We start from the raw sequence: 82973 nt of genomic DNA, 5'->3' as shown, positions 1-82973 counted from the left end.
AAGAAATCTCTAAAGTCCTTACTTTAATCGTGAGACCTCTATGCGCTTCTATGAAAATAGAACGATTTTGGTAAGCTGAAAGATCTGATTTTATCTTAGCCGAGAGGGGTGCTGCATTTTTTTGCGAGCAGACATCCCCACACATAAAAATGTCCGTAAGGAGTGAAGATCAGCATCGAAATTAGCTGAAGAGGGGAAGTGACAATATCCAAGCCTACCGAGAAAGGGTAGAGGATTGGATAGGAGCTCCATACAAAAGCTCTGTCGTCTTTCTTATCCCAATCTCTCGGATAGGATATCAGAAGGATCCCGTTCGGAAGATTTTCTAAATTTCCTTTTAATCTAAAAATTCTGTTCTCTGTTTTTCTGATTTTTCCTGGAAATTCTACAGGTAGTTCGGATTGGATCGCGATGATTCTTTCTTCTTTCGGAATTGAAAATTTACGAATTTCTAATGTTTCACAATTTTTCGGACTATTGATGTCCTGAGATGGTTCCAACGGCTTTCCTAAATGATTGGAAAGGACCTGATACGAGTGTCCGTTTCCAATGAGAGTCAAGGCTTGTCCTGTTTTCGTCCCGATCTTTAGAGTCCTATGGGTAAAATAAGAACCCTTGCAAAGCTCGGCGAAATGTATCTCCTTTCCTAAGAAATGCTTTTTGAAGTCCACAGTGTCATATCCTCGGGTTTTAGGAGAGAATACGAGTTTTTCGAATCTTCTAGGATTGGGAAATAGCTTCGAATAATTGTCCAAACCGTTTGAAGATATTAGTATTATCTCGAATTCAGGCAGCCAGATGGAATTTTTCAGTTCCGGAACCTCTTCGAAAGATATTTCTTCCGTTAGTTTTGATTCCTTTCTCTCTTTGCAATCGGAAAGCTGAGAAAGATTCGGATACCCGAGATGATTCGGCCTTAAAGAGTCTACATTTGCGCAGCGGCTTTCCTCATCTATATATCTGTATTTCGTATCCTTATCCGAATACAAGCCGGCAGAATAAGAGATCATGAACTCTTTATCCGACTTTCGGATTGAATTCAATTCAACGATTGTCTTTCTGAGAGGAGGAAGTTGCTCTCTTTGCTTCCTTAGGCTATCGTCATGTTTTATGAGAACTGAATACGTGAAACAGTTCCAGTGGAAAAGAACTGATACCAAAACAAAAATGATTTTATGCACGACTCTTCATCCGGAAATTCTTAAGAGGAGCTTGAGACTTTCAGATCGGTTGAGTTTAGGAAAGAAAAAATTTCCGAGCGTGAAAAATTTGAGGGGCCCCCGCCCATGTTCGGGTGGGGGGAGTGGCCCGTGGGTTTCCTTCCGTCCCTATATCATAAAAACGGCGTTTGCGCAACAACGAAATCCGATCGCTCCAATCACGTAGGAACTTCTTTTCTCGAATGTGGGAACTATCTAAACTTACGCAAATAGCTTCTCATTCAATAATTCGTGAACCACTCCGGCTCCCGCCATACCACCGGAGGCAGCTGCAAGTAAAACGGAATGAGCAGGGCTGCTATTATCCCCGCAGGCAAACACTCCTTCTATAGTTGTTTTTCCTCTCTCCGCCACTTTATAAAAACCGAATTGATCTTTTTCGCAACCTAACTCCTCTCCGATTTGAGATTTCAATTTGAAAGGAAAAGATGGAAGTGCGTATATAGCCTCTCTTTCCAATTCTTCTCCGTTTTCGAAAGTTACCGATTTTAATTTCTCTCCCTCGTGCGCGAAGCTAAGAATTTTCTCTTCGATAAGTCGGATGTTTTTGCGTTTTAATAGATCCTTCTGTTCTTCTTTGATTTCGGCTTTACCGTTCGTCAGAACGACCAAGTCAGTAGCAAGATCGTAGATTAATGGAAGCATATGAAATAACATTTCTCCGTTTCCGAGAAGTGCGATCTTGGAACCTCTCACTTCGAAACCATGACAATAAGGGCAATGAAAAATGGATTTCCCCCAAAGCTCTTGAAAGCCCTGGATTGGTAGGGATTTATCCACTACGCCGTAAGCCAGAATGATCTTTTTAATGATAAAAGATTCTCCGGAAGATACTTTTGCTAAAAATCCAGATCCCGATCTTACTACCGAAAGAACGGATCCTTCAAAAAAGCGGATTGTATTATATTTTTCTAAATCTTTTCGCGCTAAATTTCTCCATTCCGCAGGATGGATACCGTCGCGAGTGGGAAAGTTATTCAAATGAGAAGATGCAGCATTTCTTGGGCGACTATCATCGCATAAGAGAGCGTTTCTACTCATTCTACCCAATGCTAAGGCGGCGCTTAGGCCTGCAGGACCTCCGCCTATAATCAACACCTCGTGTTCCGAATTCATATAAATCTCCTTACGAAATTTTCTTTATGTTCTGATTATTTAGATGTAAGGCATGCACGTTTTGTAAATACTTTTCATGTAGAAGTTAGATTTTTTGATTTTGTTCCTATTTTTGTTGTATTATTGATACTTATTAGGTATCAATGAAATATGGATCTGTCCAAGCTTAAGTCCTTTATAGTAGTCGCTGAAGAATTAAATTTTAGAAAAAGCGCCGAAATTTTGGGGATGTCTCAACCTCCTCTGACGCGTTTAATTTCTTCATTCGAAGAGGAATTATCCACCAAACTTTTCGAGAGGACCACGAGACAAGTAAAGCTGACCGGAGCGGGAATATTCCTTCTAAAGGAAGGAAGAGATATCATCTCAAAGGTGGAAAGTATAGAAAAGGAAGTCCGCTCTATCGGAAAATTAAAGTCGGGAGTCCTGAATATAGGATTTTCTACGACAACCTTTATGGCTAGTTTACCTCAGATTATCGAAGAGTTTCGGGATCGATTTCCAAGGATAAAATTTCAACTTCACCAAGAATCTAGGAACAGAATCCGGAAAGGTTTGAAGTCCGCTCATTTCGATATTTGTTTTTTGGAAGGCGAGATACCTGAACCCGGCTTTGAGAAATATGCTGTGCATGACGAGGTTCTAGGAGTTTTACTTCCGAAAAAACATCCTCTAACAAAGAAAAAGGAAATCGAACTTTCTGAATTAAAGAACGAAACGATTATCCTGCATCCTAAAAAAGATTCCGGAAATTTTTATGATACTATCATCCAACTCTTTAAACAAAGCGGAATAAAACCGAAAGTCTATGTGAAAAACGAACGAGAAAGCTGTCCGATCCTCGTCGCAACCGGCAAAGGTGTTTCTCTTACCATTTTGGGAGCGCAAAACTTTGCGCCTGCAGATACGCAATTCGTTCCGATCAAAAAATTGTATCTTCCAGTTTCCGTTTTTTGGGTTCCTGAAAATAGGAACCCGTCTTTGAAGACCTTTCTAAGTTTCGTTACTGAAAGTAATGTCTTAAAAGATAGAAAAGCTGAATGTTTGATGGACGTTATGAAACTATAGTTTTTCTATTCCGTCCAGGCGACTTGGATTTCTCTTTCTCCCACAAAGGGAAGTCTACCGTGAGAGACGGAATAGTTATCAATATACAAGACATCTTTCTTTTCCCAAGAGAAGATCTGTATATTCTTCCAGAAAATTTCTAGGATAGCGTTGATCTCTTTTTGACTGATCTCTGTGCCGTCTCCGTAAGTTGCATGCACGTCCAATTCTTCCGATCTATGGAATAGTTTCTTTATTGAAGTAAGAAGATTTAAAGTTAAGAAGACTGCAAGTCCTCTCCACGTTTTCTGTCTGTTGTATACATGCTTGTATTCTAGTCTTGGGGAATCTATATGAAAGGTTTGGATATGATTGTGCCAAGCCTCCACTCCGGAAGAAGGATGTTTCCTCGTTCCTACTTGAATATTCGTTAATCTTAATTTATTCTTCGGAAGCCATACATGTTTAAAGTTCTGTTTCTTAAATTCATTTTCGGCTTCTTCTTTGTTGGTCGTGTTGAACATCTCACTCCAACGTTTTGTTTTCCATAGACTGAATCTGGATGAATTTGGTCCGTCGTAATGACGAATGTAGCGAACTCCCTTTTCTTCTACCTTTCTTCTGATATTCTCAGGGATTTGTTTCAAAACCGCTCTTAGATCTGTGATCGGCGTCTCTCCATTCTTGCTCGGAGCAGTCTTTGCATAAAAGAAAAGCTTCTTTGGTGGCTTGTCTAAGAAACTCATCTCAGCATGCTGCATGATCGGATACGCAGAAGGAAGCTCGCTTGCAGTATGAACGTATTTAGTTACTTTATCTCTGGGAGAAGTTCCTAAATACGCTTCCGAAAGATCCGTATCCAAGGCAAGGGCAACTTTTTCGAAATTTTTGGAGTCATCTATTCCAAACCCCCGGAATAGAATTGCTCCATAGATTAGAAGATCTCTCTGGATCTCCTTTTTATTTTTCCTGATCCAAGAAGTTAGGAAAGTTTCACTCGAAAACTCGGGGGCAGCCGGAGAATAAACAATGGGCAGCTCTAAACCTTCTAAATGATTTTTTAATATAGGTTGTCTGGCATGATTACGTTTTCTTGCTTTAGGCTTGTCTAGTTGACCAAGTCTTTTGGAGGAGAGCTTTGTTTTTCGGGAAGATGGTTTGGATTTTGTTACTGGCATTTCTTTCTCCTTTTGACCAAGCATGAAAAGTAATATAGAGTGGGCCAAACTTCTATCTTATATTATGGAGAAATTTCTACTATACTGGATAGATTCTTATTCCTTTGTCTAATATATTGCTCATCTTCCTAATCCTACTTATTAGTTCCGGGATTTGAAGAAGTTCTCCTCCTCGAATGAAAGTGATCCAGTTGGCCTGTAGGTAGAGCATGCGCATTTGTTGAAAGACTCACTTCTCATTCCTTACTTCCGCACGATAACGAGATCTAATATATTAGAAAAACATTATATAGTCGATCGATTCGAATCTTTCTGAATCCTTTCTCTGATTCGTTTTGCTTCCAAACAAAGGGGCCAGGCCTGAAAATGGATCGACCTCAGTTAGTTTTCGGAGAAATTGCTGCGCAGTTTATATGAAATTGTCCAAACTTTTAATCGCAAATCGGGGAGAAGTCTCTCTTCGGATCGCTCGTGCTGCTGCCGAGTTAGGAATTCAAACCTTATCTATTTATTCGGAAGATGATCTTAATTCAAGACATAGATTGGCGACGGATCTTTCCAAACCTTTAAAGGGAGTAGGAGTTCCTGCCTATTTGGATCAGGAACAGATCTTAAGAATAGCAAAGGAGAATCGCTGCGATTCCGTTCATCCTGGCTATGGCTTTTTAAGCGAGAACCATGAGTTCGCGGAGAAATGCGAAAGATCGGAAATAGTTTTTATAGGCCCGAATTCTTCTGCATTGAAATTGCTCGGGGATAAGATAGAGGCTCTTCGGCTTGCTGAAAAATTACATATTCCTGTGTTACCGGGGGTTCGGAGCGTCGTAAGTTTAGAAGACACGAAACGATTTTTTTCGGAACAGGGATCGATCATGATCAAAGCCTTGTCTGGCGGAGGTGGAAGAGGGATCCGAGTCGTTCTGAAGAAGGAGGAATTGGCCGATTTGTTCAAAGCTTGTTCCGATGAGGCGCAATCTGCATTCGGAAATTCTAATTTATATTTAGAGAAATTTCTTCCTAAAGCAAGGCATATCGAGGCTCAGATTTTAGGAGATGGATCCGGAGAGATTGTTCATCTTTGGGAAAGAGATTGTTCCCTGCAAAGACGAAATCAAAAGCTGATTGAAATTGCACCGGCTCCTTTTCTTTCTTCTTCGGCAAGAGAGAAGATCCTTTCTTATTCCAAAAAGATCGCTCAGTATTTGAAATATAAGAGTTTGGGAACTTTCGAATTTCTTTTAGATCCGGAAAATCAAGAAAACATTTATTTCATGGAAGCGAATCCGCGTCTGCAAGTGGAGCACACTGTCACGGAAGAGATTACCGGATTGGATTTGGTTCAATTGCAAATGCAAATCGCTTCAGGAAACCTTCTGAAAGACTTGGATTTGGCCCAAGACTCCATTCCTTCTCCTAAAGGATATGCGATCCAGATCCGGATCAATTCGGAGATACTGGATGAGAAGGGGAATACTCGTCCTTCTTCCGGAAAGATCCGTTTGTTTGAGCCGAGTAGCGGGCCTGGAATACGAGTGGATAGTGTCGCTTATTCAGGTTACGAGATTAATCCGAATTATGATTCACTACTCGCTAAGTTGATTGTTCGCTCTAAGAATGAGAACTTTACGAATTTATTATCTTCTTCTTTGCGTGCCTTGAGTGAGTTTCGGATTGTAGGGGTTCCTACAAATTTGGATCTTCTTCAAAACATACTTCAATCCAAAGAAGTCCAAGAGTATTCCGTTCATACTCAATTCATCCAAGAAAAGATCTCCGATTTATTGAAATCTAAGGTTGCGGATCCTAGGCAATTTCCTTTCGAATCGGAGCAAAATATCTCCAGCAAAGCGAAGCGAGAAGAGGAAGAAGTTTTGCCGGACGGTATGTTTCGGTTTTCTTCTCCAATGGCAGGGCGGCTTGTCGAGGTGAGTCCTTCGGAAGGAGACTTTATTCGTAAGGGGCAGAAATTAGCGGTTCTTTCTTCGATGAAGATGGAGCACGTATTGAATTCTGAGATCAGTGGATATGTGGAAAGCATACTTGCTTCTGCAGAAGACACAGTCTCTGAATCTCAGACCTTACTTCTTATCCGTAAGTCGGATACAGAAGAAGAGCATCATACTGAAGATATTTCTGTAGACTTGGATCGTATCCGTCCGGATTTGCAGGAAGTTAAAGATAGACTCTCTGTGAATGAGGATACGGCGAGAGCACAAGCGGTTTCTAAACGCCACAAAAGAGGACAAAGAACTACAAGAGAGAATATTGCAGATCTTTGCGATCCTGGAAGTTTTATAGAATATGGTGCCTTGGCTTTGGCTGCGCAGCGCCGCCGAAGATCTTTAGATGAATTAATTAAATTAAGTCCAGCCGACGGTCTCGTAGCCGGTCTTGGAACGGCAAATGGAACTTTCTTCGAGGCAAATAAATCAAGAATTTCTGTATTAGCTTATGATTATACGGTTTTTATGGGAACGCAAGGAGCAATGAATCATAAGAAAACGGATCGCTTCTTGCAAATGGTAAAGGAGCAGAGACTTCCTCTTGTTTTCTTTACGGAAGGAGGAGGTGGACGTCCTGGAGAAGTAGATGTGCCTGCCGTTGCAGGTTTAGATTTGCATACATTCCGCCAATATGCAGGCTTGAAAGGCATCTTACCCAGGATCGCAGTGAATGCAGGAAGATGCTTTGCTGGAAACGCAGCCTTATTCGGTGCGAGTGATATTAGAATAGCAACAGAAGATTCTAATATAGGAATGGGTGGCCCCGTCATGGTGAAAGGGGGAGGACTCGGAAATTTCTCAGCAGAGGAGATCGGGCCTGCGAGCATACAAACAAGGAATGGAGTGATCGATGTATTAGTTTCGAATGAAGTTGAAGGAGTAAGGATTGCCAAGAAGGCCCTTTCTTATTTTCAGGGAGATCTCAGGCAATTCGAATCTTCCGATCAAAGAGCACTTAGAAATTGCATTCCTGAGAATCGTTTGCGTTCGTATGATATTCGAAAATTGATAGATATCCTGGCCGATCAAGATTCGGTGTTAGAGCTCCAGAGAGATTTTGCAAAAGGTATCGTTACTTCCTTTATCAGGATAGAAGGAAGAGCATTGGGGCTCGTTGCGAATGATCCCACTCATCTTGGTGGCGCGATCGATGCTGAGGCAGCGGATAAGTCGTCCAAATTCCTGGATTTCTGCAATACATTCAAAATACCTGTATTATTTCTTTGTGATACTCCTGGATTTATGGTCGGTCCGGATGTGGAGAAAAAGGGATTAGTTCGAAAAGCCGCCGAGCTTTTTGCAGCCGGTGCTTCATTAAAGGTTCCTGTATTTACGATCATTCTTCGAAAAGGATATGGCCTCGGTGCGATGGCAATGGCCGCTGGTAGTTTTCACGCTCCTGTCTTTACAATTTCATGGCCTACGGGTGAATTTGGTGCAATGGGAATTGAAGGAGAGATTCGGACTGGTTTCCAAAAGGAATTAGCCGAAGTGAAAGATTGGAAGGAAAGACAGATCCTATTCGAGCGCTTGGTTGCAGAGGCGTATGAAAGAGGGAAGGCGATCAATATGGCTTCGTATCTGGAGATAGATGCAGTCATTGATCCTTTGGATTCACGTAAATGGATTGTCCGAGGATTGGATTCCTGTGCTTAGAGAAGTTCTACTTTGGAAATAAATGTTTTTCTTTCTCCTGGAAAAATCTTGATAAGATCCGGATCTATGATTAGATTTTGCCTCTCTTAGGAGGATAGCATGTTTAGAAATCCCAAGGCTAGGATCTTGGCATTGGCAACGGTCCTTGTGTTAATCGTTTCCTTTTCCCATACGAACGCACAAGACTTGAATATATACGGAACATACAAGGTAACCGGAACCAATCCGGATGGAAGCAGATACAAAGGATCTGTGGCTGTGACCTTGAATGATGACGGTACTTATAATTTTGAATGGAGTGTCGGTAACACGTTCTCCGGTACAGGATCCTTGAATGGAAATACTCTCACCGTGGATTGGGGAGATACATATCCAGTGATCTATACTGTTAAAAACGGAGGAACAAGATTGGAGGGCACCTGGGGGAACGGAAGCGGAACCGAGATCCTATCTAAATAATCATTCGGCGATCACGAAGTCTCTGCCTCTTTGAGAAGAATACGGAAACTGTTCCTTCTTGATCACAGACTTCGCGATCTCCGGCACTCTTAGGTTGATATACGAGATCAAACCGGACGCTGTAATTTTTCCGTTCGTGTTTGCTCTTCCACCTAATCCTTCTAATAAGGCAGTAGTAAATACTCCGTGCTCCAATGCAGAAGATTCATAGGCATCTTCTTTTTCTAATGTAGATGCAATGACGCAAAGCCCAGCCGACTTGGCAAGATTTCCCAACTCCTTGAATTGAGTGGTCCATTCTCCACCGGAATCGCAGGTGTCGAAGATGAGAAGCTTTCTCGTAGCATTCACCTTTGCAATGGAGGAAACAAAATCTTCCTGGCTAAAACCGTTCTCCGAATAATTCGGATTCTCCGGATCGAAGTTAGAAGTGAGAAAATAGAATTTGCCATCCTTATTCGCGCCATGTCCTGCAATAAAGACCAGCAATAGATCCTCGGGTGCAGATTCCTTGGCAACTTCTTCAAAAATAGAAAGAATTCCCTTCTTATTTGCTTTAGCATCGTAAGCAGTATAGATCTTAGTAGAAGAGAATATATTTTTCTTTTTGAATGCTTCTGCATTGGAGAGTGCCAATGCATCCTTGACTGCATATCTAAGATCCATACTCTTTCCTTTGTAGTCATCTACTGCAAGAAGAACTAAATGAAGCTTAGGTAATTTAGATTCTGATAATGTTTTATGAAAGGAGACCATTTTGGAGTATCCGACTATGCCGGCCTTACTTGCACTGGAAACCCTGAAGTAATTTTCTCCGGAAGAAAGATCCGGCGAGAATGTCTTATGGATGCAATTATCTCCCGGGATCAAGCGGATTGCCCTAGAAGTTTCTAAGGAAACTAAAGAATCATTATGATATAAATATAGATCTCCGACCCCTCCGCCTTCGTCACAAGCTTTTACGGAAATAGAAACTGTTTCTCGATCGGGAGAAGGTTCTAAGCGGATATCTACTTTAGGAGGAGGAGAAGTGTTGATCAGATCCGAAACGCTTGGCCTTGTTTCCAATCTGCCATGAAAGATCTTTTGAATAAGACCCGGAGAAAAGAAAAGGCTATAGAAGGAATCCAGACCGGAATGTACGTCTGTATTCTCCGTATTAAAATAAAAATAACTTTCTAAAAATTCAGAGTCATAATCGAATCCACCGCTCGGATCGAATACGATCTTTCCCTTGTCCGTTAAGACTATATTTGCGAGCTCCTTTCCATTTGTATCGAATATCTTTTGCGTTCCATCATCGCTTCCTGTGAGAACTTGCTTTTCGTTATTGATAAAGATTGCCTGATTCACAGTGTCCGAATGTCCACTTAAAACAGCCTTCAGGCCCGCCTTGGTATCCCAGATCTTTGCCGTAAGATCTTCCGAAGAGCTTAGGATAAACTTTCCGTTTTTTGAATATGTTATGGATCTAACCGATGAGGTATGTTGTCCTATCTCGTTTTTCTTTCCATTTTCGATTGTTATCTCTCTGATTTTCCCGTCGTCTCCTCCGGTAGCCACTTTCAATCCATCCTTGGAGATCTTAGCGCATAAGATTGGACTTTCTCTCGTATCCAGTATCTTGATCTGGGTTCCCTCCAGACTCCAAAGTACAGCGGTCCCATCTTCGCTTGCAGTCAGAAATGATTTTCCATCCGGAGAGAATTGAATCGAAGTGATCGAGAGGGAATGAGCCTGAAAATTTGCTCTCATCTTTCCACTCAGATCCCAGATCCTCACTCTACCATTCTCATCTCCTCCTAACAATCTAAGACCGTCTGGAGAAAAATCCAAAGAAGTAATTGATCCAAGAGAGTTCGGAATTTCTAGATTCGTTTCCAGATCGGGAGAGAGTATCTTGATCTTACTCTCATCGGATTGGTAGGCAATCTTGCCTGATGGATTAGAATACGCAATGGAGGAAATAATAGAAGTGTTGGAGGTTAACGCTTTGAATTTTCGATTCGTAAGATTCCAAACTAGAACAGTCTTATTCTCTAATCCGGTGGCAATGCTTCCGTTTCCAAGATCAGTAAATGCAGTGATCGCTGAGGATTCTTTCCAGGCAGGATGAAATGGATTATCTAAGGCAAGTAGCCCTGCGCTTAAAATGAAACATGCTGCCAAGAAAAAGATCCTCATCGTTCGATCCTCGCGTTAGTTGTTATCGTCGTCAGAATTGATCTGATTCTGTTTTGTGCTGGAAAAGGATCCGACCGTATTTGCTTTAGTCTGTGATTTTACGGTTCCGGTAGGTTCGTTTACATTCATTCGAACTGTCACTGGTAATCCGTTCGGACCCACTGGAACAAAGATCAACTTGTTCTGAGGGTTATCATACGCCTTATATTGGATGTATTTGGAAGAGATTGCTTCGTTTACGATCTTGATCGCATCCGCTTCTGCCTTTGCCTTGATGCTTACGATTTCGGCGTCTCTCTGAGCATTCATTCTCGCGATCTCGTTGTCTTTTTTCTGAATAGCGATCTCGAATTTCATGGTCTCGAGTTCTTGTTCTTTTGTAAGTTTCTTCTGGATAGCGTCCATGATCTGTTGGCTAAAAGAAATATCGTCTATGTTCACATTGTTGATCTCAATATGACGGGAACTTAATTTGTCCTCCATCATTGCCTTGATCTCCTTAACGATCTGCTGATTATTCTTAGAGATCTGGATCATAGGATAATTGGTGAATGCATTTCTCACGCTGGTCCTAAAATCCTGTCTTACCACGTGGTTATAATATTGTGGACCAACCTCCGTGTGAAGACTTACCAATTGGCCTTGGATGGGACGAAGAGTGATCGAGGCAACCACGTCTATTCTAAGATCGTCTCGAGTGATCACGTCGATAGTTTCCTTATACGGTTCCCATTGCAGATTGTAAACGATCACATCTTTTGTGGGTGGGATCTGATAATTCCCAGCGAGCAGGATATCTTTTTCTACCTTATTATCGAAAGGCGCAAATACTATCCCGGCTCGCCCAGGTTCTATTGTGGTGAGGCAGCCGGTTGCGGAAAGGGCAATCATGGTAACTAGGCCCGAAAGAATGAATTTCTTGAACATCTTCGTACTCCTTTTGTCTTCTGAAAAGAAAGACCGAGGATGTTCCTAAAAATTTCCATTTCTCTAATATTCTCTTTGGAAACTTATTTTTCCAAGGTAACGATACTCAATTCGGAGGTATTCCAATCTCCGTCAGACACCGTTGTCTGTATGATTTTTATACCGCGACTAACGGACTCAAATGGACGATCTATGATTCCGAAAGGAGAGTCTCCGTAAGGTTTGGTTTGGAACAAATTCAGTTGAGATTTGGACGCAATCAACTTTACGGAATCCGTTCCGTATGGCTCTCCCGCGGCCAAGATATAGCCCGACTTTTCATCCGGGATAAGAAGTCTGACGTTAGCTTTCAGGAAATTGTTCGACTGAAATGAGTTTGGGAACAAAAGCAAGGTTTCTCCGTCACTTTGCAAAAGAATCAAATACGCATAGCAATCTTCCGATGCGTTTATAGAGAAGGAGACCGGCTCGTTCGATCTATAAATCTTTTGGGAAGAATTCAAACTTACTTTGATCGTTTGGCTTTTCGGTTTTAGAACGCTTAGGTTTTTTAGAAGAAGATTCTGGGTCAGAAATCCGGAGAGCTCCGTGAATGTCTTCTCCGACTTCTCTCTTTTAAAAGAACGAAGGAACTCAGATTTGGAAGTTTCCACATCTACGAGCTCCACGCTCCAACGATCCTTTTGGTTCTTTAGGTAGATTAGTTTCTGAGCTGAGAGTATCTTTCCTAACTTAGGAGCGTTTGCCGGATCTGTGATCCCGGTTTGGTTCAAGGAGATCTCATTCAATACATCTGCAGTCCTTTGCCTGTCGATCACTGAAACTCTTTCCGAACGGAGGAGAATGTCCTTTAATTCGTCCTGAGGGTTTTCCGAAGAAGTATCGGAACTAAGCAAGGCTATATTATATTTATCTAAAAAATTAGAAGAAGGGCTAGTCTCCGATCTGGGAACTGGAGTGATCGGAATGGAGACTGTTTCCGACGGACTTGCACATTGGACAAGGACAGAAACTGAAATAAGTAAGATAGCCTTAGGTAAAAAAGAACCGGAAAAAAGGAGACGGACCTTTGGGAATTCCGAGCCTCGATCGCTTTCTTCGGAAATCCTATACATGATTGCCTCCGGAGATAATTCTCTATAAGATTCTACTTTGTATTTGGACCTTTTCGCAGCTTGTTTTTCCCCGTTTTCAGGAAATTTTTTGATCAGTTAGAGAAGAGACTTCGGCCAACTTAAATGGAGAAATCTTCCACGTATACCTTTGCCTTGCGAATCCTCAAGTATACTGTTTCGCCAGGGAGAAGGTTTAGATCCTTGTACGTATTTTGGTCCAAGAGAGATTCTATCAAAGAGCCTGAATCCAAACGTTTGAGTTCTATTCGTACATTTCTTCCTGTAGAGTGGATGTATTGGATTTCGGCTGGGATCCCAGCCTCTTCGGAGCGGGAGATTTCCACGTCATACGGTCTTACATAGGCAACCGCTTCCTTATCTACCACGTCCGAATGTTCAGGAGTCTCTACATGGAGGTCTCCGATAGTCGCCTTGCCCTCATGGATCCTTCCATGGAAAAGATTTACATCTCCCAAGAAATGAAATACGAAAGGAGTCTTAGGCTTATTATAAACCTCGTCCGGAGTTCCGATCTGTTCTATCTTTCCGGAGCGAAGGATCACGATAGAATCACTGACCTCCAAGGCTTCTTCTTGGTCGTGAGTTACGAATACACTTGTGACATGGATTTCATCATGCAGCCTACGAAGCCAGGTGCGAAGTTCCTTTCGGACCTTTGCATCCAATGCGCCAAAAGGCTCATCGAGCAGAAGGAATTTAGGCTCGATTGCCAGAGCTCTCGCGAGAGCGACCCTTTGTCTTTGGCCACCTGAAAGTTCGAAAGGAAATCTATCGTGAAAATTTTCCAACTGAACCAGTTTCAAAAGTTGGAATACCTTGGCTCTAATCTCTTCCTTAGAAGGTCTTGTAGATCTAGGGCGCACCTTCAGACCGAATGCAATATTTTCGAAGATCGTCATGTGGCGGAAGAGAGCATAATGTTGGAATACGAATCCGACTCCTCTGTCTTTGGAGTTCTTAGACTTGGATTTTTCTCCATTGAATAACACTTCGCCTTCGTCAGGTACATCCAGTCCTGCGATGATCCTAAGAAGAGTGGTCTTGCCGCTTCCGGAAGGACCCAAGAGAGCGACTAGATTTCCTTCGGGAATCGTCAGGTCCACATGAGAGAGTGCCTGAAATTCTCCGAATCTTTTGCTAACATTGCGTATCTCTATGGACATATATGTATCTCCTAAATTTGGAAATCCGGAACATTCTTCTGTGGTTCCGATCCGCCGGAAGTTGAAGAGTTGATCTCTTCGTCCGGATCCTTCTCCTCTTTTTTAGAATGAAGGTTTCTCTCTAAGATGGATTTTAAGATCAAAGTGAGTAAGGAAAGAAATACAAGGATAGAAGCAGCGGAGAAGGCGCCGATAGAGTTGTATTCATTGTACAACATTTCGATCTGAAGAGGAAGTGTATTTGTTTTTCCTCTGATATGGCCTGAAAGAACGGACACCGCTCCGAATTCTCCCATGGCTCTTGCATTACATAAAATTAATCCGTAAAGAAGTCCCCATTTTATATTAGGGATGATGATCTTCAAAAAAGTTTGTCTGAGAGAGGCTCCCAAAAGGATCCCAGCTTCCTCTTCTTCCTTGCCTTGGCTTTGCATAAGAGGAATCAGCTCTCTTGCTACGAATGGCAATGTGATGAAGATAGTAGCGATCACTAGGCCTGGCGTATTGAATACGATTTTAATATTCCATTCTTCTAATGTGTCTCCGAGCCAGCCTTGTTTTCCGAATACAAGTAGAAAGATAAGACCTGAGATCACAGGAGAAACTGCAAATGGAGAATCGATGATCGTCAAGAGCACATTCTTTCCGGGAAATTCGAATCTAGTCAGAAGGAATGCTGCGATGAGTCCGAAGATCGTATTCAAAGGCACGGCGATTGCTGCCACCTTCAATGTCATGATCATCGCAGAGATCGTGTCAGAATCCTGCAATCCCTGCAAATACGCTTGCCAACCTCCCGAGAACGCTTCCATGAAAACGGTTGCGATAGGAAGAAAGAGTATGATTCCTGCGAGAAGTAATACGGAGCCGATCAAAAGTATACGGATCCAGATAGGTTCGGAATGTCTCATCCTAGCCTCCTAGAAGCCTTGTTCTGAAAGTAATTGATTCCGAACATGATTGCAAAGGATAGAACTAACATCAGTAATGCGATCCCTGTCGCCTTTGCATACTCATACTGTTCTAGTTTAGTAACAATGAGTAAGGGAAGGATCTCCGTCTTTCCAGGTAAATTTCCTGAAATGAATACAACGGAACCGTATTCTCCAATTCCTCTGGCAAATGCCATACTCGTGCCTGTTAAAAGAGAAGGAACAAGCTCCGGCAGAATTACTTTTGTGAATGTTTGAAAACGACTCGCACCTAAGCAGAATGCACTCTCTTCTAATTCCTTCGGAAGTTCTTCTAAGATAGGTTGTACTGTGCGGACAACGAATGGAAATCCGATAAATACGAGTGCGATCACAATCCCTGCAGGAGTATAGGCGATCTTGATACCCAGAGGTTCAAAGAATTGTCCGATCCAACCTTTAGGAGAATAGATCGTAGTTAATGCTATCCCTGCTACTGCAGTAGGAAGAGTGAAAGGAAGATCCACTAAGGAATCCAATATCCTCTTGCCCGGAAAATCATAACGAACTAATACCCAAGCAAATAAGAATCCTACGAACAAATTGATAATGGCAGCGACTCCTCCTGCACCGAAACTCAGGAGCAGAGCCTTTTGGATCCTATCTTCTGAAAAGACGGAAAGTAATCCAGCCCATCCCAGATTTGCGGATTTGAATACGAGTGCGGATAAGGGAATAACTACGAAACAACTCAGATAAAATACGGTTAGGCCGAAAGAAAGACCAAAACTCGTTTTAGAATAAGGGCGAAAGATCAGTTTCAAAGTGAAAGAAGTCCCTGAAGTCGATTCTTGGGAGACAGTCTATTTCGTCAAACCAAGAGCCGACGAATGTCGGCTCCGATTTTACAAAAGAGATGAAGAGGTAAACGACTTACTTCTTAGCTTCGCCATAGATGGAATCAAATAGACCGCCATCTGCAAAATGTTTCTTATGAGCAGCCGCCCAAGAACCTTCAATGCTTCTTACATCGAATAGATTTACCTTAGGGAATTTGGAAGCATTTGCTTTCAATACAGCTGCGTCGTTTGGACGGAAGAAATGCTTAGCGATGATCTCTTGTCCTTCTTTAGTGTATAAGAAGTTCAAGTAAGCCTTTGCTAATTCAGTGGTTCCTTTTTTGTTCGTCACTTTCTCAACGACAGCAACTGGAGTTTCTGCGAGAATACTCGCGCTTGGATAGACTACTTCTAATTGAGAGTTTCCACCGTTTGCTTTTTTGGATTCGGAGATAGCGAGTTCTGCTTCATTCTCCCAAGCCAGAAGAACGTCTCCGATTCCTCTTTGAACGAATGTAGTTGTGGAACCTCTTGCTCCAGTGTCCAGAACGGAAGTGTTCTTATAAAGAGCCTTAACAAACTCGGTTGCTTTCTCTTCTGTTCCGTACTTCTTCTTAGCGAATCCCCAAGCGGCGAGATAGTTCCAGCGAGCTCCACCGGATGTCTTAGGGTTAGGAGTGATCACACCGATCCCAGGTTTTACAACATCGTCCCAGTCTTTGATTGCTTTAGGATTTCCTTTTCTCACCAAGAAAACGATGGTTGAGTAATAAGGAACAGAATGATGAGGGAAGGACTTCTCCCAGTCTTTTGAAACTGCACCTGAATTAGTAACGATGCTATCGATATCATAAGCTAGTGCAAGAGTTACCACGTCTGCTTCGAGTCCGTCGATTACGGCTCTCGCTTGCTTACCGGATCCTCCATGGGATTGCTGGATGGTAAGTGCCTTACCTGTCTTCTTCTTCCAAGAATCGACGAACTGCTTGTTTACTTCTTCGTAAAGCTCGCGGGTCGGATCAAAGGAAACGTTCAATAGAACATCGTCCGCATATACGGAGAAGGTAGCAACGCCGCTTACTAGTAAGATCGCTAAGGATCGGAAGAATTTAGATTTCATTTTCATAGGATTCACTTTTACGTCCCTTTTGCCAATAAGCCAGAGGTTTAATTCAATTTATTGGATATTTTTCTGCTATAGTTGGAAGACCTCCTGGGTTTGTCAAGAAGGGTTTTGTATCTTAGAAAGATTTTTTTCCTATGCTTTTCGCCCGATCTAGGTAGATTTTCCGGTAAGCGAGGAGTTCCTACCATTCATCGTATTGTTACCAATCTGAAAAATGGGTTTTTGGTCCTTCTCATTCCCACCGTTTTTCTGCTTCTCCCCGGTTGCGGGGATATTTGGGAGAAGGCCGATCATCCTCCCGTTGTCCAGGGAGTTTTGGAATTAAAATCCCATGATCTAGAGACCCAAGGTCCCGTATTATTATCCGGACTCTGGAAATTCCGTTGGTTATTTTGGAAGAGCTTTGGATCGGAAGACCAAGGCACATACGAAATGCTTCCTGTTCCTGCTTCTTGGAACGGAAAGAACGGAACTAGATTGGGAGAAGGATACGGAACCTACGAACTCACAATCAAATTAAACAGAGACTACGGAGAATTGGCTCTTCTAGTGCAAGAGCAGAGTTCTTCCTACTTCTTGTATGTGGATGGCAAGTTACTCGCGTCCTGCGGAGAAGTAGAATTCCCTAATGCAACCGATAGCACTATATTCGAAGTCAAGCCTGCTTGGTGCACTAGATTCGTAACATTCTATCCACAAGGCGACGAGGTCCGAGTGGATATGCAGATCGCTAACAAGGAGCATCGACTCGGAGGCTTTTGGGCTCCGATGAGATTTGGGACGGCAAAGAATTTATCCCAGGTCTGGCACGGAGAAAGATTCATGGATGTCTTTCTCGCAGGAGGGCTTTTTTGCATAGGACTACTGCATTTGATCTTTGCGGTAGTGAGAAGGGGAGAGGCCGCCTCTTTTTATTTCGGATTGTACTGTCTTATCATGGCCATAAGAGGCATCTTTGCCGGAACGAGAGTCATTTCAGAATATCTTGATTTTATAAAGTATTCTCATTTTATAAGGATCGAATATATTACTTTCTATCTTGCGATCCCAGTCTTCTTGAACTATATTCTTTCCGTATTCCCTAGAGAATTAAAAAGGATCCTAGTAGATCTGGTCTGGTGGATCGCTGCGGGTGCCTGTTTAGTTGTGCTTATCTTTCCTGTGCGGATTTTTACGTATACGGTTACGATCTATTATCTGGTTGCCTTTCTTGCCGGAACATTAGGGCTATTCTCTCTTACAAAAGCCGCATTGAGAAAAAGAAAAGGGGCTCTAATCATTCTTGCCGGGTTCGTGTTCGTGTATGCTGCATTGATCCACGATATCTTATATGCTACCTTCTTCTTAGATACCGGATATTTTACGAATATAGGTGCATTTATCTTTCTGATCGCTCAATCCGTGTTCTTATCCATTCGTAGTTCGGATAACCTGGACAGACTCTTGGATCTTTCTAGAAACCTAGAAAAGAGAGTAGAGGAAAGAACAAAGCAATTGAGAAATGCCCTTCGCTTGATCCAAAACGATCTGAATATCGCAAGAGAGATCCAAAAGGGGCTCTTGAATCTTGAGGATGGTTCGGATCGACTGATTGGAGGAGTTCGATTTAGAATATTACACAAACCTCTTGCAGAAGTAGGAGGAGATCTTTACGATATAGTAGAATTATCTGATGGAAGGATCCGTATCTTTCTTGCGGATGCGACAGGACACGGGATCCAAGCTGCACTCATTACCATCCTGATCCGAAGCGTGTATGAGGATCTGAGATGGAAGGAAGGAACTCCTGGTAGTATATTATCCGAAATGGGTTCCGAATTTCATGGAAAGTACGGGAATGTTGCCACTTACTTCTCAGCGGCAATCTTAGAGATCTCACCGAATCGAGAAAAGTTAACCCTCTCTTTAGCGGGAGCTCCTCCTATACTAGTCCAAACACAAGATGAGGAGCATGTGGTGGAATGCGAGAATCCTCTCGTGGGGCTATTGCAGAGTTTTCAATTTACGGATCGAGAGATTCCTCTTACGAAACACTATAGGATCTTGAGCTTTACGGATGGATTAACTGAGTCCGCGAGACTTCCCGGAGACTTCTTCGGAATGGAAAGAGTATTGGCTTCTCTCCGAATGGGAGGGACTCAGAATTTACAGGATCTTCTTTCGACCATTCATTCCGATTTGCAAAAGTTTTTAGGAAGTGCTGAACCCAAAGACGATTTACTCTTAATCGGTATAGAGGATCAGAGAAACTAAATAGAAAGGACGACGGAATTTTTCAGGGAATAACGAATGACTTTTTCTTTTAAATTTCCGGATATTGAGGATCTTTCTTAGTAAAGGGTGTTCGTTTTCTAGTTTTATTGTATTGATCTCTGAAAAAGATGGTTAGAGAGATGGTACACGGGACATTCTAACGAATGAGTTCCCGAAATCATTACCTAGTAGAGGACCCTATGGCATACAAGCTCGACGGGGCAAAATTCCCCACTTTGGAAGAGCTCATCACGGCTCTTTATCCACTCTATGCGGATAAAATGAGCGAAGCTGAATTTAGAAAGTATGTTCAGGATAATGTGAAGGAGGAATAGTCTTCCTTCTTCCTCCCTGTAGGTAATCGGGAAACTGCCTTAGTTTTGCTTGTCAATTCGGGCCGTTTTCCTTAACCTCGCGGCATGCCTTTTTTTCAGAAGAAGTGGAGACTCGCTCCAGCTTGGCGTAGACCTTTACTCTTACTCGCCTCCTTTCTTATTTTAATTATCAAATTCAGTTTTCTATTCAGCCAGGATACTCTTTCCGGTTGGAGCCTTCATGCTCAGACTCATTTAGCAGAAATCTATGATTCTCTTTTGGATGGGGGACAATCTCTGGGTTATGACACCCGTTGGTTTTCGGGCATGCCTGTCTTTTATTATGAGCCTCCTTTCTTCTATTTCATGGTGGCCATCCTTCATAAGACCGTATTTTTTTGGTCTTCTCTTTCTCTCTCCTTCAATATTGGGATTCTGGTTTCGATCCTTCTATTCACTTATGCATTCATCAAATTCAGTCTTCTTCTATTAAGCGAAACGAATCACAGAGCGAATACGGTCATGCTCGCTATGTCTGGACTGTTATTCTTCTTTCTATGCGCAGGAGAAGAGCCATTCGGCCTTTCTTTAGTAGGGCTCTTTAACGGATCCGTAACTGGATTCTTCGGGCTCGGCTGGAGTTTATTAGGATTTTATTATTTAGAAAAATATAGGACCACTGGAAAGCTCTCGTCCTTGGCGAAATACTTGGTGGTAAGCGCGTGCGTTTACTATTCGGATTTTCCTTCCTCTATGTTCTATTTGGTTTCCTTACTCATTTACTTCCTGTTCTTGGGAGAAGAGTTGGGAAAGAGAGCCTTCTCGCTCGTATTTTTCATTCCATTGATTTTCGCTGCTCCAGTTTGGTGGAACTTTCTGAAATATTCCTCCTATCGAGCGGAGACATTCCCTATGGAATCCACTCCTGGACTGATTTCAATCTTGGGATCCGGAGCATTAAAACCGATTTGGGAAGGAAGCGGACTTTTCGCTTTCTTATGGAATTTCATTGTGGGTCTACATTGGATCCAAGCCGTTTTTCCGGTTCTATTTCTATTAGGAATTCGTTTTATACTAAAACGTAAAATATTTCCTCCTGCTTCTAGATTCGTTTTCTTTGCGAGTCTCATCTTCTATTGGATTGGTGTAGATACTTCTCTTTCTAAGTTTTTTCCTGGCTTAGGATTTCCTTGGTATAGAGCTCTAGATCTTTCCCTTCTATTTTTAACCTTATCCGCTTTAGAAACTGCGGTGCATCTCTTAAAGAACAAGACGTCCACATTGGTAGGACAATATTCAGTAGTGGCACTTCTATTCTTTGCATTGATTCGTTTCTTTCTCTGGCATCCTGAATTGGAATGGAAAGAGAATACTACTTTTTTAAAGGACAGTTTCTCGAGCACAGGAATGAAAGAAGTCGAAGCGACTCTTTCTGAATTGCCAAAGGATTCAAAGATCTTTCCGGAGATCGACTCTCATAGAAAATGGGGGGACAGTCCTTTTACTCTCGGACTTATCATTCGTAGAGCAGGACACAGAAATATTCTGGGAATGGAAGCAGATGCTTCTCTTTCTTCTCTTGCCATCCAACCTTATTTGAGTCGTTATTTGCCTTGGACTTCCTGGAAGAGAAACCCAGGTTACGAGGAGGAACTTCCGGATGAAGAAGCGGGAAGAGGACTACATCGATTCCTTCAATCCAACGGGACTTCTTATATCTTAGGTTCTACGGAGAAACTTTATAGAATTTTAAAGTCGAATCCGAGTCGATTTGAACTCGTCAAGGGTTGGGTCAACGAAGAAGGATTGCAGACTAATGAAAGTCCTACTCACACTTACGAGAAAGAATTGGAAAATAAGGCGTTCTTATTCTTGTTCCGAGTCAAGAATCCAGGAAGTGATCTTGCGCTTTTGACGGAAAAAGCTTGGGGAGTCGCTGATTACCGGGAGTTGACCGGAGGAAAAGCACTTAGACCAAAACGATTCTTATACAATACCAATGAAGCCATTCTACATGAAGGTTTGGATAGCGGGATCGTATTTGCAAGGATAGGAAAGAAGGAGATCCAAAATGCCGGCGGGAATTTATCCCAATGGTTTCAGGGAATCCTAGTATTAAATGTTCCTCCTGCACAAGCATTTTGGAAAGAAGAATTAAAGGCGGAGTTCGGTGACTTACAATTCTTAGATCGAGATGAATTCTTAGGACGCTTCTTTCCTGTAAAAGAAAGATCAAAATTAGAAGTCGAGGTCCCCACGTTAGCCGAGATTCCGATCCTGCCCAGGGTTTTCTCCGATGAATCAATACTGAGTGAAACAGAAACCGCTACTCTTAGCCCAGAGATAAAGGAGACCGGAAAGAAATCGTATTGCAGGATCGTTCGTAGATCTTTCTTTCCGAAATGGGAAGATGAGAACGGAGGAGTTCTTTTTCAAACCCAGAGAAATGAGATTTTGGTCTGTTCTCAAAATCCGGATGTTCAATTGAAATTCTGGAAGGGAAATTCTCCCTTGCTCACTATCGTGATGTTCTTGTTGCCGGTGCTATTTCTATTCGCTTCCTTCATTAAAGGAAGGTGGTTTTTCCGTTGATCCGTTTGTACGGAAACAAGCCGTACTCTCGCTTACAATTCGTATCGAATCTATTATTGGTATTGTTCGGAGGGGCCTTGCTCTCCGGGCTTTACTATGGTTGGAGTTCCTACGCCTGGGGAAATATTCTAATTCATGGCTTGGAAGGTGGACTCGTAGGAGCGATCTGCGACTGGTTTGCCGTTTGGAAGACGTACAAAGCAGTAGAATCCCAAAGTGAAAGCATCGCAGAAGAGATAGGAAATTGGGTCTCTTCCGATCTGATGAGCGAACACAAATTGAAATCCTACTTGGATGAGATCCTAGATGAGCCTGAAAATATTCGTGTCATACGAGAACTCTTGGACAAACATATCCATGGAGAAAAGGAAATCAGGGAATTCTTAGATCTTATTTGGAATAAGGTAGAAGAAGATATCGTAATTTACGTAACCAACTTCAAATTCTCCGGAGCCGACAAACAAATATTACATGAATTGAATAGAAGAAAAGAGATCCTAATGACTGTCCGCTTTCTTGTAGGAGAAGCATTGGTCAAAGCGACAGACAAGGAAGATTTCGGAGAAAGGATCGATAAGATCACTAAAGGACTTTCCTTTCTCGCAAAGCCTTTGATCTGGCTTATCGATCCTAAAAAACGGATCCGAGAATTCGGAGAAGGATTGAAAGACGGAAAAGATTTCCAAACGGAAGAAGAGGAAGTGCTATTCGAAGTCTTCTCCTTATTCTCCGAATGCGCGGAGCTTTATGTAGGCTCCTGGAATGAATTGCCGAATCATAAGAGGGAAGAGGCGGTCAGGGCGCTTGCTGATTTCGGAAAAGAACAGTTGAATCGTCTCATTAGCGAGCTTGTTCTAACTCATAAAGAAGAATTATCTAAGCTAGAGAATTTAAGAGAATACGGTCCTATTAGAGGATTATTAGAATTTCTCAGATCTAAAACAAGCGAGTCTGTATCACAATATGTCGGCGAACAAATAGCCAAGGGATTAAAGCTATTAGAACCGAAACAATTTCGTGAAAATTTGGAAACAAAGACCAGAAGGGTCTTAGAAAGGATCCGAATTAATGGAAGTTTGCTCGGTTTTTTAGTAGGATCTTGCATCGGAATTCTCGTCTTATTATTCCAAAACTAGGAAAGATTTTATCTCTTGCCTAATTTTATATCCAATTATAAAGATTGATTTCCATGAAGCTTCGAGTAACTGCTCTTCTTCTTGCTTACCTTGCGTTCAGCAATTGTTATTCGAGCACTGTTTTCTATTTTCATAATTTACGAATGAATCAAATTCCTCCCGGAGTGCAGCAAGCCTTGTACAAACAGGATGAGAAGGCCTGCGGGGATTCGGTTCGGAATATACTTCTTCGCATTCCCCAAAAGAATCCGAGCGCTACTCATATACGCGACCTAGAGATCCTTAAGAAAGAAGACGGATTATTCAGCAGTTGTTATAGATTGCATTACGGTTTGGAGATCTCGCATTGAAATTCCTCCAACCATTTTTGATATTAACGTTTCTCCTTTTTCTTTCGAATTGCTTCGGAGAGTCCTTGGTGTACAGGGTAGAAAGAGTTCGCCCAGCTAAGGACAGGCCGGTCTTCACCAACCAAAAGGTAGAAGGAGAAGATTGCGTAGCTTTGATCTTTCCGCTTTTCTTTGGAAGATTTATGCCCGATCTACAAAGAGCTTACGATAATGCGATAGAAAAGGCTCCTGCAGGAACTCTATCTTTGTCTAATGGAGAAGTCTATAATCGAGGATTCTTTCTTCCTCCTTTGTTCTTTATTCGTTGCGTGGTTGTGTCCGGCCTTCCTAGCACAGAGTAGAAAAAATCAGTTTGGCAAAAAACTGGTCTTATATACTTTAAACATGAACTAATTGACAATACCTATGTCTAATTAGTAATCGCCCAAGAAAAGGGCGAGAAGGAGATACAATGGAAGCGGTCGTTCATAAGGCAAATACAAGAGGAAAAGTGGATTTCGGTTGGCTCAAGTCCAATCATACTTTTTCTTTCGGAAACTATATGAACCCGGAAAGGATACGATTCGCATCATTACGAGTTTTGAATGATGATATCGTGGCTCCGGGCAGGGGGTTCGATCCGCATCCACACCAAGATATGGAGATCATCTCGATCCCATTGACGGGATCCTTAGAGCATAAGGACAGCATCGGTACTTCCGGTGTGATTCGCTCTGGTGAAGTGCAAGTCATGTCTGCAGGAACAGGGATCGTTCATTCGGAATACAATCATTCCAAAACGGATCCGGTGAATTTTCTTCAGATATGGGTGCTTCCTGATCGAAGAGGGGCTGAGCCTCGGTACGATCAAAAGCAATTTTCGGTCGAAGATAGAAAGAATAAATTCCAAGTAGTGGTTGCTCCTAAGGAATCCGAAGAAGGTCTTTGGATCAACCAAAATGCTTGGTTTTCCTTGGGAAATCTGGATGTAGGAGTAGAAGCTTCTTATCAGCCCAAGAATAATGAGAGAGGTGGAGTTTATGCTTTTCTAATATCAGGAAAAGTGAATATAAACGGAACAGAACTCTCAGTGAGAGATGGCGCAGGATTTCCTGGAGCCGATCTCTTGAAGGTAAAAGCCTTAGAAGGCTCGGAACTTCTCTTGATGGATGTTCCAGAGATCGTTTAAGTTAAGTTGCTCTATGGGGAATTTTCGTTCAGAAGATTCCCCTTTTTTATTTGTAGGAACACAGTTCCCACGAAGAAATAGGCAAATTTTTTCGATTGTGTGAATGACGATTTTCTGGTATAGGGAATTCGCTTCTCCCACGGGCCACTCCCCCCGATCCCGAAGATGGGTGGGGGCTGTTCGGATTTGAATCTCCCTTTCGATTTGGTCTGCACGCGCTTATTTTCATGGTCCACTCGTTTGACTTCACTTCGTTCGTCACTCTTACGGGAATCTTGCTCCCTATGGGTCGCTCGATTGGGTGGGGGCTGTTCAAATTCCCTACTTCAGTTCTCCTGGTTCCACGAAGAAGGTTCGAATAGAGCCATCTCTCAGAAGACGGATCCCTAATTTTTTTCCGATCGATGATTCATCCAAAATCTTATGAAGATCGTCGATGGTATGAATATCCTTCTCAGCCAGGCCAATGATTAGATCGTTATTCTTGATTCCTGCTCGGTCCGCAGGAGAGCCCGACTCGATAGACATTACGAGTATTCCCGAATCCAATTGAAGCCTGTTCATGGATTTAGTGTGAGAAGGGATCTTCTGATTTTGACCTGCGATCCCAAGATACCCTCGTTTGACAGAGCCATGAGTGATCAGACGAGTAATAACATATTCAGCGGTATTAGAGGCGACTGCAAAACAGATCCCTTGTGCGGGAAGAATGATCGCAGTGTTGATCCCGACAATTCTACCTTGGGAGTCGACTAAAGGGCCGCCGGAATTTCCAGGGTTGAGTGCGGCATCCGTTTGGATTACGTTGTCTATCAATCTTCCATTACGAGAACGTAAACTTCTTCCGAGAGCGCTTACCACTCCTGCGGTGACAGTAGATTCGAAGCCGTAAGGATTTCCGATTGCTACTACGAGTTGTCCTACTTTTAATTTTTTGGAGTCCGCAAAAGAAGAATGAGGAAATGAATTTCCATGTACTTTCAAGACTGCTACGTCAGTATGCGGATCATTTCCGACAAGCTCTGCTTCCTTACTGGAACCGTCCGAAAGATTTGCTTGGATCTTCTTTGCTCCGTCCACCACATGACTATTCGTAGCAATATATCCGTCCGGTGTAAGAAAGAAACCGGAGCCACTTCCACCTTCTCCTTTTGCATTCGAAACTTGTAAATGGACCACACTTGGTCCTACGTTCTCGACGGCTCGAATCACTGATTTTGAATAAGCGTCTAAGATCTCTTCTTCTGAGTAAGATTCGTTTGAGCCAGAAGCCTCCTTAGAGTCTTTGTTCTTACTTTCGTGAATAGAAGATATGAAATCGTTGGTTGAATTCGTGAATAATACCATAATACTTCTTGGACTCCCTGCTCCAATATAAGAGTCCCAAAAAGAATAAAATTACTAGATGAAATGAATGGTCCGAATCTTGTTTTTCTAAACCGAACCGCGTTCTATTGGAATAGAAATCCGAATTCGAACGAAAAGGGCAGTCACTCAGAAAACTTAGAAATCCTATAGAAGGAGAGAAAGCGGAAGTAGTTTAGAAAAAATGAATACTTATCCGCTTCTTATATTGGAATTATTTTTTATATTCTTCCGCTTTGGGAGAGACAGGCTTATAGTAAACTGTGGTGGTCCCTTGAGAAAACATCTCCGGCACAGTTCTCCTCCAGTTTACAAAATGAGGGGTGTCTAAATGCGCCTTTCGAATGCTTTCGCTTTCATAGGCCTCTATTAATAGAAACCTTCCATCATCTCCGTCGTTCTGCAACAGATCGAAGCGAAGTATTCCATTTTCTTTCAAAGATGCTCTGGATAATTCGGAACTGATCTCCAAGAATTCTTGGATCTTTTCGGGAAGTATTTTGTAGGAAGAAACGGTGATCACCATGCGCCCCAGTTTCAAGATCCGAATTTCTTTCGCCAGAAAAAAAAGATGGATCGAATCCTATAGAGATGAAAGTTTTTCCCTTATGAAAATAAAAACTCCCATTACGGAGATGCTTGGTATCGATCTGCCCATTATCGGGGCTCCCATGTTTCTCGTTTCTTATCCGGATCTAGTTGTAGCAGTTTCCGAAGCAGGTGGTTTGGGAACATTTCCATCCCAAAACTATCGCAGTTTGGAAGAATTAAGAAGGGGATTGGAAGAGATACGTTCTCGCACCAAGAAACCTATCGGTGTTAACTTAATTTTACATAAATCTCATAATCCGAACTGGGCCAAACATTTTGAGATCCTCTTGGAGTTCAAAGTGGAATTGATCATCACAAGCTTAGGAAGCCCTCGTTCTATTATAGGAGAAGCTAAGTCTGTGGGAACTAAGGTATTCTGCGATGTTACCACACTAAAGCATGCGAATATCGTAGCTAAGTCCGGCGCTGATGCGTTGATCGCCGTATCTCAAGGAGCCGGGGGACACGCAGGTGCAATCTCTCCATTCAGTTTATTTCCATACTTGAAAAAGGAAGTGGGACTTCCTGTGGTTGCTGCTGGCGCCATCAGTGGAGGAGCCCAAATGGCAGCGGCCATGTCCTTAGGAGCGGATGCAGTTTATGTGGGAACTAGATTGATCGCAACGAAAGAAGCTTCCGCTTCTTCGGATTACAAGAATATGATCGTAGATTCAGCTCCGGAAGAGATTGTTTATACCGAAAAGATTTCTGGGATCCCTGCCAACTGGTTGAAACGCTCTGTCGAAAAAGCTGGAGATAATTTCCATGCAGAAGGAACCGGAGATATAGACCAAGAATTCAAACGTTGGAGAGATATTTGGTCGGCCGGTCATGGTGTGGCTCAGATCGATTCGGTTGTGCCGGCGGGAGATGTAGTCAGAAGTATGGCTCAGGAATATTCTGAAATCTTAAAGAACTTACCTAAACTCAATTAAGGTTTTAGAATATAATAAACCCCGAGGCCTTTTGAAAGCTCGGGGTTTTCTATGTAATCTCTCTGGATTATTTTTTATCGGAAAAGCTGACCGGAATGAGATGGAACACTCCGAATACGAAAACTTGTAGAGCATCCGAGGTTTTAAATCCACCTCTATCTTTCGCACGGAAGGAATAGATTGCTGTTTCGATCACATGCATTCCCAAAATGACCCATCCAAGAAGGACGACGATCCCGTCTAACTCGGGCAATACGTGTACGATTTGAGTTACTAACCCGATCCAAAGCAGCCAAAAAGCTCCGGTGGCAATTTTGGATCCTGTCATAAATGCGCTCATTTTCTTTCTCTCCTAGGGGCTGATTTCCGGTATAACAACTGATACAGAAATCCAGTCAACAAGAAGTTCCCCTTTCCGAATTGGAAACGTTGTTCGCTATGAGCTTAAAATCAGAATCTAAAATTGCCGAAGCGTCTTAACCTCCGGCTTCTACCTCGATCTTCTCGTCTTGTTCTGCTTCGTTTAGAACAGGACTCTCTATTTGATCCAATAAAGACTTCAGAAGATCATAATATGGAAGTACCTTGGGGCCGATGGATTTTCCCAATTTATTCTCGTAAGAAGTTCGGAGAGTAGCTTCCTCATCTCCTCCTAGCGGATAAGAAGAAGCGGCTTTTCCTTCCCAAAGAATTTCCTTGGTATCACATTTCTGCATAGAAGCGGAGATAGTAAGTCTCATTCCATTGGAAGAAGGACCTAAAACCGCAGGAAGAAGCCAAACTAGAAAACCTGGAGTGCTTCCATTCAAGGATTCTTCCAACTTCAATTTGAGAACTCCCTGAGACTTTCCGATTTGGACTCCGCAATTTACATTCTTATTCAAAGGATCCGGATACACTATAAATTCCTTATGATGTGCGAGTTCTTGCTCCGCTATGGATTTTGCAAGAGTCGCTTCTGTAGGATTTATCTTCGAGTCAGGAGAAATTGAGATCGTAAGCCGTTTGAAATTGCTTAGTGATTTTTCGTAATTCGGAGATTGTTTCACCTGCTTCACGGCGCAGTTCATTAAGAATAGAACCGAAATTGCAAGTAACAAGATTCGAAGTTTGGAATTCATTTCTTCTTTCCTGTTTTTTTCTTGGCCGGAGTCTTCTTCTTAGCAGCTTTTTTAGGTAAAGGCCGCTCTTCTACTTTTGCAAGAGTAGAAGGAAGAGAAGTCTCTGAACTTTCTTCATCCGGTCCGAATCCAAGAGGAACCGCTTCCGATTTCTCGGACTTTCTTCCTCTATAAGCTAAAACTAATATAGCTGGCAAAAGTGTAAGTGCAATCAATAGACAGGCCGCGATTCCGATGGTCGCTACGTTTCCAATAGAATGAAGTCCTCTTTGATCTGCGAGAAGGAGAGCACTCCAACCTACTAAAGTAGTCAGGGTAGAAGCGATTACCGCCGGTCCGACCATTGCCATGGCTTTCACTATATCGTGATCTTCCCTAAATCTATAATAGATATAGATCCCGTTTTGGATTCCATAACCGATGATAACTGGAAACACTAACACATTCATAAAGTTTAATTTTAAATTTATGAGTGCCATGAAGCCGACTGTCACCACGATCCCCAATAAAAGAGGGATCAAGGAGAGAAGCGCAGGCAAGAAGGCTCTATAGAATAAGATTAGGACTACAATCACTAACGCTAAGGTTACGAAGAAGGCGATGAAACCTTCTCTCTTTACGATCAACACTAGGTTTGCGAAAAGTACTAAACTTCCTGCAGTATCCGTTTGAAAAGTATAAGAGCGGATCTGTGCGATATCCTTATAAGGCCTATGTTCCAGTATCGTGTCTACTGTTCCAGGAAGCACCTTAACCGAGAGAAGTTTTTCCTTAGAGTAAGTGTTCAAGGCACGAAGAAGCACCTTTGTCTCTTCTGGAGAGTAATTCTCTTTTACTGGATCCAAATATCCTTTTCCAGTGATACCAGTAGAATACAGGATCGAATTCAGAGTCCTTCTGGAAACCTTAGGTACTTCTATCCTTCCGATCGCAGCAAAGAATTCTAATAATTTTCCACCGTGCCAAAGAGCTACCTTAGGATAGAGAAATAGAAGATGTCCTTTTTCTTTCGAGTTGGGAACTTCTTTGAATTGGCTCGCGAAATAGTCTGGAACTTCTTTATAATCGTATGGCTTAACCGAGAGAAATAGCTTCGCTTTTGGAAGATATTTTCTTTGCTCCGGTTTTAAGAAAGAAGGCTTCACAGGCTTCATATCCTTGGAAAGCTGATCCAGTATTTTGCGATTCTCCAATTGCTGGGTATAAGGAGGAACGAAATTCCAAAGAGAAACTACCTGATCCACAGAGCCGGCGATCTTATCCGGAACCGGACTCAAATAATCGAAGACTGCTTCGGATTCTTCCAAGGTCTTTACTACGATCGCTTGAGGATCGGAGGAAATATCGAATCTATCACCGATCTCGTCGTATAGATTTACGGACTCCAGGTTTTCTACGAGAAGGTTTCTACCGTTCACATCGAATTGCACCTTAGGAGCAAAGATCCCGAGTAAGATCACGAGAACCAATACGGTAATAGAAAGTACTCCAGGCCTGGAGTAAAATCTTCTCAAAAGTCCGGAAGGGGTCTGTTGATCTTCACTCAATACGAATAGTTTCGCAAGAGAAGGGAACCATTTCAGAAGAAGTGCAATTTGCAATGCAGTGACTCCATACATTGCGATCGCGATCATGATGATCCCGTAAGTAGCGATGATCCCGAACTCGCTGAATCCTCTGAATTCCGAGAAAGATAGAACCACAAATGCAGAAGTGGTAGTCAATGCCGAGCTAAAAGAAGCGATTCCAGTATGATAGATCGTATCCTTGATCGCTCGAACGATGTCCTGCTTCTTGGTGAATTCTTCTCTGAATCTGTATAAGAACTGGATGCCGTAATCGATCCCAAGACCCATCAGAATCGAACCGATGATACTTGTGATGCTATTCAATTCTCCTATGACGAGTCCGGTCAATCCGAAGGTCATGAGTAGTCCACTTATTAAGGAGAATAATAAGATTACGATAAAAAGAGGATTACGGAAGAATAATAGAAGAAGCAGTGCAATCCCTAAGAAAGATGCTATACCGATCGGCTTCAATGCTCGGACCAGAGTTTCGTAATCGTCCTGGTTTAATTTATAAGCGCCTGTATAACCTGCGTAGATCCCTTCTTCTTCTAACTTTAGGTCTTTGACGATTCCTTGTACCCAAACATCCAATTTTTCCAAGAACTGAATGTCCACGAAAGAACCAGTAGGCTTAATTAGAACGATAAGCATTCCCTTGTCTGGAGAAATATTATATTCATCGAATATATCTCTCTTAGCCAGCTTCTGGTATTTGGAAATGATATCGGAAAAATCCGGATTGTATTCTTCATTCGTGAGTTTGATAAAGAAAGGATTCGCTTTTTCGATCTCATCATCGATCTTATGCTTTATCCTTTTTCGGATCTCAATCAAGTCCTCGGTTTTTAGAAAAAGAGGAAGTCTATCTTGTAAGAAGGAAACATTATAGCGAAAGGAAACATATCGTACCATTTCCTTGTTTTCCAGAAGAGTTGCCGCTAAACGATCTGAGGTTCTTTTTAATGCAATCTCCTTTGCCTTGTAATAAGCAAGGTTCTTGCGTTTTGCCTCATCAGCGAGTTCCAACTCTTTCTTCTGGGTTTCCGGATCTCCGTTTCTTTTGGCTGCAAAGGCTTTCGCGAGATGCTCGCTCATTCCCTTGTCATCTTTAAACTTGAGGGCCACAGTATAGAAGCCGCTTCCCCCAACCATCTCGATGACCTTTTTGGTCTGTATTACGGAAGGATTATCGGAAGGAAGGAGTTGTAAGTTATCGCTATTGATGGAAAGTCTTTGCGCGTAGAAAATGGATAGCGCTAGAACAATGACTAAGAGGAGAGAGGAAGCGGCCGGTCTGGTTAAGACGAATTCGACCGTTTTAGATAGAAACTTTCTCATCAGTTTTTAGCTGCTTTGCGCACTAAGTCGATCGTGCCCTTGATCCCGTTCTTCTTGATAGAAGGGTCTATGTTCTTTATTCGATTGATCTCTGTGGCAAGTTTGCCTTCCGTTTCAAAGTCGCTGATGTACCATGCACCTTCCACTTCGGAAAGAATCCAAGCGAACTTGATCTGATCGGAACCTTTGTATAAAATAGAAGAACCGATCCTAGCGTTAGTTGCGTTCACAGTCGGTTTCTCGTAAGTAATATCGATCTTGTCGAAATATTTAAGAGCGATCGGAAACGCTTTGTTAACGATATATTCCCCGATTGCTTCCTCAAAATCTTTTCTGTCAGCTGCAGAAACCTTGTGACCCACTAACAATTTTTCGGAGAATTTTCCGACATGGATCAAGGCGAGAGCCTTATCGTTCTTTTTATATCGGATGAAGCCGATGAGTTTTTTAACGGAGGCTAACGTTTGGTCTTCTACCGAAACCTCGGGAGAAGGAGACGGATTTTCTGAGGGAGCCTGAGTCTCTTCGGCAAACAGAATGCCTGAAGAAAGAAGAAGTAAGCAAAGTAGGGAAGTTCTAAAAAGTCTCACAGTATTACCTAAGGAGGTGGGTCCGAAGAAAAAATTTTACAATCGCGTGAAACCGATCGCGCTTCGGCCCGGATAATATTACAGTAATCGAAGACGAACACCTAAGTCAACGGAAAATAGCCTAGGTCTTTTGGCACTAAGCGTTTGGTTTCTTCCAATCCAAGACTCCCTTGGACTCGAAATATTCCAGATCTTTAGCTTCGTCCAAGTCTGACAATACTGGGAGAAGTCCCACTTGTTTACGGGCCCATTGCATCTTTTCCAGACTTCTGGAAAACACTGTTTCCGTACTCCATTCTATTCCTTGAAAGAGTTCCGGAGTATCCGACTGCAGACCAACTAGATAGTAGCCGCCGTCTTTTGCCGGTCCTAGGATAACGTCTTTATTTTCTAATATACGAAATGCTTCCTTAATATGAAGCGCGTCTAACTCAGGACAATCACTTCCGATTAACACGGATAAGGTGGCTCCGTTTTGAAAGGAATATTGAAAAGCATTTCTCATCTTCTCTCCCAAATCCTTTCCTTGTTGCAGACGAATATGCAGAGGAGAATGACCCCAACTCCCTAGATCGGAAGGATTGGGAAGATAAGAGTCGAACCAGAGGACCTTGGTCACGTCTACTTCCTTGCAGGCATCTCTCGTTTTTTCCACAAGAGCCTGATAAACCTCCAAAGCAGCTTCTTCGCCAATTTCTTTTGCGAGTCTGGTCTTTACTTTTCCTGGAATCGGGTTCTTTAGAAATACGTGTAAGATTGGGCCTTTCATCTGAGAAACCTCGGGGTCCTTTATATTTTTCTATCCGGTCAGTTTTTCGCCTCCCTCTTTCTGAAAAAACATCTATTTAGCTTTGGTCCTTGGGGGATAGAGCCGTTCAGGTTCGAGCAAGTTAAAACAAAGAGAGTAAAAGAGAATGTTTGGTATAAAAATGATCTTGAAATTAGAACAAGCTCTCAAAAAGATCAAAAATCGAAAAATTACCTCATTTGAAATGTCATTCCATTCAAGAGGAGATATCATAATGATCTTAAATATAAAAAGAGGGCTCTTGCTCCTGATCCTAGGTATTTTACTAAGCGGGATAGTCGCTTCCGCTTGTAAGCCTGGTGGAGGGAATGGCCTTATACCTCTTTTCGATCTTCCCCATGTGGAGAAAAGTAAGACCGGTTATTTCATCATTGTTCCACAAGGAATTGCGCAATGAAGAAGAATATTCAAAAAGCCTTACGTAAGACTGCTTTCATTCTGACCATTTTCTTTGCGATCAGCGTCGGATTCAAATTCGACGGGATCTCTAAGGAGGATGCGGCCGGCTTTCCCTTGTCTTTAAGATTCAAATTACTCCAGCCTTTGCAAGCAAGTGCAAACGATTGGGGATTTGTAAGACAGTCCGCCACCTGGGCGAGAGGAAATTCTCTCTTTATGGACGATATCATTGCAAGCATTGAATCGAATACTTTGCTCGTTGCAGCTGCCAGTGGAAATACGGTAACAGCTACTAATATGAAGGTAGGGGATGGGGGCGGAGTATTCGATGTTCGACTGACTCTGAATAATTCCGGGAGCGAATTCTCTCCGACGTCTACTGTCTATACTGGCACAAAGACATTCTCCAATTATTTTGAGTTGAAGGTGACTGGAACATCTACCATGGCTTTGCAGTTCTATTGGGATAATAACCCGAGAGACCCTTCTACTCAGGGAGCATTATTAATCTATAATTTAGCTCTGGTTGCTCCCGATATTTGGACAGCTACTGCGAACATAGAAAGTTATGTGTACATGCCTGATTTGGTAAATGATACTACTGGAACCTACACAGCATATCCTCTACAAGGTTTGATCCAAACTTACTCTTGGAGTTCCGGAAATTTAGGTACTGATTCAGAGCTCGCTCTTCATGCGCAAAAGGGAAGGGTGATTTTAGAGGAAATGGACAACCAAACCGTTTTTTGTTTCAAAACAGTAGTCCGTATAGATGGAACGGCAAATCTTTTTCCAACGTTAAATCCGAACAAGGCCCTTTGCCCGTCTACGAATGGCAACGAATATTATAAATTAGCCTATAGCCAAAAGCTAACGGGAGATTTGAACGTAACCGCAAAAGAAGGTTGGGATGAAACTGCGATTGCTGCTTCTGGAACGGATACAATTTGCAGTGGTTTAATACCAACTATCAGTTACGGTCTATTTAATTTTAACGGATTTGTGAAAGATCAGGTGGCAAGTGCAGATATTCCTTCCGACTATGTACAGGCAAATCGAGTAGATGGGCTTTACGGAAGAGTTGGTGGCCAAGGTAAAACTGGAACCGGAGACACGAACGGAGTCAAGTGGGATGATACTACCCAAGCAACGATCGATGCCCTAAGTGTTTCCTTCCAATCTTCTCCTGGAGTAGTAGGGACACCGATTCCGATCAATTAAGAGAGTTTAGTCTTATACTCCTCTTTTGAAAACCCCCGATCTCGGGGGTTTTTTATTGCCTTCTTCCTACTAAAATGCAGATTCAAATTCTCACTTTTGATCTTGACATGCAGGTAATTACCTGCATAATAAAAGCTGCATGCATGACGTGTTTCGGGCTCTCGCCGACCCGATCCGAAGGGATTTATTGGATAGGTTGTATAAGAAGGATGGGCAGAGCCTTGGACAGCTTTGCAAATCCTTATCCATACGTAGGCAATCTGTTTCCCAGCACCTGGAGATCTTGGAGGAAGCGAACCTGATCCTTACTCTTAAAAGGGGAAGAGAAAAGATGCATTATCTAAATCCGGCGCCGATCCAGGAGATCTCGGAACGCTGGTTGAAAAAATACGAGAAAAGAAGACTGCAAGCATTGCAGGAGCTCAAGGAATCGTTGGAGGATCCAAAAAAATGAAAACGAACACTGATGTAAAATTCGTATACAGCACCTATATCTCCGCCGAGCCGGAAAAAGTGTGGGAAGCTCTCACGAGTGCTGAGTTTTCTAAGAAGTATTGGTTTGGAAGAGAGGTAGAAGGAGATTGGAAGGAAGGAGGCAAGGTTCGATTTATAGATCCAGAAGGCCGACCTGAGATCGTCGGAACCATATTAAAATGTGAAAAGCCGCTTCTACTCAGCTATACTTGGGCTCTCAGTCCGGATCATCCTTTCTTAGAGAAAGTGAAAGATAGATTAGAAGAAAATAATGCACCTACTAAGGTAAGTTTTATCTTAAAGAAAATGAAGGAAGGTTTAACCAAGCTTACAGTTCTTCACGAGGATCTACTTCCGAAGGATATTGTAGAAGATACCGATACGTTCTTCGGATTGAATAATGGATGGCCTGCGATCATTGCCTCTTTGAAAAGCCTGCTCGAGACCGGAAAGGCAATCGAATACGACCTATAAAAAGAAAAACGGAGGATGATCGAGAAAAAGATCTCGTCAGTCCTCCGTTCCGTAGCCAGAATCTAATTTAGAAAATTCTTATGCTGCTCTACGTCCCATTTCCTTGACAGGGTCGATTTCTTTCCATTTTGCGAATACGTTACGCTGGGAGAAAAACCAAACCAAAGATACGAGCCCGAGCCCTGCAGCTACCAAAAGAGTGGTAGGAGGGAATCCCAATCCATAAGCAGTATAGACAAGCAAGAGAACACGGATCGGCTCTAAATACAATGCCCAACGTTTCAGATCAAAAATCGCACCGATCGTTGTCAGAGAGAAAATGCTAAAGAAGAAGATGATGTATTGGATATTTGTAGGAATCGAATTGATCTTTACGAGCATTCCGAAAGTCCCGATAAGAGTGAGGACAAACCAAACCACTGCATAAGCAGTGAGGCTTTTCGGAATAGTAATATCATACTTCTTGAATGTCTTTTCGTCCACTTCGGGGATAGGATATTGTCCGCCTAAATCTTGCGGTCTCCAGCCTGGCATTGCAAAGAATACCTTAACCTTATCGATGAATCGAGGGCTCTTCCATGCTTGCTCTACCATTTCGATCCAATAGTGAACGTTTGCCCAGATCGGATTGAAACTGCGAAGAGGTTTCACTGTGCCGTAAACAGGAGTTTCTTCTTCTTTTTGGAAGGTTCCGAACCATTTGTCGAATACGATCAAGGTTCCGCCATGGTTTCTGTCGATGTATTTCGGATTGATCCCGTGGTGAACTCTGTGATGAGAAGGAGTATTAAAGATAGCTTCGAACCAGCCTGGGAGTTTATCCACAGCTTTTGTATGGATCCAGAATTGATAGATCAAGTTGAGTTGACCGTTCAAAACCATAACGATTGGAGAGAAACCTAAAATTGCCAGAGGAACATAGAAGATCCAAGTGAATAGTCCGTGAAAACTTGCCTGGCGCAGTGCGACAGTTAGGTTGTATTCTTCGCTTTGGTGATGGACCACATGTCCTGCCCAAAGGAAATTTACTTCGTGGCTGAGTCTATGGTTCCAGTAGTATGCTAGATCATAAAGGATAAAGCATGCAGCCCAGACTCCCAGTACGATGGTCCAAGACCAAGTGGAAGCAGAAATTCCCCAAACTTCTCCGGTAGGCATCCATGCAGCGGGTTCGCTTGGCCAAGAAGGAAGGTCGAACAGTCTCCAATTTTCATACACCCAAATGTATGCGAAAAACGTAATGGTTTTGAAGATGATCCCGAAGATCTGGCTGGAAATTCCTGCGCTTAGATCGTTGATGGAATCGTTAAGTCGGTAGAGTTTCCTCTTGTGATACCAAGAAAAGGCTAGCTCCAAGCCGATGAGTAAGAAGAAGAACGGAATTGCGATTGTAATTAGATTTATTTTTTCCATAGTACAGGCCGTTACCCTCTATCATTCTCTCAAAACAAACTAGGTCAATCCAAAACCAAACAAGCTCTAACATCTTAGATTTTTACCTATCAATTGTATTAAAAAAAATAATACTTTGGTCGTATGCCGGTTGACGAAATCAGGATTTCATTCAAGTTTCCTCAGTTATGGCAATTTCAAAATGGATGATTTACGGAGCAAATGGTTATACGGGAGAGCTGATCGCGCGTCGAGCGGTATCCCGAGGACAGAAACCGGTGCTTGCGGGAAGAAGCGAGGATAAGATCGCTGAACTTGCAAAAGAACTTAGATTGGAATACAAGGTTTTCGATCTGAAGGAGCCCGAGGAGATTGCCAAAAATATTCGATCCTTCAAACTAGTTCTTCACTGTGCTGGCCCATTTGTTCTTACATCACTGCCGATGGCTCAGGCCTGCATTGCCGAAAAAGTGCATTATCTTGATATAACTGGAGAGATCCCAGTCTACGAATCCCTTCAAAAATTGGAGAAGCAAGCGGAGAAGGCGGGAGTCCTTCTTCTTCCAGGCGTAGGATTCGATATTGTGCCAACGGATTGTTTGGCTTCTTCCCTTAAGAAATCCTTACCGAAAGCAAAGGAATTGGAACTTGCCTTCGTTGGTTTGAGCGAAGTTTCTCCGGGAACAATGAAGAGTGCGCTCGCACAACTTCCTTACGGATCTAGAGCGAGAAGAAATGGTGAGATGGTCGTCCTTCCTCATTTAAGCACCAGTCGTGAAGTGAAAGCTGGTGGGAGATCCTACAAAGTATTTGGAATTCCTTGGGGAGATGTCTTTACCGCGTATATATCTACAGGGATCCCGAATATAGATGTTTATACGGATATTCCCGCAGGACAGGTCAGAGCCATGCGTTATATGAAACCTGCCTTGTCCTTATTAAAAGTTCCATTTGTGTTGAAGGCCGTTCAGGCATTGGTCGGTAAAACGATCAAAGGCCCGGGAGAATCTACTCGCACTAAAACCAAAACCACAGTCTGGGGAGAGGTCAGAACGGAAGATGGAAAGAAATTCAATCGGATCTTAGAATGCAAAGAAGGATATGAGTTCACGATCGAATCTTCTCTCGCTGCAGTCTCAAAAGTTTTAGCGGGGAAGGGAGGAAAGGGATTCAAGACTCCTAGTCTTGCATTCGGCGCGGACTTTGTATTAGAGATACCAGGTTCGAAATGGGTGGCTCTCCCAAATTGATGATTCGCCTGAAGTAAATAAGTACAGTCCCTTTAGCAAATCGGAAAATCTTCTTTACATCACTTTCGATTGAAGAAGCATGAACGCGCTTACGAGAATGGATTTCTTCTTTCGCTTACCGGTCCTACTTATTTTTATTTTATTCAATTTGGCATGCACTTCTATCAAGGTGTATGTTCCTCGAACCTTGCCAGATCCACATCTGATTCAGGAAAATTGGGATGAGATGAGATCTCTCGCAGAGGATCCTTCGGAAAACTGGAAATCGGAAAATCTAGAGATCGAATATTCGGGAGAAGATCCGAAGCGATTCGTATTTTTTGATGATGTGTTTACTGGTTGGACTGGATGGGGAAGGGACTATGAAAATCTATATGGTCCTCTCACAAAACTATTAGCGAAAGAGTTTAAGGATAATAAGGATGAGTATTTTGGAAAGACCAAGATTCTGATCCGAAAATTCAAATTAGAATCCGTAGATCATTGTACATATAATTCGGTGAATGTAGAGTTTGAGGCGGATGTTCTTTCCAACGGAACGAGCTGGCATTATGATTTCAAGGATGGGATAGAGTCTCGGGTCACGGATTGTATGGCGGTACTTGCAACTCTTCCCGTACTGACCGGATGGATTATTTATCTTCCTTATATAGGGCATAGAGGAAATCGAGAAGACCAGCTGAATCAAATTGGCCGAGTTGCGATGATCGACTTCTTTGAAGAATGGAAAAAGCATAATCCAAGAATGACTGACAAGAAAGGAAGGACGAAATGAAGAAATCATTCTCCCTCATTCTTCTGTTCGTTAGCTTTTATTTTTCTTGTTATTATTCTACGGAGAAGAGATACACCGTCGGCCAACCCTATGAGCCGAACAAGAACATGTATTTCGATGAGGAAAATCCTCAGTTCGAAGAAGGGGAGCCGTATTGGTTTCTGGATTTTATAGGAAGTTGGATTTGGCCTGATAGTTTGCTTGCTAAGGTAATGATCTGGAATCGAAAGATGCAGAATCACTCCTTCTCCTTTGAAACGAAGCGATATCTGAAAGAATATATTCGAGATAATAACCTGAAAGATGTGAAGGTACGTTTCAATCAGTACGCGCCGTGGGACGATTTAAAAAGGCTTTGGCATTCTAAGACCATCAATCCTCTCTTAAAATGGACTATCGGTTTGTATGCGTACTTTGTGAATGATGTGCTCTTAGTGGGCAGGATCTTTGGTGGAGATCATTATAATCCGTATTCGAATACGATCCATGTGTATTCCGATATTCCCGCAGTGGTTGTTCATGAAGGAGGCCATGCGAAGGACTTTTCACAAAGGCAATATCGCTCCTGGTATGCCTTGGGATATGCGGTTCCTGTTTTAGGCGCCTTCTATCCGGAAGCGAGAGCTTCTGATGATGCGATCCGATACTTCCGATACCGTTGCGATAAAACGGAAGAAATGACTGCCTACCGCACTTTATATCCTGCTTACGGTTCCTACGTAGCAGGAGGAATCTCCGATTTGATTCCTACTTCTCCATACTCTGCGCTGTATGGTTATTCTCTTTTGGCAACTGCAGCGAGTGCTGGCCATATCGTTGGTTATGTGCGCCAAGGACGAGCAGAGAAGGAATGGACCCCGAAAGAATGCCAGATCGCAGAAGAGTTGGAAAAGAAGAAGTAAGCGATAACCGAAAGAAAAGGGTAAATCGAAAATAGCCCCCACCCATCTTCGGGATCGGGGGGTGTGGCCCGTGGGAGGGCAAAATCCCTATATCAGAAAATCCTAAATCTTGCAACTCCTTGTTCTAACAGTTCCCACATGTAGGAACTCCTGTAATTCCTCTGATCTCTGCAAAAATGAATTCTCCCGATTTTCTTCCAAAACTAGATAAAACCAGATTTCTTTTCCTGCAGTTGGTTCATCTTATTGATAATATGCTCAATATTTAATCATATAACAAATTGTAGTATAAAAAATAAGCTACAAATTTAATTTCTGCTTGTTTATTAGGAGGCAAAATCTCATCTTTCAGTTAGATGGGAGGGATGCCATGCTCCTGACAAACTATCAAACGGATTCTTTTTACGATGAAATGTTCTCTGAGGAGGGCGGGATTCGGCAGAGCTATCATATCTTAAAATCCAGAATTGAAGGGATGGATGATAAAGAACTTCTGAGCAGAAAGGCCTCTGCAGAGAAGGCGCTACTTTCTCTTGGGATCACATTCAATGTGTATGGAGATGAGGAAGAAGAAGAAAGGATCATGCCTTTCGATATCATTCCCCGCATCGTCACTGCTCATGAATGGAAGAAGGTGGAGGAAGGTCTGAAGCAAAGGATCCGCGCCTTGAATCTTTTCATCCAAGACATTTATGGTGATGAGAAGATCATTAAGGACGGGATCATTCCCGCAGAGATCGTTTATAGTAGCTCCGGTTATTTGAAAGAATGTAAAGGAATCGTTCCTCCAAAGGGAATTTGGATCCATATCACCGGAACGGACTTGGTTCGCGATGGGGACGGGCAGATGCTTGTGCTTGAAGATAATCTTCGCTGTCCTTCCGGAGTTTCTTATGTATTAGAAAATCGTGAAGTAATGAAGAAGACCTTTCCTGAATTATTTGCGAGTCTTTCTGTGCGTCCGATCTACGATTATCCGATTCGTCTTCGAGGAATGCTCGAACATCTTTCGGATAAATCGAATCCGAATATTGCGGTACTTACTCCCGGAATTTATAACTCCGCTTATTATGAGCATAGCTTTCTTGCCTCCAGAATGGGTGTTTCTCTGGTAGAAGGAACCGATCTCACTGTACGAGATGATAAGCTCTACATGAGGACTACCAAGGGCTTGAAGCAGGTGGATATTCTTTATCGTAGGATAGATGATACCTTCCTCGATCCTAAAGCTTTTCGCAAGGATTCTATGTTGGGAGTTCCTGGTTTATTTGATGTATTCAAAAAAGGGAATGTTGCTCTTGCTAACGCTCCCGGAACTGGTGTTGCGGACGATAAGGTTATTTATTCCTATGTTCCCGATTTTATTAAGTACTACTTGGGTGAAGATCCTATCATTCCAAATGTTCCTACCTATCTTTGCTCAAGAGAGAAAGATCTGAACTATGTTTGCGAAAATATAGGAAATCTGGTGGTAAAAGCGGCTAACGGAGCAGGAGGATACGGTATGATCATCGGTCCTGTTGCAAGCATGAAAGAAAAAGAGGAGTTTGTGGCGAAAGTAAAAGCGGATCCTCGCAATTATATCGCTCAACCGGTGCTTAGTCTTTCTAGGATTCCTACCTTAATCGAAGATAAATTAGAAGGACGCCATGTTGATCTAAGACCATTCATTCTTTATGGAGAAGAGATCTACGTTATGCCAGGAGGTTTAACTAGAGTTGCTTTAAGAAGAGGATCCTTGGTGGTGAATTCATCTCAAGGTGGAGGCTCCAAAGACACTTGGGTAATGGGTTGATCTCATAAGCACATAAGTAAAGAGGGAAGATTTCCAAGCGGAACCGAAAAATATCATAAAGACTAGAGAGGTTTCCTTATGCTAAGCCGAGTAGCTGAATCCGTATACTGGATGAATCGCTATATGGAGAGAGCGGAAAATTATTCACGTTTCTTGGATGTGAATTTTCAGCTCTCCCTGGATTTGAACGAAGACTCCAATCGCCAATGGATGCCACTCGTTTATACTACGGGTGATAACGAGTTATTTTCCCGTAAATACAATTCTCCAAGTAAGGAAAACGTAATACATTTCATGAGTTTGGATACTGAAAATCCGAATTCGATTATGAACTGTTTAATCCGTGCTAGAGAGAATGCTAGAACCATTCGTGAAAATATTTCTACTCCTATGTGGGAGGTGATTAACGAATTCTATCTTACTATAAAATCCAAACGCAGATTCGATGAATCCGATATGCCTGGAATCGCTGAATTCTTTAAAGCCATCCGAAACCAATGTCTCTTGTTCTATGGTTGCCAAGAGGCTACGATCTCTCACGACGAGGTCTGGCATTTTGCTCTCTTGGGAAGATTATTGGAAAGAGCTGATAAGACCACGCGCATCTTGGACATGAAATACTTTATTCTTCTTCCTCCTAGAGAAGATGTAGGTTCTACCTTGGATCTGATCCAATGGCTTTCTCTTTTGAAATCGGCGAGTGCTCATGAGATGTTCAATCGTTTCTACACTAGGATCACTCCTAAGAGCATTGCAGAGTTCCTGATTTTGGATAAGATCTTTCCGAGAGCGATCCGCTTTTGTCTCTCCAAGACCTTTGATAGTTTGAAGGTACTGAGCGGGACAGAAAAAGATAGCTATGGAGAAGAGACGGAGAAAAAAGTAGGGGTGCTTCTTTCCGAGATGAATTATGCATCCATAGACGAGATCTTTTCCTCAGGAATGCACGAATATCTAGACCAGTTGCAGGTCCGTTTGAATGGGATCGCCTCCCAATTGGATGAAACGTATTTTAGAAATTAATAATGATCAAAGATCCTCTGCGATCTTTTGGATGAAAAAGGCAAAGGTTGCATGTCTCTTTTAGTTTCATTAACTCACGAAACTTCCTACGAATATGATAGGCCGGTAAATTTATCTCCTCATGTGATCCGCTTGAGACCGGCTCCTCATTCTAGGACTCGAATTGTTTCTTATTCCCTCAATGTCGAACCTGCAGAGCAATTCTTGAACTGGCAGCAGGATCCTTTTGGCAATTATCAGGCGAGATTGGTTTTTCCTAAAAAAACGGAGAAGCTCAAGATCCTAGTCGATCTAGTTGCTGAGATCCAAGTAATCAATCCTTTCGATTTCTTTCTAGAGCCGGACGCAGAAGAAACTCCCTTTATTTATTCGGATGCTCTCCGGAAGGAACTCCTTCCGTATTTGAGTGCAACGGATGGAAGTCACGCACTTGCGAATTATATCTCTTCTCTCCGAAAGGACGGCATACTCAAACCAAAGAGGACAGTGGACTTTCTTGTGGGTTTGAATCAAAGAGTCTACCAAGATGTTTCTTATGTGATTCGAATGGAGCCAGGAGTCCAAACCTGTACCGAGACCTTGGAGAGAAAATCCGGCTCTTGTAGAGATTCTGCATTTTTACTCGTGCAGATCCTTCGTCATATAGGGCTCGCTTCTAGATTTGTGTCCGGCTATTTGATACAACTTAAGCCGGATGAAGTCGCTGTCAAAGGACCCGCTGGACCTAAAGAGGATTTTACCGACCTTCACGCCTGGGCGGAAGTTTTCTTGCCGGGAGCAGGTTGGGTGGGCCTTGATCCTACTTCAGGTTTGTTTGCTGGAGAAGGTCATATTCCATTGGCCGCAGTTCCTGAGCCTGTGAGTGCATCTCCTGTTTTCGGTTATTCGGATCCTGCGGACACCAAATTCGGATTTAGGATGGAAGTGAAACGCTTTCAGGAAAGTCCTAGAGTGACCAAGCCGTATTCGGATAATACTTGGGAAAGAGTTCTTCGACTTGGAAAACATCTGGATGAAAGATGCAAGAAAAATGATATACGAATTTCTATCGGTGGAGAGCCCACTTTTATTTCAGATAAGGACAGGCAGGATCCTCAATGGAATACTGCAGCTTTAGGAAAAGAGAAATTAGAGTTCGGTGAAACTCTATTAGAAAAACTGAGAGAACACTTTTCTCCCGGCTCTCTTGTGCAAGTCACTCAAGGGAAATGGTATCCTGGAGAGCCGCTTCCTCGTTGGTCTTTGAATACATTTTGGAGAAAGGATGGGGAGGCTCTTTGGAAGAATAAATCTCTGCTCTCTAGTTCCGAAGAAAAGAAAGTCCAAGACGTCGACAAAGAATTAGAAAAGGCAAAAAGTTTCGGCGAAAAACTTTGCTCTATACTAGGGGTCTCTTCTAAACATATCGTCCCTCTTTACGAGGATGGATTCTATTATTTATGGAAGGAAGGTCAATTTCCCGAATGGGCTGATCCTAAAAATACAGAATCCTTATCTGAGGATTTTTCTTTCGAGGCATTGGAAAGAAAGAAAACCCTTTCTTTGATGGATAGGAATTTCAAATTAAAGAAAGCATTCGCAATTCCATTACAATTTAATTATATATCTTCAGAGTGGGAAAGCTCCGAATGGAAATACAAGAGAGAAAAACTCTTTCTTATTCCTGGAGACAGTCCGGCCGGATTCAGGCTGCCATTTTCCTCCATATCAGATACTTTCAGGATGAGCGCAGTTCTTACGGATATCTCTCGCAAAAAGTCCTTAACTAGCCGAAAAGAAATCGATTCTCGCTTAGAAAAAAGGACTAAGAAGGAGCCAAAGTTCTTTGCAACAGGAAGTGATCTTCCTATCCGGACTACCTTGGTGCTTGAGCCTAGATCAGGTGTTCTTAGGATCTTTCTTCCTCCTGTAGAAGGAGTGGAGCCTTGGTTGGATCTGATCGCTTCTATCGAAGAGGCAGCGAAAACTTGTGGAGTAGAAGTCGTTTTGGAAGGATATGAGCCTCCTTCCGATTCTAGATTGGGTCTGTTTCGCATAACGCCTGATCCCGGCGTATTAGAAGTGAATTTACATCCTTCTTCTAATTTTAAGGAATTAGAAGAGAAGACCCGTATTCTGTATGAAGAGGCAAGGGAACTCGGTCTGAGTGCAGAAAAGTTCATGATAGATGGGAGACATACGGGAACCGGCGGTGGAAATCATATCACAGTGGGAGCGATGTCTCCGGATGATAGTCCATTCCTTAGGAGACCGGATCTGTTGCGGAGTTTGGTAAGCTACTGGCAACATCATCCTTCTCTTTCCTATCTGTTTTCGGGTTTGTTTATCGGGCCAACATCTCAGGCTCCGCGCTTGGATGAGGGAAGGGACGAAAGCCTATACGAATTCGAACTCGCTGCTTCTCAATTGGAACAAATTAAGGAACCGAATCCATGGTTGGTGGATCGGTTATTTAGGAATTTATTAACTGATCTTACCGGGAACACTCATAGGGCAGAGATTTCCATCGATAAGCTTTATCCTCCATCGGGTTCTCGTCTTGGACTCGTAGAATTAAGAGGCTTTGAGATGCCACCTCATCATAGAATGAGTGTGGTCCAACAGCTATTAGTTCTTTCTTTGCTTTGTCGTTTTTGGGAAAAGCCTTATACACATCCCCCTATCTACTGGGGAACCGAATTGCATGATCGTTTTCTGTTGCCTCATTTTGTTTGGAATGATTTCAAGAATGTCCTACAGGATCTGAAAGAACATGGATTCGATTTCAAAGAAGAAGAGTTCCTTCCTTTCTTCGAATTTCGTTTTCCTCTTTATGGTAAGACACAAAGAGAAGAAGTATTTTTAGAATTAAGAATGGCGCTGGAACCTTGGAATGTCTTAGGAGAAGAAGCTTCTTCCTTTGGAACATCAAGAGCAGTGGATTCTGCATTAGAAAGATTGCAAGTAAAGGTAGAAGGTTGGAGTGATCGTTATCTGTTAAGCTGTAACGGTTATGAGGTTCCTCTTAAATCTACCGGAAGAAAAGGCGAGGCCGTTTCCGGAATTAGATTTAAGGCTTGGAATCCTGTGTTCACTCTGCATCCGAATCTTCCTACTCATCCGTATCTTGTATTTGATATTTGGGATACCTGGTCTTCTCGCCCATTGGGTGGTTGTCGTTATTATGTTTCTCATCCTGGAGGAAGGGCGTACGATACATATCCCGTAAACTCTTTCGAGGCAGAGAGTCGTAGGATCTCCAGATTTCATGCGGACGGTCATTCTGTGCAGAACGGTTCGGCTCCTAAAAAGGTAAGTCATTCTGGCGGCTTTACCTTGGATCTTCGTTGGGCAGATTCCATTCGAGAGAAGTAAGAACAATTCTACTTCTATCCTTTACTTGGATGGGAAAACCATCTCTACAAGCCACTCTGATATTTGTCAATTCTTGAGAACCTCTCTCAAAAACAGTTGCAACTAGGCACTTAAAAATAATCCTGATTCTGAGAAACAGCCTTAGTTAGGGCCGGGGAAACTATGCGACCAAAACATACAAAATGGCAGGAAACGATTTTGTTTCCATGGCGTTCCAATCGACTATTGATCCCATTTTGGGTGTTATTCAGTCTTTTTCTTATCTTATTCCTTTTCGTTTCTTGTACTCCTAAAAACTCCGCAAGCGCTGAATCCGGTATCAACGGATATCTATATCGAATGTTCAATTCATTCGATCCAAAAGCAATGTTGAGTAATATGGGAACCAACGTAATGCCGCCTTTGTATGCGGATCTTGGGACTCAAGCAGATGATCTATTAACAAAAACGAATGCGATTGTAGGCGGTTGTTCTTCGGGAGCATTGAGTGGTCTTCAGACTTCCTGGCTTGCTAACATGAGTGCCGTTCAAAAGGTAGAGATGTTCCGTTTCGGGATCATGTCCTCGCCTTATGTTCATGTGGATCCTTTCTCTATCGAATACTTGAGCGAGACTCCTCCTATCAATGATGACTTGGACGATTTGGATCTTTTCAGCGGCTCTAGCTTGGGATCCGCTCAAGTCTATATCAATGGATTGGATAGAGATGCGAGAGGATTGACTTCGATCGAATACATTTTATTCAGTAAGCCTTCTCCAAACTGGGGAACAGCTCCTGATTGTTCCGATTTTACTACGAGCCGCACATATCTACTGCAGGCTCTTGTAGTAGATTATAATAATAATATTCATACCATGTCCGATGCATGGAATGTAAGCGGTACAAATTATGGAGCTCAGATCGCTAATGCAGGAAGCGGCTCGACTTCATTTACAAGTTCAGGAGCTGCGTTAGACGCAATTTTAACCGGAGCGATTCAACTTTTAACCATCATGAAGGATGGAAAGTTGGAGATTCCCGCAGATCTTTCTAAGGGGGGAGACGGCTCTTCTCCAGATTCGAGTAGACCTGAATCCAGATTTTCGGCGAACTCCTTTCAAAATCTCCAAGATAATTTAAGCACTTTCAAGATCGTATATAATGGAAATGGAACCGGAGCTGGACTTTCCGATTATGTAAAATTCTATAGTCCTGATCTGGATACCGAGATCACTAGTACGATCGCCGATCTGGAAACTGTCCTTGCTACTACTAAGTCAACTGGAGGTTGGGGGAGTTCCAATCTTCCTAATATCAAGGCTGCAGTGAAGGACATAGGTCATCTATTAACTATTTTGAATACTGAATTAGCCGCGATCACTGGTGCCGGATCTGTGTCGGGCGGACCTGGAGGGGACGGAGACTGATGTTTCCAAGAAGAAGTTTCCGACTCATCTTATTAGTTTTTGTTTTCATTCCATTCAGTTTTCTTCTTTCGCAACCGAACGACTCGAATAACGGCTCTTCGGATGAGGATACGTCTAAAAAAGAAACCTCTCCCTCGGAGGAATCTGTAAACGAAAAGAGAAGAAGGTTCCTAGAAAGTGGTCAGATCAATGTGATCGGTTCCAAAGACGACGATATCAAAAAGATCCCTGGATCCGCGAGTGTTATCGGAAAGAAGATCTTAAAGGAAACGAATCCGATCGATTCTATGGAAGCCTTGCGTCGGGTTCCCGGTGCTACCATTCGTTATCAGGATGCAGTGGGTTTAACTCCGAACATCGCGTTTCGAGGCGTGAGTAATGAGGAGTCCCGTAAGACATTGATCTTAGAGGATGGGGTATTTACTTCCCTCAGTCCGTACGGACAACCGGAGAGTTATTTCATTCCTCATATTGATCGAATGGAAAGAGTAGAGGTAGTGAAAGGCTCGGGTTCCATTCTATTCGGACCGACTACTCTCGGAGGTATCGTAAACTATGTAACCCGCAAGCCTCCCGAAAAGCCTACATTCAATGCGAAAGTCATCGGGGGAATGAACGGATACGCATCCGGTCTTTTGCAATACGGTGGAACTTCTCAGGCTACGAATACCGCATACGATATCTCTTATCTTCATACGCAAGGAAACGGTTTTAGGGATTATCAGGGTTTCAAGATCAATGATTTCAATATCAAGCTCATGCAAAAGATCGGAGAGAAGGATACTGTCTTTTTAAAATTCCAATCCTATAACCAAGATTCTCAAGCAACCTACCTAGGTTTGACCCAAGGATTGTATTGGAAGAATCCGAAGATCAACCCTGCTAAATACGATCATAAGGCAATCGACAGACAGGCTGCTGTCATAGGTCACGATCATACTTTTAATGATAATTGGAAGATGATCACTAGAGCCTACTGGACAAACGTAGGATTTAAGTTTCGCCAAGAATCCTTCTCTTATAATAGCCAAACTGATTTCGGATTTGCATCCCGTCCGCCGGACAATGCGTTCGGTGTTTATGCACCAGGATTGATAGGGAACCAAGCTGGGGATGTGATCTATATGTTAGATTCCACTCCGAATCGGAACTTCTTCTTTAAAACAGGCGGCTTGGAAACTAAGGTAGAAGGAAAGTTCGTTACCTTCGGGATCGAACATGAAATTGCTTTCGGTGCGAGAGTGCATTCCGAAAATGTAAATGCTGCAAATAACGTATTCCCTTATCCTAATATGACCCAAGGGATCACCACTCAGCAACAGAATAGAAACTCCAGAGCATTTGCTACGTATGTGCAGGACTCGATCAAGGTAACTGGAAAGTTCAAAGTGATTCCAGGAGTTCGTTATGAGAATATCCATCAAAACGTTTATACTCATAGAAGACTTGCTACTTCGGCGGATGTGGTTTCGGGAGCTGCTTCCAGCGTAGGCCAGACTCTTTTAGTAAGCGAGGCGAATGATTCAGTAACCAGAGTTGTTTTGCCAGGGATTGGTCTTACATACGATATCACAGAGCGGTTTATGTGGTTTTCCGGTGCTCATACAGCATTTTCTCCTCCTACTTTCTCTACATTGCAGAACCCTGCAGTCGGTATCGGTTATAAGTTGAGTGCAGAGAGATCTAATAACTATGAGACAGGCTTTAGAGGGAATATTACCCGCTACTTCTATACTCAGGTAAGCACATACGCATTATTCTTTTCGAATCAGATCGTAAACACAAATGAGGCTGGATCTCTCACCGGTGCTGTTCCGATCAATGCAGGTAAGTCTGTGAACCGAGGAGTAGAAAGTAATTTCGTTTTCGACTTTGGAAAATTCTACCAATCTAGATGGGAAGTTCCATTAGAGATTACTTATTCTTATACAAAGGCGATCTCTACTACATACCAACCGATCGGAACTGTGCAGAATGCGGATGGTACAGTTAGCGTCACCAACCAGCCCCAGCTCGCAATCAATTCCAGTGGAAACGTGATCAAGGTAAACACCAACGGAAATTATCTGCCATACGTTCCAATGCATACTTTCATTGGAGGAATAGGCTTTAAGAGTCCCCAAGGTTTTTATGCAAGAATGGAATACCAATACTTCGATAAGCAATACTCCGATTTGCAGAATACAAAAAACCAAAGTACTGACGGAAGCCAGGGAGTGGTTCCCTCGTATGGGATTTGGAATGCGGACTTCGGCTATGAGGTTCCAGGGGGAAGGTGGTCCTTCTTCGTAAATGGAAAGAACTTACAAGATAGGGTCTATATTTCCGGAAGACTTCCTGTGGGGATCCAACAGGGGCCTTACAGGCAGATCAATATAGGATTCACATTGAAGCTGGATTGATATTCTGCGCCTGGTTTCCTTTTTGCATTCCCCCTAATTTGTACGCAAAATGCCGAAACAAAATGGGAGTGGATTTTTTTACAATTCGCGGGTAGAATAAGCGTACTAGAATTTTCCTGTTCTATTTCTGAGCAAAAACTTCTGTGAAGCTTTCGAAAAGATGGAAAAAATCTCCCACTAGGAGAGAATGACTCCCGGCGGATGAATCAGAGAACTTCCCAAACTGCGAATCTTCTCTCCGGATATCGCCCCGGTCCGGGAGTGTACGACGAGGTATGCTTGCCGGATGGAAAATCCCGCGAGAAATACGAGTTCCTTCTTCGTAGTTTCAATCATCTAGGCTCTCCCGAATTAAGACGTAGAAAAGAAGACAGTCTGCGCATCCTAAAGGAAAGCGGAGTAACGTATAATGTTTACGGAGATGATCGAGAAAGAGTTTGGGGATTGGATCTTTTTCCCTTACTCATGGAAAGTAAGGAATGGGAAGGGATAGAAAGAGGACTCGCTCAAAGATCCGAATTACTGAATGAGATCTTAAAGGATGCGTACGGTCCTAAGCGTTTCTTGTTTGAACGAAAGATCCCTCATGAAGTCTTATTTCAATCCGGCGGCTTCTTAAGAGCATGTGCTCCGGTTTACGATTCCGCAAATTTTCGTTTAGCATTCGTTGCGACTGACGTTAGCCGAGATCACCAAGGAAATCATTATGTGATCGGAGATAGGATCCAAGCTCCTTCCGGTTCCGGTTATGCGCTTGAGAATAGGATCGTTCTTTCTCGTATTTTTCCTTCCTTATACAGAGATTCTCAAGTACATAGAGTGGCTCTCTATTTTAGAGCGCTTCGTAAGACATTGAATTCTTTTTCTCCTACAAGAGATAGGGAGCCTCTGATCATTCTTCTCACTCCTGGTCCTGGAAATGAAACTTATTTCGAGCATGCATATCTTGCAGGGTATCTCGGATACACATTGGCTCAATCAGAGGATCTAACCGTTCGTGAAAATAAGGTTTTTTTAAAGACTGTAGAAGGTCTACAGCAAGTGGATGTGATCTTTCGTCGAGTGGACGATTGGTACATGGATCCTTTGGAATTAAAGGGAGATTCTCTTTTAGGAGTTCCTGGGATCTTAGGCGCGGTCCGAGCAGGCCACGTGGTAGTTGCAAATCCGATCGGCTCCGGTTTTCTAGAGAATAGGGCAGTGCATGCCTATCTTGCTACATTATGTAAATTTTATTTAGGTGAGGATCTTATCCTGCCGAATGTTCCCACCCTTTGGATGGGAGAAGAATCTTCTCGCAATGAAGTCTTTTCGAATCCTCATAAATATGTTTTGAAACCTGCTATCCGTTCTCCATTGGATCCTTCTGTTTTCTTATCTTCTCTTAGCAATGCAGAGAGGGAAGAATGGAAGCAAAGAGTGGAGAATCGGCCGGAACGTTATGTGGCTCAGGAAATTCTTACCGGTTCCACCTGTCCTATCTTCTCCGGAAATTCGGAAGAACTTTTGGTCGGAAAATCCGTGCTGCGTACTTTTACCTGTCTTTCCGAGAACGGATATGTTTCTATGCCTGGCGGACTCGTTCGGGTTTCTCCCAAGCCTGACGAACTCATCATTACGAATCAGAGAGGAGCCATTTCTAAGGATCTTTGGATCCTTGCCTCGGAAGAGAAGAAGGAATTCAGTCTTCTCCCTGGTCATGTGGGAAGGATCCCGCTCAAGAGAAAGGGCACTGGGATCCCAAGCCGTGTCGCGGACAATATGTTCTGGATGGGACGTTATGCGGAACGGGCAGAGAACATGTCTAGACTTCTACGTGAAACGGTCCATAAGATCCTTGAGGCGGAAGAAACATACGAGAAGGAACAATTCTCCCTTCTTCTTGGAGTAGTGGATCAATTGTCCGGATTCAGTTCGGCATTCTTCGAGCCGAATGGGATCGATTCTTTGGATGCAGTCAGAGAAAAAGTATTCTCTCTCGTTACTTCTCCTCATTCGTCAGGAAGTATACGTCATGATCTCAATTTCTTTGTGGGTTCCAGCAAGGCCGTCCGAGATAGGATCTCCGATGATACTCGCTATTTGATCTCTAAATTGGAATCGGAGTATCCGAACAATTCCAGTTATGATGAGGTCTTGGAATATCTTCAAAAACTAGTGAATTTATTTGCCTCTCTTTCCGGACTTGCGAATGAGAGCATGAGTAGAGAAGCCGGTTACTTCTTCTTGGATATGGGGAAAAGATTGGAAAGAGCCCAGTTCATTTCTAGGCTCGTACTTTCTTCGATGGAAAGGACTACGATCTACAATAAAGGGATCTTTGAAAGTCTATTGAACGTTACCGATATCCGAATCACCTATCGACGCCGTTATAAATATCGGATAGAAGCAGAGTCTGTGTTGGACATTCTACTTTTTGACGAGAGTAATCCTAGATCCCTTGCCTTTCAGTTGGAAAGACTGAGAGAGAATACTATGTTCGTTTCCGGCGGCAAAGATGGGGAGATCTCTGAAGAGATCCAAATACTTACGGATCTTCTGGCAAGGTTCAGAGAAGAAGACGCCAAAAGGATCTTCGAATATGCGGACCCTGCCGGTGGACTCAAGAGATGGCTGATTGATATATTAGATATTTTGAAATCTCTTTCTGACGCTGTGGCGAGAAAATACTTCCGTTATGTGGAGAACCAAGTCAGACTAGGAGGTCCGTATGGCTGAGTATTCCATTCGACATCTCACGCATTATACGTATGAGAAGGAAGTCTCTCACTGCCTAAATCTGGCTCACCTTTGTCCTACTTCCAATGATAGACAGATCTGTCGTGAACTTAGGATCGTAATTCTTCCAAAACCTACCGTTACCGAATTCAGAACGGACTATTTCGGAAACACTGTTTATTCCTTCGCTGTTGAATCTCCTCATAAGGTACTCTCCGTTACTGCAGAAGCAAAAGTATCCACTTCCGATCCAGTAAAGAAAGCGACTACTTCTCTTACTTTCAGGGAAGTTTTGGAGAAGTTAAAGTTTTCTACGGACAAGGATACCCTGGAAGCGCTGGAGTTTGTGGGAGATTCTCCCTTTATCAATCGTTCTAATCTATATAAGAATTTTCTAGAAAAGTATCTTCCTTCCGATCGCCCATACTTGGATGCAGTCTTGGATTATGTGAAGAAATTCAGAGAAGACTTTAAGTTCAAGGCCGGAAGTACGAATATCTATACTCCTCTGGAAGAAGTGTTGGATAAGAAGGAAGGAGTCTGTCAGGACTTTACCCATCTTTCGGTAGCTGCATTTCGTTCATTGGGTTTTCCCTGCAAATACGTTTCAGGCTATATAGAAACCTATCCTCCTCCAGGAAAACCTAAGTTGAGAGGAAGTGATGCAACCCATGCTTGGATCTCAGTTTATTCTCCTGGAGCGGGATGGTTCGATTTCGATCCTACGAATGGAAAAGCAATCACCGAGGAGTATATTCATACTTCAGTAGGTCGTGACTTCTCCGATGTCTCCCCATTGAAAGGGATCCTATTCGGAGGAGGAAAGCATAAGCTTAAGGTAGAAGTGGACGTTTCTCCGATGGGAGATCCGGACGCGATCGGAAATCATATCTGATACAAAAAAGCCCTCCTTTATGGGGAGGGCCAGTAATGGGTTCAGGTATATTATAATTATTTTAAGCTGGTGCCAGGTCTCCAGAGACGAATCTCTTCCAAGTATTCAGAGCGACTTTGAAATCGGACTCTGCATCCTTGATCGCCTTCTTTCCTGCATCTGCCTCGGCAGCTTTCAGAGTGATCAGTCTTTGCTGGGATTCCTGCACTGAATTTCTCAAAGCTTCCAGTCTTTCTTCAAAGCCTTGGCTTAAGGATTGGGACTTGGATTCCAATTTGCCACGAAGCTGCTTCTCATCCATGATCATTTTCTTGCGAAGGATCTGTTCTTCTGAGATAGTCTTTCTGTCGGAAGCTAATCCAAAGAATGCAAACGTATTGATGAGCCATTTGGTTGGATCGTAATCAAACCAACGGATTCCGTTTCTGTAATCTGCTTGGAACTCGTGGTGGAAGTTATGATATCCTTCTCCGAAAGTGAAGAGAGCGATTAGCCAGTTGTCTTTCGCGGTATGTTTGTCCGAGAAAGGTTGGTCGCCTTTATAATGAGCAAGAGAGTTGATAAAGAAGGTCATGTGATGGTTGACCGCAACTCTAAGAGATCCTGCCAGCAATAATCCACCCAACGCATCTCCCCAAAGAGAGCATAGAAGAGTAGGGAAGATGAATCCCATGAAGATCGCAATCGCATAATAATAATCGTCTTGGAATTTGACTAATTTATCTTCGTATAGATCATTCACGTTCACAGGTGTTCTGTGATCTCTATTCTCGAATAACCAAAGAATATGTGCGTACCAGAATCCTTTTGTGATCGCATACGGATCTTCTTCTTTATCCACGAATCGGTGATGGATCCTGTGATCGGAACTCCATTCGACTACGGATTGTTGGAATGCAGCTGCTCCAAAGAGAATATAGAATAATCTGACCGGCAGGGATGCCTTATAAGCGCGATGAGAGAATAGACGATGGTATCCTCCTGTGATCGCGAGTCCAGTGGCTGCGGTCATGAATAAGTAGACCAACCATGTGTTTAAAGGGATTCCCCGGGTAAGAAGCAATGCTCCCGTACCAATGACTCCAATGATTGGAGTCGCAATCAAGAAGATGGTAGTCTTCAGTGCTAGTTTCTTTTTCGTTTGTTCCATATCGGTTTTCCGGTCTTGGTTTTCCTGATACGAGCCAAAACGGTCCGATTGGTTGCAAAAAAAATCCGGGTCCTGGAATTTTTCTGACCGACCGATCTCCCACCTCAAAAATCTGTTTTTTCCTGAGGAGTTCCTACTAAGATGGAATTCCGGGCTCGAAGCTCGAAGGGAGAATCCAGTGAGGGAAGAATTATTTCGACTCATTAAAGATCACGCGTACAGGTTTCGAGAAGAGCCTTTTACCTTAGCGAGCGGAAGGAAATCCAGGCATTATTTCAATTGTAAAGAGATCACATTGCATCCGGAAAGATTGGAGCTTTTATGCAAATACATAGTTGGGCAGCATCTTCCCGAATCCGGATTAAGCAATTCTGAGGCGTTTGGCGGTTTGACCATGGGCGCCGATCCGATCTGCTTCGGGATCTCTCTAGAATTTCGAAAGCAATCTAAGAATGTGTACCCTTTGATCGTAAGAAAGCAGGCCAAGGATCACGGCACCAAGAATCTGGTAGAAGGCGGAGTGAACGCAGTCAAATCCTGCGTGGTAGTGGACGATGTGATCACCACTGGAGGTTCCACTCTTCAGGCGATCAAAAGTCTGAGAGATGCCGGACTAGAAGTCAAGGCCTGCGTCTGCATCTTGGATAGGGAAGAAGGCGGAAAAGCAGCTATAGAAGCGGAAGGAATACAAGTATTCCCGCTCTTTAAGAAGTCGGAATTCGGAAGTCTGGAATAGAATATGTCCACTTACAAATACGACTCTCCTATTTTTAAAAAGAAACTGCTTATCCGGACCGGGCTCGTACTTCTCGTTTTTCTAATATTTATCGGTGTAAGCGTAATCCATTTAGAGGAAGAGAAGAGGCAGACCTTTCTCACAACGTACTTATTCTTAGGAGGAGTTCTACTTCTTCTTCTGGTAAAGAACTATAACAGGCAATTGAAAGTATTGCAGGGCGCCAGCGTAGAGATTGATGGCTCGATTCTGAAGCAATGGAATGCAAAGGGCCAATGCATGGAGTTTGAATTCTCCGAGTTGGAATCTATAGAGAAAGATAGTTATAGAGGCTACGACCGCATTTTACTCATTACCAAGCAAGGGACATATATTCCTCTTTTGAATTTGGAGAATATGGATGCCTTCTTAAACGAGTTAGAAACCAAATCCGGAAAGAAGGCAACGATTATAGAAGGGGATACAAGAGTCCTCACCTGGAAGACTTTACTTTCCTTTTTGCCTTCTTTTGGAGCCGCGATCGCTTACGGAACTGGATTCTGGAAAGTGAAGCAGGACGGAGTCTTTATCGTATTCATCGTGAATGCTCTTCTCTTTCTAATCGCTTTTCCGAAAGATAGAATGGACTCAGGTTATTCCGCGAGAAGAAGATATATCTTCATTCTTCTGATCCTTCTCGCAGCGTTCATTGTTCGATATTTCGATCTGATCTGATCGTTCAGGAAGTAATGGAGCCGGAGTTGGTGATCCCTTTTAGTATATTCATTTTCTTTTGAGCAAGCCTTCTGAGTTCTGTCATATCGCTTGCATAGGATTGTAAACTCGCATCCAGATTCAGGTGGGTTTCCATTTTTTGAACACTGTCTCGTACGAATTTTAGATCTTCGAAGCTCGTAAGTTTTCCACCCAAGATCAGTTTTCTCACAGTATCGAACTCATATTTTCTAAGATGGATCCGAATTAGGAATTCGACGGAAAACTTAGAGGTCAATCTAGACCATGGGCTTTTCGGATTAAATGAACCCTCATCCGAGGCAACCATATCGGCTGCTCTTTTGAATCCGGGGGTCCCGCTGGAGGGAGTAATCTCATAATCCGGAATATCTCTCGCTACGCTTACCGGAGTGCCTGCCTTCTCCAATAATTCAGAGAGAAGGTTTCTGCGTCGGTTATCATCATAATCATTCGGAGAAGATGTCAGAACCCTTTGGTATTCTTCCAGCATTACCGCTATATTGATGAATCTACCTAGGGGAGTATTATTGTGTTCTTTGATTTTCGGAAAAAGTTCTCGAGTGATCTGAAAGGGAGATTTGCGTTTGTAGTAAGTCGCCTCGTACGCTTTCTCTAACTTCTTCTCCGCATACGCTTTTAGATCCGTTACGATCTTTAGGTCAGCATAAACATAAGCATCTACACCCTGATCCTGCTCCCTTGCATTTTTAGATTGCTCCGGAAGAACGATCTTAATGACGAAAATATACCTGGCTTGCCGAAGCAATTCCATGGAGTGGCGGATATCATTCGCTTCCCTAGAAAAAAACGCCATCATATCTTTCAGAAAAGAATCGGAAGAAGGGATCTTATTGTCTTCTTGCAGATTGGTTTTCTTAATTTCTTCTGCAAGTTCCAGGGCTATTTCGAGAGGTGTAGCCATTGAAGGAATACCTTACGTCGGGCCTAGTCAGGAATCAAGATAGTTTTTCCTTATTCCGGACTGAGCTGGAAGCTCATTTTTCTCAATATCCGGAGAGGATAGATTGAGGAGAGCCAGCCTAGAATAGGGGAGAATACTAAAACTAAACAAGGAATCGTGGGCAGGAAAGAGAAGGTAAGGGTCCATCCGAATGCGTTTCTATTCACTACATACAAAATGATCGGCGACATGACCAGGGAGGAAAGAATTCCAAAGACTGCACCGAAGCTTGTGAGATAGATCGCCTCCGTTTTGAGTATGGTCCCTAATTGTTCGGGAGATGCTCCCAGATATTTTAGAAGTCCTAGGATCCTTCTCTTATCATACAAGGTATGTATCAGAGAAGACAATAGAGAAATGATCGAAATAAAGATCGCAGTCGCCTTGAGGGAATCCAATACCTGAAATACCTTGTTGATCTCGTAGAGATAGATCTCTCTAAGCTGTGCGGAATCGAGCAGATTCAGATCCTTATATTCCGGATTGGAATTAAAAAGATCTTGGATCTTCTTCTTTGCAAATGCTTGGCCATTCTCAGTGGAATATTCCTTATTTAAGAAAAGTTTGATAGAGTTCAGAGTATCATACTCGAAATTCTTTTCGTAAGAGTGGATGTCCATCATGACGGTTCCCCTTTCCGAAAAAAAATGTTCCTTGATCCCTTTGATCCGAAAGGTCTTTTTGCCATGAGGAGTTCGGGATGTCAGTACATCTCCTATTTTCAATTTCTTCAAATAAGCCATATTAGAAGAAATTAAAATATCCGTTTCTTCTTGCACCGAATTCTCGATCCTCTCCGGTTTGTTGGAATAGACTGAAAAATCATAGGCATGAAGAGTAAATGCGCCTAGATCCGTTTCAAAATTCGTATTCACTAAGAATCCGTCCAAATAGGAACTAATTCCTAAACTACGTATCTTTTCCGGAAGATCCTTGGGAACTCCTCCGTGAATTCCAGAATAGAAAAAGCGATCGTTGATAATGGTAAAATCCGCAGGATATTCCGAATCTACCCAATCATTTAAAGACTTCTTATAACTATCTGTGAGAATGGTGAGACACAGAACGAGAGATACTGCGAGCATGACGGTTGCTGCAGTGAGAGTGTTTCTTCCTGGATTCTCTTTTAATTCCTCTAAACCAATCTTGAAAAAAGGAAAACCCTTATCCGATCTGTCCAAGATGCTTGATACTATGCGACTGAAAAGAGAAAGTAAATAAGGAAAAGCGAATGTGATTCCGATTACAACTCCTCCCACACCGGCAAGACCTGGCAGAGGCAGTTTCCAAGGAGAAGGAAGATTGGAGATTAGGATAGAAATTAAGAAGAGAACAAGTCCGTACAATGCCAATTTAGGATTAGAGATCTTTCTCTTCTCTTTTTGAGAATCTCGTAGGATAGAAATCGGTGGGATTTTACCGGCTCGAATTGCAGGATAGAGTGCGGAGATAATGGAGCCTAATATTCCTAGAATGGCCGCAAGTCCAAGATCCAAAGATGAAATCGAATTATAAGTAGATAATAGATTCTTGTCTACGAGACCGGATTCTGGACGAAAGAAATCCAAACCGGAAAAGAAGATCCCTAAGAAAAGTCCGAGTATAGTCCCTAAAATTCCAAGAAGAACGGATTGGCTTAAGAAGAGCAGAATAGAACGATTCACATCCAATCCTAAGGTCCTCAAGATGCCGAGTTCCTTTTCTCTACTTAAGAAGAGGCCGGACATCGTATTCGAGACCATGAAGAATGCAATCAGGAGAGAAATGAAAGAGATAATGAGAAGATTGAGTTGGAAAGAACGAAGTGCATTCGCGGATCTCTCTTTAATCTCTTCTGCAGTTTCGATCTTTAGATTAGCTCCTAAGATCGTTTGGAGTTCTTCCTTTGCTTTTGAAAGATCCAGATTTGAGGTCTTGAGAAGAAAATAATCCGGTCCCTTTAATTCGGGCATTTTTGTCTGTAGATAGGAAAGATCCTCAATGATCAGAAACCCACCTTCAATATCCACTGGAATATAATTCTTAAACTCCAGATTCTTGCCGTTGATCAGAAGGGTAAAGGGAGCTCCGTGAAATCTGTCGGCCAAGGATCTAGAAACATAACTTTTTTCTAATGGACCAGAATTGTTTTGGCCTTTATCTTCCGGTAGAGGGATGCCCAAATATTCCTTTGTGAGGTCCATTCCCAAATATAGAACTCTCGTATTATCAGAAGAAATCCCTTCTCTTTGGATACGAGGTCTGACAAGCAGTATGGATCTAAGTTTTGGATTCTCGTAAATATGAGTTAAGATCTTCCAATCTAAACTTTGGTTAGGCTGAGGCGCTGAGATCTTAAGATTAAATTCCCCTTTTAGATATCCCATAGAAAAATCCACGAGGGACTTTTCTGCCTTATTCGCGTTCGTTGTGGTGGATAGAAACAAGCCCACACCCAATGCAATCCCGAGCAAGGCAAAGATGAACCTGGGCAAATAGGTCTTAAAGTATTCGTAGAGAAAGATAAAATATAATGTCATACTCTAAGCGCTGGATCTTCTTGTGGAAGGATCAGACCATCTTTCATTTTCAATCTGATCTTGCCTTTTTCTCCAATCTCTCTGTCATGAGTCACGATAAAGAGAGAGAATTTCTCCTTCTCCTGAAGCTCCAAGAGAAGTTCCAGAATCTTATGAGCGTGGTATGTATCCAAATTACCAGTGGGTTCGTCAGCAAGAACGATGCTTGGATTCTTAGCTAATGCCCTTGCGATCGCGACCCTTTGCTGTTCTCCTCCGGAGAGTTCGTCTGGCTTGTGTCCGAATCGATGAGCAAGATCTACTTTTTCTAATGCGTTTTTTGCAATCTCTCTCGCCTTCGATTTTCCGATCCCTGCAATATAAAGAGGAAGGGCAACGTTCTCAAGCGCGCTCAAATAAGGAAGTAAGTGAAAGAATTGGAATATGATTCCAGTTTCATTTCTCCTGTAGTTGGTGAGTTCTTCTTCGGAGAAGGTAGCGAGATTCTTGCCGCCGATCCAAACTTCTCCTGAGTCCGCCTTGTCGATCCCTGAAAGAATATTTAAGAATGTGGACTTGCCGGAGCCGGAAGGACCCATCAAGGTCAGGAAAGTATCCGGAACGTCCAATTGGATCCCTTTCAAAACGGAAACGGACTGAGTTCCGCTCCGATAGGACTTAATCAAATTGCGAATGATAATTCTTTTTGTCGGATTCGACATGTGTCTATTTTCAATCTTCCTAAAGATTGGCAAGTGAATTCGGTCAAAGCTCGGAAGAAGGAAGGGCGTCTGTTTTGTTTGGGGGCAAACGACCGGAGAACGAAATGAGAAGGAAGTAATCTAAATATAAGAAAGTGTGGGAGTAGGGCTTAAAGCGCCCCCGCCCGGGGCAGGGTGGGGGGAGCGGTTCGTGGGCTGGCGAAGGAAACCCCATAGCACGAACCCATCATCCTCACAACTACAAAACTAAAACAACTGGGCGCCTTATCGCCTTATCTCGTAATCCTTGCGAACTCGATTCCCTGATAATAGTGACGAAGGATTTCCGCATAAGAATAATTCTGCTTTGCCATTCCGAAACTTCCCCATTGGCTAAGGCCGACCCCGTGACCGGAGCCCATTCCCTTTATTAGAAAACCTTCATGGTCTCTTTTGATCCCAAAGCGCAAAGATTTAACGGAAGCTCCCAATAGATTTCTGAATTCCTTGCCTTTGATCTTGGAAGTGCTTTGTTTTCCGATCACTTCCACCAGATCTACTCTGCCGGAAGGAGTTCTGGAAAGAACTTGTATGGATTGCACGGAACCAACTCCTAAAGAAGAAAGTGCGCTATCCATGCGGTCTTGGGAGAGGATATCTTTCCAAACAAAATTATCACCTGCTTCGTCGAATTTGGAAGAAACAGACTCTAAGTAAGGCAAACGTTTGCCTCCCCAGACTTGGTCAGGAGTCTCTGTCTTTCCGCCACTGTTAGAGTGAAAGAACATGTGGATCGGATCTTCATCATAAATTGCTAATACGCCTTCGGTATCGCGGACTGCTTGCGTAGTCTTAGGATTTTCCTTATCCATTCCAGCATACGCTTGAGAATTCACAGTCGCTTCTACATCATAGTCTGCGTTTCTCTTGTTCAAGATCTCTCGAACTGCATACGTACGAGAACAGATTGCTTGTGCTTTCAATGCTTCTGCGGGCCAGCCAGCCGGGACTTCAGAAGGAACTACTGCGTATAAATATTCTTCGAGTGGAACTCTATTGATCACGAGAAAAGATCCGTTCTTTTCCGGTTGCAGAAGGATCTCTCCTCTCAGCTTTCTTCCCTTATATTCTAAGCCTGGATTATCAGCGACGAATCGGATCGGAGCCTTTAGCTTTCTTATGTCCAGAGAAACATGATCGTAAGCTCTCTTGATCAGAAGGTCGTTCACATCATAGACGAAGATCACTCCGTCTGATTTGACCATAAGATCCGACTCAGCTTTTCCTAAAAAGACGCGGATCTTATCGCTGGATTTGATCGCATGCGGCCCGTTCCAGGGTTTGATGATGATCGTATTACATCCCCAAGCTGCAAGGATCAAGAATGAGAATAAAATAGATTTAAGTCGGTTCATGTGTACCTTCAAAAATGAATGCCTTTGGGTACTTGTATCGAAAGAAATCTGAAATCTCTTCAGCGATTTTTAGGCAGAAAGAGTGCGATCGCTTCCAAATGAGGGGTTTGGGGGAAGGGGTCGCAAAGCTGGAATTTACTCATCTCATAACCTTCTTCTAAAAGCTTGGTATCTCTTAGTAGATTTTCAGGATTGCAGGATACGTAAAAGAGTTGGCGGACAGGATTTTCATTTAAGAAGGAGCAGAGCTCAGGACTCAGTCCGCTGCGAGGAGGATCGGCGATGAGAACGGAGTCTTGCCAAGGCAATTCTGCGGAGCTCATCTTTGCCATTCCTTTCTTATGAAAAAGGTCGAAAGCGAAGAATTCTATCTTCTTGTCAGGGAATTTGCTTAATAAAGTCTCTTCTCCGGCGGCAACGGAAGAAGGAACTATATCGATCCCTAATATATGAGAGAAAGATTCTCCGAAAAGCAGAGAGAAGAATCCGCTTCCACAAAATAGATCTACTAGAACCTTAGAAGGAATTAAGTTCGATCGGATGAATTCTAATATTTGCAAGAATTCCTTCGGGTTGGGTTGGAAGAAGCCGTCGAAAGGGATCTTAAATTTTCTTCCCCAGATCTCTTCTTCCAGAAAGGAATTTCCTCGGATGGCGAGTGCTTCTCCGGAGGCGGAAACTTCTCCCTTTCTGCGATTGAAGCAGAAAACCACATTCTTTGCGAGAGAGATCTCTTTTACTTTTTCGGCAACTTCTTCTAGCAAAGGACTTGCCTTGAAATCTTCCGTAAAAGTGAAAATGCTCATGGAATCGTCTGTGAACACGGACTTACGAAGAGTAATGTATTTTAGAAAACCTGTTTCTTTCTTTCGATCGTATTCCAAATCCGGAAAGTATTCTAGGATCTTAGGGAGTGCTTTCATCTCTTCGTTGGCCCAATCGGATTGAATGGGACAATTCTCTAAAGGGATGATCCTTCTGAAATTTCCTGCCATTCTGAGCCCTATGACCCGATTCGGAAATACGGCAAAATCCATCCGATTCCTATACGAATACTGAGAAGAAGCTGGAGTTATTTGAATATTTTCTAATTTACTATTTTGTAATTCTTTAAGAATCGGATCCGATTTTAATCCGAATTGGATCGGATAGGAAAGATGCTGTCCCGAGCAGCCGCCACATTCTCCGAATTTGGCACATAAAGGAGAAGCCGATCTTTCTTCCAGATGAGTAGGATCCCATTTGAAGAATATCTTTCTCTTTCCGAATTTATAAACTGTGTATTTGTCTCCGGGGATAGAGTAGGGGATCTCTATCTTTTTCTTACCCACGAAACCTTCCCCTCTTAGATTGGGGAGAAGGCGATCTATTTCTAAACTACCAAATGGCTCCTGATCGAACATGAGAAGAATCGTTTAAGAACGAATCTCCACATTCTCCAAGCCTTGGTTTGTAAATATCTCTTCGTATTTGCTGATATAAGGAGCTTCTTTTTCGATCCTTTCTTCGATTGCCATGGCAGCAAGTCCCGACTCTCCATACTCTTCTAGAAAATCTCTACGAGCCATGCGATGGATAAGTTCATCCCAAAAGAGTTCATTGTCATAATCTGAAATGATATCGAAGATATCCGTCTGATCTTCGAATTTGCGGGTAGGATAATAGATATCATCCGCTACATCGTAGTCTACGAATTCCTGCTTTCCAAATTCTTTCGCGAAGGAAAGTATGTATTGCTCGAGTTCTGCGTAGGAGTTGGATTCTTCTTCCCCTTCGTTGAATGCGTTGATCATCCAACTTGAAATCGCGATGGATTTAAGCAAGGTTTCGTATTGCTCGGGTGTGAACTCAATTTTCATGAAAAATCCTCGAATTAAGGTCAATTTTAACCGGCAAGCCCAAGGGGCTACCAGATTTTTTATGAGGCACTCGCTCGTTCCTATTCTTCTTTGTATCTTTTGGAACTGCTCTGGTTCTCAAAGATTCGAACAATGGAAGAACGAAAAACCGGATGTTTCTTCCGTTTATATACTGAGACCTGCGAGAGTCGCACAGTCCCTTTTTTCCTTCCGGATCGAATTGTATCGGTATGAAGGTTCCTTTAAATCCGATAAGAGAATACTCGTTGGAAACTTGTCCTTAGATTCCGGAGAATACAAGCTATTAGATCTGGAACCCGGATTTTACCAGTTGAAGTGCAGAGATGTGGAGAAGATCTTCTTCGCAAAGCAATCTACAAGACAGTTCTTGTCTCTCGAGCTATTCAATACAGGTGTGTTTACTCTTCCAGAGTTAGTGATCCAAGAGTTAGATGCGGAGAAGGCATTGCGACTTCTCTTAGAAGGAAATCGAATGTATTCGGTCACTGAAACTTCGGATTCTGGGAAGTGAGCTCATCCACATATTTTAAAAAATTTCCGGCGCCCTTAGATCTTCCCATTTGCATCCAATCCAAATGTCTGGCGCCTTTGATCTCCCAGAAAATCTTAGGATCCTTTGCCTTTTCAAAAAGCTCCATCCCATTCGGAAAAGAGACTACTTCGTCTTCGGTTCCATGAACCAAAAGAAGTCTCACTGGAGAGATCTCAGCGATTACATCTCCCGGGCTGAATTTGTCAGAGAAAAATAATCCCACTAGATAACCGATCGGAGTAAAGAAAACCTTGTCAGCTATCGTTTTTGCAACATGGGAATAATACGCGAAACTTCCGTCAGCGATTACAAGAAGCAGTCCTTCCTTACTCTTCATTTCACCTACTCCTCGTAAGGCGATTGCTCCGCCTAAACTTTGTCCGTAGACGATCCAAGGAATTCCAGCCTTACGAGCTCTTTCTTGGGCAAAATCGAGTATCTCTTTAGAATCTTCATAGATCTTTTGCTTGTCCGCTTCTCCTTCCGATTCCCCGTAACCTCTATAGTCCCAGGTGATGAGTTCATAGCCCCTTTCTACCAACCAAACGAGGGTCACATAGTGGCTGCTCATATTCTCCCCATTACCATGAAATTGAAGAATGCTCGCCTTCGCTTTTCCTTTCGGTTTGAAGATCCAAACTCTGACCAAGTTCCCATCCTTCATTTTTAAGAAGAATCTCTCCGGCTGGAATCCTAACTTCTGCGGTTCAATATAAGTATCTCTCGTTGGATGGTAGAGCATGCTACTGCACCCCGAAGAAAAGATAAGAAGAAATAAAAGTAAGAGGGAATTAAAATTGATACACATAGGAAAAGCTAGCCTCATTATAATTTCTTTGGGCCTTGGCCTCTATTCTCAATTCATGATTAGGGTGAATTGCATATCTTAAACCCAATTGGGCCTTATAATCGTTCTGTACATTATATATTCCAAAAGCATAATAATGTAATGAAAGCACAGCCTTGAACGAATCGAAATTCGCGATGAAATAGGCGGCACCTTGTGGAGCTACGACTGCATTCGTGTCGTATTTTCCATTGTATCTTCCCTTAAAGCCTGCTTGAACGGAAAATAGAAAACGCTTCGGTCCCGGAGAAAATTCATCCTGAAAACTGTAACCTGCAGTACCTTCCAGATTTGCGTTTGTGACCCTCTCGAATCTATCCTTTCCGGAATCTCGTTCGAATTGAGCCAAGGAATACGAACCGTAAACAGGATTTACATAAGCTTCATAGCGAAGAGCATTTCTTTGTCTGTCCTTATCCTTTTCATAGACGGAAGAATCCGCTCCTGAATCCACGAAATAAGAAACGGATTTGCTTAAGGAATTGTAAGGGGTCAAGGAGAGGAGTCGAACGAAATGAAAATCTTCTAAATGAAGCTTCTTCGTATTTTCGTAATATCTTGCTTTAAACGAAAAATAATCAACGGAAGAATTCGGAACGTAACCGGTATCCGTATTCAATAGATCATGAATCGCTGCCCTATAACCGAAACCGTAAAAATTCCCTAAATTGGAAGTTCCGACTTCGTTATACAACGCAGAACTTCCGTGCGAAACATGAGGACTTTGTGTTATCGGATCATTCTTGGAATCATCGTAATCCGTATTGATCTTACTTCTGAATAGAAGTAGTTTCTTGTAATTTTCGTTTTGGTTCGGATATGGATCTCTTTCCATTTTTCGGAATTGAAAGGAATCCATAAGAGAATCCGTAAGCAAGGAAATTCTAATATTCTTGTTCTCTTGCTCTGAGAATAGAGGAGAGACGTCTCCGTTTCGAATAACCTTAAGATATAGATTCCTTTCTTCTTCGTTCATGCTTCTTACTTTCTGCAAGATCTTGCTATGGATAGAAGGACGATAATGGATCTCTTTGACCAAATTAGCCTGTTCTATATATTTCTTAACTGTATCTCCCGGGATCACAAAAGGAGCCTTATTCCTAAGATGAAGACTCGGTCTTGCTACTTCTAAAAGAGAAAGAAGATGATAAGAGCAGTTCTCATCCAGAAAATAATAATCGAAAGAAGCAGAACCCAATTCCCAAATATGACGTGTCATCCGAATGACTTCATCTTGTTCCAAGCCAAGTTCATATTCCCATAGATCCCTGCTTTCTGCGTCGTTATATTCTCCAATCTTAATATAATATGGAAAAAGAGAGAATACTCCCGGGTAGCCACCGAAAAGACCACCAACCGCATAGACGATTGCATTTGTAGAATTTGGATCTGCGTTTGCTGCATAATTCACTGCATATTCCAAGATATCCTTTCTGTCTTCATTTGCTGAATCTATCTTTAAAAGAGTATGCCCGAAGATGGATGCAGGTGCGTTCATATAATAAGAAGCGAATATGATCTTCGCAGCCTTAGGATTCAGAGTACCTATCCATTTCTCGAAACGAGAACAGTCAGCGACCGCAAGATCCGAATTCGGAATTCCTAACTCTTGTTGCAGCCATCTTGTCCTTTCCGGAAATTTACAACGAGGATGCATCCAATTCTTATCTTCCGGATTGGGAGAAGAGGCCGGAGAAACAATTGCGCTTAACGTTGCTAACAACTCCTCTTTAGGATTCTTTCTTCCCTTCTCCGATAAGAAGAAGGAAGGTGAATCTGCCTCGCTTTCCCAACCGAAAGTCGTCTTGGTATAATGAATGAGAAGGGTCCAGTATCTATCTTCCCAGAGTTTCTTGGACTCAGCGATCTGTTTGTATTTTGAAAGTGTCTCCGGCTCTATCGCAGAAACAGAATATATATGAAAGAAGAAAACGGATAGAAATACGAGGTATTTCGATTTGAGAGGCAATCTTGGATTCTTTTATGTTTTGGATTTAAGGAAACCCTTCTCCCTTTCGGAAGAAGGGCGATTTAGATGCTTATAAAAAGCTTAGATCTTGCAGCTGGAAGCCAGAACTGCGTTGGAAGCTACTTCTGCTCTCATTCTTTCTAAGAAAGAATCAGGAGTGTTTTGGTTGAATAGATCAGAGAATTTCTCTTTTCCTACTTTTCCAAAAGTAACTTTGTCAGAGCATCCCAAAAGAGAAGCGAAAGCTTCCATCTTCTCACCGGATCCTTTAGCAAATTCTTGCTCTAAGGATTGGTAGTTCATGTGAACGAAGATTTGTTGTTCCATTTCTTTTTGGCTGAAGCCGCTAGTTTCACAATTCAGAGTTCCGGTGGAAATTCCGAAAGTCTGGTTTCCTAAAGTTGCGTTTACGGTAGCTCCGATGACTTGGTGAACTTTTTTGTTCTCGCTAATCACGATGGAACCTAAACCGCAACCTGCTGCTCCGTATTTAGCGGAAGCAACATAAAGAGGAGAAGCAACTAGAGCTAAAAATAGAGATAATGCTAATATTCTTTTCATGTGTTAGCTCCTTATAGTTTGCAATTCTTAGAAAGAACTGCGTCTTTTTTGATCCCTTCTTTCACTGCGCTGAGTAGAGAGGAAGGAGTGGTTTCTTCTTGGAAGAAATTGTTGAAGTTGGATTTAGTGTAAGCTCCGAGTGCGCTGTCGGAAGTGCATCCGAGTAGGCTAGAGAGAGCTTGTAGTTTCTCACCTTTGCCTTGAGCCATTTCCATTTCCAAAGAGTTGAAGTTCACAGAGACGAAAACCTCTTGTACTTTTTCGTTACGAACTAATCCATCAGTTGCGCAATTGGAAGTTCCGGTGGTGATCCCGAAAGTTTGGTTTCCAGATGTGCCGTTTGTAGTAGCTGCAAGAATTTGCAAGATCGCCTTGTTTTCTTTGAAAACTATAGAGCCTAAACCGCAGCCGGCAGCACCATACTCCGCAGCGGAGACTGAAATTCCCGAAGATAGTCCAAGCAGTCCTGCTAGTCCTATCGCTAGAAGTTGTTTTTTCATAAACAAACCTCTCCTTCCTTTTAATTGGCGAATATTTGCTTCGAGAAGAGACATTATGTCAATCAAGAAACCCCAGTATAAATGGAAGCAAAGCGCTTGTTTGGCGGCTAAATCGTAATTCCGATTCGAAAATAAAAAGTTTACAAATTAGATAAGAATAAATTTCGGCCTAATTTCATTACCTAAGTATCGGTTTGTTCTCCGTAGGATTAGGAGAGTCATATGTTTTCCATTTCTATATCCTAATTAAGGTACAAAAAAGCCGAATTAAAATAGAACTAAGTTGTCTCTGACCAGATTCGTATCCCTTGAGGCAGAAGTTTGGCAGTTATAATTTTATATCTCATTTTAGTGAATTTTTCTTTTCAATTATGGTAGGTGCTAAAATCGATGTAACCAACAAATTCAGTTTGAATTTATGGAGATTCAATAAATGAACAAAAAAGGGATTATTGCTTTGTTGATTGCGTTCGTTGCATTCGCTTCGAATTGTACTTCTACACAAGGTTCCAACCAAATTGCTGGTGCTAAACTTGGGTCCTTCTTGGACATTCGCGCGCTTTCTAGAAAAGACTACAAAGTTATTGGTAACGTAAAAGGAGAAGCTTCCTTTTCTCGTACTAGAATTCTACTTCCAATCTACCCTTTGACTTTCTACAATTTCGGTGTTCCTGGTCTGAGCGATAAACGTGAATCAGGAAGCATCTCTGGTTATCCAACCTGGGCAACTCCACTTTCTCCTCTCGATTACACTCAAGAGCAAGCTATCTACAACGCTTTGGAAAAGTTGGACAGTGCTGACGCAGTTCTTCAGCCAAAATTTAAATGGAAATGCGAGACAACTCAAGCATTTCTCTATAGTGATGAAAAATGTACTGTAACGGTCATCGGAAAAGCTATCGCAGTCAATGAAGGCTAAGATTTGCATTTTCTTGATAATCGTTATCGGCCAGGCTTCTTGTGTCACGTCCGGGTTCTTTGGAAAAGAATATAACGAGAATCGAGAGATAAGTTACGGAGTGCAGGAAGCACGTTTGCTCCAAGCGAATAATCCGGATTTGGCTCTTAGGTCAACTTCGGAAGTAGTCTTGAGAGCTTACGGTGATCTTTTCTTCTTTGTGCCGAATGTAATTTATTACGTTTTTGCTCGGCAGACCTTTTTTGGTACGCTCGGGAATGGAACGGATGATGTTGACTTGAATCGGGCCGATTCTGCTGCTCTTGAGCGTTATACCGCTTTGCAAAGAGGAGAAGGTGAGGATAGAAGCCGGAACACAAATGCCGCTGCGCAAGTTGCGACAAATTGGGGACTCAACACTGTCTTCGATTTGATCTTGTATGTGCCTAACTTAGTATACTTCCCGATAGCGGATAAAACTATCTTTGGGACTTTCGAAGTAGTAGGTATAGATGTTCGGGACAAATATTACAGTGCGAGAAAGGTTCGTGCTCGGGATTTGTTGAGGTTATCCGCAATTCGCAGAAGTCCGCAAACCGTGCAGGTGAGTTTTCTTGGAGTTCGTTCTGATGTCGAAGTTAGCAGATCATATCTAGCTGGATTAGAAAATGCAGATGCAATTACCAAGTGGAGGACAAGTTATTACTTTTCTTCAGATGGAATTATGCGGGCTTTCGAACCAGAAGATTTTGGGAACGCGATGAAAGATGCTGAATGGATCCTTGATGATTTAGATTTATCTACTGAGGATATTGAAGAGTTAAAGCAAAACGGATACTTGGAATTTTACGATGAAGAAAGTAATGTTCCTGTATTAGATAGTCAAGCTCCCCCGAAAGGGAAAAAGAAGTAAGATAGATAAATTTAATCTTTATTTTTTAAAGCCCGTCCATCATGGACGGGCTTTTTTATATCTAAGCTTATTCTTTCCTACAACTGCCCGATAAACGGATGATCATAGGAAAGAATCTTCAGATTTGGATGAGATTTTATTCTCCGTAAACCATTACGCACTCTTGGGAAAAGAGAGGAGCTAAAATCGAGAAAACGCTCTTGTCTACAACAGCGATTTTTTTGATCCCCGCTTTTTGCGCCGCTTCTACAATGCTTCCTTCTCCACCCGAATAGAAGATAACATTTACAATAGAGTAAATATTACAAGACTTACCGCTTTTTAGGATTTTTGCGTCGGTAGGTCCTCCCGTCGGAGTTCCGGAAACATGATACTCAGCTGAAGCAAAAATAGCTGCAGGTAAGATACTCGTTGCACAATTGAACGAAGCAAAGGAGCTAAAGGAAATTAATATCAATAATATTGTCTTTTTCATGTATGTTATTCTCCCGTGACGATCGTACAATAATCTCTATAAACCAAAGTCAGAACAGACATGGTCGAATGATCGATTGTTGCTATTTTTGTAATTTTGTTTGCTAAAGCGATTTGTCCAACCCCTGAATCTCCCCAGGTAAATAGGCCGAGCACACTTTTAGTACAACCTTCTGCTTTTTTTGTAGAGGCTACGTTATTCAAAGTATTGAATTCTCCGGGGAATTCAGTGCCTGTATAGATAAAGCCTCCCACTGGTCCATTCGCGCAATTCATGAAAGAACCAAGTATAATCCCTACACCAATTAATATTTTGATCGTTATATGTTTCATTGTCTTAGCCATCTTTAGATTATCTTTTTTTAGGGGTTAGAGCTGGATCGGCTGTGAGTACCGGAGTAGTACCGCCAGGATTGCTAGAGATAGAACCAGCATTTCCTGAAACAACAGTGCAGAAACTATGATAAACACCTTCTAACACTGCAAACTGCTCATAATTCACTGCTGCGATCTTAGTGATCTTTCCATTTGCTTTAGCAGCTGTTAATGAAGAATCACCAAAAGCAACTAAGCCGAGGATACTTCTGCTGCAAGCTGTTCCAGTTAAAGTCACTTCCGCATTGAAACCGATTTGACCTGGTATATCCCCGCTGTGAATCAGATATGCACCTTTCGTAACGAGTGGGCTTAAGCCTAGAGGTAACCCATAATTTTTAGTAGGATTTGTGTTTGGAGTAGCACCTATGACGTTTCCAAAATTCGCTCCAGTGCAATTAACAAACCCTAGTAATAAAAAACAGCTGAAAATAAGTAATTTAATCTTCATTCAACCTTTATCCTATTATAAACTCGTAATTTCCTAAATTAAAATCTCAGAAATTACGGCTAACGGGCAAGTGAAACCTTTAGAATATTGTAATCAACTTGAAATTTCCTTTAAATCTTAAAAAACCATGGATTTTAATTTGAACAGAACACTTTTTGAAAAATTTGCGAATAAAACTATAGATGTTCGAATATGTAACCAAGATTATACTAGTTGGCAAAAAGAGTTCGAAATACAGGATTGCTTCGTGAAATTTTTCCGAACGATCCAATTAAAAAAAATCTGTTTTATAGTCTCGATTGCCTGCATAAATTTGAGTACATTCGCATTTTGTAATAGAGAACAGGATACGGAAAAGAAAGCAATCCTTGCGAAGCTTTTTTATGAATCTGAGGAGAGTTTGACTAAGGATTTGCAAGAATCAATTCGTAAGAAGGGAGTCCTTGCATCTCTTGATACCTGCCGCACTTTCTCAGAAGAGAAGGAAAGATATATCGCCGCTTCGTATCCCAAATTGGTTATTCGTAGAGTGTCTGAAAAAAGTAGGAACCCGGATCATTTACCCAAGGATTGGGAAGGGAAAGTATTTGCAGATTGGAAAGAATTTGCTTCCAAGGATACTCCTGCCTTTGTATTTTCTGACAGCTCTGCAAAATCTCTCTATTTCATGCGGCCAATCTACGTGAATGATCCAGTTTGCTTAAAATGTCATGGAGCTGCGGAAAAAATCTCTGCGGAGTTGAAGACGGAGATAAAAAGGCGATATCCGGAAGATCGATCCTTTGGATATCAATTAGGAGATCTTATTGGCGCTTACTCAGCGGCCTGGCAACGCTTATAGTTGATAGATTTCACTTTATTCTGCCAAAGCGTTCTCTAAGTAGAATTGAAAGCTCTTGTCCAGATGATAGGGGCCGGCAAAACGAGAGAGATCCTTTTCTAATTCCTGCAATTTTAGATTTTTATACGATTCTCTCCATTCTCTCGAAATGATCCTGACCTTTTCGTCCGGCTCGAGTTCAGGCAGAGCCTTTAATGCAAATGCAAGTACTTCCCAATTATAGGAAGAATGATTTAAGAGTACGCTCCATTCCTCTGTGCTTAAGTTCTTTTTGTTGCGAATGACTTCTTCCAAAAGCTCTGTTGCCTGGATCCCTGAATCAGAACCGATCTGTATATAATATCTTCTTAATGGAAGAAGATAATCCTTATCCGGAAATGGTGCTTTTCTAAGTGCTAATAGCAATGCTCTTCTCGCCAGGGCCGCAGATTCAACGAATCTTCTCTGGTCCAAATATTCCATGCTTAAAATATGATGATAGATGGGTTCATCTCTAAAGATGACGGCTCTTTGGATCAGTCCTTCTTCGTATAGACTTGCATCCTTGGATTTATAAGAGAGTAGGCAGAGTCTGTGTAGATTCTTGTTTCTCGGAAAGAAGGGGAGGAAGCGTTTGCATCTTGCGATGGAGTCGTCCAATTTTCCTGCTTTTTGAAAACCGGTGATCTCGTCTAAGAGGGCCTGTTCATCTGCAAGATAAGGATTGTTGGTTTCTAATTCTTGAAGTGCCGCTCTATAATATTCCAAATTTCCGATGCGAGAAGACCAAAGAAGAGCTCTGTATCTCAGCTCTCGATTCTCCGGATCCTTAGCAAGAAGAACTCTTGCAGTATCCAAGGCCTTATTCGGAAAACGAAGAGAATCATATAGATCCGTCATCTCCTGCAAGATCTTTGGTTGGTCTGGATTCATTCTGAGGCTTGTCTCAAAACTCTTGAGCGCTTCTAATTCGTCTCCCTTTCCGTGCAGGGTCTTCCCCAAGATCCAATAGTATCTGAAGTCTCTAGGCTCTCCGGTCTCGTCTGCGATTTGTAATTTTTCTAAGGCTTGTTGGTATCTTCCCCGCAAAGCCTCCTCGGCTGCCTGCTGGATCAGCTCTTCCCAAGAAAAGGTTGAACTCAAGGCCAGGACCGATTTTATAGTGCAAATAACTAAAAAGAACCAAACGGAAAGTGTAAGTCGCACTGTTTTAGACAAGCTCGATCCCATCTTTTTAAATCATCGGAAATTTTAAAAAAAACAAGAGGTTTCCCAGAATGAATTCTGTTACGATTATTCTGTCTTTTGCCTTCCTGGCTATTTTGACCGCCGTAGTTTATACATTGAAGGTCACCAGGATTACCATTGGCACAGAGGGCGGAAAAGACCCAGAATCCAAGAAATTAATCGAAATTTCTTCCGCGATCTCCGAAGGTGCAATGGCCTTCCTCGTGAGAGAATATAAGACTATCTCTCTCTTCATCGCCTTTATGGCAGTTTTGATCTTCTTCCTTTTGGACAATCCGGAGACTCCGGATTTTAATGATGGTCTATTCACTGCTCTCGCATTCGTTGCAGGAGCCTTGATCTCCTGTCTTTCCGGTTTTATCGGAATGAAGATCGCGACCGCAGGGAACGTAAGAACCGCACAAGCGGCTAAGACTTCCATGAGCAAGGCATTCCGAGTCGCTTTTGACTCTGGAGCAGTTATGGGATTCGGTCTCGTAGGACTTGCAGTTCTTGGAATGATCGGACTCTTCTTGCTTTATACCAACTTATTCCCGAATGTAAGTAAGCTTTTCCTAATGGAAGCTCTTGCTGGTTTCGGTTTGGGTGGCTCCGCAGTGGCTCTATTCGGTAGAGTAGGCGGCGGTATCTATACCAAAGCTGCAGACGTAGGCGCTGACTTGGTCGGAAAAGTAGAGAAAGGAATTCCTGAAGATGATCCTCGTAACCCTGCTACAATTGCGGATAACGTGGGCGACAACGTAGGTGACGTTGCTGGAATGGGAGCCGACCTATTCGGTTCTTGCGCAGAGGCAACTTGCGCGGCTCTTGTGATCGGTGCTACCGCTTCTGCTCTTTCTGGAAATGTGGACGCTCTTTTATATCCTCTTCTTATCTCCGCTTTCGGGATCCCTGCTTCTCTTTTAACTTCCTTTATCGCTTCTGTGAAAGAAGGAGGAAATGTGGAGAAGGTCCTAAAAATCCAACTTTGGGTTTCTACTCTTCTCGTAGGCGCTGCAATGTATTTCGTTACTGACAAATACATGGTGGATTCTTTCGAGATCGCCGGAAAAACCATCACCAAATGGAACGTTTTCATTTCCTTGGTAGTAGGTCTTTTCTCCGGAATGTTTATCGGTTTGATCACAGAGTATTATACTTCTCATTCTTATAAGCCTGTCAGAGAGGTTGTAGACGCTTCCAAGACTGGAGCTGCTACGAATATCATCTACGGTTTGGCTTTAGGTTATCAGAGTTCTGTGGTTCCTGTTCTTCTTCTTGTGATCACTATCGTGACTGCGAATATTCTCGCAGGAATGTATGGGATTGCGATCGCAGCGCTTGGAATGATCTCTACAATTGCGATCGGACTTACTATCGACGCTTACGGTCCTGTTTCGGATAACGCAGGTGGGATCGCTGAGATGGCGGAATTAGGAAAAGAAGTTCGTAATAGAACGGATACCTTGGACGCCGCAGGAAATACTACTGCTGCTATCGGAAAAGGTTTCGCGATCGGTTCTGCGGCTCTGACCTCTCTCGCTTTATTTGCGGCATTCATTACGAGAACAGGAACTCACGGTCTGGACATTCTGAACGCGGAAGTGTTCGGAGGACTTCTCTTTGGAGCAATGCTTCCTTTCGTATTTACCGCTATGACTATGAAGTCTGTCGGTAAGGCAGCAGTTGACATGGTCGAAGAAGTAAGAAAGCAATTCCGCGAGATCCCTGGGATCATGGAAGGAAAGGCGAAGCCTGACTACAAGCGTTGTGTAGATATTTCTACTACTGCTGCACTTCGTGAAATGATCGCTCCGGGACTACTTGTTCTTCTCACTCCGATCGTAGTCGGTTATCTGTTCGGGATCAAGTCTCTTGCAGGAGTTCTGGCAGGTGCATTGGTTGCTGGTGTGGTTCTCGCAATCTCTTCTGCGAACTCAGGTGGCGGTTGGGACAACGCTAAGAAATACATCGAGAAAGCGGCTGGTGGAAAAGGTTCCGACCAACACAAGGCTGCTGTTGTGGGAGATACCGTAGGAGATCCTTTGAAAGATACTTCTGGTCCTTCTATCAATATCTTGATCAAGTTGATGGCGATCACAAGCTTAGTGTTTGCGGAGTTCTTCGTTCACCAAGGTGGATTGCTACTTCGCTTATTCCAATAATAGAATATTCAAATTCTGGAATAGAAGAAGGGGTCGTAAGGCCCCTTTTTTATTGAAACTTCCAAATACGCAAAATCTCTCTTTTAGGCGATAAGGCGCCCAGTTCCAATTTTCGGATTTTTCTTGTTAGAAAGCGAGATCTGTGATAGGGATTTTTTTGCGAACCCACGGGCCACTCCCCCCGATCCCGAAGATGGGTGGGGGCCGTCGCATCGAATTAACTAAATTACTGTACTAGCTTCCTGAATCTCACATAAAACGGATCGAATCCCATCTTCTTCCAGAATTCTACTGCGCCTTCATTCTCAGAGATTGCTCTGAGTTCGATTGCTAAGATCCCTTTTTCTTTTGCCCATCGAAAGGTTTCTTCCACGAGAGGTTTCATGTAGCCTGATTTTCTTTTGCCTTGTTTGGTGATTGCCAGGTCTATGAATAGATTCTGTTCTTCCTCGAGATAGGGTTTTTCTTCTACCCTTGCGATCAAAATAGAAACCAGTTCTTCTTCCACAAAACCCCCGATGAAAACGATCTTATCCGTTCCTCGAAGTTTGAGATAAATATCTACCATTTTGGCGGCCGCTCTCGGGCGAATCCGAAAGACTCCATCTAGTTGAAAACGATTCACCATTCGAAAGAATTGGTTTACGAGTTCGATTACTGCCTCTCTGTTTTCCGGTAGGATTTGCCGAATCGTTAAAGTTTCTTTTTGCATCTTCTTGATCTTCTAAAACTGGTTTGATCTGTGGAGTATTTTTTACAGGTTCGTTGGAAACTTGGATCTTCCCAAGTCCAAATAATTGCAAATCTTCTCTTTAGATTTGTTATCTAAATAAAGCATTATGTTTTTTCGTGCGCTTTTACTTCTCCTTATATTACTCTGTTCCAATTGCGAAAATCAAAAAGGGGAAACTTCTCCCATTTTGCAAGGCCTGTTGGCCCTGGATTATTTGATCCTAAGCGACCCTGATCGTTCTTCCGTCTATTTCTCAACCACCCGCTCTGCAAGTGTGGAGATTGCATACGAGGACGGAGCGGAGCCTAATACTGGGAATTTTGCCGTTGCTCCTACGACTTCTGTGTGGAGCGTGACTGAGAGTAATCTAATAAATGCGTTCGCAGACAGGGGTTATACTGTGAACGTAACAGTTCCCACAGATCTAAGCTCCATGTCGGAATTTCCGGACCAGGGAAGATCTACTTGGACGATCAATCAACTCTTGGCACTCGTTCCAAAATACAAGGCAGAAGATTCTAACTTTCAATCTGCAAAATTCTTTGTAGTGTTCGTCAAGGGTTCCCTGGCGGAAAATTCGGGAGTGATCGCAGTTACTGTTTCCGGGGCATTCGGGATAGGAGCTCCTACCGTTTTTGTATTTAAGGAAATTATAAACCACTTCCAAGATAACCTTTCTCCGGACAAGGTAAGAAAAGCGGAGCAAATGACTGTGACCCATGAGTTGGGTCATGCTCTAGGTCTTGTGAATACCGGGATCCCTCTTTCTTCGGATCACCAGGATACTGCTCATGGAAATCATTGTACGAATACGAGCTGCGGGATGTATTGGGCTTTAGGCGACGACCGAGTGGATAGTTTTAGTCCAGGTACAAATCCTTTGATCTTCGGATCGGAGTGCATCACGGATATTCGTGATTACACTCCGTAGGAAATTCTTAGAGAAGCCTATCCGCAAAATAGGATTTGAGAGAAGAGATTGCGACCCTTTCCTGAGACATGCTATCTCTTTCTCGAACCGTTACAGTTTGGTCCTTTAAGGAATCGTAATCCACAGTAATGCAATACGGAGTTCCGATCTCGTCTTGTCTACGATATCTCTTACCGATTGCGCCTCCTTCATCGTATTCCATATTTCCTAGATTGGAAAGATCAGCGTAAATAGATTTTGCGAGTTCTGGGAGCCCATCCTTCTTCATAAGAGGAAAGATACCGACTTTCACAGGAGCGATCTTAGGAGAGAATCTAAGTACAGTTCTTGTTTCGCCATCAGCTAATTTCTCTTCGGCATAAGCATCTGTTACAGTGGCTAAGAAGAGTCGATTCAATCCTAAGGCAGGCTCTACTACGTACGGAACGTATTTCTTATTTGCAGCCTGATCTTGGTATTTCAGATCTTCTCCGGAGAATTTCTCGTGCTGGCCAAGATCATAGTCCGTTCTGGAAGCAATGCCCCAAAGCTCTCCCCAACCGAATCCGTATTTGTATTCGATGTCGGAAGTGGCTTCACTGTAGAAGGAGAGTTCTTCCTTCTCATGTTCTCTGATTTTTAAGTTTTCCTTCTTCAAGCCTACTTGCTCAATGAGGAATCGAAGGCAATAATCCACCCAATGAGAGAACCATTCTTTTTGGGTGCCTGGCTCGCAGAAGAATTCCATTTCCATTTGCTCGAACTCTCTGGTTCTGAAGACAAACTGTCTGGCCATGATCTCGTTTCGAAAGGATTTTCCGATCTGAGCGATCCCGAATGGGATCTTATTTCGAGTAGTAGATATTACGTTTTTGAAATTAATGAAGATACCTTGCGCAGTCTCGGGACGAAGATAGATATCCTGTGAATCTTCTGCGGAAGCTCCGTGAGAAGTCTTGAACATCAGGTTGAAGTCTCTGGCTTCCGTAAAAGTGCCTCGATTCCCGCAACTTGGACAGGCGAAATTTCCTGCCTTAATGACTTCGTTCATTTTTTCCAAGGTGAGTCCGGTTGCGGCACCTTCTCCCTTTTGGTCTTCTAAGAATTTGTCTGCGCGAATTCTAGTCTTACAATTCTTGCAATCGATAAGAGGATCGTTAAAATTAGAAACGTGTCCGGAAGCTTCCCAAACTTTCGGATTGAGTAGGATAGAAGAATCCAAACCGACTACGTCCTCTCTCAGATGAACGAAGTGTTTCCACCAGAGCCTTTTTAAGTTATGGAGAAGCTCGGCTCCGTACGGACCGTAATCGAACGTGTTAGAAAGACCTCCGTAGATCTCGGATCCTGGGTATACAAAACCTCTTCGTTTGCAAACGGACACGATGTCCTTAAGAGAGGCGTCTAGGGTTTCTTTTTTCTCCATGAGTCCAATGATTCTCGCATAGGATTCGCGATAAAGTATTAAATTCCCAGGAAGTTTGCCAATTCTTGTTTGCTTCCGGAACGTGATGGGGTCCAATGGACAAGGATGCTCGCGACTCTAACAGCCGATGCCCGAAAAAGAAAAGTCGTCGCATGGGGGATCAACTTTCTCTCATGGATTTCCCCGTTTATAGGCTTTGGTATTTTCTTTCCTCTCGGAGTCTTATTTGCATTTCCTCATCATAAGGAAATCCGAAGGACCGCATTTTCTTCTATCGTATTACAAATTGCGATCGCTTCCATTCTCTATCCGTTGGAGTTCCTTCTTCTTTTTTCTCCCGAAGCAGAGCAGATCTTTAATGCCTTAGTCTTACTCACTCCAGAAGAACCAAAATTTTACGGAGTTGGAGTACTTGCCGTTCTATTTATTGCAGGTCTTGCTATTCTTTTACTGCAAGCCAGGTTCGTTCGTAACAGATTAAGATCGAGAGAAGGAAATCCTCCGATCACAAATCCGATCCTGGTTTTTATCGCTCTTATCTGTTTGATCCTGTTCACGGGATATTTTACCTACGACGATATCTTCCGAACTAAGATGGCTACCTTTGTGGTATTCTCCGAGAGCCTTTGGGTCTTTTTCCCTTGGACAATCGCGTTAGCCGGAATGATGTCCGCCAAGAGACCGGTCTTTATTTTCAGAAGACCCTGGGCCTGGTTCGTAAGACAATCTAAAGATGCCCGCGCTTCTGAAACGGGAAATTCGCCTTCTTCATTACGCAAGCAAAGGAACTCGAAGATCAGAGATATGATCCTTCCTGGATGGGGGCATATCTATAACGGAAATCTTTGGAGAGGATTCCCGATCCTATTCGTATTCCTTCTTCTTCTATTATTGTTTGCCACATTCTTCTTCTCCTTTTTAGAGCCTGCATTCGGGATCCGTTTTTTAGCTGCTCTAGGTTTGAAGCCAGGGATCTCAGACAAACAATTCTTTGCCTGGGCGTCCACTCTCTGGCCTTGGCTTGTCACATTGGTATTATTCATCTCCGTTGGTCTATTCTCTGGATGGTTACTTAGAAGATCCTTCCATGCCAAGGCTCCTACCACTGGGCTTAGACCTGGATTTGCAAACAATCTAGCGTTAAGCGTGCTTGTGCACCTCATCATTCTCTGTTTGATTCTTATCATCCCCACCATGATGAGCCGCCAAAAACAGGAAGAGAAGGGAAGACCTAACAGCCATTATACTCCTGAGAACCAAGTAGAGTATTGGTTTATAGATCCAAACCTTCCTGAAGAAACGGAAGGCTTGAACGGAGGAGTGATCACAGGCACGGACACTCCTAATTCTGAAATGGGAGAAAAACTCCCGAACGAAAAACCCACGGAAGAGGGAAGGGTAAAAGGAGAAGTCAAGCGGGTCCGTGGAAAGAAACTTCCTCCTACATATTCGAATTATATTTCCGCGAAGATGAGAACCTATGAGTCCTTTATGGATTATTGGAGAAGCGCACCTCAAAACTATTCTTGCGTGGTTGCTTATACGATCACTCCGGAAGGGGAAGTGGTGGATGTTCAACTCGTAGAGCATTCCGTATATCCGGACCAGGATCGACGAACCTTGGAATTGATAGAGAATCTTTCTCCCATGATGCCTCCTCCGAATATGAAAGGTTATATTAGAGTAACTGAATTATTCTGGAACGGTGCCATCAATCCGGACGCGATGCCAACAGAATTACAAAAGGAACTAGTGACCATGTATGACGGACGCTATATGGAGGAACTATGAATATAGGTCTTCTTGCTGTCTTGAGTATTCTTCCTTGGGCCTTCTTTCTAGTTTATACTCATCCTAAAACGAACCAAACTCGATTGTTTGTCGCCATTATTTTTTCCTTAGTGCTTGGTTGGATCTCTACTGAATTGGTCTTAAAATTGAGCGCCTTTCTCTGGCCCGAGACTTCTTCCGTGACGGCTAAGGTGAGCAAGTCCATACTCTCTCAAACCGTTTTTTTGGCATTCATCAAGGCAGGAATGATGGAAGAACTCTGCAAATCCATTCTGATACTGATCCTTGCATTGCTGATCTCTTTTGACAGACATACTATGACATTTTTGCCGGAGACATTTATCATTGGTGGTTTCGTTGCACTCGGTTTTGCAGGAATCGAGAATTACCAATATATCATGTCCGCAAACGAGCAAGACAGAGTTCCCACATTTATAGTAAGAACATTAAAATCTTCGAATGCACATTTGCTCGTGAACCTTTGTTTCGCACTCTTTCTGATCAAAAGCAATTATAAACCTTACGGAGAAAAAATCCTGTATATACTGAAAGGATTTCTTCTCGCGGTGGCCCAACACGGATTATTCGACTTCTTCGTATTCCCAAGCGGAAGGTTCGGCGTCTGGATCGCTATGGCATTATTTGTCGGGATTTGGGTTTGGATCGTGAAGGATCGTCGTAAATATATTTTAGAAGCTTCAGAGACTTCTATTCCTGAGGAAGAAATATTGAAACCCAGCTTGCCTGAGATAATCCGTTGAGATACAGAGAGATCAAGGTATCTATACCCAAAGACTTTGCGGAAGATTTCTCCGCCTTATTAGATGAATGGCAGGTCGCAGGATATTACGAAATCCTGTTTGACAGAGAGGAACCTCGAAAACCGGGAGAAGAAATCATCTCGGACAATACTCCAATCCGTGTTTATCTGGCAGAAGAAGATACTGCTTCCGAAGCAAAGATATGGATCTATCTACAGACAGTAGCAGCAGAGAATTCATTTGCGGAAGCTCGCTGGATAGAGACCAAGGAATACGAAGAGGCATATAAAGAATTTTATAAGCCGTTTTCTGTCGGAGTCTTTTGGGTGGTCCCTACTTGGGAGAAGGAAGACTGGGAAAAAAACAAAGTCCCCGAACGAAAGGATTCCATTCCGGTGTATATCAATCCTGGCCTAGCCTTTGGTACTGGACATCACGAAACGACTCGACTCGTTCTTTCCCGATTGGGTTCTCTTTCATTGCAAGGAAAGAAGGTTGCGGATATAGGAGCCGGCTCCGGAATATTATCAGTTGCAGCAGCAAAACTCGGGACTTCCAAGATCATTGCAGTAGATATAGATCCAAATGCTGTCCGCTCTTCGGTATTCAATCGAGATGAGAACGAGATTACAAATGATCTCTTACAAGTAGAAGAGGGCGGCTTCGATCATCCTTTAATCAAGGAAGAGGAATACGATCTTTGTGTGGCCAATATCACTTTCGCTGTCTTAAGAGCGAATATGGACCGGATCGCGGCATTGAAAACAAAGCATTATTTATTTAGCGGAGTGATTACGGAGAGAAAGGAAGAATTCCTGGAACTCCTGAAAACGGAAGTCGGAGGAAAACTCGTATATGAGGATTCTAAGAACGGTTGGGAACTCATAGAGTGGATCCGCTAAAGATTTAAATATTAAAAAATCCTAATAGAAAATTACGGAGAAAAAATGAAACATTACGATGTATTCGGGATCGGGAACGCGCTTGTGGACATATTGGTCCCGACAGAAGAAGCTTTCTTAACTAAGTTGGGCTGGACCAAGGGTGTGATGACCCTGGTAGATGCGGAGGCACAAGGAAAAGTATTAACCGCTCTGGACAGTCATAAGAAGGAACTTAGATCCGGAGGAAGTGCTGCGAATACAATGATCGCTCTTGCGAATTCGGGCGGGACTGGAACGTATACCGGAAAAGTCACCGAGGATACTTATGGAGAATTCTATAAGCAAGACATGGAGAAGGCAGGAATCCTCTTCGAAGTAAAACCTTCCAACGACGGACATACAGGGACTTGTGTCGTTCTCACTACTCCAGACGCTGAGAGAACCATGCTCACTCACTTAGGGATTTCTACTACTCTGACTAAACATGACTTGGATCTTGAGAAATTAAAGGCTTCTTCTTATAGTTATGTAGAAGGATATCTTTGGGACGGACCTTCTACCAAAGAAGCATGCGTTCTTACTATGGAAGAATCCAAAAAGGCCGGAGTCAAAGTAGCTTTCACTTATAGCGATCCTTTCTGTGTGAATCGTTCGAGAGAAGATTTCATTCGATTAACGAAAGAATATTGCGATTTAGTTTTTTGTAATGCAGAAGAGGCGAAAGCCCTTGCAGGAACTTCTTCCAAAGAAGACGCTTTGAAATTTGTGTCCTCTCTTTGCAATCATGTGATGATGACCGACGGATCCAATGGCGCCTTTGCCGTTGAAAAAGGGGAAATCAAACATGTAAGCGGTTTTTCCGTAGAGAAGTTATTGGATACTACCGGTGCAGGGGATTGCTTTGCAGCCGGAGTATTGTATGGTCTCACTCACGGATTCACTGCTGAAAGATCCGCTAAATGGGGAAATTACGTTGCTTCTCGTATCGTCCAAGAGATCGGACCTAGACTGTCCGTTCGACTCATGGGACGCCAAGAAGAAATATTAGGAAAATGAAAGCCTAATATTCAAAAAGCAGAATG

General features: G+C 42.7%; 72 protein-coding genes. 37 read left to right on the top strand and 35 right to left on the bottom strand.

Features of this window, described 5'->3' with window-relative positions:
* Window positions 1-95: 95 nt before the first annotated feature.
* Both EHO59_RS18075 and EHO59_RS18070 read right to left on the bottom strand, forming a co-directional pair.
* Window positions 96-1181, bottom strand: a complete 1086-nt coding sequence (locus tag EHO59_RS18075; protein ID WP_135589826.1) for a hypothetical protein — start codon at window positions 1179-1181, stop codon at window positions 96-98.
* A 240-nt stretch (window positions 1182-1421) separates the two neighbouring features.
* Window positions 1422-2336, bottom strand: a complete 915-nt coding sequence (locus EHO59_RS18070) for an NAD(P)/FAD-dependent oxidoreductase (protein ID WP_135589825.1) — start codon at window positions 2334-2336, stop codon at window positions 1422-1424.
* 150 nt (window positions 2337-2486) lie between these two features.
* On the opposite strand from EHO59_RS18070, the gene EHO59_RS18065 reads away from it, so the two are divergent.
* On the top strand, window positions 2487-3404 hold the full coding sequence (locus EHO59_RS18065; protein ID WP_135589824.1) for a LysR family transcriptional regulator: 918 nt from the start codon (window positions 2487-2489) through the stop codon (window positions 3402-3404).
* A 5-nt stretch (window positions 3405-3409) separates the two neighbouring features.
* Here the strand turns inward: EHO59_RS18065 and EHO59_RS18060 are convergent, their stop codons facing one another.
* A complete protein-coding gene (locus EHO59_RS18060; protein WP_135589823.1) occupies window positions 3410-4561 on the bottom strand; it encodes a TauD/TfdA family dioxygenase in 1152 nt (383 codons plus the stop codon).
* A gap of 413 nt (window positions 4562-4974) precedes the next feature.
* On the opposite strand from EHO59_RS18060, the gene EHO59_RS18055 reads away from it, so the two are divergent.
* A complete protein-coding gene (locus EHO59_RS18055; RefSeq protein WP_135589822.1) occupies window positions 4975-8220 on the top strand; it encodes an acetyl-CoA carboxylase family protein in 3246 nt (1081 codons plus the stop codon).
* 99 nt (window positions 8221-8319) lie between these two features.
* Window positions 8320-8679, top strand: a complete 360-nt coding sequence (gene lfb1, locus EHO59_RS18050) for an LIC10280 family protein (protein ID WP_135589821.1) — start codon at window positions 8320-8322, stop codon at window positions 8677-8679.
* On the opposite strand, the gene EHO59_RS18045 is transcribed toward lfb1, so the two are convergent.
* The 7 genes from EHO59_RS18045 to EHO59_RS18015 form a co-directional block, all read right to left on the bottom strand.
* Window positions 8680-10863, bottom strand: coding sequence for a caspase family protein (locus EHO59_RS18045; RefSeq protein ID WP_135589820.1), 2184 nt, complete (start codon window positions 10861-10863; stop codon window positions 8680-8682).
* 15 nt (window positions 10864-10878) lie between these two features.
* Entirely contained in the window at window positions 10879-11790 is a 912-nt protein-coding gene (locus EHO59_RS18040) for a prohibitin family protein (protein ID WP_135589819.1), read from the bottom strand.
* 83 nt (window positions 11791-11873) lie between these two features.
* Complete coding sequence (locus tag EHO59_RS18035) at window positions 11874-12905, bottom strand: DUF4384 domain-containing protein (RefSeq protein WP_135589818.1); 1032 nt, start codon at window positions 12903-12905, stop codon at window positions 11874-11876.
* 119 nt (window positions 12906-13024) lie between these two features.
* Window positions 13025-14089, bottom strand: a complete 1065-nt coding sequence (locus tag EHO59_RS18030; protein WP_135589817.1) for a sulfate/molybdate ABC transporter ATP-binding protein — start codon at window positions 14087-14089, stop codon at window positions 13025-13027.
* Window positions 14090-14100: 11 nt separating this feature from the next.
* The gene (gene cysW / locus EHO59_RS18025; protein WP_135589816.1) at window positions 14101-15000 is read right to left on the bottom strand and encodes a sulfate ABC transporter permease subunit CysW; all 900 of its coding nucleotides are present in this window, start codon (window positions 14998-15000) and stop codon (window positions 14101-14103) included.
* Entirely contained in the window at window positions 14997-15824 is an 828-nt protein-coding gene (gene cysT / locus EHO59_RS18020) for a sulfate ABC transporter permease subunit CysT (RefSeq protein ID WP_135589815.1), read from the bottom strand. The genes cysW and cysT overlap by 4 nt, the downstream gene beginning before the upstream one ends.
* Window positions 15825-15933: 109 nt before the next feature.
* Window positions 15934-16959, bottom strand: a complete 1026-nt coding sequence (locus EHO59_RS18015; RefSeq protein ID WP_210413100.1) for a sulfate ABC transporter substrate-binding protein — start codon at window positions 16957-16959, stop codon at window positions 15934-15936.
* Between the two features lie 321 nt (window positions 16960-17280).
* On the opposite strand from EHO59_RS18015, the gene EHO59_RS18010 reads away from it, so the two are divergent.
* The 7 genes from EHO59_RS18010 to EHO59_RS17980 all read left to right on the top strand — a co-directional run bounded on the left by EHO59_RS18010 (window position 17281) and on the right by EHO59_RS17980 (window position 24778).
* The gene (locus tag EHO59_RS18010; RefSeq protein WP_246053052.1) at window positions 17281-19218 is read left to right on the top strand and encodes a PP2C family protein-serine/threonine phosphatase; all 1938 of its coding nucleotides are present in this window, start codon (window positions 17281-17283) and stop codon (window positions 19216-19218) included.
* 164 nt (window positions 19219-19382) lie between these two features.
* Window positions 19383-19553, top strand: a complete 171-nt coding sequence (locus EHO59_RS18005; RefSeq protein WP_167882123.1) for a hypothetical protein — start codon at window positions 19383-19385, stop codon at window positions 19551-19553.
* Window positions 19554-19637: 84 nt separating this feature from the next.
* Window positions 19638-22124, top strand: coding sequence for a hypothetical protein (locus EHO59_RS18000; RefSeq protein WP_135589814.1), 2487 nt, complete (start codon window positions 19638-19640; stop codon window positions 22122-22124).
* Complete coding sequence (locus EHO59_RS17995; RefSeq protein ID WP_246053050.1) at window positions 22109-23260, top strand: DUF445 domain-containing protein; 1152 nt, start codon at window positions 22109-22111, stop codon at window positions 23258-23260. The genes EHO59_RS18000 and EHO59_RS17995 overlap by 16 nt, the downstream gene beginning before the upstream one ends.
* A gap of 53 nt (window positions 23261-23313) precedes the next feature.
* Window positions 23314-23610: a hypothetical protein gene (locus EHO59_RS17990; RefSeq protein WP_135589813.1), complete on the top strand. Its 297-nt coding sequence runs from the start codon at window positions 23314-23316 to the stop codon at window positions 23608-23610.
* Window positions 23611-23678: 68 nt separating this feature from the next.
* Window positions 23679-23951 (top strand): hypothetical protein, encoded by a 273-nt coding sequence (locus tag EHO59_RS17985; protein ID WP_246053048.1) that lies wholly within the window; start codon window positions 23679-23681, stop codon window positions 23949-23951.
* Between the two features lie 110 nt (window positions 23952-24061).
* On the top strand, window positions 24062-24778 hold the full coding sequence (locus EHO59_RS17980; protein WP_135589811.1) for a pirin family protein: 717 nt from the start codon (window positions 24062-24064) through the stop codon (window positions 24776-24778).
* Between the two features lie 321 nt (window positions 24779-25099).
* On the opposite strand, the gene EHO59_RS17975 is transcribed toward EHO59_RS17980, so the two are convergent.
* Window positions 25100-26125: a S1C family serine protease gene (locus EHO59_RS17975; protein WP_135589810.1), complete on the bottom strand. Its 1026-nt coding sequence runs from the start codon at window positions 26123-26125 to the stop codon at window positions 25100-25102.
* Window positions 26126-26357: 232 nt separating this feature from the next.
* Window positions 26358-26669: a putative quinol monooxygenase gene (locus EHO59_RS17970; RefSeq protein ID WP_135589879.1), complete on the bottom strand. Its 312-nt coding sequence runs from the start codon at window positions 26667-26669 to the stop codon at window positions 26358-26360.
* An 82-nt stretch (window positions 26670-26751) separates the two neighbouring features.
* Between EHO59_RS17970 and EHO59_RS17965 the strand changes: the two genes are divergently transcribed.
* On the top strand, window positions 26752-27669 hold the full coding sequence (locus tag EHO59_RS17965; protein ID WP_135589809.1) for an NAD(P)H-dependent flavin oxidoreductase: 918 nt from the start codon (window positions 26752-26754) through the stop codon (window positions 27667-27669).
* Between the two features lie 67 nt (window positions 27670-27736).
* Here the strand turns inward: EHO59_RS17965 and EHO59_RS17960 are convergent, their stop codons facing one another.
* From EHO59_RS17960 to EHO59_RS17940, 5 genes are all read right to left on the bottom strand, one after another.
* On the bottom strand, window positions 27737-28009 hold the full coding sequence (locus EHO59_RS17960; protein WP_135589808.1) for a hypothetical protein: 273 nt from the start codon (window positions 28007-28009) through the stop codon (window positions 27737-27739).
* Window positions 28010-28145: 136 nt separating this feature from the next.
* On the bottom strand, window positions 28146-28790 hold the full coding sequence (locus EHO59_RS17955; protein ID WP_135589807.1) for an MXAN_6521/LA_1396 family lipoprotein: 645 nt from the start codon (window positions 28788-28790) through the stop codon (window positions 28146-28148).
* The gene (locus EHO59_RS17950) at window positions 28787-31699 is read right to left on the bottom strand and encodes an efflux RND transporter permease subunit (protein ID WP_135589806.1); all 2913 of its coding nucleotides are present in this window, start codon (window positions 31697-31699) and stop codon (window positions 28787-28789) included. The genes EHO59_RS17955 and EHO59_RS17950 overlap by 4 nt, the downstream gene beginning before the upstream one ends.
* The gene (locus EHO59_RS17945) at window positions 31699-32289 is read right to left on the bottom strand and encodes an ABC transporter substrate-binding protein (protein WP_135589805.1); all 591 of its coding nucleotides are present in this window, start codon (window positions 32287-32289) and stop codon (window positions 31699-31701) included. Before EHO59_RS17945 ends, EHO59_RS17950 begins: the two co-directional genes overlap by 1 nt.
* Before the next feature lie 136 nt (window positions 32290-32425).
* Window positions 32426-33058, bottom strand: coding sequence for a TIGR04282 family arsenosugar biosynthesis glycosyltransferase (locus EHO59_RS17940; protein WP_135589804.1), 633 nt, complete (start codon window positions 33056-33058; stop codon window positions 32426-32428).
* Between the two features lie 145 nt (window positions 33059-33203).
* Between EHO59_RS17940 and EHO59_RS18315 the strand changes: the two genes are divergently transcribed.
* The 4 genes from EHO59_RS18315 to EHO59_RS17920 all read left to right on the top strand — a co-directional run bounded on the left by EHO59_RS18315 (window position 33204) and on the right by EHO59_RS17920 (window position 35665).
* Window positions 33204-33494 (top strand): hypothetical protein, encoded by a 291-nt coding sequence (locus EHO59_RS18315; RefSeq protein ID WP_246053046.1) that lies wholly within the window; start codon window positions 33204-33206, stop codon window positions 33492-33494.
* Window positions 33491-34717 (top strand): LIC_12337 family protein, encoded by a 1227-nt coding sequence (locus tag EHO59_RS17930; protein WP_135589802.1) that lies wholly within the window; start codon window positions 33491-33493, stop codon window positions 34715-34717. Before EHO59_RS18315 ends, EHO59_RS17930 begins: the two co-directional genes overlap by 4 nt.
* A gap of 139 nt (window positions 34718-34856) precedes the next feature.
* The gene (locus tag EHO59_RS17925) at window positions 34857-35171 is read left to right on the top strand and encodes an ArsR/SmtB family transcription factor (protein ID WP_135589801.1); all 315 of its coding nucleotides are present in this window, start codon (window positions 34857-34859) and stop codon (window positions 35169-35171) included.
* Window positions 35168-35665 (top strand): SRPBCC family protein, encoded by a 498-nt coding sequence (locus EHO59_RS17920; protein WP_135589800.1) that lies wholly within the window; start codon window positions 35168-35170, stop codon window positions 35663-35665. The genes EHO59_RS17925 and EHO59_RS17920 overlap by 4 nt, the downstream gene beginning before the upstream one ends.
* A gap of 78 nt (window positions 35666-35743) precedes the next feature.
* Here the strand turns inward: EHO59_RS17920 and EHO59_RS17915 are convergent, their stop codons facing one another.
* Window positions 35744-37078 carry a sterol desaturase family protein gene (locus EHO59_RS17915; RefSeq protein WP_135589799.1) on the bottom strand — a complete coding sequence of 445 codons (1335 nt, stop codon included), beginning with the start codon at window positions 37076-37078 and terminating at the stop codon, window positions 35744-35746.
* Window positions 37079-37245: 167 nt separating this feature from the next.
* Here EHO59_RS17915 and EHO59_RS17910 point away from each other — a divergent pair, with 167 nt between their 5' ends.
* From EHO59_RS17910 to EHO59_RS17865, 10 genes are all read left to right on the top strand, one after another.
* Entirely contained in the window at window positions 37246-38307 is a 1062-nt protein-coding gene (locus EHO59_RS17910) for a saccharopine dehydrogenase family protein (RefSeq protein WP_135589798.1), read from the top strand.
* 79 nt (window positions 38308-38386) lie between these two features.
* Window positions 38387-39082, top strand: a complete 696-nt coding sequence (locus EHO59_RS17905; RefSeq protein WP_246053045.1) for a hypothetical protein — start codon at window positions 38387-38389, stop codon at window positions 39080-39082.
* Window positions 39079-39984, top strand: coding sequence for a hypothetical protein (locus EHO59_RS17900; RefSeq protein ID WP_210413099.1), 906 nt, complete (start codon window positions 39079-39081; stop codon window positions 39982-39984). Before EHO59_RS17905 ends, EHO59_RS17900 begins: the two co-directional genes overlap by 4 nt.
* 370 nt (window positions 39985-40354) lie before the next feature.
* The gene (locus tag EHO59_RS17895; RefSeq protein WP_135589797.1) at window positions 40355-41779 is read left to right on the top strand and encodes a circularly permuted type 2 ATP-grasp protein; all 1425 of its coding nucleotides are present in this window, start codon (window positions 40355-40357) and stop codon (window positions 41777-41779) included.
* A 78-nt stretch (window positions 41780-41857) separates the two neighbouring features.
* On the top strand, window positions 41858-42802 hold the full coding sequence (locus tag EHO59_RS17890; protein ID WP_135589796.1) for an alpha-E domain-containing protein: 945 nt from the start codon (window positions 41858-41860) through the stop codon (window positions 42800-42802).
* A gap of 51 nt (window positions 42803-42853) precedes the next feature.
* On the top strand, window positions 42854-46156 hold the full coding sequence (locus tag EHO59_RS17885) for a transglutaminase family protein (RefSeq protein ID WP_135589795.1): 3303 nt from the start codon (window positions 42854-42856) through the stop codon (window positions 46154-46156).
* A 162-nt stretch (window positions 46157-46318) separates the two neighbouring features.
* Complete coding sequence (locus EHO59_RS17880; protein ID WP_135589794.1) at window positions 46319-47563, top strand: imelysin family protein; 1245 nt, start codon at window positions 46319-46321, stop codon at window positions 47561-47563.
* On the top strand, window positions 47563-49965 hold the full coding sequence (locus EHO59_RS17875) for a TonB-dependent receptor family protein (protein ID WP_135589793.1): 2403 nt from the start codon (window positions 47563-47565) through the stop codon (window positions 49963-49965). The genes EHO59_RS17880 and EHO59_RS17875 overlap by 1 nt, the downstream gene beginning before the upstream one ends.
* A gap of 201 nt (window positions 49966-50166) precedes the next feature.
* Window positions 50167-52683 carry a circularly permuted type 2 ATP-grasp protein gene (locus tag EHO59_RS17870; protein WP_135589792.1) on the top strand — a complete coding sequence of 839 codons (2517 nt, stop codon included), beginning with the start codon at window positions 50167-50169 and terminating at the stop codon, window positions 52681-52683.
* Window positions 52676-53578, top strand: a complete 903-nt coding sequence (locus EHO59_RS17865) for a transglutaminase family protein (RefSeq protein WP_135589791.1) — start codon at window positions 52676-52678, stop codon at window positions 53576-53578. Before EHO59_RS17870 ends, EHO59_RS17865 begins: the two co-directional genes overlap by 8 nt.
* Window positions 53579-53639: 61 nt before the next feature.
* On the opposite strand, the gene EHO59_RS17860 is transcribed toward EHO59_RS17865, so the two are convergent.
* On the bottom strand, window positions 53640-54728 hold the full coding sequence (locus EHO59_RS17860; protein WP_135589790.1) for an acyl-CoA desaturase: 1089 nt from the start codon (window positions 54726-54728) through the stop codon (window positions 53640-53642).
* A 178-nt stretch (window positions 54729-54906) separates the two neighbouring features.
* Here EHO59_RS17860 and pyrE point away from each other — a divergent pair, with 178 nt between their 5' ends.
* Window positions 54907-55464, top strand: a complete 558-nt coding sequence (gene pyrE / locus EHO59_RS17855) for an orotate phosphoribosyltransferase (RefSeq protein ID WP_135589789.1) — start codon at window positions 54907-54909, stop codon at window positions 55462-55464.
* Between the two features lie 3 nt (window positions 55465-55467).
* Window positions 55468-56178, top strand: a complete 711-nt coding sequence (locus EHO59_RS17850) for a hypothetical protein (protein ID WP_135589788.1) — start codon at window positions 55468-55470, stop codon at window positions 56176-56178.
* Window positions 56179-56182: 4 nt separating this feature from the next.
* Here the strand turns inward: EHO59_RS17850 and EHO59_RS17845 are convergent, their stop codons facing one another.
* The 6 genes from EHO59_RS17845 to EHO59_RS17820 all read right to left on the bottom strand — a co-directional run bounded on the left by EHO59_RS17845 (window position 56183) and on the right by EHO59_RS17820 (window position 63633).
* A complete protein-coding gene (locus EHO59_RS17845; RefSeq protein WP_135589787.1) occupies window positions 56183-57121 on the bottom strand; it encodes a hypothetical protein in 939 nt (312 codons plus the stop codon).
* A 50-nt stretch (window positions 57122-57171) separates the two neighbouring features.
* Window positions 57172-59679, bottom strand: a complete 2508-nt coding sequence (locus EHO59_RS17840; RefSeq protein WP_135589786.1) for an FtsX-like permease family protein — start codon at window positions 59677-59679, stop codon at window positions 57172-57174.
* Window positions 59676-60380 carry an ABC transporter ATP-binding protein gene (locus tag EHO59_RS17835; RefSeq protein ID WP_135589785.1) on the bottom strand — a complete coding sequence of 235 codons (705 nt, stop codon included), beginning with the start codon at window positions 60378-60380 and terminating at the stop codon, window positions 59676-59678. Before EHO59_RS17835 ends, EHO59_RS17840 begins: the two co-directional genes overlap by 4 nt.
* Window positions 60381-60652: 272 nt before the next feature.
* Window positions 60653-61774: a SpoIID/LytB domain-containing protein gene (locus EHO59_RS17830; RefSeq protein WP_135589784.1), complete on the bottom strand. Its 1122-nt coding sequence runs from the start codon at window positions 61772-61774 to the stop codon at window positions 60653-60655.
* Between the two features lie 59 nt (window positions 61775-61833).
* Entirely contained in the window at window positions 61834-63105 is a 1272-nt protein-coding gene (locus EHO59_RS17825) for a class I SAM-dependent RNA methyltransferase (RefSeq protein WP_246053043.1), read from the bottom strand.
* An 84-nt stretch (window positions 63106-63189) separates the two neighbouring features.
* Window positions 63190-63633 carry a hypothetical protein gene (locus EHO59_RS17820; protein ID WP_135589782.1) on the bottom strand — a complete coding sequence of 148 codons (444 nt, stop codon included), beginning with the start codon at window positions 63631-63633 and terminating at the stop codon, window positions 63190-63192.
* 61 nt (window positions 63634-63694) lie between these two features.
* Between EHO59_RS17820 and EHO59_RS17815 the strand changes: the two genes are divergently transcribed.
* On the top strand, window positions 63695-64165 hold the full coding sequence (locus tag EHO59_RS17815; protein WP_246053041.1) for a hypothetical protein: 471 nt from the start codon (window positions 63695-63697) through the stop codon (window positions 64163-64165).
* On the opposite strand, the gene EHO59_RS17810 is transcribed toward EHO59_RS17815, so the two are convergent.
* The 4 genes from EHO59_RS17810 to EHO59_RS17795 all read right to left on the bottom strand — a co-directional run bounded on the left by EHO59_RS17810 (window position 64137) and on the right by EHO59_RS17795 (window position 68063).
* Window positions 64137-64928, bottom strand: coding sequence for an alpha/beta hydrolase (locus EHO59_RS17810; protein ID WP_342776350.1), 792 nt, complete (start codon window positions 64926-64928; stop codon window positions 64137-64139). The genes EHO59_RS17815 and EHO59_RS17810 overlap by 29 nt on opposite strands.
* Window positions 64929-64977: 49 nt before the next feature.
* A complete protein-coding gene (locus tag EHO59_RS17805; RefSeq protein WP_135589779.1) occupies window positions 64978-67002 on the bottom strand; it encodes an Lnb N-terminal periplasmic domain-containing protein in 2025 nt (674 codons plus the stop codon).
* A gap of 81 nt (window positions 67003-67083) precedes the next feature.
* A complete protein-coding gene (locus EHO59_RS17800) occupies window positions 67084-67563 on the bottom strand; it encodes a DUF3015 family protein (RefSeq protein ID WP_135589778.1) in 480 nt (159 codons plus the stop codon).
* An 11-nt stretch (window positions 67564-67574) separates the two neighbouring features.
* Window positions 67575-68063, bottom strand: a complete 489-nt coding sequence (locus tag EHO59_RS17795; protein WP_135589777.1) for a DUF3015 domain-containing protein — start codon at window positions 68061-68063, stop codon at window positions 67575-67577.
* 433 nt (window positions 68064-68496) lie between these two features.
* Between EHO59_RS17795 and EHO59_RS17790 the strand changes: the two genes are divergently transcribed.
* Together EHO59_RS17790 and EHO59_RS17785 are read left to right on the top strand one after the other, a co-directional pair.
* Window positions 68497-68982 carry a hypothetical protein gene (locus EHO59_RS17790; protein WP_135589776.1) on the top strand — a complete coding sequence of 162 codons (486 nt, stop codon included), beginning with the start codon at window positions 68497-68499 and terminating at the stop codon, window positions 68980-68982.
* On the top strand, window positions 68972-69874 hold the full coding sequence (locus EHO59_RS17785) for a hypothetical protein (RefSeq protein ID WP_135589775.1): 903 nt from the start codon (window positions 68972-68974) through the stop codon (window positions 69872-69874). The genes EHO59_RS17790 and EHO59_RS17785 overlap by 11 nt, the downstream gene beginning before the upstream one ends.
* Before the next feature lie 136 nt (window positions 69875-70010).
* Here EHO59_RS17785 and EHO59_RS17780 read toward each other — a convergent pair whose 3' ends face one another.
* The 3 genes from EHO59_RS17780 to lsa14 are packed head-to-tail and all read right to left on the bottom strand — an operon-like array spanning window position 70011 to window position 71174.
* The gene (locus EHO59_RS17780; RefSeq protein ID WP_135589774.1) at window positions 70011-70349 is read right to left on the bottom strand and encodes a TRL domain-containing protein; all 339 of its coding nucleotides are present in this window, start codon (window positions 70347-70349) and stop codon (window positions 70011-70013) included.
* A gap of 5 nt (window positions 70350-70354) precedes the next feature.
* Complete coding sequence (locus tag EHO59_RS17775; protein WP_135589876.1) at window positions 70355-70681, bottom strand: TRL-like family protein; 327 nt, start codon at window positions 70679-70681, stop codon at window positions 70355-70357.
* A gap of 19 nt (window positions 70682-70700) precedes the next feature.
* The gene (gene lsa14, locus EHO59_RS17770) at window positions 70701-71174 is read right to left on the bottom strand and encodes an adhesin Lsa14 (RefSeq protein ID WP_135589773.1); all 474 of its coding nucleotides are present in this window, start codon (window positions 71172-71174) and stop codon (window positions 70701-70703) included.
* A gap of 127 nt (window positions 71175-71301) precedes the next feature.
* On the opposite strand from lsa14, the gene EHO59_RS18350 reads away from it, so the two are divergent.
* Window positions 71302-72015, top strand: coding sequence for a Tll0287-like domain-containing protein (locus tag EHO59_RS18350; RefSeq protein ID WP_135589772.1), 714 nt, complete (start codon window positions 71302-71304; stop codon window positions 72013-72015).
* Between the two features lie 15 nt (window positions 72016-72030).
* On the opposite strand, the gene EHO59_RS17760 is transcribed toward EHO59_RS18350, so the two are convergent.
* A complete protein-coding gene (locus EHO59_RS17760; protein WP_135589875.1) occupies window positions 72031-73200 on the bottom strand; it encodes a tetratricopeptide repeat protein in 1170 nt (389 codons plus the stop codon).
* Between the two features lie 71 nt (window positions 73201-73271).
* Here EHO59_RS17760 and EHO59_RS17755 point away from each other — a divergent pair, with 71 nt between their 5' ends.
* On the top strand, window positions 73272-75386 hold the full coding sequence (locus tag EHO59_RS17755; RefSeq protein WP_135589771.1) for a sodium-translocating pyrophosphatase: 2115 nt from the start codon (window positions 73272-73274) through the stop codon (window positions 75384-75386).
* A gap of 226 nt (window positions 75387-75612) precedes the next feature.
* Here the strand turns inward: EHO59_RS17755 and EHO59_RS17750 are convergent, their stop codons facing one another.
* The gene (locus EHO59_RS17750; protein WP_135589770.1) at window positions 75613-76098 is read right to left on the bottom strand and encodes a GNAT family N-acetyltransferase; all 486 of its coding nucleotides are present in this window, start codon (window positions 76096-76098) and stop codon (window positions 75613-75615) included.
* A 208-nt stretch (window positions 76099-76306) separates the two neighbouring features.
* Here EHO59_RS17750 and EHO59_RS17745 point away from each other — a divergent pair, with 208 nt between their 5' ends.
* Complete coding sequence (locus EHO59_RS17745; RefSeq protein ID WP_246053037.1) at window positions 76307-77050, top strand: zinc metalloprotease; 744 nt, start codon at window positions 76307-76309, stop codon at window positions 77048-77050.
* A gap of 7 nt (window positions 77051-77057) precedes the next feature.
* Here the strand turns inward: EHO59_RS17745 and EHO59_RS17740 are convergent, their stop codons facing one another.
* The gene (locus EHO59_RS17740) at window positions 77058-78455 is read right to left on the bottom strand and encodes a glycine--tRNA ligase (protein ID WP_135589768.1); all 1398 of its coding nucleotides are present in this window, start codon (window positions 78453-78455) and stop codon (window positions 77058-77060) included.
* Window positions 78456-78560: 105 nt separating this feature from the next.
* Here EHO59_RS17740 and EHO59_RS17735 point away from each other — a divergent pair, with 105 nt between their 5' ends.
* The 4 genes from EHO59_RS17735 to EHO59_RS17720 are packed head-to-tail and all read left to right on the top strand — an operon-like array spanning window position 78561 to window position 82947.
* The gene (locus EHO59_RS17735; protein WP_135589874.1) at window positions 78561-80246 is read left to right on the top strand and encodes a TonB C-terminal domain-containing protein; all 1686 of its coding nucleotides are present in this window, start codon (window positions 78561-78563) and stop codon (window positions 80244-80246) included.
* Complete coding sequence (locus EHO59_RS17730; protein ID WP_135589767.1) at window positions 80243-81007, top strand: PrsW family glutamic-type intramembrane protease; 765 nt, start codon at window positions 80243-80245, stop codon at window positions 81005-81007. The genes EHO59_RS17735 and EHO59_RS17730 overlap by 4 nt, the downstream gene beginning before the upstream one ends.
* Window positions 81004-81909 (top strand): 50S ribosomal protein L11 methyltransferase, encoded by a 906-nt coding sequence (locus EHO59_RS17725; RefSeq protein WP_135589766.1) that lies wholly within the window; start codon window positions 81004-81006, stop codon window positions 81907-81909. Before EHO59_RS17730 ends, EHO59_RS17725 begins: the two co-directional genes overlap by 4 nt.
* A 45-nt stretch (window positions 81910-81954) precedes the next feature.
* Window positions 81955-82947 (top strand): adenosine kinase, encoded by a 993-nt coding sequence (locus tag EHO59_RS17720; protein ID WP_135589765.1) that lies wholly within the window; start codon window positions 81955-81957, stop codon window positions 82945-82947.
* The last annotated feature ends 26 nt before the right edge of the window (window positions 82948-82973 follow it).

It is taken from the genome of Leptospira semungkisensis (assembly GCF_004770055.1).
Lineage (GTDB): Bacteria > Spirochaetota > Leptospiria > Leptospirales > Leptospiraceae > Leptospira_B > Leptospira_B semungkisensis.
This window is presented reverse-complemented; position numbering and strand designations above follow the sequence as displayed.

Excerpts from the sequence above, each read along its gene's own strand:
- EHO59_RS18070 (WP_135589825.1), bottom strand. The coding sequence starts at position 2,336 with ATGAATTCGGAACACGAGGTGTTGATTATAGGCGGAGGTCCTGCAGGC.
- EHO59_RS18065 (WP_135589824.1), top strand. The coding sequence starts at position 2,487 with ATGGATCTGTCCAAGCTTAAGTCCTTTATAGTAGTCGCTGAAGAATTA.
- EHO59_RS18060 (WP_135589823.1), bottom strand. The coding sequence starts at position 4,561 with ATGCCAGTAACAAAATCCAAACCATCTTCCCGAAAAACAAAGCTCTCC.
- EHO59_RS18055 (WP_135589822.1), top strand. The coding sequence starts at position 4,975 with ATGAAATTGTCCAAACTTTTAATCGCAAATCGGGGAGAAGTCTCTCTT.
- lfb1 (WP_135589821.1), top strand. The coding sequence starts at position 8,320 with ATGTTTAGAAATCCCAAGGCTAGGATCTTGGCATTGGCAACGGTCCTT.
- EHO59_RS18045 (WP_135589820.1), bottom strand. The coding sequence starts at position 10,863 with ATGAGGATCTTTTTCTTGGCAGCATGTTTCATTTTAAGCGCAGGGCTA.
- EHO59_RS18040 (WP_135589819.1), bottom strand. The coding sequence starts at position 11,790 with ATGTTCAAGAAATTCATTCTTTCGGGCCTAGTTACCATGATTGCCCTT.
- EHO59_RS18035 (WP_135589818.1), bottom strand. The coding sequence starts at position 12,905 with ATGTATAGGATTTCCGAAGAAAGCGATCGAGGCTCGGAATTCCCAAAG.
- EHO59_RS18030 (WP_135589817.1), bottom strand. The coding sequence starts at position 14,089 with ATGTCCATAGAGATACGCAATGTTAGCAAAAGATTCGGAGAATTTCAG.
- cysW (WP_135589816.1), bottom strand. The coding sequence starts at position 15,000 with ATGAGACATTCCGAACCTATCTGGATCCGTATACTTTTGATCGGCTCC.
- EHO59_RS18015 (WP_210413100.1), bottom strand. The coding sequence starts at position 16,959 with ATGAAATCTAAATTCTTCCGATCCTTAGCGATCTTACTAGTAAGCGGC.
- EHO59_RS18005 (WP_167882123.1), top strand. The coding sequence starts at position 19,383 with ATGAGTTCCCGAAATCATTACCTAGTAGAGGACCCTATGGCATACAAG.
- EHO59_RS18000 (WP_135589814.1), top strand. The coding sequence starts at position 19,638 with ATGCCTTTTTTTCAGAAGAAGTGGAGACTCGCTCCAGCTTGGCGTAGA.
- EHO59_RS17990 (WP_135589813.1), top strand. The coding sequence starts at position 23,314 with ATGAAGCTTCGAGTAACTGCTCTTCTTCTTGCTTACCTTGCGTTCAGC.
- EHO59_RS17980 (WP_135589811.1), top strand. The coding sequence starts at position 24,062 with ATGGAAGCGGTCGTTCATAAGGCAAATACAAGAGGAAAAGTGGATTTC.
- EHO59_RS17975 (WP_135589810.1), bottom strand. The coding sequence starts at position 26,125 with ATGGTATTATTCACGAATTCAACCAACGATTTCATATCTTCTATTCAC.
- EHO59_RS17970 (WP_135589879.1), bottom strand. The coding sequence starts at position 26,669 with ATGGTGATCACCGTTTCTTCCTACAAAATACTTCCCGAAAAGATCCAA.
- EHO59_RS17965 (WP_135589809.1), top strand. The coding sequence starts at position 26,752 with ATGAAAATAAAAACTCCCATTACGGAGATGCTTGGTATCGATCTGCCC.
- EHO59_RS17960 (WP_135589808.1), bottom strand. The coding sequence starts at position 28,009 with ATGAGCGCATTTATGACAGGATCCAAAATTGCCACCGGAGCTTTTTGG.
- EHO59_RS17955 (WP_135589807.1), bottom strand. The coding sequence starts at position 28,790 with ATGAATTCCAAACTTCGAATCTTGTTACTTGCAATTTCGGTTCTATTC.
- EHO59_RS17950 (WP_135589806.1), bottom strand. The coding sequence starts at position 31,699 with ATGAGAAAGTTTCTATCTAAAACGGTCGAATTCGTCTTAACCAGACCG.
- EHO59_RS17940 (WP_135589804.1), bottom strand. The coding sequence starts at position 33,058 with ATGAAAGGCCCAATCTTACACGTATTTCTAAAGAACCCGATTCCAGGA.
- EHO59_RS18315 (WP_246053046.1), top strand. The coding sequence starts at position 33,204 with ATGTTTGGTATAAAAATGATCTTGAAATTAGAACAAGCTCTCAAAAAG.
- EHO59_RS17930 (WP_135589802.1), top strand. The coding sequence starts at position 33,491 with ATGAAGAAGAATATTCAAAAAGCCTTACGTAAGACTGCTTTCATTCTG.
- EHO59_RS17925 (WP_135589801.1), top strand. The coding sequence starts at position 34,857 with ATGCATGACGTGTTTCGGGCTCTCGCCGACCCGATCCGAAGGGATTTA.
- EHO59_RS17920 (WP_135589800.1), top strand. The coding sequence starts at position 35,168 with ATGAAAACGAACACTGATGTAAAATTCGTATACAGCACCTATATCTCC.
- EHO59_RS17915 (WP_135589799.1), bottom strand. The coding sequence starts at position 37,078 with ATGGAAAAAATAAATCTAATTACAATCGCAATTCCGTTCTTCTTCTTA.
- EHO59_RS17910 (WP_135589798.1), top strand. The coding sequence starts at position 37,246 with ATGGCAATTTCAAAATGGATGATTTACGGAGCAAATGGTTATACGGGA.
- EHO59_RS17905 (WP_246053045.1), top strand. The coding sequence starts at position 38,387 with ATGAACGCGCTTACGAGAATGGATTTCTTCTTTCGCTTACCGGTCCTA.
- EHO59_RS17900 (WP_210413099.1), top strand. The coding sequence starts at position 39,079 with ATGAAGAAATCATTCTCCCTCATTCTTCTGTTCGTTAGCTTTTATTTT.
- EHO59_RS17895 (WP_135589797.1), top strand. The coding sequence starts at position 40,355 with ATGCTCCTGACAAACTATCAAACGGATTCTTTTTACGATGAAATGTTC.
- EHO59_RS17890 (WP_135589796.1), top strand. The coding sequence starts at position 41,858 with ATGCTAAGCCGAGTAGCTGAATCCGTATACTGGATGAATCGCTATATG.
- EHO59_RS17885 (WP_135589795.1), top strand. The coding sequence starts at position 42,854 with ATGTCTCTTTTAGTTTCATTAACTCACGAAACTTCCTACGAATATGAT.
- EHO59_RS17880 (WP_135589794.1), top strand. The coding sequence starts at position 46,319 with ATGCGACCAAAACATACAAAATGGCAGGAAACGATTTTGTTTCCATGG.
- EHO59_RS17875 (WP_135589793.1), top strand. The coding sequence starts at position 47,563 with ATGTTTCCAAGAAGAAGTTTCCGACTCATCTTATTAGTTTTTGTTTTC.
- EHO59_RS17870 (WP_135589792.1), top strand. The coding sequence starts at position 50,167 with ATGAATCAGAGAACTTCCCAAACTGCGAATCTTCTCTCCGGATATCGC.
- EHO59_RS17865 (WP_135589791.1), top strand. The coding sequence starts at position 52,676 with ATGGCTGAGTATTCCATTCGACATCTCACGCATTATACGTATGAGAAG.
- EHO59_RS17860 (WP_135589790.1), bottom strand. The coding sequence starts at position 54,728 with ATGGAACAAACGAAAAAGAAACTAGCACTGAAGACTACCATCTTCTTG.
- EHO59_RS17850 (WP_135589788.1), top strand. The coding sequence starts at position 55,468 with ATGTCCACTTACAAATACGACTCTCCTATTTTTAAAAAGAAACTGCTT.
- EHO59_RS17845 (WP_135589787.1), bottom strand. The coding sequence starts at position 57,121 with ATGGCTACACCTCTCGAAATAGCCCTGGAACTTGCAGAAGAAATTAAG.
- EHO59_RS17840 (WP_135589786.1), bottom strand. The coding sequence starts at position 59,679 with ATGACATTATATTTTATCTTTCTCTACGAATACTTTAAGACCTATTTG.
- EHO59_RS17835 (WP_135589785.1), bottom strand. The coding sequence starts at position 60,380 with ATGTCGAATCCGACAAAAAGAATTATCATTCGCAATTTGATTAAGTCC.
- EHO59_RS17830 (WP_135589784.1), bottom strand. The coding sequence starts at position 61,774 with ATGAACCGACTTAAATCTATTTTATTCTCATTCTTGATCCTTGCAGCT.
- EHO59_RS17820 (WP_135589782.1), bottom strand. The coding sequence starts at position 63,633 with ATGAAAATTGAGTTCACACCCGAGCAATACGAAACCTTGCTTAAATCC.
- EHO59_RS17815 (WP_246053041.1), top strand. The coding sequence starts at position 63,695 with ATGAGGCACTCGCTCGTTCCTATTCTTCTTTGTATCTTTTGGAACTGC.
- EHO59_RS17810 (WP_342776350.1), bottom strand. The coding sequence starts at position 64,928 with ATGCTCTACCATCCAACGAGAGATACTTATATTGAACCGCAGAAGTTA.
- EHO59_RS17800 (WP_135589778.1), bottom strand. The coding sequence starts at position 67,563 with ATGAAAAGAATATTAGCATTATCTCTATTTTTAGCTCTAGTTGCTTCT.
- EHO59_RS17795 (WP_135589777.1), bottom strand. The coding sequence starts at position 68,063 with ATGAAAAAACAACTTCTAGCGATAGGACTAGCAGGACTGCTTGGACTA.
- EHO59_RS17790 (WP_135589776.1), top strand. The coding sequence starts at position 68,497 with ATGAACAAAAAAGGGATTATTGCTTTGTTGATTGCGTTCGTTGCATTC.
- EHO59_RS17785 (WP_135589775.1), top strand. The coding sequence starts at position 68,972 with ATGAAGGCTAAGATTTGCATTTTCTTGATAATCGTTATCGGCCAGGCT.
- EHO59_RS17780 (WP_135589774.1), bottom strand. The coding sequence starts at position 70,349 with ATGAAAAAGACAATATTATTGATATTAATTTCCTTTAGCTCCTTTGCT.
- EHO59_RS17775 (WP_135589876.1), bottom strand. The coding sequence starts at position 70,681 with ATGAAACATATAACGATCAAAATATTAATTGGTGTAGGGATTATACTT.
- lsa14 (WP_135589773.1), bottom strand. The coding sequence starts at position 71,174 with ATGAAGATTAAATTACTTATTTTCAGCTGTTTTTTATTACTAGGGTTT.
- EHO59_RS18350 (WP_135589772.1), top strand. The coding sequence starts at position 71,302 with ATGGATTTTAATTTGAACAGAACACTTTTTGAAAAATTTGCGAATAAA.
- EHO59_RS17755 (WP_135589771.1), top strand. The coding sequence starts at position 73,272 with ATGAATTCTGTTACGATTATTCTGTCTTTTGCCTTCCTGGCTATTTTG.
- EHO59_RS17750 (WP_135589770.1), bottom strand. The coding sequence starts at position 76,098 with ATGCAAAAAGAAACTTTAACGATTCGGCAAATCCTACCGGAAAACAGA.
- EHO59_RS17740 (WP_135589768.1), bottom strand. The coding sequence starts at position 78,455 with ATGGAGAAAAAAGAAACCCTAGACGCCTCTCTTAAGGACATCGTGTCC.
- EHO59_RS17735 (WP_135589874.1), top strand. The coding sequence starts at position 78,561 with ATGCTCGCGACTCTAACAGCCGATGCCCGAAAAAGAAAAGTCGTCGCA.
- EHO59_RS17730 (WP_135589767.1), top strand. The coding sequence starts at position 80,243 with ATGAATATAGGTCTTCTTGCTGTCTTGAGTATTCTTCCTTGGGCCTTC.
- EHO59_RS17720 (WP_135589765.1), top strand. The coding sequence starts at position 81,955 with ATGAAACATTACGATGTATTCGGGATCGGGAACGCGCTTGTGGACATA.